At 62.9% G+C, this 103,222-nt stretch carries 83 protein-coding genes and 1 pseudogene; 42 read left to right on the top strand and 42 right to left on the bottom strand.

What is annotated here, in order from left to right; all coding sequences use genetic code 11:
• Window positions 1-332 precede the first annotated feature (332 nt).
• Window positions 333-476 (bottom strand): hypothetical protein, encoded by a 144-nt coding sequence (locus LVS58_RS20160; protein WP_233692519.1) that lies wholly within the window; start codon window positions 474-476, stop codon window positions 333-335.
• A 132-nt stretch (window positions 477-608) separates the two neighbouring features.
• Between LVS58_RS20160 and LVS58_RS20155 the strand changes: the two genes are divergently transcribed.
• On the top strand, window positions 609-1,322 hold the full coding sequence (locus LVS58_RS20155) for a DUF72 domain-containing protein (RefSeq protein ID WP_233692518.1): 714 nt from the start codon (window positions 609-611) through the stop codon (window positions 1,320-1,322).
• Window positions 1,323-1,462: 140 nt separating this feature from the next.
• Here LVS58_RS20155 and LVS58_RS20150 read toward each other — a convergent pair whose 3' ends face one another.
• Window positions 1,463-2,128: an SOS response-associated peptidase gene (locus LVS58_RS20150; protein ID WP_233692517.1), complete on the bottom strand. Its 666-nt coding sequence runs from the start codon at window positions 2,126-2,128 to the stop codon at window positions 1,463-1,465.
• Window positions 2,129-2,368: 240 nt separating this feature from the next.
• Between LVS58_RS20150 and LVS58_RS20145 the strand changes: the two genes are divergently transcribed.
• The 7 genes and pseudogenes from LVS58_RS20145 to glsB all read left to right on the top strand — a co-directional run bounded on the left by LVS58_RS20145 (window position 2,369) and on the right by glsB (window position 7,151).
• A complete protein-coding gene (locus LVS58_RS20145) occupies window positions 2,369-2,854 on the top strand; it encodes a DUF2165 domain-containing protein (protein ID WP_233692516.1) in 486 nt (161 codons plus the stop codon).
• A 44-nt stretch (window positions 2,855-2,898) separates the two neighbouring features.
• Window positions 2,899-3,012, top strand: a pseudogene (locus LVS58_RS25370) (SDR family NAD(P)-dependent oxidoreductase); the annotation flags it as partial.
• Between the two features lie 649 nt (window positions 3,013-3,661).
• Window positions 3,662-4,378: a hypothetical protein gene (locus LVS58_RS20135; protein WP_233692515.1), complete on the top strand. Its 717-nt coding sequence runs from the start codon at window positions 3,662-3,664 to the stop codon at window positions 4,376-4,378.
• A gap of 184 nt (window positions 4,379-4,562) precedes the next feature.
• Entirely contained in the window at window positions 4,563-4,976 is a 414-nt protein-coding gene (locus LVS58_RS20130) for a thiol-disulfide oxidoreductase DCC family protein (RefSeq protein ID WP_233692521.1), read from the top strand.
• Window positions 4,961-5,521, top strand: coding sequence for a GTP cyclohydrolase I FolE (folE, locus tag LVS58_RS20125; protein WP_233692514.1), 561 nt, complete (start codon window positions 4,961-4,963; stop codon window positions 5,519-5,521). The genes LVS58_RS20130 and folE overlap by 16 nt, the downstream gene beginning before the upstream one ends.
• A 35-nt stretch (window positions 5,522-5,556) precedes the next feature.
• Window positions 5,557-6,015, top strand: coding sequence for a DUF3429 domain-containing protein (locus tag LVS58_RS20120; protein WP_233692513.1), 459 nt, complete (start codon window positions 5,557-5,559; stop codon window positions 6,013-6,015).
• A 227-nt stretch (window positions 6,016-6,242) separates the two neighbouring features.
• Window positions 6,243-7,151, top strand: a complete 909-nt coding sequence (gene glsB, locus LVS58_RS20115) for a glutaminase B (protein WP_233692512.1) — start codon at window positions 6,243-6,245, stop codon at window positions 7,149-7,151.
• Between the two features lie 39 nt (window positions 7,152-7,190).
• Here the strand turns inward: glsB and LVS58_RS20110 are convergent, their stop codons facing one another.
• Complete coding sequence (locus LVS58_RS20110) at window positions 7,191-9,602, bottom strand: TonB-dependent siderophore receptor (RefSeq protein WP_233692511.1); 2,412 nt, start codon at window positions 9,600-9,602, stop codon at window positions 7,191-7,193.
• Between the two features lie 197 nt (window positions 9,603-9,799).
• A complete protein-coding gene (locus tag LVS58_RS20105; RefSeq protein WP_233692510.1) occupies window positions 9,800-10,963 on the bottom strand; it encodes an AAA family ATPase in 1,164 nt (387 codons plus the stop codon).
• Between the two features lie 146 nt (window positions 10,964-11,109).
• On the opposite strand from LVS58_RS20105, the gene LVS58_RS20100 reads away from it, so the two are divergent.
• Complete coding sequence (locus tag LVS58_RS20100) at window positions 11,110-11,583, top strand: anti-virulence regulator CigR family protein (RefSeq protein ID WP_233692509.1); 474 nt, start codon at window positions 11,110-11,112, stop codon at window positions 11,581-11,583.
• Between the two features lie 81 nt (window positions 11,584-11,664).
• On the opposite strand, the gene LVS58_RS20095 is transcribed toward LVS58_RS20100, so the two are convergent.
• The 3 genes from LVS58_RS20095 to LVS58_RS20085 form a co-directional block, all read right to left on the bottom strand.
• Entirely contained in the window at window positions 11,665-12,429 is a 765-nt protein-coding gene (locus LVS58_RS20095; RefSeq protein WP_233692508.1) for a hypothetical protein, read from the bottom strand.
• Between the two features lie 64 nt (window positions 12,430-12,493).
• Window positions 12,494-13,771: a bifunctional O-acetylhomoserine aminocarboxypropyltransferase/cysteine synthase gene (locus LVS58_RS20090; protein ID WP_233692507.1), complete on the bottom strand. Its 1,278-nt coding sequence runs from the start codon at window positions 13,769-13,771 to the stop codon at window positions 12,494-12,496.
• Window positions 13,772-13,889: 118 nt separating this feature from the next.
• The gene (locus LVS58_RS20085; protein ID WP_233692506.1) at window positions 13,890-14,885 is read right to left on the bottom strand and encodes a 5'-nucleotidase; all 996 of its coding nucleotides are present in this window, start codon (window positions 14,883-14,885) and stop codon (window positions 13,890-13,892) included.
• A gap of 142 nt (window positions 14,886-15,027) precedes the next feature.
• Here LVS58_RS20085 and LVS58_RS20080 point away from each other — a divergent pair, with 142 nt between their 5' ends.
• The gene (locus tag LVS58_RS20080; RefSeq protein WP_233692505.1) at window positions 15,028-15,513 is read left to right on the top strand and encodes a hypothetical protein; all 486 of its coding nucleotides are present in this window, start codon (window positions 15,028-15,030) and stop codon (window positions 15,511-15,513) included.
• Window positions 15,514-15,520: 7 nt separating this feature from the next.
• Here the strand turns inward: LVS58_RS20080 and LVS58_RS20075 are convergent, their stop codons facing one another.
• Both LVS58_RS20075 and LVS58_RS20070 read right to left on the bottom strand, forming a co-directional pair.
• The gene (locus tag LVS58_RS20075; RefSeq protein WP_233692504.1) at window positions 15,521-16,516 is read right to left on the bottom strand and encodes a D-2-hydroxyacid dehydrogenase family protein; all 996 of its coding nucleotides are present in this window, start codon (window positions 16,514-16,516) and stop codon (window positions 15,521-15,523) included.
• Between the two features lie 42 nt (window positions 16,517-16,558).
• Entirely contained in the window at window positions 16,559-17,461 is a 903-nt protein-coding gene (locus tag LVS58_RS20070) for a LysR family transcriptional regulator (RefSeq protein ID WP_233692503.1), read from the bottom strand.
• A 94-nt stretch (window positions 17,462-17,555) separates the two neighbouring features.
• On the opposite strand from LVS58_RS20070, the gene LVS58_RS20065 reads away from it, so the two are divergent.
• Window positions 17,556-18,731: an MFS transporter gene (locus LVS58_RS20065; RefSeq protein WP_233692502.1), complete on the top strand. Its 1,176-nt coding sequence runs from the start codon at window positions 17,556-17,558 to the stop codon at window positions 18,729-18,731.
• Window positions 18,732-18,784: 53 nt separating this feature from the next.
• Here LVS58_RS20065 and LVS58_RS20060 read toward each other — a convergent pair whose 3' ends face one another.
• Window positions 18,785-19,408 (bottom strand): glutathione S-transferase family protein, encoded by a 624-nt coding sequence (locus tag LVS58_RS20060; RefSeq protein ID WP_233692501.1) that lies wholly within the window; start codon window positions 19,406-19,408, stop codon window positions 18,785-18,787.
• Window positions 19,409-19,606: 198 nt separating this feature from the next.
• Here LVS58_RS20060 and LVS58_RS20055 point away from each other — a divergent pair, with 198 nt between their 5' ends.
• Together LVS58_RS20055 and LVS58_RS20050 are read left to right on the top strand one after the other, a co-directional pair.
• Window positions 19,607-19,909: a DUF3077 domain-containing protein gene (locus tag LVS58_RS20055; RefSeq protein ID WP_233692500.1), complete on the top strand. Its 303-nt coding sequence runs from the start codon at window positions 19,607-19,609 to the stop codon at window positions 19,907-19,909.
• Between the two features lie 79 nt (window positions 19,910-19,988).
• Window positions 19,989-20,711, top strand: a complete 723-nt coding sequence (locus LVS58_RS20050) for a hypothetical protein (RefSeq protein WP_233692499.1) — start codon at window positions 19,989-19,991, stop codon at window positions 20,709-20,711.
• A 99-nt stretch (window positions 20,712-20,810) separates the two neighbouring features.
• Here the strand turns inward: LVS58_RS20050 and LVS58_RS20045 are convergent, their stop codons facing one another.
• Entirely contained in the window at window positions 20,811-21,365 is a 555-nt protein-coding gene (locus LVS58_RS20045) for a WYL domain-containing protein (protein WP_233692498.1), read from the bottom strand.
• Window positions 21,366-21,602: 237 nt separating this feature from the next.
• Window positions 21,603-23,027 carry an aminotransferase-like domain-containing protein gene (locus tag LVS58_RS20040; RefSeq protein WP_003250769.1) on the bottom strand — a complete coding sequence of 475 codons (1,425 nt, stop codon included), beginning with the start codon at window positions 23,025-23,027 and terminating at the stop codon, window positions 21,603-21,605.
• 324 nt (window positions 23,028-23,351) lie between these two features.
• Between LVS58_RS20040 and LVS58_RS20035 the strand changes: the two genes are divergently transcribed.
• Window positions 23,352-24,764 carry an amino acid permease gene (locus tag LVS58_RS20035; protein ID WP_233692497.1) on the top strand — a complete coding sequence of 471 codons (1,413 nt, stop codon included), beginning with the start codon at window positions 23,352-23,354 and terminating at the stop codon, window positions 24,762-24,764.
• A gap of 3 nt (window positions 24,765-24,767) precedes the next feature.
• Here LVS58_RS20035 and LVS58_RS20030 read toward each other — a convergent pair whose 3' ends face one another.
• Entirely contained in the window at window positions 24,768-24,947 is a 180-nt protein-coding gene (locus tag LVS58_RS20030; RefSeq protein ID WP_233692496.1) for a hypothetical protein, read from the bottom strand.
• 114 nt (window positions 24,948-25,061) lie between these two features.
• Between LVS58_RS20030 and tam the strand changes: the two genes are divergently transcribed.
• Entirely contained in the window at window positions 25,062-25,838 is a 777-nt protein-coding gene (gene tam, locus LVS58_RS20025) for a trans-aconitate 2-methyltransferase (RefSeq protein WP_233692495.1), read from the top strand.
• Here tam and LVS58_RS20020 read toward each other — a convergent pair.
• Window positions 25,828-26,199 carry a DUF2784 domain-containing protein gene (locus LVS58_RS20020; RefSeq protein ID WP_233692494.1) on the bottom strand — a complete coding sequence of 124 codons (372 nt, stop codon included), beginning with the start codon at window positions 26,197-26,199 and terminating at the stop codon, window positions 25,828-25,830. The two genes, tam and LVS58_RS20020, sit on opposite strands and share 11 nt — an antisense overlap.
• A 94-nt stretch (window positions 26,200-26,293) precedes the next feature.
• Window positions 26,294-27,163, bottom strand: a complete 870-nt coding sequence (locus tag LVS58_RS20015) for a LysR substrate-binding domain-containing protein (protein WP_233692493.1) — start codon at window positions 27,161-27,163, stop codon at window positions 26,294-26,296.
• 243 nt (window positions 27,164-27,406) lie between these two features.
• Between LVS58_RS20015 and LVS58_RS20010 the strand changes: the two genes are divergently transcribed.
• The 5 genes from LVS58_RS20010 (at window position 27,407) to LVS58_RS19990 (ending at window position 33,587) form a co-directional block, all read left to right on the top strand.
• Window positions 27,407-28,723, top strand: coding sequence for an MFS transporter (locus tag LVS58_RS20010; RefSeq protein WP_233692492.1), 1,317 nt, complete (start codon window positions 27,407-27,409; stop codon window positions 28,721-28,723).
• 14 nt (window positions 28,724-28,737) lie between these two features.
• Entirely contained in the window at window positions 28,738-30,129 is a 1,392-nt protein-coding gene (locus LVS58_RS20005; RefSeq protein ID WP_233692491.1) for an FAD-dependent oxidoreductase, read from the top strand.
• Between the two features lie 96 nt (window positions 30,130-30,225).
• Window positions 30,226-30,939, top strand: a complete 714-nt coding sequence (locus LVS58_RS20000) for a YebC/PmpR family DNA-binding transcriptional regulator (protein ID WP_233692520.1) — start codon at window positions 30,226-30,228, stop codon at window positions 30,937-30,939.
• Window positions 30,940-31,076: 137 nt separating this feature from the next.
• Entirely contained in the window at window positions 31,077-32,021 is a 945-nt protein-coding gene (locus LVS58_RS19995) for a LysR family transcriptional regulator (RefSeq protein ID WP_233692490.1), read from the top strand.
• 153 nt (window positions 32,022-32,174) lie between these two features.
• A complete protein-coding gene (locus LVS58_RS19990; RefSeq protein WP_233692489.1) occupies window positions 32,175-33,587 on the top strand; it encodes a DOPA decarboxylase in 1,413 nt (470 codons plus the stop codon).
• A gap of 113 nt (window positions 33,588-33,700) precedes the next feature.
• Here LVS58_RS19990 and LVS58_RS19985 read toward each other — a convergent pair whose 3' ends face one another.
• On the bottom strand, window positions 33,701-35,074 hold the full coding sequence (locus LVS58_RS19985; protein ID WP_233692488.1) for an MFS transporter: 1,374 nt from the start codon (window positions 35,072-35,074) through the stop codon (window positions 33,701-33,703).
• 289 nt (window positions 35,075-35,363) lie between these two features.
• Between LVS58_RS19985 and quiC the strand changes: the two genes are divergently transcribed.
• Window positions 35,364-37,271: a 3-dehydroshikimate dehydratase QuiC gene (quiC, locus tag LVS58_RS19980; RefSeq protein ID WP_233692487.1), complete on the top strand. Its 1,908-nt coding sequence runs from the start codon at window positions 35,364-35,366 to the stop codon at window positions 37,269-37,271.
• A 68-nt stretch (window positions 37,272-37,339) separates the two neighbouring features.
• Here quiC and LVS58_RS19975 read toward each other — a convergent pair whose 3' ends face one another.
• The 6 genes from LVS58_RS19975 to LVS58_RS19950 form a co-directional block, all read right to left on the bottom strand.
• Window positions 37,340-38,008 carry a class I SAM-dependent methyltransferase gene (locus LVS58_RS19975; RefSeq protein WP_233692486.1) on the bottom strand — a complete coding sequence of 223 codons (669 nt, stop codon included), beginning with the start codon at window positions 38,006-38,008 and terminating at the stop codon, window positions 37,340-37,342.
• A gap of 11 nt (window positions 38,009-38,019) precedes the next feature.
• Complete coding sequence (chrA, locus tag LVS58_RS19970; RefSeq protein WP_233692485.1) at window positions 38,020-39,372, bottom strand: chromate efflux transporter; 1,353 nt, start codon at window positions 39,370-39,372, stop codon at window positions 38,020-38,022.
• A 17-nt stretch (window positions 39,373-39,389) separates the two neighbouring features.
• Complete coding sequence (locus LVS58_RS19965) at window positions 39,390-40,253, bottom strand: GGDEF domain-containing protein (RefSeq protein ID WP_233692484.1); 864 nt, start codon at window positions 40,251-40,253, stop codon at window positions 39,390-39,392.
• 202 nt (window positions 40,254-40,455) lie between these two features.
• Window positions 40,456-41,784, bottom strand: a complete 1,329-nt coding sequence (locus LVS58_RS19960; RefSeq protein ID WP_233692483.1) for a TolC family outer membrane protein — start codon at window positions 41,782-41,784, stop codon at window positions 40,456-40,458.
• Between the two features lies 1 nt (window position 41,785).
• On the bottom strand, window positions 41,786-43,126 hold the full coding sequence (locus tag LVS58_RS19955) for an HlyD family type I secretion periplasmic adaptor subunit (protein WP_233692482.1): 1,341 nt from the start codon (window positions 43,124-43,126) through the stop codon (window positions 41,786-41,788).
• 6 nt (window positions 43,127-43,132) lie between these two features.
• Entirely contained in the window at window positions 43,133-44,869 is a 1,737-nt protein-coding gene (locus LVS58_RS19950; protein ID WP_233692481.1) for a type I secretion system permease/ATPase, read from the bottom strand.
• 545 nt (window positions 44,870-45,414) lie between these two features.
• Here LVS58_RS19950 and LVS58_RS19945 point away from each other — a divergent pair.
• Together LVS58_RS19945 and LVS58_RS19940 are read left to right on the top strand one after the other, a co-directional pair.
• Window positions 45,415-56,241, top strand: a complete 10,827-nt coding sequence (locus tag LVS58_RS19945; protein ID WP_233692480.1) for a peroxidase family protein — start codon at window positions 45,415-45,417, stop codon at window positions 56,239-56,241.
• Between the two features lie 159 nt (window positions 56,242-56,400).
• Window positions 56,401-56,886: an isochorismatase family protein gene (locus LVS58_RS19940; RefSeq protein WP_233692479.1), complete on the top strand. Its 486-nt coding sequence runs from the start codon at window positions 56,401-56,403 to the stop codon at window positions 56,884-56,886.
• A gap of 26 nt (window positions 56,887-56,912) precedes the next feature.
• Here the strand turns inward: LVS58_RS19940 and LVS58_RS19935 are convergent, their stop codons facing one another.
• Together LVS58_RS19935 and LVS58_RS19930 are read right to left on the bottom strand one after the other, a co-directional pair.
• Window positions 56,913-59,684: an amino acid adenylation domain-containing protein gene (locus LVS58_RS19935; RefSeq protein WP_233692478.1), complete on the bottom strand. Its 2,772-nt coding sequence runs from the start codon at window positions 59,682-59,684 to the stop codon at window positions 56,913-56,915.
• 216 nt (window positions 59,685-59,900) lie between these two features.
• Window positions 59,901-60,599, bottom strand: a complete 699-nt coding sequence (locus LVS58_RS19930; RefSeq protein WP_233692477.1) for a pirin family protein — start codon at window positions 60,597-60,599, stop codon at window positions 59,901-59,903.
• Between the two features lie 185 nt (window positions 60,600-60,784).
• On the opposite strand from LVS58_RS19930, the gene LVS58_RS19925 reads away from it, so the two are divergent.
• A complete protein-coding gene (locus tag LVS58_RS19925) occupies window positions 60,785-63,289 on the top strand; it encodes a UvrD-helicase domain-containing protein (RefSeq protein ID WP_233692476.1) in 2,505 nt (834 codons plus the stop codon).
• Between the two features lie 7 nt (window positions 63,290-63,296).
• On the opposite strand, the gene LVS58_RS19920 is transcribed toward LVS58_RS19925, so the two are convergent.
• A complete protein-coding gene (locus LVS58_RS19920) occupies window positions 63,297-63,458 on the bottom strand; it encodes a hypothetical protein (protein ID WP_233692475.1) in 162 nt (53 codons plus the stop codon).
• A 287-nt stretch (window positions 63,459-63,745) separates the two neighbouring features.
• Between LVS58_RS19920 and LVS58_RS19915 the strand changes: the two genes are divergently transcribed.
• The 3 genes from LVS58_RS19915 (at window position 63,746) to LVS58_RS19905 (ending at window position 67,102) form a co-directional block, all read left to right on the top strand.
• Window positions 63,746-64,672 carry an alpha/beta fold hydrolase gene (locus tag LVS58_RS19915; protein ID WP_233692474.1) on the top strand — a complete coding sequence of 309 codons (927 nt, stop codon included), beginning with the start codon at window positions 63,746-63,748 and terminating at the stop codon, window positions 64,670-64,672.
• Window positions 64,673-64,745: 73 nt separating this feature from the next.
• Window positions 64,746-65,165, top strand: a complete 420-nt coding sequence (locus LVS58_RS19910; RefSeq protein ID WP_233692473.1) for a VOC family protein — start codon at window positions 64,746-64,748, stop codon at window positions 65,163-65,165.
• Window positions 65,166-65,422: 257 nt separating this feature from the next.
• Window positions 65,423-67,102: an MFS transporter gene (locus tag LVS58_RS19905; protein ID WP_233692472.1), complete on the top strand. Its 1,680-nt coding sequence runs from the start codon at window positions 65,423-65,425 to the stop codon at window positions 67,100-67,102.
• Between the two features lie 382 nt (window positions 67,103-67,484).
• On the opposite strand, the gene LVS58_RS19900 is transcribed toward LVS58_RS19905, so the two are convergent.
• Window positions 67,485-68,054, bottom strand: coding sequence for a hypothetical protein (locus tag LVS58_RS19900; RefSeq protein ID WP_233692471.1), 570 nt, complete (start codon window positions 68,052-68,054; stop codon window positions 67,485-67,487).
• 41 nt (window positions 68,055-68,095) lie between these two features.
• Window positions 68,096-68,482, bottom strand: coding sequence for a VOC family protein (locus LVS58_RS19895; protein ID WP_233692470.1), 387 nt, complete (start codon window positions 68,480-68,482; stop codon window positions 68,096-68,098).
• A 495-nt stretch (window positions 68,483-68,977) separates the two neighbouring features.
• Here LVS58_RS19895 and LVS58_RS19890 point away from each other — a divergent pair, with 495 nt between their 5' ends.
• Window positions 68,978-69,889, top strand: a complete 912-nt coding sequence (locus LVS58_RS19890; RefSeq protein ID WP_004575413.1) for a LysR family transcriptional regulator — start codon at window positions 68,978-68,980, stop codon at window positions 69,887-69,889.
• Between the two features lie 44 nt (window positions 69,890-69,933).
• Here LVS58_RS19890 and LVS58_RS19885 read toward each other — a convergent pair whose 3' ends face one another.
• Window positions 69,934-70,407, bottom strand: a complete 474-nt coding sequence (locus LVS58_RS19885) for a YMGG-like glycine zipper-containing protein (RefSeq protein ID WP_233692469.1) — start codon at window positions 70,405-70,407, stop codon at window positions 69,934-69,936.
• 151 nt (window positions 70,408-70,558) lie between these two features.
• Here LVS58_RS19885 and LVS58_RS19880 point away from each other — a divergent pair, with 151 nt between their 5' ends.
• Genes LVS58_RS19880 through LVS58_RS19865 form a run of 4 tightly spaced genes read left to right on the top strand, consistent with a single transcriptional unit; the run spans window position 70,559 to window position 73,963 of the window.
• Complete coding sequence (locus tag LVS58_RS19880) at window positions 70,559-71,155, top strand: paraquat-inducible protein A (protein ID WP_233692468.1); 597 nt, start codon at window positions 70,559-70,561, stop codon at window positions 71,153-71,155.
• Entirely contained in the window at window positions 71,152-71,781 is a 630-nt protein-coding gene (locus tag LVS58_RS19875) for a paraquat-inducible protein A (protein ID WP_233692467.1), read from the top strand. Before LVS58_RS19880 ends, LVS58_RS19875 begins: the two co-directional genes overlap by 4 nt.
• Window positions 71,781-73,421, top strand: a complete 1,641-nt coding sequence (locus LVS58_RS19870; RefSeq protein ID WP_233692466.1) for a PqiB family protein — start codon at window positions 71,781-71,783, stop codon at window positions 73,419-73,421. The genes LVS58_RS19875 and LVS58_RS19870 overlap by 1 nt, the downstream gene beginning before the upstream one ends.
• A gap of 11 nt (window positions 73,422-73,432) precedes the next feature.
• Complete coding sequence (locus tag LVS58_RS19865) at window positions 73,433-73,963, top strand: PqiC family protein (RefSeq protein ID WP_233692465.1); 531 nt, start codon at window positions 73,433-73,435, stop codon at window positions 73,961-73,963.
• A 12-nt stretch (window positions 73,964-73,975) separates the two neighbouring features.
• On the opposite strand, the gene LVS58_RS19860 is transcribed toward LVS58_RS19865, so the two are convergent.
• Complete coding sequence (locus LVS58_RS19860; protein WP_233692464.1) at window positions 73,976-75,730, bottom strand: phosphoethanolamine transferase CptA; 1,755 nt, start codon at window positions 75,728-75,730, stop codon at window positions 73,976-73,978.
• 213 nt (window positions 75,731-75,943) lie between these two features.
• On the opposite strand from LVS58_RS19860, the gene LVS58_RS19855 reads away from it, so the two are divergent.
• Window positions 75,944-76,099 (top strand): DUF2986 domain-containing protein, encoded by a 156-nt coding sequence (locus tag LVS58_RS19855; RefSeq protein ID WP_233692463.1) that lies wholly within the window; start codon window positions 75,944-75,946, stop codon window positions 76,097-76,099.
• Window positions 76,100-76,127: 28 nt separating this feature from the next.
• On the opposite strand, the gene LVS58_RS19850 is transcribed toward LVS58_RS19855, so the two are convergent.
• Both LVS58_RS19850 and LVS58_RS19845 read right to left on the bottom strand, forming a co-directional pair.
• On the bottom strand, window positions 76,128-76,502 hold the full coding sequence (locus LVS58_RS19850) for a hypothetical protein (protein ID WP_233692462.1): 375 nt from the start codon (window positions 76,500-76,502) through the stop codon (window positions 76,128-76,130).
• Between the two features lie 199 nt (window positions 76,503-76,701).
• Window positions 76,702-77,292, bottom strand: a complete 591-nt coding sequence (locus LVS58_RS19845; protein ID WP_233692461.1) for a biliverdin-producing heme oxygenase — start codon at window positions 77,290-77,292, stop codon at window positions 76,702-76,704.
• A 161-nt stretch (window positions 77,293-77,453) separates the two neighbouring features.
• Here LVS58_RS19845 and LVS58_RS19840 point away from each other — a divergent pair, with 161 nt between their 5' ends.
• Complete coding sequence (locus LVS58_RS19840) at window positions 77,454-77,945, top strand: GNAT family N-acetyltransferase (RefSeq protein WP_233692460.1); 492 nt, start codon at window positions 77,454-77,456, stop codon at window positions 77,943-77,945.
• An 86-nt stretch (window positions 77,946-78,031) separates the two neighbouring features.
• Here the strand turns inward: LVS58_RS19840 and LVS58_RS19835 are convergent, their stop codons facing one another.
• Together LVS58_RS19835 and LVS58_RS19830 are read right to left on the bottom strand one after the other, a co-directional pair.
• On the bottom strand, window positions 78,032-79,405 hold the full coding sequence (locus LVS58_RS19835; RefSeq protein ID WP_233692459.1) for an 8-oxoguanine deaminase: 1,374 nt from the start codon (window positions 79,403-79,405) through the stop codon (window positions 78,032-78,034).
• A 215-nt stretch (window positions 79,406-79,620) separates the two neighbouring features.
• A complete protein-coding gene (locus LVS58_RS19830) occupies window positions 79,621-81,003 on the bottom strand; it encodes an APC family permease (protein WP_233692458.1) in 1,383 nt (460 codons plus the stop codon).
• A 282-nt stretch (window positions 81,004-81,285) separates the two neighbouring features.
• Between LVS58_RS19830 and LVS58_RS19825 the strand changes: the two genes are divergently transcribed.
• The 4 genes from LVS58_RS19825 (at window position 81,286) to LVS58_RS19810 (ending at window position 88,250) form a co-directional block, all read left to right on the top strand.
• Window positions 81,286-82,128: a helix-turn-helix domain-containing protein gene (locus LVS58_RS19825; RefSeq protein ID WP_020192280.1), complete on the top strand. Its 843-nt coding sequence runs from the start codon at window positions 81,286-81,288 to the stop codon at window positions 82,126-82,128.
• A gap of 42 nt (window positions 82,129-82,170) precedes the next feature.
• A complete protein-coding gene (locus tag LVS58_RS19820) occupies window positions 82,171-83,553 on the top strand; it encodes an aspartate aminotransferase family protein (protein WP_233692457.1) in 1,383 nt (460 codons plus the stop codon).
• Between the two features lie 144 nt (window positions 83,554-83,697).
• A complete protein-coding gene (locus LVS58_RS19815; protein WP_233692456.1) occupies window positions 83,698-85,191 on the top strand; it encodes an aldehyde dehydrogenase in 1,494 nt (497 codons plus the stop codon).
• Window positions 85,192-85,343: 152 nt separating this feature from the next.
• The gene (locus LVS58_RS19810) at window positions 85,344-88,250 is read left to right on the top strand and encodes an HD domain-containing phosphohydrolase (protein WP_233692455.1); all 2,907 of its coding nucleotides are present in this window, start codon (window positions 85,344-85,346) and stop codon (window positions 88,248-88,250) included.
• A gap of 13 nt (window positions 88,251-88,263) precedes the next feature.
• Here the strand turns inward: LVS58_RS19810 and LVS58_RS19805 are convergent, their stop codons facing one another.
• The gene (locus LVS58_RS19805) at window positions 88,264-89,976 is read right to left on the bottom strand and encodes an FAD-dependent oxidoreductase (RefSeq protein WP_233692454.1); all 1,713 of its coding nucleotides are present in this window, start codon (window positions 89,974-89,976) and stop codon (window positions 88,264-88,266) included.
• 194 nt (window positions 89,977-90,170) lie between these two features.
• Here LVS58_RS19805 and LVS58_RS19800 point away from each other — a divergent pair, with 194 nt between their 5' ends.
• From LVS58_RS19800 to LVS58_RS19790, 3 genes are all read left to right on the top strand, one after another.
• A complete protein-coding gene (locus LVS58_RS19800; protein ID WP_233692453.1) occupies window positions 90,171-90,947 on the top strand; it encodes an IclR family transcriptional regulator in 777 nt (258 codons plus the stop codon).
• Between the two features lie 137 nt (window positions 90,948-91,084).
• On the top strand, window positions 91,085-92,137 hold the full coding sequence (locus LVS58_RS19795) for a Gfo/Idh/MocA family protein (protein WP_233692452.1): 1,053 nt from the start codon (window positions 91,085-91,087) through the stop codon (window positions 92,135-92,137).
• Between the two features lie 29 nt (window positions 92,138-92,166).
• Window positions 92,167-92,982, top strand: a complete 816-nt coding sequence (locus LVS58_RS19790) for a sugar phosphate isomerase/epimerase family protein (protein WP_233692451.1) — start codon at window positions 92,167-92,169, stop codon at window positions 92,980-92,982.
• Between the two features lie 152 nt (window positions 92,983-93,134).
• On the opposite strand, the gene LVS58_RS19785 is transcribed toward LVS58_RS19790, so the two are convergent.
• The 5 genes from LVS58_RS19785 to LVS58_RS19765 all read right to left on the bottom strand — a co-directional run bounded on the left by LVS58_RS19785 (window position 93,135) and on the right by LVS58_RS19765 (window position 99,207).
• The gene (locus tag LVS58_RS19785) at window positions 93,135-94,460 is read right to left on the bottom strand and encodes an MFS transporter (RefSeq protein WP_233692450.1); all 1,326 of its coding nucleotides are present in this window, start codon (window positions 94,458-94,460) and stop codon (window positions 93,135-93,137) included.
• Window positions 94,461-94,624: 164 nt separating this feature from the next.
• Entirely contained in the window at window positions 94,625-96,313 is a 1,689-nt protein-coding gene (locus tag LVS58_RS19780; protein ID WP_233692449.1) for an FAD-dependent oxidoreductase, read from the bottom strand.
• Between the two features lie 41 nt (window positions 96,314-96,354).
• Window positions 96,355-96,675 carry an NIPSNAP family protein gene (locus LVS58_RS19775; RefSeq protein ID WP_233692448.1) on the bottom strand — a complete coding sequence of 107 codons (321 nt, stop codon included), beginning with the start codon at window positions 96,673-96,675 and terminating at the stop codon, window positions 96,355-96,357.
• Window positions 96,660-98,393 carry an FAD-dependent oxidoreductase gene (locus tag LVS58_RS19770; protein WP_233692447.1) on the bottom strand — a complete coding sequence of 578 codons (1,734 nt, stop codon included), beginning with the start codon at window positions 98,391-98,393 and terminating at the stop codon, window positions 96,660-96,662. The genes LVS58_RS19775 and LVS58_RS19770 overlap by 16 nt, the downstream gene beginning before the upstream one ends.
• Before the next feature lie 4 nt (window positions 98,394-98,397).
• Complete coding sequence (locus LVS58_RS19765) at window positions 98,398-99,207, bottom strand: shikimate dehydrogenase family protein (RefSeq protein ID WP_233692446.1); 810 nt, start codon at window positions 99,205-99,207, stop codon at window positions 98,398-98,400.
• Window positions 99,208-99,363: 156 nt separating this feature from the next.
• On the opposite strand from LVS58_RS19765, the gene LVS58_RS19760 reads away from it, so the two are divergent.
• Window positions 99,364-100,134 (top strand): IclR family transcriptional regulator, encoded by a 771-nt coding sequence (locus LVS58_RS19760; RefSeq protein ID WP_233692445.1) that lies wholly within the window; start codon window positions 99,364-99,366, stop codon window positions 100,132-100,134.
• Between the two features lie 91 nt (window positions 100,135-100,225).
• Here the strand turns inward: LVS58_RS19760 and LVS58_RS19755 are convergent, their stop codons facing one another.
• The 3 genes from LVS58_RS19755 to LVS58_RS19745 form a co-directional block, all read right to left on the bottom strand.
• Complete coding sequence (locus LVS58_RS19755) at window positions 100,226-100,483, bottom strand: PAAR domain-containing protein (protein WP_233692444.1); 258 nt, start codon at window positions 100,481-100,483, stop codon at window positions 100,226-100,228.
• Window positions 100,480-101,376, bottom strand: a complete 897-nt coding sequence (locus LVS58_RS19750; RefSeq protein ID WP_233692443.1) for a DUF6708 domain-containing protein — start codon at window positions 101,374-101,376, stop codon at window positions 100,480-100,482. The genes LVS58_RS19755 and LVS58_RS19750 overlap by 4 nt, the downstream gene beginning before the upstream one ends.
• A 2-nt stretch (window positions 101,377-101,378) precedes the next feature.
• Window positions 101,379-103,222: T6SS effector BTH_I2691 family protein (locus LVS58_RS19745; protein ID WP_325175989.1), on the bottom strand; the 1,844-nt coding region annotated here is incomplete at its 5' end.

The following is a 103,222-nucleotide window of genomic DNA, read 5'->3' as shown; positions in this document are numbered from 1 at the left end:
ACTGTTGCCGCTGCTGCCGTATTCGCGGGTAAACCCGCCCCTACCACGCGGTAGACACACATCGGTGGTGGACACAGGCCGTCGTAGGAGCGGGTTCACCCGCGAAAGGGCCGGCCCTGCTGGCCAATATCCCTGGCCATTCACCGTTGCCGCCGCGACCGCATTCGCGGGTAACCCCGCTCCTATGTATGGCGCTGCTGATCGTGTTGGGCGTTGGCCATGACGATTTGTTCGCCACCGCCGCCGGGAACGTGGCGGTACGAGGTAAGCTCGGATACATGGCCGGCCCGAGGGGCCTGCGTTGCGCCACGCCGGCGAGCAATCGCCGCGGTTCAACCGTCGGACTGTTCCTCCGGTGGGACCTGCCCATCAGGCCATTGCGGCGCCTCTTGCTCTGGCTCAGGGGGGGGCACCGGCTCGCCCGGGTTATGGGGCACTTCGTCGACGTAAGGGTCGGGATGGTTAGGGTCAGTCATGTTGTGGACCTCCACGGTGGTTATCCTGCTTAGGTCGCGCTCCTGGGGTGGCTGTTCAATTCGATGCGCCAATTGAACGACGACCGGCCCTGGCGACTCCATTGCAGCAACGGCGTGTTATGGAGTGTCTTGATGATCCATTTGGGATGCGCGGGCTGGAGCTTGTCCCGCCAGTACGCCGATCAGTTCTTGCAGCCGGGCAGCCATTTGCAGCGCTATGCCGCATGGCTGGGTGCCGTGGAGATCAACAGCTCGTTCTACCGGCCGCACCTACCTGCGACGTATGCCCGTTGGGCTTGCTCGGTACCGGAGCATTTTCGCTTCGCGGTCAAGCTGCCCAGGATCATTACTCATGAATTGCGCCTGGAACGCTGTGAGGTTGCGCTTGATGCGTTTCTTGGCCAATGCCTGCAATTGGGTGACCGCCTGGGCTGTCTGCTCGTGCAGCTTCCGCCCTCGCTGGCCCACGATGCCCGCCGCGATTGGCAGTTCTTTGAAGCCCTGCGCCAACGCCATGCCGGGTCGGTGGCGGTCGAGCCCAGGCATGCCAGTTGGCAAGCTGCGCAGTCGATGCTGATCGACTTGCGTATCGCTCAGGTTGCGGCGAGCCCTTCACGTTTCGCTGCCGATGCGCAACCCGCTGGCTGGCCTGGATTGGCCTACTGGCGCCTGCACGGCGAGCCGCAGATCTACCACAGCGAGTATTCGCAACAGTTCCTGCAGCAGTTGGCTGAGCGACTACAGCGCAGTCATGCCGCAGGTGCAGCAACCTGGTGCATCTTCGACAACACCGCTTCTGGTGCGGCAATGGGTAATGCGCTGGCGCTCCAGCAGTACTTGCGCTGAAGAACCGGATCACACTTTGTTGCACCGGTCGGGCTCTTAAAGCAAGGGAAGCGAACTCAAGCGTTGAATCGCTGTTCCAGGAATGTCCGATTGCCGGCTTCGCATCATCGCAAGGCGCGGGGAAAGGATCTGCCGCCCTTTCACTGAATCGGTTGAATCAGCTCGGCGCCTTGATTGCGCACATTGCCAACGGCAGTGCTCACTCGATACCACTCGAAGGCCTCGGCCGGCTCGCCCAGGTTGAGAGCCATCTGCTCGGCCTGTTCGCCTGGCGTCCCGGTCTCAATCCACTCGCGCGCAAGGTCTGGGGTCAAAACCACTGGCCTGCGGTCATGAACATCCACCATCCCGCCTTGGGCATCGGCAGTAATGATGACGAACCCATCATGCTCACCGCCGGCGAACTGGCCAATACTGGCGCAAAGGGCAGGGCGCCCATCTCGGCGTCGAATGTAGTACGGCTGCTTCCTGGGGCCGCCTTCATCGACCCATTCATACCAGCCGTCGACCGGCGTTATGGCCCGGTGCGGCCAGATCGTCCGGAAGAACGGCCCATGCGCCACCTTTTCGACCCTGGCGTTGATCGGCACGGCTCGGTCAGTCGCCCAATGTGGCCGCCACCCCCACCTCACCAGGTCCGCTCGCGGGCCTGCGTCATCCATTCTCAGCACTGCTACCGGCGCTGTTGGTGCAACGTTGTACTGGTGAAGTTGCTGGTCACCGACGTTGTTCCGCCACACCTCTGGCAGGCTGAGGGTTTCAACGAAGTCGTGAATGCCGCGGTACTGGCTCAACCTTCCACACATGCGCCGCCCTCCTACCTGAGCAAACAAGCATAGTCCGCTGAGCGGTACTGGCAGTCCACCATCGCCATCGACGCAGCACATTCAAAACCGTGAATAACCGTGACCGCAACTTCACCCTGGGCATGATCAAGGCGTGTTTGCAACAGGAAAACCGGTATTGACCTCGAGTTAAGTCAAGGTTTTAGAGTGGCGTCCGGACGCTCTCGCTGCTTTCGGAAATGAACTCACAAAGGACCAGGAATGGACACTCCAACTTCACTGCTGATTTTCCAGATCACCTGCTGCATTGGCTTGAGCCTGTGGCTGAGCATCAGCTTGATCAACAACCTGCATGCCTTTGCCAGCTCAGCCGGGGCGGTCGGGGAGACCATGTCGATGGCGCCGCTGGCCCAATCTCCCGGCATCAGCATCCCTCTGCTGGTGAGAGCGTTGACCTCTCACGCCCTCCATCGCTTGGCCTTGTCGATCATCGTGCTGATACAGGCCGCCGCCGTTCTCACGGCTTGGGTCGGCTGCTATGAACTGCTGTTTGGCGCTGGCCTGGAGGTGGCGCGGCCCTGGCTGAACCTGGCCTTGAGTGCAGCGCTTGGGTTCCTGCTCGCGATGCTGCTGGGCGGGATATGGTTCGGTTACTGGATCCGCCAGGAAGGGTTGCAATTGACCCATCTGGTGCTGATGGTCTGGATCCTGCTGCACTTCATCGTACTCAATGTCCGGTGGAGTTGAACGCCCCAGGGACGCTTGGAGAATTCAGCTAAAAGGAGCAACAGATGAAGACGATGATCGTAGGCGCCAGTAGAGGGTTGGGCCGGGCTTTGCTCGAAGGGCTCGGCAAGCCAGGGGACACGCTGATCGGCGTATCACGCAAACAGCCGGCAGACTTGGCCCTTGCCCCGGACACCGATCTGTAGCGGTGACGGTGCTTCACCTGGGTTATCTCAATACCGACGACTCCCTGAACACGCCATTGGCGCAAGCCGCAGCACGCGGCGAGCGGCGCCAGGTACCGGTGCATGATGTGGTCACCATGGTGGCAGCTGTACGCGGGTTGACAGACCGAGACGTTGGCACTCGGCGCACCACAGGGTGCCCGCACGTACAGCCGCCATGAAAGCGAGCACATGAGGACAACGTCAGCGGTCTGTCAAAACCGGTCGCTGAATTGGCAGCGACAGGCCGAGACTAGGGCTGACTATTTCCATGTGCAACGAAAATCAGGCGTGAGGAGTATCTTTGGGAAATGGCCTACAAGGAAGGGGTAATTTCTGATTTTTCGACCCGCTCCCGTTCCTCAAAACGTCGACAGGAAACATGCGGGCAAAAGAAAGCCCGCCGAGGCGGGCTAAGTACTATCACGTAGGGATAGCTTCATCCTGCCCAAGCCACTGTGAAAATTGGGTGAAAGAAAGGTCCCCATAACGTGATCATCCAGCAAGGGGGCTGCGTGTATCGCCATAATGGCAAACGGGCAGTATGGACTTCCGCGACCCAGCCCTCGAAACTGATTCACTCGCATCTGGACCAGGGCCGGTCATGAATAACCTGCAACGCACACTCTCTCTCATGCTGCTGCTGGCAGCAGCCTCGTTGACCGCCTGCATCCCCTGGAAACGCGAACGCGCCGCCTACGCGGACCTTTGCGAGTCCGAGTTCCAGTTCAAAGTGCCAGGCCCGCAGGGTGAAACCACCCTCTACCTGGAAACCTACCTCTACGACCACGCCGCCCTATGGGGCGAAAAGCGCTATGAGCAAGGCCTGTACGTGCAGTACCCGGGCGAAAAATACCCGCGGCAGGAATTCTTTGTGCAAATGATCGCCTACAACAAAGACCGCCTACGCCCGTCGACCGATTCCAAGCGTGGCGTGCCGCCGATACCAGTGCTGTACGACAGCCGTCAGGCTTATATCACCTTTGAAGACGGCTCGCGCCTGAATGCGCGGCCCGAGGTGTACTTGGGCATCAACAAGACCTACGACTTTCCGTTGGTGGATGAAAAGACCGCCCGGGCATCGCCCTACGACATCAACAGCGATGAAGTGCACCGGATGATTCCCAGGATGACCAACAACAAGCGCTATGGCTCGGCTTATGTGGTCTTTCAGACGGACAAGTTCGAGGCAGACGCCAAGTGGACGATCCATCTGGGAGCCCTGGATGTGCAGGGCCGCAAGGTGCAGATTCCGCCGCTGAAGCTCTGCTATCACCCCGTGAAGAAATGGATCGGGATCGAGCCGCTCATGCGGCCTTGAGTGGAAGGTGCCCGCCATGGGAGGGTTGGCGGCGCTCGATCTCACCGGCAACCTGAATCACACCTCCCAGCCCCCATCGCCAAAGCGGCTCGCCCAGTAAGCCGGCCACTTGCAACTGCCCATTGCGAATTTCCTGGTTTCGGCTAACTTATACAAAAACCTGTACAAGTATGAGAGGTTGTACATGTATTGCGAGTGGCCCTTCACGCTGTACTTTGATGGCGCCTGCCCGTTGTGCGCTCGGGAGATCGCCTTCCTGCGCAGACAATCGACCGGGGGAAAGCTCATCCTGGTTGACATCAGTGCTGATGATTTCGATGCAGGGGCGTTGAGCTTGACGCTTGAGCAACTGAGGTCATGCCTGCATGGAAGGTTCGCGAGCGGGCACTGGGTTACAGGCTTGGATGCCACCTTGTGGAGTTGGCGTGCTGCCGATGTGGGCCTGTGGGTCGCTCCACTGGCCTGGCGTCCGTTACGTCCTCTGTTTTCGGTTGTTTACAGACTGTTCTGTCGTTTGAGGCCACACTTGGCCTGGCTACCACACCCCGATGGCGGGCACCGCTGTAGCGGTGAGGAGTCCAAATGTCACATTCGTTAGCCGAGCACTATCATGAAATCCTCGTCGGTATTGGTGAAAACCCGCAGCGCGAAGGGCTCCTCGAGACACCCCAGCGTGCGGCCAAAGCGATGCAGTACTTGTGCAACGGGTATGCCCAGGATCTTCACGAGGTCGTGAACGGTGCTCTGTTCGAGAGTGAAAACGATGAAATGATTGTGGTGCGTGACATTGAGCTCTACTCATTGTGCGAACACCACATGCTGCCGTTTATTGGCAAGGCTCATGTCGCGTACCTGCCAACAGGGCGCGTGTTAGGGCTTTCCAAGGTTGCGCGCGTGGTGGACATGTTCGCCCGTCGTTTACAGATACAGGAAAACCTCACACGGCAAATTGCGTATGCCGTGCAGGAAGTCACGGATGCCGCGGGGGTGGGGGTCGTCATTGAAGCCAAGCATATGTGCATGATGATGCGCGGCGTAGAGAAGCAAAACTCGGTGATGATTTCATCCGTGATGTTAGGTGAGTTTCGCGATGCCCCTTCGACGCGGCACGAGTTCCTGAACCTCATCGGACGACACCATTGACATCCGGTCCTGAACCGTCGCAAAGGGGCGCCCAGATGAGTTCCGTTTCTACTGCTTTATCTCCAAGCCGCTTCACTGCCCTGGGTTACGGCGGTCTGCTGCCGTTTATTGGTTTGACGCTGCTCATCCTTGTTTGGGCTGAGTATCGGGCGTTTTTCTCGATGATGCTGGTGGGCTATGGCGCGGTGATATTGAGCTTCGTCGGTGCCCTGCACTGGGGGTTCGCCATGACGTTGCAGGGTTTGCCCGCAAAGCAGCGTCAAGAGCGACTGGTGTGGAGCGTTATACCGGCCCTGATCGGTTGGGTTAGCACGTTGCTGCCTGTGCCATTGGGGTGTCTGGTGTTGACCTTCGGTTTTATCGGCCATCTTTGGCAGGATCGCAAACTGGCGCAAGCGGTGCCTGGGTGGTATCTGCCGATGCGCGTGCATTTAACGGCTGTTGCGAGCCTCTGTTTGCTGCTCAGTGCACTCGCCGTATTCATTGATTTTTGAAACCCGATCCACGATGGCCGGATCGTTCAGGAAATTCCCACAACATCGGTGCGGCGCGTGGCTGGCCCTCGCAGCTTTCTAAAGCGGCCTTCAAGGCCGTAATGCGCGCGATCCTGGCGATGATGACGCTGACAGTGATTTGTTTCTGAATGTGTGATCTCTCCCGCTCAGTCTTCGTCAAGAAGACTGCCCCTCGCCGTCGTCTGGGGATTGATACAGGGCCTTCCATGCAAACGCTGTTGAACGAGATTCTTGAAGAAGTACGTCCCTTGATCGGCAAGGGCAAAGTCGCTGACTACATTCCCGCGCTGGCTGACGTGCCGGCGAACCAGCTGGGCATTGCTGTCTATGGCAACGATGGCAGTTATTACTGCGCAGGCGACGCGCGGGTGCCATTCTCGGTGCAGAGCATTTCCAAGGTGTTCAGCCTGGTTCAGGCCATTGGCCATTCGGGGGAAGCCATTTGGGAGCGGCTGGGGCATGAGCCTTCGGGGCAGCCGTTCAACTCGTTGGTGCAGTTGGAGTTCGAGCGCGGGCGGCCGCGTAACCCGTTCATCAATGCGGGCGCATTGGTGATCTGCGATATCAATCAGTCGCGCTTCGCTGCCCCCACATTGTCGATGCGCGACTTTGTCCGGCGGCTTTCAGGCAACCCCCACATCTCGATCAATACCCGGGTCGCTGATTCGGAATATCAGTTTCGCGCGCGCAACGCCGCCATGGCGTACCTGATGCAGTCATTTGGCAACTTCCATAACGAGGTCGAGACGGTGCTGCGCAGTTACTTCAGTTACTGCGCACTGCAAATGAACTGCCTGGACCTGGCGCGGGCATTCTGCTTCCTGGCCAGTGACGGGTTCTGCAAGCACAGCGGTGAGCAGATTCTGACGCGGCGCCAAACCCAACAAGTGAACTCGATCATGGCCACCAGCGGGCTGTATGACGAGGCGGGGAATTTCGCCTTCAGGGTGGGGTTGCCTGGCAAGAGTGGTGTGGGGGGCGGGATCGTGGCGATCGTGCCGGGGCAATTTACCGTATGCGTGTGGTCGCCAGAGTTGAACGCTGCGGGCAACTCCCTGGCCGGGATGGCGGCGCTTGAGCTGCTCAGTTCGCGGATCGGATGGTCGGTGTTCTGATCTGCGAACTCAGGGGCTATCAGGCGTCGCCCTCGCGGGTCAGAACGCGTACACCAACGTGGCCGTGGCGCTGCGTGGGCTGCCATACCAGCCGCGTGCGCCAATCGCTGTGTAGTAGGTCTTGTCAAACACGTTGTTGAGGTTCAGTGAAACGCTGGTCTGCGGCGTGAAGGCATATTGAGCCATCAGGTCGACCACGCTGTAGGGGGCTTGGGTGAACGTTTCGTTGTTGGGCCCGGCACTCTTGTAATACTCGGTACCCTGCCAGCGAACACCACCCCCTACCTTCAACTGTGGCAGCGTCGGCAGGCGGTAGCTGGTGAAGAGTTTCAAGGTGTCTCGCGGTATTTCAGTGTTCAGTCGGTCGCCCTCCGAATCCTTGCTGACCGCATAGGTGTAGCTGGCCGAGACCTGCCAATCAGGCAAAATCTCGCCCGCCATTTCCATCTCGAAACCACGCGTCTTGGTACCCGACTCGGCACGGTAGGCCTGATTGCCGTCTGGCGCCAGGTTGCTTGCGTCGGCTACCGCCAGGTTGTCCTGGTGCACTTCGAATACGCTGAAAGCCGTGGTCAGGCGCTGGTCCCAGAACTCACTCTTCAGACCGAGCTCGTAGTTCACGCCTTCCAAAGGGTCCAGGTAGGTCCCGTTGATATCCTTGTTGCTCTGCGGTTTGAAAATGGTGGTGTAACTGGCATAGGCCGACCAGTGCTCGTTGAGGTCATACACCAGGCCAAGGTAGGGCGTGACGACCCCGGTTTCGCTACGCGAGGTGCGGCTTGTCGCGCCGGACGACAGAGTGGTAGAGGTTTCGTCGCGTTTCCAGTCGATCAGCCGTGCCCCGGTAATCAGCGACAGGTCATCGGCCAGGCTCCAGCGTACCGAAGCCACCAGGCCGTCCTGGGTTTCATCCAGCGCGTCTTCCGTGGACTTGGCATGGATGGCGTCCGGTATCGCCAGCGAGCCGTCCCAGGTGTAGATGTTGTCGATGGTCTGGATCGCCCACAGCGGGTAACCGTTGTTGCGGTAGTAGGCGCGGTAGTGACTGGCCCCGAGATAGGCCTGGTGCTCGCGGGACAACAGCGCGAACGGGCCCGACGCCGACAGGTCGAACGAGGTCTGCCGGGGCTCGCCGGCCCAACGCCCCGTCCAGGTGCTGATGCCACTGCCATCGGGCTTGACGGTGCCGCTGGCAGCGGTGGCAAAGGCGTCGTCATAGCTGCGACGGCTGTGTTCGGCATTCAGTTTCAACTGCCAGCCGTTGTCCAGTTGATGCTCCAGCGTAGTGAATACCGTCTTGGTGCGACGCTTGTGATAGCTCCAGTCCGAAGCTGAATTGAACGTGCGGGAGGGGCTGAAGTGACTGCCATCTGAATTGAACATCGGGAAGCCGTGATTGCCTGCCCCGTCGTTGTCCATTTCCTGATATTCCGCACCGGCTGTCAGCATCGTGCTGTCGGTGATATCCCACTCCAGCACCCCATAGGCCACCTGCCGCTCCAGCGATTGCCGGTCGACGTAGCTCTGGCTGTCGGTATTGGAGGCGACAATGCGCCCGCGGACATTGCCGCTTTGCGTCAACTTGCCGGAAACGTCCAGTTCGGTGCGGTAGTTGTCCCACGAGCCTGCTTTCAATGTCAGCTTGCGTTGTGTTTCCAGGGTCGGCTTCTTGCGGATCAGGTTGACGGTGGCGCCCGGGTCGCCAGTGCCGGACATCAGGCCCGTGGCACCGCGCACTACCTCTACCCGGTCATAGGACACCATGTCGGAGAGGTCGTCCCTGAAGCCAAAGGTATCGGGGCGGTTGATGCCGTCCACCTGGATGCTGCCGACCTCGAAGCCGCGTACGTAGATATGGTTGGCGTCGCTTCCGGCGGGCCCCATGCTGTCAACGACCACGCCTGGTGTCTGTTCAAGCACCTGGGCAACATCGTTCAGGTTCTGGTCTTCAATCTGCTGGCGGGTGACCACGCTGACCGATTGCGGTGTCTCGCGTGCTGACAGCCGCAGCCCGGTGGCGGTATTGACCGAGCCGGTGGTGTAGCTGCCGGTGCCTTCGGTGGTGGCACCCAGGGCCATGCTGGAGACGGTGGTTGCGGCAAGCTCCATGGCGCCATCCTGTTCAGCGCTCACCAGCATGAAGCGCTTGTCGCCCGCTGCCTGCACCTGCAAGCCACTGCCTTGCAGCAGTTCCGCCAACGCCTGATGCAGCGCGTAATTGCCCTGCAGGCCTTTGCTGTGCAAGCCTGCGACTTCTTCATGGCTGAAACTGATAACTGCCCCGCTGGCGTCGGCAAACTGGTCGAGTGCGTGAGCCAATGACCCTGCCGGGATGCTGTAACCCACAGGCTCGGCCCAGGCATGTGCAGTGCCCAGCAGCGAGCCCGCGAAGCTGACCGCTAGCGCGGTTTGGCGAATACGGGTGGCGGGGGAGGAAAAGCGAGCGGACATCCAGTGACTCCTTGCTGATCGAATACAAGTGCTCCCAGTAACAAACGTGTTGTTGATGGAAATACTTAGTAGCAAGGCGGCGAGGTGCGGCAGAGAGGGCGGTAGGGTTAAAGAAAGCTCGGTGGGGATTGCCCGGTGTTGTTACATCTCCGGGCGAGTCATTGACGAGATCGGGGCTCGTACCGTCATGCTTGAGCTCAGTCAGCCCAGCGCCACAGCGGCTCATCCAGCAACCCAACCCCTCGCAGCTGGGTTTGCCCTTGTACTTTTTCCAGCTCTAGCACATTGCACCCGTCACAGGCTGCCAGCGCGTTGATTAATGGCGCACTGTGCGATACCACCCAAACCTGGCTACGGCGTGATGCACGAATGATCAGCCGTGCCAAGGCCGGGAGCAGGTCCGCGTGCAGACTGGTTTCCGGTTCGTTCAATACCATCAGCGATGGCGGCCGTGGTGTGAGCAGGGCAGCCATCAACAGAAGATAACGCAGGGTGCCATCCGACAATTCAGCACCCTCGAGCGGGCGCAAAAGACCGTGCTGGTGCAGCCTTACACTGAACAGCCCGCCAGGTGGCGCATTGATCTCCAGACGGCTGCCGGGAAACGCGTCATCCAGCGCGTCCACCAGATCCTCCACATCGCCAATTTCGATAATGGTCTGCAACGCCGAGGCCAGGTTGCGTCCGTCGTGATGCAGCACCGGCGAGCGAGTGCCCAGTTGGGGTTGACGGCAAGGCGCATCACGGTCAATCCGGAAGTGATCGTAAAACCGCCAGCTATTGATGAATGCGCGCAGGTCACCGATTTCCGGTGCCTGGCGGGGCCGGCCGACGATGTTGAAGAAGCTCTCGCCGCTGTCAGCATGCTGATCGAGCACTGCCCAGCTGTTGCCCTCGCGGGCCCGCACCAGGGCGTTCTTGCGCTCGACCAGCAAGGAAGAGGGCCGATAGGCGCCAGCGCCCCAGATGGCTTCACACTTTATTTCGGGGTCGAGCATGAACGCGGTCGGATACGGCAGGGGAATGGGCAGGCCGAGTGTGATGGCAAACCCGAGGTCCTCGGTGGCAAAGCCCAGGCGCAGGCGCCTGGCTTCGCTCGGATGCTGGCCTTGGATGGGCACTTCGCCACGCCGCATTCGTGCGCTGGTTTCTGGGCCGGCCCACCAGGTCGAATCCAGCCCGCCTTCACGGGCGAGGGCTTCGACCACACCGCCCTGTGCCGTTTCGGCCAGCAGGCGCAGCGCCTTGTAAAGGTTGGACTTGCCGCTGCCGTTGGCACCGGTCACCAGGTTGAGTTGGCCCAGCGGCAGTATCAGGTGGTTGATCGAGCGGTAGTTGCCGATGGCGAGGGTAGTGAGCATGCAGTACTTCCCAAACGTGGACCAGGCGACCGATTGTGGCCGAAGCGTGCCTGCCTTGTCAGCCATCCCTGCCGCGGCTGCGGCAAGTGAAGCGGCCATGCGCATCGTCTATAGTGTGGGCAACCTCTCGCGCAAAGGATGCTCACATGGCCAGATCAACCATCATGACAGCCGTTGTCACCTCATTGGCTGTGGCTTTGGCTTCTGGCCCGGTGCTCGCCGACCCGGGTAACGGCAAAGGCCATGGCCAAGACCAAGGGCACGGCAAGGGCCAGGCTCAGCACGCCCAGGGCCAGGGCAATTCGGGCGGCCACAAGCAGAGCGCTGGCGGCAATGACTGGCACGGCGGCCCGTCCATCGACCGTGGCGATGTCCTGGGCATCCTCGGTGGCCACCGCAACTACTGGAGCCCGGGCCCGGCATTGCCTCCAGGCATTCAGAAGAACCTGGCCCGCGGCAAGCCCCTGCCACCGGGTATCGCCAAGAAACTGGATGGCCGTCTGTTGGGGCAGCTGCCTCGCTATGACGGGTATGAGTGGATGCAGGCAGGCGCAGACCTGATTCTGGTCGCCGTGGCGACCGGGATCATCTATGAGGTGTTGAACGGGGCGTTCGACTAAGGCCACAGGTGCGAGCAGTGCGCTCGGTCCCCGCAGGGCCTGGGATGCCTGCAATGGGCTGCGCAGCAGCCCAACGGCCTATCAACGCCGCCGCAATACAGCGGCCAGCCCAATGGTCAGCATCACCGCGCCCAGCATGGCCAGGCCGATGGTAACGCCAACGCCCCATGTTTCCAGCAGCCCCGCCAACACCAGATAGAAGGCAATCACCCCCACCGCGCCGATTGCATTCCCCCGCACCATTGCCGCCATCCCGGCTCGCCCGCCCTGCACATGGGCAAACACCACCAGCGGCCAGGCAATCACCGGAATCGGCGCCAGCATCCCGCTGGTCGCAGGGCCCAGCCAGCTGGCCAGGCTGGTGGTGATCATCAGCAGGGAAGTGGCAGACACCATGCGCAACGGGATTTCCCAGTACCGGTGCCGGGGGCGGGCCAAGGTATCGGGTTTGGGCTCGCGGCCGCTGGCGCGGATCAGCACGCCGATCAGCACCAACGCCACTGCAATCGACAGGTACAGGCTGCCCCAGTGGGTAAAGGCATAGGCGGCCAGGCCATAGAACAGCAACGCCAACAGTACGGCCACGGCGATGCCGAGTGTGCGCGTGGCCAGCAGGTAGACGGTGTAGGTGGCCTGCACCGCCGCCAGGCCGCCCAGTGCGCCGGGCAGTGCGCCCAGTGCAAAGGCCGTGCCCTGTTCAAGGCACAGGAAGGTCATCACCAGCGCCGAGGTGATCGGCAGGCCGGACAGCAATCCGCCGAGCAGGCCGCCCCAGCGCCGCGAGGCGAGGGAAATGGCCCACATCAGCAGGGGTGTGACGGTGAGTTTCAGGTAAAACAGGGTCATTGCGGGTGCATCCAGGCTTGATGAAGGTGCGCCCGCCTTCGACATTGGGTAGGGCGCGGAGGAATCAGCCGCGGCTGGCCTCCAAGGCCTGGGCCAGGTCGGCGATGATGTCGTCACTGTGTTCGATGCCGATGGACAGGCGCACCATGTCCCGTGGCACGCCGGCCTTCTCCAGTTCCTCGTCGTTGAGCTGACGATGGGTAGTGGAAGCGGGGTGGCAGGCCAGTGACTTGGCGTCGCCGATGTTCACCAGGCGTACCACCAACTGCAACGCGTCGATGAAGCGCGCGCCAGCCGCCTGGCCCCCCTTGATGCCGAACGACAGGATCGACGCCGGCTTGCCGCCAGTGTAGCGCTGGGCCAGTTCATGTTCGGGGTGGTCGGGCAGCCCGGCGAACTTCACCCAGGCCACTTGCTCGTGGGCTTGCAGGTAATGGGCGACCTTTAGCGCGTTCTCGGTATGGCGCTCCATGCGCAGGGCCAGGGTTTCCAGGCCTTGCAGGATCAGGAAGGCGTTGAACGGCGACAGCGCGGCGCCGGTATTGCGCAAGGGCACCACACGGCAGCGGCCGATGAAGGCGGCAGGGCCGAAGGCTTCGGTGTAGGTGACGCCGTGGTAGGACGGGTCGGGGGTGTTGAGCAGGGCGAAGCGTTCCTTGTTTTCGGCCCAGGGGAATTTGCCGGAGTCGATGACGATGCCGCCGATGCTGGTGCCGTGACCGCCGATGTACTTGGTCAGCGAGTGCACGACGATGTCGGCGCCGTGCTCGAACGGCCGGCACAGCACCGGGGTGGCCACGGTGTTGTCGACGATCAGCGGCACCCCGTGGCGGTGGGCGGCCTCGGCCAGCGCAGCGATATCAACGATATTGCCGGCGGGGTTGCCGATGGACTCGCAGAATACCGCTTTGGTTCGCGCGTCGATCAGCGCTTCGAGGGCGGCGATATCGTCATGGGCCGCGAAGCGGGTGTTGATACCCATGCGTGGCAGGGTGTGCGCCAGCAGGTTGTAGGTGCCGCCGTACAGCTTGGCCACCGAGACGATATTGTCGCCGGCTTCGGCGACGGTCTGGATGGCGTAGGTGATAGCCGCCATGCCCGAGGCTACGGCCAGCGCGCCAACCCCGCCTTCCAGGGCGGCCATGCGCTGCTCGAGCACGTCGTTGGTGGGGTTCATGATGCGTGAGTAGATGTTGCCGGCAACCTTCAGGTCAAACAGGTCGGCGCCGTGCTGGGTGTCGTCGAAGGCGAAGGAGGTGGTCTGGTAGATCGGTACAGCCACCGCCTTGGTGGTCGGGTCCGGGCTGAAGCCCGCATGGATGGCAAGCGTTTCCAGCTTCATGCAATCGTTCCTTGAGCTTGGGTGGAGGCGTTCGAGCATGCGACGGCGAGCGGGCGTGGGTCAAGGAGGTCGTCTGGCGGCCCATGACCTGCGCTTCCCGCGAAGCAGGCGACGCGGTTTATGGCAAGCAGGGTGATGTGCTGATCGGCAGTTGATCCTGCTTCGCGTCAGGCTCCTGAGGGGAGCGCACTCTGTTCGCCACGCCAAACGGTACATGCACCATTGGCAGGTTTCCTGCTGGCGATTGCAGGTGCGTGCGCTGGTCGTCGAAAAATACATGCGGCTTCAATATCGACAACACCCTGGGCTTATCCATACCGCCTAGAAAAAAGCACTCATCCGGGGATACGCCCCAATCCTTCAGGGTTGTCACCACTCGCTCATGCGAAGGCGCGTTGCGCGCCGTGACGATGGCAATGCGCAGAATCCGCTGGTAGTTCGGGTCCTCGGCCAGCTTGCGGTCCTCCAGCATACGTATACGCGAAAGCTTGCGGTAAAGGTCTGCCAATGGCCCCGGCGAATGCGGGGTGCCCTTGTGCACGCGCTCGTGTTCCTGGAAGTCGTCCAGGTTGTCGTTGCGCTTGTAAACACTCTCTGCCTCGTCGTCGGCAATCACGCCATCGAAGTCGAAGGCCACCCGCAGCTCAGTATCGATTTCATCATCGTAGATGCGCGTAGGCAGCACACGCCCGGCAGGGTAGTTGGCGTCGATGGCCTTTTGCACATCTTCCTCGTTGGCGCTGAGGAACAGCGAGGCATTGAACGCCGGGATGTATTCGTAAGGCGAGCGGCCCGACATGAAGGCTGCGCGGGTGATGTCCAGCTGATAGTGGCTGATGGAGCGGAACACCCGCAGGCCGGTTTCCGGCGAGTTGCGGGAGAGCAGCACCACCTCCACCGGCAACTGGTCGGGGAACGCCTTGTTGATGCTCAGGAAGCGGCGAATGAACGGGAGCGCCACCCCCCTTGGGAACGGCTCGTCCAGGTTCTGTTCCTGATGTTGGCGGTAAGCCTCGACACCTTGTGTCTGGTAGATGTCGTCGGAGACGGAGAGGTCGAACAGCGCACTCGAGGCAACGCCAATGACCAGTTTTTCTTCAATGGGGTAGGGCATGAAGCGGCTCCTGCGAGTGGCTTGAAGGCAAGTGTACGCGCACGTTTTGACGAAAGCCGTCAATTGCGCGACTGATCAGTGGATCCGGTAATGTCATTTTGATAGCTTCTCGCCCCTTACCGCAGTATCCGGATAGTGATTGATGAACCAGCTACATGAACACGGCACCCTGACTCCGCTTGCCGAGGCGAATGGGAACACGCAGCACGAGACCCACCTTGAAGCGGACGCGTCGGCCCAGCAGGCCAGCGGGCATGACGCACTGCAGGCCAATATCGAAGCGCTGAACAAAAAGCTCGTGGCAACTACCCTGGCCCGTGTGCAGAAGGAAGGGGCGTTCCGCAAGCACCTTGAGCAGTACCAGCAGCAACTGGCCGCCAGCAATCAGGCTCGGGAGGGGCTGTCCATCACCGTGACCACGGCGCTGAAGAAGCTCGCGCTGGCAGCCAGCACCCAGGCAGACCGCGTGGACAGTGTGGAGGCGCGCTTGACCTGCCTGGTTGAGCGCCCATGTGAGTGCGCGTCGCAGTCAGCAGCCGGTTGGCCCGCGTATCTGGAGCGTCATGCCGTGTCGTTGGTCGCCTTGGCCGTGGCTGTGTTTACGCTTGGGCTGCACCTGCTCGGGTAGTGCAACCTCAAGGTTGCGCCGCCTTCAAGCGTTGAAGTGCCAAAGCTTGCGGGTTGGCGACGTTCTTCGGTACCCCTTCGAAAAACGCCAGCACATTGTCGAAGGCGTCACCGAAGTACAGCTCGTAGCCGTTCTTCTCCACATACCCCAGGTGGGGCGTGCTGAGTACACGTGGGTGGCACAGCAATGGATGGGCCGGGTCCAGTAACGGCTCTTCCTCATAAACATCCACCGCCGCGTACCCCGGCCGCCCGGCATTCAATGCCTGCAGTAATGCGCCGGGTGCAATCAGTTCTGCGCGGCTGACGTTCACCAGCAGGGCGTCGGGCTTCATCTGGGACAGGTCGTCGAACGTCACCCCGTGGCGTGTCTGATCCGAAAGGCGCAGGTTCAGGCTGACAATATCCGCCTCGGCAAAAAACGCCGCACGCGAGGCGGCAGCAGAGTGGCCATCGGCTTTGGCTGCGGTACGGCTGTTTTCGCTGCCCCACACCAGCACGGGCATGTCGAAGGCCTGCGCATAACGCGCCAGGCGCTGGCCAATCTTGCCATAGCCCCAGATACCCAGCGTCTGCCCGGCCAGCGCCTGGCCCAGGTTGACCTGCCATTGGCCCTGGCGGAAGGCATCAATGGCCGGTACCAGTTGCCGGCGGGCATTGAGGATCAGCGCCCAGGCCAGTTCGGCGGGCGCTACCGGCGATCCGCGCCCCTCGGTCACGGCAATGCCGCGCGCGGTGCAGGCAGCCAGGTCGAGGTGGCTGGACACCTTGCCGGTCTGGCTGATCAGCTTGAGGTTGGGCAGGCGGTCGAGCAAGGCGGCGTCGATGCGTGTGCGTTCGCGGGTGAGTACCAGCGCGTCGGCATCGGCAAAACGTGCTGCAAGTTGTTCCGGCGTGGCAGGCGGAAGCTCATGAAGGACACTGACAGCATGCCCGCTGAGCTTGCCGAAGCAATCGAGCGTAGGGATTACATTCTGGTAGTCGTCGGGAATGACAATGCGCATGGTGGTGTGGCCCGGGCGGTACTGTGAAGTGTCGAAGATAACCTAACGGGCAGCGCCAGATAGCTGCTCCACCAGAAAATCCACAAACACCCGCACCCGCGCCGGCATCGCCGGGCCGCCTACGAACACCGCATGAATCGGTTCCCGATCACCTGGGTTATAAGCCTCCAGCAACGGCACCAGTTGCCCGTTGCCCAGGTCATCGGCCACGGTAAAGGTGCCGATACGCGCCACGCCGGCGCCCAGCCTGGCCAGTTGCGCCAGCGCCTCGCCGCTGCTGCATTCGATATTCCCTGTCACCTTCAGTGAGAACGTATGCCCGTCGCGGTGAAACGGCCAGTCAGGCATCGCGCGGCGGAAGTTGAAGCGCAGGCAGTTGTGCCGGGCCAGGTCTTCAGGTTCAAGCGGGGTACCGTAGCGTTGCAGGTATGCTGGCGAGGCCACCACCACCTGGCCGGTCTCGCCAATGGCCCGAGCGCTCAACGAGCTGTCCGGCAGGTGACCGAAGCGCAGCGCCACGTCGGCCTGGCCGCCGAGAATGTCGGCCACCTCGTCGCTGAGGGTCAGGTCAACCAGCACTTGAGGGTAGCGCGCGCTGAAGGCCGCCAGCAGCGGCACTACGGTCAACCGGGCATGGCCCAGCGCAGCGCTGACCCGCAAGCGCCCGCGTGGCACGCCTTGGTCAGTGATGGCTTCTTCCACTTCGAGCATGTCCGCAAGCACCCGCCGTGCGCCGCGCAGGTAGGCCTCCCCCTCGGGGGTGAGGGTGAGCGCCCGGGTCGTGCGCAGTAGCAGGCGGGTACCCAGGCGCTGTTCGGTGCGGGCGAGAATGCGGCTGACCGCCGAGGGCGTCAGGCCTAGCGCTCGGGCGGCAGCAGACAGGCTGCCCGCTTGCGCCACCTTGGCAAAAATCTCCATCTCGCCGGATCTGCCACTGAAGTCCATTTGTGCCTCTTAAGCAAAGGTGGTTCGCAAAAATGCAGTCTAGTGCGTGTTTTAAACGGATCGTAGCATTTACGGCATAGATAAGGAGCTTGCCATGCGTATCAATCCACCGCTTGTCGCACTTGCCATCGGTGCCTTCGGCATCGGCGTTACAGAGTTCGCCCCCATGGGTATGTTGCCCAGTATCGCTACCGACCTTGGCGTTTCCATTCCTGCTGCCGGGCTGCTGGTCAGTGCCTATGCCATCGGCGTATTGATCGGCGCGCCGCTGATGACCCTGGCCACGGTGAAGATCCCGCGCCGTTACCTGTTGATCGGGCTGATGGCGATTTTCACCTTGGGTAACCTGATGTCAGCCCTGGCCAGCGACTACGCCAGCCTGCTGGTGGCCCGCGTGGTCACTTCACTCAACCACGGCGCCTTCTTTGGCATCGGCTCGATCGTCGCGGCCAGTGTGGTGCCGCCCGCGAAGCGCGCCGGGGCTGTGGCTGCAATGTTCATGGGTTTGACCCTGGCCACCATCGGCGGCGTGCCGTTGGCGACCTGGTTTGGTGAAATGCTGGGTTGGCGCACGGCGTTCTGGGGTATTGCCGGGCTTGGCCTGGTGGCGATGACCACACTCTGGTACGCACTGCCCAATGTTGCGTCGCCCAAGGGCGAGGGGGCCATGGCCGAGATCCGTGTGCTGGGCCGTAGGCCGGTACTGGCGGCATTGTTGCTGACCGTGGTGGGTTCCAGCGCAATGTTCACGGTGTTCACCTACATTGCGCCGATTCTGCAGAATGAAGCGGCGGCGTCCACCACCTTCGTGACGACCATGCTGGTGTTGTTTGGTGTCGGCCTGACCTTGGGCAACGTGTGGGGCGGCAAGGCGGCGGACCGCTCGATCGATCGCACCCTCATCCTGTCACTGGCTGGGCTGATTGCCGTGCTGCTGGTGTTTCCGCTGGTACTGGACTGGCCGCTGCCGACCGCCCTGGCGATCCTGGTCTGGGGTGCGGCCAGCTTTGCCCTGGTGCCGCCGCTGCAAATGCGGGTGATGGAAGCGGCCAAGGATGCGCCCAACCTGGCCTCGGCGGTGAACATCGGTGCGTTCAACCTGGGTAATGCGATCGGTGCGGCGTTGGGCGGCGCGGTGATCAACGCAGGGCTGGGCTACCCGGCGATTTCCCTGGCGGGGGCGGCGATGGCGGCGCTGGGACTGGTGCTGGTGCTGCTGTTTGCCTGGCGTGGGCGAGGGGTGGTAGCGGCGGGGCAGGTTGCGCTGTAACAGGCCGGAACCTTGGGGCGCTTTGCGCCCCTCGATACACGTGCTTGCCGGTATTACGGGGTCCCGTTTCGGCCATGCAAGTGATAGGCAGGGCGCTCGCTCAGGCGCTCGTAATAATCGCGCACTGCGGGCAGGTGCGGGTGCTCGAACGGCGTTTCGAACCAACGGTTGACCGACAGGCCGATAGGGATGTCGGCCAGGGTGAACTGGCTGCCGGCCACATAGGCACCGGTGCTGGCCAGTTGGCGGTCGAGGATGTGCATGTAACGTGACCACTCGGCACAACCGGCAGCCAGTGCTTGCGGATCTTGGTGAGCGGGCGAATGCCTGACCAGCGACATGAATGCGTAGCTCCATGAGCGGTTCAGGTCCGAGGCCTGCCAGTCGATCCACTGGTCGATCCTCGCCCGCGCCTGGGCCTCGCCGGGATAGAACGCGGTGGCGCCGTAGCGGCTGGCCAGGTAACGGATGATGCTATTGGACTCCCACAAGGTGAAGTCGCCGTCCTGGATCACTGGAATCATGGCGTTGGGGTTCAGCGCGAGGAACTCGGCGCTGTCCGTGGCCTTGAAGCCAGAACCCCAGTCTTCGCGCTCGAACGCGATCTCGAATTCGGCGCAGGCCCACAGGACTTTTCGCACATTGATGGAAGAGGCTCTTCCCAGTATCCGCAGCATGGTGTTCGTCCTTGTGTGGGGGAGGTTGATCGTCCGCCACTGCCGGGGGCGGGTCAAGGGGGCGAGCAGTGTCTCGGTGCTCCCTGTGCGGGGTTCTTGTAGTCCATTTCCTAAAGTGACCGTTTCCTCCCCTTTGTCATTGTAATGGGGGTAGGCAGCGGCCTAGCCTCGGCAAACGCCTAATCTTGAGGAATGGACATGGACAGCGAAACGCCGAAAAACAGCAGCAAGCCCTATGTGGTGCATGCCGCGAGCCGCTTTGGCAATAGCAATGCCGAACTGGTGCAAATGAAACCGCAACTGCCAATACGCACCGCCCTGATGGAAGCTTCGGGCATCATGGGCTGCATCACCGAGATCACCCGCAAGGCCATCGACAGGCCTGACGACCGCCAGGTGATGATGAAAGCCACGTACTACCTGGCAGGGATGGCCAAATCACTGATCGACGGCCAGTTGCTGCAGATGCGCCAGGCGCGCGAAGGCGAGGGCGAAGCCTAGCCAGGCTTGCCTGGGGGGCGCGAACTTGGCACCCTTGGGCGGTTTTAATCGTCTGTAACACGACAGAAGGAAGCATGCATTGAGCTGGGACAAGGTGGGGAAGCTTCTCGTCGCCGTGCTGATCGGCCTGATGGTCCTGTTGGCCGCCTACGCGTTGCTCAGGGGCAATCCGCGCCTTGAGGCGTCACTGACCTATGCCTACCTCACTTACCCCAGCCAGTTCAGCGAGCGGATCAGCAAGGCCAGCGAACAGCTGAAGTACGAGCAGTTGCAGGGGAAAATCAACGGTATCGTTCAAGGCCAGCTGGGCCATGACCAGGTCGAGCGGCTCATCGAAATGGCGCAGGCACCTTATGCCCAGCTGTTCGCCAAGCCTTTCGAGGCCGGGCTGGTCGACCACCGTACCGGTTTGCTGATTGAACTGCACAACAGTGGTGATGCACAGGTACGGCAGGTGAAAATCCGCCTGCCAGCCAAGGGCCTGGTGCAGGTGCGCGATGCTGCCGGCAATGACACGCTGCTGGAAACTGCCATCGCCCAGGTTGATATCACGGCCATCGAGCCTGGTGGCACCTGCAAGGTGTGGGTGTATTTCGATGCCGACTACTCGCAGATCCGCCATGGCGGGGTCAGTATCAGCCATGCCGATGGTGAGGCCAATGTGCAGGTGTACCGCGAGGTCATCGGTTTTCCGGCCATGGTAGCCCATTACAGCCGTGAGCTGATGATACTGCTTGGCATACTGGCGGTCAGCGTACTGGGCTTGGCCTATGCCTGCCTGGCACGTCGTGACCCGCGGTAAAAACAGCCTGCAGAAAAATGCGTGCATTCATTCTGCGGTCAATGGTCATTTGCTGAAAACTCAACACTCCCCCGCAAGTACCTACTGACGACGCTGGCGCTATCGTTCGCAGCAGCCTTCGCCCTCATGCAGCGCCAGGCTCTGGCGCAGTTGTTCAATCATGGCTTTGCGCAGCGCCTGCGGGGCCTGGATGCGGATCGAACCCGCCTGGGACAGCAGCCAGCCCATCAGCGCGCGGTTGTCGTCGACGGTGGCCACCAGCGCGGCGCCGCCGCTTGCGTGCGGCGTCAGTTGCATATCGGCGGACAGGGGTGACTGTTCCAGGCGGCGGGCCAGCGCGTCATCGACCCAGGCATTCAGTACAACGTGTGTCGGGGGCACAAGTGCGTCGGGTTGCAGCTGCTGCGCTTCGCCCAGGCTCAAGCCCGGTTGCCAGTACCAGCCGTAAGGCATGCCTTTACTGTTGCACTGCAGCGGGAACAGTGCGGCGAGCTCGACCAGGTCGCGCTCGACGGTGCGTTTGCTGGTGGTATGGCCCACGGTTTTCAGGGCAGCCTGCAACTGAGTGGAGCTCATGCCTGGGTGGCGGCCGGGCAGTAACTTGAGCAGTTGCCACTGGCGGGCGATGGTGTGACGGGTCGGGTGGCTGGGCAAAGGGCTCGTCCTTGAAGACAGGCACCAAGCCTGCCTGGGTGGTGGCGTTTAGCTATTGCCTAGCATACCTCGTCATAAGATGGGATCCAAGTTGTGGCGACTGGCCTCGGTCAAGTGGTGCGTCGCCACGTCAACGACGAGCGTGTCGTTGTGGTAGTGGTAATCAGTGGTAAGCACAAGTGCTGGGGACTATCGAGCCGTTCAGCGCGTCAGGTGAGCTTCGGGGTAAACCTGCTCTTACATCCCACCCCGTCGCACATGCTTGACGAAGACCTTCTCCAGCAACTCCCACATCGCCGGGTCCGTACTGAACGCCACATTGAAGCGCATCCACCCGGTCGCCTTGGCGTCGACCATGAACAACTGCCCGGGGCCGAGCATGATGCCTTTCTCCAGCGCATCGTCCAGCAACGCTGCACTGTCGGGAATCGCCGGGTGGCGGGTCCAGATGTACATGCCTTCATCCGATTCGGTGAACAGTTCAAAGCCCAATCGATGCAGGTGCCGCCCCACCTCCTGATGTGCCTCGGCCAGGCGCTGGCGCAGGCGCTTGAGGTGCTTGCGCCAGCGCCCGTCGATAATCGCCGCATACACCACGCGCTCCATCACCTGCGAGGTGGTCAGGCCTGAGCGCATCTTCAGGTGCAGCAGTTTTTGCATCAGCTCGGGGTTGGCCAGCATGTAGCCAACCCGCACGTTGGGCGAAATGCTCTTGGAATAGCTGCCCACGTACACCACTTGCTGCAGATGGTCGAGGCTGGCCAGGCATGGCTGCGGCTCGGCGACCATGTCGGCGTACAGGTTGTTCTCCACCAGGCGGAAGCCATGCTGGCTGGCAAGCTGCAGCAGGCGGTGCAACTGCGGCAGCGGGGTGCGCGAGCACGTCGGGCTGTGCAGGTGCGGCTGGGTGAAGAACGCCGTCGGGCGGTGGTGGGTGAGCAATTGCTCCAGCTGGTTCAGGTCGTAGCCGGCCGGTGTACGTGGCACGCCTACCAGGGTTGCCCCTTGGGTGCGCAGGATGCTCATGAGGTTCGGGTAGCCAGGGTCGTCCACCAGCACCACATCGCCTGGGCGCACCAGTGTGCGTGCGGCCAGGTCCAGGGCCTGGCTGGCGCCGTGGGTGAGCATCAGCTGTGCCGGGTTGGCGACGATCGACAGCTCCTGTTGCAGGTTCTGTGCGGTCAGTGCACGCAGCTCCATCAGGCCCATGGGGTCGCCGTAGCCCGACAACTCCAGCGGGCTGCCGGCCACCTGGCGAAGGCCGCGGCGCAGGCCGTCTTCGTACATCCAGTCGTTGGGCAGCCAGCCGCACCCCGGCTTGTACGGCAACTGGCGGATTTCGAATATCTGCTGCAGGTACCACTCGGAGTTGAACGTTGGTCGACTGGTGTCGGCCTCGGTGTTGTGCTGTTCCAGCAGTTCGCCCGCCGCACGGTTGACGAAGAACCCCGCATTGCCACGGCTCACCAGCAGCCCTTGGGCGACCAGGCGGTCGTAGGCCTCGACCACGGTGAAGGTACTCACCGAATAGCTTGCGGCAAAGGCGCGGATCGACGGGACCTTGGCGCCTGGCTTGAGGGTTTGGTTGTCGATCAGCTCGCGCAGCCCATCGATGATCTGGTTGACCAGCGGGGTTGAGGAGTCTGGATGTAATTCGAACATTCGGGACCTTCAGGATGCGTATCGCCTGGCGACTGCAGGGTGTACTGCATGGGCGACCTATACAGTGCAGTGCGAGATTCATGCCACTGTGCATGGCTCTCTGCGTCGGACATTTTTACATTAGGTGTCGGATATCGCCACATAAAGCATGTTCAGTTCGCCTCAGGCAGTCGCCCTGGGGCGCGTCAGCAGGCCGCCATGGAAGGCCTGCGTGTGTAGTTCACACCATCCTGCCCGCATTAGCACTGATGTACAGGTGAAATCGCCAGCCATCGGGGTTTCACAGTTTTCCTTGGATAAAAAGAAGCACGGGGTACACAACTGATGGACGCAACATCCACAACCACCACCGCGAAAAGCGGGCATGAGAGCAAGCTCAGTGCCTCGCTGAAGTCGCGCCACCTGACGATGATGTCGATCGCCGGGGTTATCGGCGGCGCCCTGTTCGTAGGTTCCGGCAGCGTGATCCACAGCGCCGGCCCAGCCGCTGTCCTGGCCTACCTGGCAGGCGGCATCCTGGTGGTACTGATCATGCGCATGCTGGGTGAGATGGCGACTTCCTCGCCTGACACCGGCTCGTTCTCCACCTACGCCGACCGCGCCATTGGCCGTTGGGCCGGTTTTACCATCGGCTGGCTGTACTGGTGGTACTGGGTCATCCTCATGGCCTGGGAAGCCTATGTGGCGGGCAAGATCCTGCATGGCTTCTTCCCCGACGTTAGCGTCAACGTGTTCGTGCTGGCCACGACCCTGTTGCTGATCACCGTCAACTTCTTCAACGTCAAGCACTACGGTGAGTTCGAGTTCTGGTTCGCCTTGATCAAGGTGATTGCAATCGTCTGCTTCCTGATCGTGTGTACGGCTGCGGTGCTGAACATCTGGCAGTTCGGTGAAGTGCGTGGCATCAGTCACCTCACCGCTGAAGGCTTCATGCCCAATGGCATCACCACTGTGATCGGTGCCTTGCTCGGGGTGATGTTCGCCTTCCTCGGCGCCGAAATCGTGACCATCGCGGCTTCCGAAGCCAAGGACCCGGCCGCGCAGATCGTCAAGGCGACCAACTCGGTGGTCTGGCGTGTGTGCCTGTTCTACGTCGGCTCGATCTTCCTGATTGTCTGCCTGGTACCGTGGAATGACCCGCACCTGGGTGTTTCCGGCTATGGCGCTTACCGCCGGACCCTGGAACTGCTGGGTGTGCCGTATGCCGAGCTGTTGATGAACTTTGTGGTGCTGACGTCCGTGAGCAGCTGCCTCATCTCTGGCCACTACACCGCATCGCGCATGCTGTTCTCCCTTGCCCAGCGTGGCGACGCGCCGTCGTTCTTCAAGATCACCCGCGCCGGTACCGGTGTACCGGTGTACGCGATCATGGGTTCGTGCGCCGTGGCCGTGGTGTGTGCATTGATCAACTTCAGCGAAACCCTGCGCCCGAAAGACGTGCTGGACACCCTGATGAACACCACCGGCATGATTGCCCTGCTGGTGTACCTGGTCATCGCCTTCTCGCAGCTGCGCATGCGCCGCAAGCTGATTGCCGAGGGTAAGGAAGTACGCCTGAAGATGTGGCTGTTCCCGTGGCTGACCTACCTGGTGATCGCGTTCATCGTGGCTGCCCTGGTCACCATGGCCTTCATGCCCGACTACCAGATTCTGGTCATTTCCACCGGTATCGCTGCGGCGGTCGTGGTGGCGATGGGTGTGGTGCACCAGATCCGCTCTGGTAGCAAGCAGCACTAAGCGTCACTCGCGTCTGGAAACGGCCGGCTCCCTTGGGGACCCGGCCGTTTCGCGTTGTTGGGCCTGGGGTTTTTCTGCGGGCATGTGGAAACGCTGGTTCATCCACGGTGAACCGAGCAGGGCGGCCGCGGCGATCAGGGCCAGGATGGCCAGGGCGATGTAGGTCTTTAGGGGTGTGCGCATGGAAGGAATGACTTCAAGCACAGGTGATCAGTTCCGGCGTAATCCTTTCGTAACCGTCCCGCTGGGCGACAGATGGCATATGCTAGGCACATAACCCGCCTAAAGGAGCCGCACATGGCCTGGTCCGCCAACCAGTATTCCCTGTTCGAAGACGAACGCACGCGCGCCGTACGAGACCTGATTGCCGCCATCCCGCCACGGCCGGTGCGCCACGCCACCGACCTGGGGTGCGGCCCCGGCAACTCGACCGAAGTGCTGCTGCAACGTTACCCCGATGCCCAGGTGACGGCACTGGACAGCGACCCGGACATGATCGACAAGGCCCGTGAGCGCAAGCGGCTGTGCATCCCGCGTGTGCGCACGGTCGTTGCCGACATTGCCGGCTGGACTGCCCCCGAGCCGCAGGACCTGATCCTGGCCAATGCCTCGCTGCAATGGGTACCTGACCACGCCTTGCTGTATCCGCACCTGGTGCGCCAGCTCAGCGAAGGCGCCAGCCTGGCCGTGCAGACCCCGGACAACCTCGACGAACCGGCCCACCGGCAGTTGCGCGAGATCGCAAACCAAGGCCCTTGGGCGGCGAAGTTCACCGACTTCAAGCTGCCGCCACGGCACAATGCGGCGTTCTACTACGATTTGCTCAGCCCGCTGTGCACACGGGTGGACGTGTGGCGCACCACCTACCATCACCCGTTGATGGAGGGCGCCGAAGCGGTGGTGGAATGGTTCAAGGGGTCGGCGTTGCGGCCTTATCTGGCCAGGCTCGATGAGCAGGAGCAGGCTGACTTCCTGCAGATGTACCAGCAGGCCATGCAGCGCGACTATCCGCCGGCCTCTGATGGCAAGGTCCTGTTGCCCTTCCCGCGGTTGTTCGTGATCGCTACCCGCTAGGGCGGCGCCAGCGGCAGGCCACGTAGCTGTAGATGCCAAGGTTCAGCACCAGCACGACGGTGCCCAGCAGCAGCTGGATGTGCGGGGTCAGGCCGGCGGGGTAGACCAGTGGCCAGACGTAGTGCTCGACGAAACCGCCCTGGTAACCTGCGTTACCGGCGGCATTACGCATGCGGTTTTCCCAGGTGGTGAGCGGGCAGTCCAGGTGCAGATATTCCACCCCCAGGCCCCAGGCCAGGGCCGGCAGGTGCAGCAATAAGGCAGGGCGCCAGCGCAGCACCAGCAGCCCGCCGAACAGCACCAGCAGGATGAAGGCCAGGTGCAGCAGCACCAAGGTGTCGGCGGCAAGGCGGTAGAGCATGGGTGAATGCCCGGGGATTGGGGTTATCCCAGCATAGTCGGGTTGCCTGATCTGGCCCCTTCGCGGGCGAGCCCGCGAAAAGGCCAGCACAGGCCTACACCCCTTCCTCGACCATCTGCAGGAAAGTCGCCACCACCCGGCGTGTACGCTGCTCGCTCAGGCACACCAGGGTCTCGGTCAAATGCCGCTGGCAATCGACAATCGGCAACGCACACACACGCGCATCGGCGCCGAACTCCGCCGCCGACACCACGCCCACACCAATCCCTACCACCACCGCTTCACGCGCCGCTTCCCGGCCCTCCACCTGGATCGCTGCGCGTATCCGCAGGCCGGCACGTTGCATCTCTTCTTCCAGCGTTTGCCGCGTTACCGAGCCGGGCTCGCGCAGCACCAGTGGCGTGTCGTCCAGGTCGGCCAGGCTGATCGAGCCACGGCTGGCCCATGGGTGGTGGTGGGAAACGAACGCCACCATCGGGTCACGACGCAGCGGCAGGCAATGCAGGCGCTCATCGTCGACATCCCGGCCCAGCAGGGCCAGGTCGGCCTGATAGCTGAACAGCCGCGCCAGCGATTCGTCGGTATTGCCCGTTTCGACCTTCACCTGAATGCCCGGATACCGCTGGCAGAAGCGGGCGATCTGCGGCAGCACATGCACCGGCGCATCCACTGCCAGCACCAGGCTGCCGGTGTGAAGCGCCCGTGAGTCGTGCAGCAGCTCCTGTGCCTCGGCCTCGCAGGCGAACAGGCGCTGGCTGATGCCCAGCAGCCGCTCGCCCAGGTCGGTGAGCTGCACCGAGCGTTTGTTGCGGTGGAACAGCAATACGCCGAAGCGCTCCTCCAGTTTGCGCACCTGGTCGGACACCGCAGGCTGGGTAAGAAACAGCTTTTCTGCGGCGCGGGTGAAGCTGCCGTGCACGGCCACCGCGTGGAAAGCCTTGAGTTGGGCGTGTGAAACCGACATGTCGACCTCAGTAACAAGCTGGGCTTATGTGTGTAATACGATAAATCGATTTTATTTATCTTTCAGCAACTGTTTCCATGGATGTCAGCCCGACGCTGGCACCACGAATGCCGCCAGGGCCATGGCGCTCACACGGCGCCACCTGACCCGATGACAGCCTCGTCATCGCTGTGCGTAACACAAGAACAAGACAGGCGTTTCTTCACATTCTGCCGGCACACTTGAGCAAGAGGTCAGACTCACATGAACCAATCCCTAGCCGCGTTCAAACGCTGGCGCATCCAGATTTTCGCCATCACCTGGCTGGCGTACGCCGCCTTCTACTTCACCCGCAAAGCCTTCTCGGTGGCCAAACTGGGCATCGCCGAAGACCCAGGCTTCATGCTCGACAAGGCCGCCATGGCCAACCTGGACGCCATCTACCTGGCCGCCTATGCCGTGGGCCAATTCACCTGGGGCATGCTTGCCGACCGTTTCGGCCCGCGGGTGGTCGTGCTGGGCGGGTTGCTGATTTCTGCGGCGGCGGCCGTGGTGATGGGCAGTTACGCAACCTTCCCGATCTTCGCCACCTGCATGCTGGTACAGGGCCTGGCGCAATCCACCGGCTGGGCCGGCTTGTGCAAGAACATCGGCAGCTTCTTCCCGGCTTCGCAGCGCGGGCGGGTGCTGGGCCTGTGGAGCTCCTGCTATGCCTTCGGCGGCCTGGTGGCCTCGCCGTTCGCGGGCTGGTGGGCCTACACCCTGGTGGGCACCTGGCATGCGGCGTTCTTCTCCAGCGCGGTCGTGGTGGCGCTGGTGGCGGTGTTGTTCTTTTTCCTGCAGCGCAACAAACCCGAGGACGTCGGTTTGCCGGCGGTTGAGCCCGAGCCGCAAAGCATGGCCCCAGGCGACAACCTGTGCAGCGTGTGGGCGCCACTGAGGGAGATCTTGCGCAACCGCACGGTGTTGACCCTGGGCCTGGCGTACTTCCTGCTGAAGCCGGCGCGCTACGCCATCTTGCTGTGGGGCCCTGTGATCGTCTTCGAGCAGATGCCCTCGGTGGGCAAGGTGGGCGCGGCAATCATCCCGACTGCTTTCGAACTGGCCGGGCTGCTTGGCCCGATCATGATCGGCCTGGCCTCCGACAAACTGTTTGGCGCCCGGCGCATGCCGGCCTGCGTGATCAGCCTGGTGCTGCTGACCGTGACACTGGCGGCGTTCATGGCGGCCATGCACACCGGCAGTGTGCTGCTGGTGGTGGCCCTGCTGTTCTTTATGGGCCTGACCCTGTACGGGCCGGACTCGATGATCAGCGGCGCTGCCGCCATCGACTTCGGCACCGCCAAGGCCGGCGCCACCGCAGCAGGTTTCGTCAACGGTTGTGGCTCGGTGGGCGCGGTGCTGGGTGGGCTGCTGCCGGGTTACTTCGACGGCGTCACGGTGTTCATCGTGTTCGCTGGCTGCGCGCTGTTCTCGGCGCTGGTGTTGCTGCCGCACTGGAACAGCCGCCCGGCCAGCAGTGCGCAAGGCACCGACGTAGCACCGAACACCAGCATGGCAATCAAACCACTGCGTACTTAAAGGAAAGCGAGCGAATGAGACCCTTCTGGCTGCAACAGGCCCTGGATTCGGCGCAGGAGGCGGTATGCCCGCCGCTGCAAGGCGATACCCGTTGCGATGTGTGCATTGTCGGCGGCGGCTACACCGGCCTGTGGACGGCACTGATGCTCAAGGAAGCGGTACCGGCCCTGGATGTGGTGCTGATCGAGGCCGACATCTGCGGTGCCGGTGCCAGCGGCCGCAATGGGGGTTGTGCGTTGTCCTGGTCGGCCAAGTATTTCACCCTCGAACGCCTATTCGGGGGGGAGGAGGCGGTGCGGCTGGTGCGCGAGTCGGAGCGCAGCATCGCAGACATCGGTGCGTTCTGCGCGGCCAATGGTATCGACTGCGACTACCGCCTGGACGGCACGCTGTACACGGCCACCAACGCAGCGCAGGTCGGTGCCACCGACGCGGTGATCGCCGCGCTGGAGCACAAGGGCATCAACTCGTTCCGCCGCTTGCCGCTGGAGCAGGTGCAGCGCCTGGCCGGTTCGGCACGGCACCTTGAAGGCTGGTTCTCGCCGGCTGCCGCCACCGTGCAGCCTGGCAAACTGGTGCGCGGTCTGCGCCGCGTGGCCTTGCAGCGCGGCGTGCGCATCTACGAAGGCACCGCCATGACCGGCCTGGAGCACGGTGCCCCGGTGCAGGTACGTACGGCCCACGGCACGCTGCGCGCCGACCGTGTAGTGCTGGGCCTCAATGCCTGGATGGCGCGTGTCTTCCCGCAGTTCGAGCGCAGTGTGGCGATCGTTTCCAGCGACATGGTCATTACCGAACCGTGCCCCGAACTGCTGCGCCAGATCGGCTTGGACAGTGGGATCAGCGTGCTCGACTCGCGTATTTTCGTGCACTACTACCACAACACCTCCGATGGCCGGCTGATGCTCGGCAAGGGCGGCAACACGTTTGCCTATGGCGGGCGCATGCTGCCGGTATTCGACCAGCCGTCGCCGTATCGGCGGTTGCTGCGCGAAAGCCTTGGCGACTTTTTCCCGGCGTTGGCCGAGGTGCCGCTGGCGGCCAGCTGGAACGGGCCGTCGGATCGCTCGGTGACCGGCCTGCCGTTTTTTGGTCGGCTGGACGGGCAGGGCAACGTTTTCTACGGCTTTGGTTACTCCGGCAGCGGTGTTGGCCCGTGCCACATGGGCGGGCAGATTCTTTCGTCGCTGGCGCTGGGGCTGGACAACCCGTGGACCCGGTCGCCACTGGTCAAAGGGCCACTGGGGCTGTTCCCGCCCGAGCCGATCCGCTACCTGGGCTCGCTGGTGGTGCGCAATGCCATCCGGCGCAAGGAGCAGGCCGAAGATCGTGGTTTGCGCCCACGAAGGCTGGATGTGCGGTTGGCGCGGTTTGCCGCGGCGGCGGGCAAAGCCGATAAAGGCTGATGAGATTTCTTGTCGATCCCATGCTCGAGGGCGTATAAAATGCACCCACTTTTGGCCGGTCGCTTCCTGAACCGGCCGCTGAAACAGAGAGTCGACATGGGCGCACAGTGGAAAGCCAAACATAGAGAAACAGCGGCCAATGCCAAAGGCAAGATCATGGGCAAGCTGTCCAAGGAAATCCAGATCGCGGCCAAGTCGGGTGCCGATCCCGACATGAACCCGCGCCTGCGCCTGGCCATCGTGCAAGCCAAGAAAGCGTCGATGACCCGCGAGACGCTGGATCGGGCAATCCGCAAGGGTGCTGGCCTGGACGGTGATGCCGTGCAATATCATGCGGTGAGCTATGAAGGTTTCGCACCGCACCAGGTACCGCTGATCGTCGAGTGCCTGACCGACAACATCAACCGCACCGTCGCGCAGATCCGCGTGCTGTTCCGCAAGGGCCAGCTGGGTGCCAGCGGTTCGGTAGCGTGGGACTTCAACCATGTAGGCCTGATCGAAGCCACGCCTGCGAGCGCTGACGCTGATCCGGAAATGGCAGCGATCGAAGCCGGTGCCCAGGACTTCGAGGAAGGTGAAGAAGAGGGCTCGACCCTGTTCATCACCGATACCACCGACCTGGACGCGGTGCAGAAGGCCCTGCCAGACCATGGTTTCACCGTGACCGCGGCGAAAATCGGCTACACCCCTAAAAACCCGGTGAGCGCGGCCAGCCTGAGTGCTGAAGCGTTGGCGGAGGTTGAAGCGTTTCTTGAAGCGATCGACGAGCACGATGACGTGCAGAACGTCTATGTTGGCCTGACCGCGTAACCGTCCGGGCCGCGCTGCGGCCTGTTCGCGGGCAAGCCCGCTCCCACTGCTTTTTCACGATGCTGAACTGTGTAAGAACCCTGTGGGGGTGGGCTTGCCCGCGAACAGGCCCTTGAATTCCATCGCAGGGAGCCTGCATGAACCCCACCTTCGCCTCCCTCAGCCTCGCCCACCTGCGTACCCTCGACCACCTGTTGCAGCTTAAAAACCTCAGCCACGCGGCCGAGCGCCTGGGTGTCAGCCAATCGGCCCTGAGCCGCCAGTTGGCCCACCTGCGCGAAGCCTTCGATGATCCGTTGCTGGTGCGCCAGGGGCGTGGTTATGTGCTTAGCGAACATGCCGAAGCCCTGGTCGAGCCTTTGCGCCAAGTGCTCGAAGAACTGCACGCGCTGCGCCAGCCCGCCATCTTCGATCCGGCGCGTTGCGAGCGGCGGTTCTGCCTGGCCGCTTCGGACTATGTCGCCGAGCACATGCTGCCGCTGCTGGTGGCGGCGCTGGAGCGCGAAGCGCCAGGGGTATCGCTGGAGTACCGCACCTGGCAGGCCGGCCAGTACGCCTTGCTGGCCAGCGGAGAAATCGATCTGGCGACCACCTTGTTCGACGAGTCGCCGCCCAACCTGCACGGACGGCTGCTGGGTGAGGACCGCGCGGTGTGTCTGATGCGCCAGGATCACCCGCTGGCCGCGCAGGCCGCGCTCAGCCAGGCCGACTACCTGGCTCACAAGCATGTGCGCATTTCGGGCGGTGGCGACAAGGACAGCTTCATCGACCGGCACCTGCGTGCACAAGGCCTGCAGCGGCGGGTCAGCCTGGAAGTGCCGTTTTTCTGCGCCACGGTAAAAGTGATTGCCAACAGTCAGGCAGTGGCCACGGTCCCCGAGCACATCGCCCGGCAGCTGAGCCGTTTGCATGACCTGGCCTGGCGGCCACTGGGCTTCATCGACCACAGCCAGCGCTACTGGGTGGTGTGGCACCAGCGCCTGCAGGCCTCGGCCGAGCACCGCTGGTTGCGCAACCGGGTGTTCGAACTGTGGCGCCAGTCCCAGTTCGGTGTGCAGGGCGGGCATGCGGGTTCGCCATAGCAGCTATGCGGGAAGCGGGGTTATTCGGCCGGTGATAGGCGCCTAGACTGGGGGCATTGTGTTGATTGTGCGGCTTCAAGCCCGCGCCTGTAGGCGTGGGTTTACCCACGAAAGGGCCAACACAGGCAATGGATAACCCCCAGGAGAGCTAGCGTGACCCCCGAACAATTCCGCCAGTACGGCCACCAACTGATCGACCTGATTGCCGACTACCGCCAGACCGTGGGCGAACGCCCGGTCATGGCCCAGGTCGAACCTGGCTATCTCAAGGCCGTCTTGCCCGCAACTGCCCCTCAACAAGGCGAACCTTTCGCGGCCATTCTCGACGACGTCAACAACCTGGTCATGCCCGGCCTGTCGCATTGGCAGCACCCGGACTTCTACGGCTACTTCCCCTCCAACGGCACCCTGTCCTCGGTGCTGGGGGACTTCCTCAGTACCGGTCTGGGCGTGCTGGGCCTGTCATGGCAATCCAGCCCGGCCCTGAGCGAACTGGAAGAAACCACCCTTGACTGGCTGCGCCAATTGCTTGGCCTGTCTGGCCAGTGGAGTGGGGTGATCCAGGACACTGCCTCGACCAGTACCCTGGTGGCGCTGATCAGTGCCCGTGAACGCGCCACTGACTACGCCTTGGTACGCGGCGGCCTGCAGGCCGAAGCCAAGCCTTTGATCGTGTATGTCAGCGCTCATGCTCACAGCTCGGTGGACAAGGCTGCACTACTGGCCGGTTTTGGCCGCGACAATATCCGCCTGATCCCTACCGACGAACGCTACGCCCTGCGCCCAGAGGCACTGCAGGCGGCGATCGAACAGGACCTGGCTGCCGGCAACCAGCCTTGCGCCGTGGTTGCCACCACCGGCACCACGACGACCACTGCCCTCGACCCGCTGCGCCCGGTGGGCGAAATCGCCCAGGCCAATGGGTTGTGGTTGCACGTTGACTCGGCCATGGCCGGTTCGGCGATGATCCTGCCCGAGTGCCGCTGGATGTGGGACGGCATCGAACTGGCCGATTCGGTGGTGGTCAACGCGCACAAATGGCTGGGGGTGGCCTTCGATTGCTCGATCTACTACGTGCGCGATCCGCAGCACCTGATCCGGGTGATGAGCACCAATCCCAGCTACCTGCAGTCGGCAGTGGATGGCGAGGTGAAGAACCTGCGCGATTGGGGTATTCCGCTGGGCCGTCGGTTCCGTGCCTTGAAGCTGTGGTTCATGTTGCGCAGCGAGGGTGTCGACGCATTGCAGGCGCGGCTGCGGCGTGACCTGGATAATGCCCAGTGGCTGGCGGGGCAGGTCGAGGCGGCGGCGGAGTGGGAAGTGCTGGCGCCCGTACAGTTGCAGACCTTGTGCATTCGCCATCGACCGGCGGGGCTTGAAGGGGATGCGCTGGATGCGCATACCAGGGGCTGGGCCGAGCGGCTCAATGCGTCCGGCGATGCGTATGTGACGCCGGCTACATTGGACGGGCGATGGATGGTGCGGGTTTCGATTGGTGCGCTGCCGACCGAGCGGGGGGATGTGCAGCGGCTGTGGGCACGTCTGCAGGACGTGGTCAAAGGCTGAACCCTTCGCGGGCAAGCCCGCTCTCACAGGCGCGCATCAGGGTGCAAGCCTGTACGGTACCTGTGGGAGCGGGCTTGCCCGCGAAGGGGCTGCAAAGCAGCCCCTGCAATCTCTCAGTGACTCACTGCCTGAAAGCTACCTTTACGGCTGGCTTCATAGGCTGTCTTTTCCATCGGCTTGGCGTCTGGGTTGCCCAGGTCTTCCATCGTCAGGCGGTGGGTTTCCGGGGCAATGTAGGCCGCCAGGGCACATACGCCGGTGATGAAGAAGGCCAGCCCACCGACGACCAGCGGAATGTTGTCCGAGCCGGGTGGGGCAACCATTGCGAACAGCGCGGGCAGCATGGCGGTCAGCATGGTGCCGATGTTTTGCGCGATGGCCATGGCCGTAACGCGGTAGCGGGTGTGGAACAGCTCTGGGTAGAAGCTTGGAAACACCGCGTTGTAGCCCTGGTAGACCATGCCCCACATGACGATCGAGGCGGCGAACGCCATTGGCACGTTCTGGATGCTGATCGCATACAGGTAGACGAAGGCCAGCAGGCCAGAGCCCAGGCAACCGGCGATCATGGTCGGGCGACGGCCAATCTTGTCCGACAGGTTGCCCACGAACGGGATCACCAGCACCGCGACGATGTTGCCGACCACCGGAATCCACAGGTACACGCTCTTGTCGAAGCCGATGCCATACGCCGGCTGCACTGCGTAGGCCGCACCGAAGATGGTGGCCACCACCGGGATCACGTTCATCAGGGCCATGAACATCACCAGCACCATGTGCTTCCAGCTGTGACGGAAGGCTTCGCTGATGGGCGACTTGGCAACCTTGTCCTGCTTCTCTTCGTTCACGAACGCCGGGGTTTCATGCACTTCCTTGCGGATGATGAAGCCTGCGATCAGTACGATGGCGCTCATCAGGAACGGAATGCGCCAGCCCCATTCGGTGAAGGCTTCGCTAGGCATGAAGTAGGCCAGTGGCAGGAACACCGCCGCTGCCAGCACTTGGCCGGCTTGCACACCTTGCAGGGTGAAGCTGGCGTAGTAGCCTCTTCGACCGAACGGCGCATGCTCCATGATCATGGAACTGGCCCCGGAAATTTCCCCGGCCACGGCAAAGCCCTGGATCAGACGCAGCACAACCAGCAAGGCCGGTGCGAGGTAGCCGATGTCGTGGTAGGTGGGCAGCAGGCCTACCGCCATGGTCGAAAGGCCCATCAGGAACATGCACAGCAGCAGTACGTTCTTGCGACCGCGGGTGTCACCCCAGTGGCCCAATACGAAGGCGCCGATCGGGCGTGCCAGGTAGCCCACGCCATAGGTGGCCAACGAGGCAATGATGGCCATTTTCGGGTCGGTGTTGGGGAAGAAGATCTGCGGGAAAATCAGCGCAGCGGCTTGGGCGTAGATGAAGAAGTCGTAGTACTCGAGTGCCGAGCCTATCCATCCACTGGCGGTCGCTTTCTTTGCTTGCGAGCTGGAGTGAGCCATCGTTGTCTCCGTTGTTATTGTTGTTTGCGCAGGTTCCGCCAGAGGGTATGCCAAGGCAGGAGGCAACGGTCGGTGTGCCTGCGTCTGTGGTCCATGTTGACCACGGGCCCGCGGTCTCGCAATTCGCTAGAACGGGTTTTGTGCGATAATCGAACGCAAAACTAACCATTCCGTACAAAGAGATTGAAGCGACGACTTTACCTGCGAATAATCGATCGTGCCATAAACTGTGACAGGGGTTTTTTGCCCGAATGGCACCGTATTCCCCCAACAACAAGGAACTCCCGCCATGCAGCGTTCGATCGCTACCGTGTCCTTGAGCGGCACTCTGCCGGAAAAGCTCGAAGCCATCGCCGCCGCCGGTTTTGACGGCGTCGAGATCTTCGAAAATGATCTGCTCTATTACGCTGGCAGCCCGCGCCAGGTGCGCCAGATGTGCGCCGACCTGGGCATTGCCATCACCTTGTTCCAGCCTTTCCGCGACTTTGAAGGCTGCCGCCGAGACCGCCTGCAGAAAAACCTCGACCGCGCCGAACGCAAGTTCGACCTGATGCAGGAGTTGGGTACCGACCTGGTGTTGGTGTGCAGCAACGTTCAGGCCGATGCCCTGGGCGACGAGCAAGTGTTGGTCGACGACCTGCGCCTGCTGGGCGAGCATGCCGGCAAGCGTGGCCTGCGCATTGGTTACGAAGCGCTGGCCTGGGGCCGCCACGTCAACACTTACCAGCAAGTGTGGAACCTGGTGCGCCAGGCCGACCACCCGGCACTTGGGGTGATTCTCGACAGCTTCCACACCTTGTCGCTCAAAGGTGACCCAAGCGCGATCCGCGACATTCCCGGCGACAAGATCTTCTTCGTGCAAATGGCCGATGCGCCGATCCTGGCCATGGATGTGCTGGAGTGGAGCCGCCACTTTCGCTGCTTCCCGGGGCAGGGCGAAATGGACATGGCCGGTTTCCTGGCGCCGATCCTCGCCACGGGTTACCGTGGCCCGCTGTCGCTGGAAATTTTCAATGACGGCTTCCGCGCCGCACCGACCCGGCAGAATGCCGCTGACGGCCTGCGTTCGCTGCTGTACCTCGAAGAGCAGACCCGCTTGCGCCTGGAGCAGGAAAACACGCCGATCGAGCCTGGCGTACTGTTCACCCCGCCGCCGGCCAGTGCTTATGACGGCGTGGAGTTCCTGGAGTTCGCGGTCGACGAAGCGGTCGGCGCGCGCCTGGGCAACTGGTTGAAGCGCCTGGGTTTTGCCGAAGCCGGCAAGCACCGCAGCAAGGAAGTGCAACTGCTGCGCCAGGGTGATATCAACATTGTGCTGAACGCTGAACCGTATTCCTTCGGTCACAACTTCTTCGAGGCCCATGGCCCGTCGCTGTGCGCCACTGCGCTGCGGGTCAAGGACCCGCAAGCGGCCCTGAAGCGGGCCACCGCCTTCCGTGGCCAGCCGTTCCGCGGCCTGGTCGGCCCCAACGAATGCGAAGTGCCGGCGGTGCGTGCGCCCGATGGCAGCCTGCTGTACCTGGTGGAGCAGGGCACTGCCGGCCACACCCTGTACGACACCGACTTCAGCCTGGACACCAACGCGGCCGCTACCGGCGGCCTGCGCCGCATCGACCACATGGCCCTGGCCCTGCCGGCCGAGTCGCTGGACAGCTGGGTGCTGTTCTACAAGAGTTTGTTCGACTTCGCCGCCGACGACGAAGTGGTGCTGCCCGACCCGTATGGCCTGGTCAAGAGCCGCGCCCTGCGCAGCCAGTGCGGCACCTTGCGCCTGCCGCTGAACATCTCGGAAAACCGCAACACCGCCATCGCTCACGCGCTGTCAAGCTACCGTGGTTCCGGCGTGCATCACGTCGCCTTTGATTGTGACGATATCTTCGGCGAAGTGGCACGGGCCAAGCTGGCAGGGGTGCCGCTGCTGGAAATCCCGCTGAACTACTACGACGACCTGGCGGCGCGGTTCGATTTCGACGACGAGTTCCTCAGCGAACTGGCGTATTACAACGTGCTGTACGACCGCGACGCCCAGGGTGGCGAGCTGTTCCATGTGTACACCGAACCGTTTGAAGAGCGCTTCTTCTTCGAAATCATCCAGCGCAAGGGTGGCTATACCGGTTACGGCGCGGCCAACGTCGCGGTGCGCCTGGCAGCCATGGCCAAGGCCCGCAGCGGCGCGGCGCGCAAGCCGGTCCTGTAGTCGTCTGCTCCGGCCTGTCATGTGGGAGCGGGGTGAACCCTGCTTCCACAGGGTTATTACGGCCCGATTCAGTGACGCTCAGCCACCATCAACAACGACTGCGGCACCGCGCTCTGCGGGTGCTGCGGTTCCTGCAAACCCACCAGTCGCAAGCCCGCCATATCCAGCGCATTCAGCCAGCTGGCCAGGGTGCGGAAATACCAAGGCATCGGTTGCCAATCCCCGGCGAACCCGGCAAAAGACTCCTCTCGCCAGCCGTCCTGATAATCCCCGCCGGCCACGCTCCACGGGTGCAGGGTCTGGATCACCAGCGCACCGGCTGGCACCAGCAAAGTCCGCATTGCCGACAACAGTTCAATGATGTCCTGCTGCAACAGCGCGAAGTTGGCGCAGATCAGGTCATAGTCCTTGCCAACATGCACCTTCGCCTCAGCCAACTGCGCATAGCTGGCCAGGTGCACCTCACCCGCGCCCGCAGCGCGCGCTGCATCCACCAGCGTTCTGTCGCCGTCGACGCCCACGGTCTCGATACCCAGGTCGGCCAGCGCGCGTAGCAGCCAGCCTTCACCGCACCCCAGGTCGAGCACCCGTTCGGGCTGGCGGCCGAGAATGGCCAGCAGGATGGCCTGGTCAGTGACCTGGCGACGGCTCTCGATGGCGCCGTTGCGTACGGCGTCGATCCAGGCCTGGGCGTTATGGTGCCAACTGTCGAGCAAGGCGTCTTCAGGGTTGCGCATGATCGGCTCCATCAGCGTAAAAGGTGAAGGGCCAGGCCGGCAACGGCGCAGCCGATCAACACTTCCATCACCCCGCGCTTGTAGCGGAACAGCGCCACTGCCGCCGCGAGCGCTATCACAGCCGAGGACCCGTGGAACGCGCCATCGAACCCGGCCGGCCACAGCACGTGGTAGCCGAAGAACAGCGCCAGGTTGAGGATCACCCCCACCACCGCGGCAGTGATCCCGGTCAGCGGGGCGGTGAACTTCAGTTCGTTGTGGGTCGACTCCACCAGCGGGCCCCCGGCGAGGATGAACAGGAACGAGGGCAGGAAGGTGAACCAGGTCACCAGGCTCGCCGCCACTGCGCCAGCGAGGAACGCCTGGTGGGCGCCGAACATCGGCTGCAGGTAGCCGCCGACGAAACCGACAAAGGCCACCACCATGATCAGCGGCCCGGGCGTGGTCTCGCCCAGCGCCAGGCCATCGATCATCTGCGTGGGCGACAGCCAGCCATAGTGGCCGACAGCCCCTTGATAGACATAGGGCAGCACCGCATAGGCACCGCCGAAGGTCAGCAGCGCCGCCTTGGTGAAGAACCAGCCCATTTGCGTCAGTGTGCCTTGCCAGCCAAAGGCCGCCATCAGCAGGCCCATGGGCAGAAGCCAAAGCGCTGCACCTGCTAGCAGCAAGGTCACCAGACGGCCCCAGCTGAAGCGGGCGTGCGCGGGTATCGGGGTATCGTCGTCGATCAGCGCCGGGCGCTGGGGTGCCCTGGCTGCGCTGTGGCCACCACCGGGCGCGAACTGTGCCGGCAGCAGCCGGCCACCGACATAACCCAGCAGTGCGGCCGCCAGCACAATCAGCGGGAAGGGGACGTCAAGCGCGAAAATGGCCACGAACGAGGCCGCGGCAATGGCCCATAACCAGCCGTTCTTCAGCGCCCGCGTGCCAATGCGGTGGGCGGCATGCACGACGATGGCGGTCACGGCCGGCTTGATCCCTTCGAAAATCCCGGCGACCACCGGTACTTCACTCCAGGTCAGGTACACCCACGACAGGCCTATCAGGATGAACAGCGACGGGAGCACGAACAGAGCGCCAGCAATCACCCCGCCCCAGGTGCGGTGCATCAGCCAGCCGATGTAGGTGGCCAGTTGCTGGGCCTCGGGCCCGGGCAGCAACATGCAGTAGTTGAGGGCATGCAGGAAACGCCGCTCACTGATCCAGCGGCGCCGCTCCACCAGCTCCTGGTGCATGATCGCAATCTGCCCGGCCGGGCCGCCGAAACTGACGAAGCCCAGCTTCAGCCAGAACAGTAATGCCTGGCCCAGGCCGACCGAGCCGGGTGTTGGCTCGGCAGTGCCTTGCAGGTGTTCAGCCATGCGGTATCCCCTTACCTTCAGCCAGTCGCAGCGCGTTGGCGCTTGATTCGGTACATGTGCCCGTCAGCATGGCGCAGTAGCATGTCGGCATCGTTGCCATCTTCGGGAAAACGGGCCACGCCAATACTGCAGGACGGTGCATCGATGCCGGCAAACTCGGCGTCGAGCGGTTCGGCCATGACCGCGAGAATGTGCTGTACGTGCGTGGCAATGGCCTCCGGCGACGGGCAATCGGGCAACAGCACGGTGAATTCGTCGCCGCCCATCCGCGCTACCATGCCAGCCGCCCCTACGCAGCGTTCCAGGCGGCGGGCCAGCGTGCACAGTACCTGGTCACCCACGCTGTGGCCGTGGTTGTCGTTGATCTGCTTGAAGTCATTGATATCGAGGAACAGCAAGGCCAGCCTGCGGTTGTGACGCCGGGCCGCGGCCAGGGCGGTATCCAGCCGTTCATTGAACATGGCGCGGTTGGCCAGCCGGGTCAGCGGGTCATGATGGGCGAGGAAGCGCAGTTCGTCTTCGGCCTTGCGCTGGGCGGTAACGTCCCGCGCCACGCCGATACGCGCCTGGGCCTCATCGGACCAGCAGGCCGCCCACAGAATGTGCACCACGCTGCCGTCCTTGCGAAGGTAACGGTTGCAAAAGTCGTAATGCGGCTGGCCGTTCATCACCCGCATGATCGAGGCCCGCGTGGCCGCGAGGTCGTCAGGGTGCATGTAGCGGGTGATCGGCGTGCCGATCAGTTCGCAGGCCTGGTAGCCCAGCAGTGTCTTGCAGGCATCACTGACGAAGATGATCTGGTTGTCCCTGTCGACCACGAATACCGTGTCCAGCATCAGGTGGATCAGCCTGGGGTACAACGCTTGCAGGTCTACGGGCATGGTTCAGGGTGTCCGCGGCAGGGTGACCGATCATAGCCTGAAGGAATACGTCGCAGCTACGGCAGCCTGCAGGGCGTGATCATCGACTACCTACCGGCGCTGCTGATCAGCTTTGCGGACCATTGCCAGCGGTTTGGCCTTGCTGGTCAGTTCGCAGTTCAAGGCCGCTCGTGCAGGGGCAGTGCATAGCTTGAGGTGACAATCAATTGCTGACTATCAGCTCCGGCCCCAGGTAATCATTGATCTGCTCGATATCATCATCCCCCAGGCTGCCCACCGACGAGGCCAGCCGCAGGCGCGACATCAGGTAGTTGAGCTTGGCCTCGAACAGGTCATGGCGTGCGTCATACAGCAGCTCTTCGGCATTGAGCACATCCGAGTTGGTGCTGGTGCCACCTTCCTTGAAGCCCTTGCGAGTCGAAGTCAGCGAGCGCTCGTTGGAGGCCACGGCCTTTTCCAGTGCTTGAATGCGCAGGGCGCCACTCTGCACACCACGGTACTCGCGGGTAGTGTTGGAAATCACCTCCTGGCGAGTGGCGTCCAGTTCATCCAGGGCCTTGGCACTGTTGGCGCTGGCCTGGCGGGTCAGGGCACTGGTGCTGCCGCCGCTGTACAGCGGGATGTTCAGCTCCAGCCCGATCGAGCTGTAGTGGTTGCGCTGATTCAGCTCGGAAATCGACTGGCTGCTGCCAGCGGTGTAGCCCGCCACGAAATCCAGCGTGGGGTAATGCCCGGCGCGGGCGCGGTTGACTTCTTCCTCGGCCAGCGCGTAGCTGTGCCGGCGCGCATGAATCAGCGGGCTGTCGGCCTGGGCCTTGGCCAGCCACGCCTGCAGGTTGCCCGGCATCAGGGGCGGGGTGGTGAAGGCCGACTGCAGGGTGGTCAACGCCTGCGGGGTTTCGCCAATGTATTCCTCCAGCTTGCGCCGGGCGTTGACCAGGTTGTCCTGGGCGTCGATCAGGTCGGCCTCGGCCAGGTCGCGGCGGGCCACTGACTCGTCGACATCGGTGATGGTGCCGGCGCCCAGTTCCTTTCGCCGCTTCGCCGATGCCAACTGTTCCTCGAAAGCGTTCAGCTTGGCCTTGGCCAGGGTGATGGTTTCGCTGGCCAGCAGCACGTCGAAGTAAGCGTCGGCCAGGCGCACCGCTGCGTCCTGGCTCTTGGCGTCGAACACCGCCACGCTGTAGTCGGCCCGTTGCTGGCCCTGGCGGTACTCGGCCATCTTCTGCTTGTTGAACAGGGGCTGGCGCAGGCGCACGTTGGCGCCCTTGGAGTCATAGTCGAGGTCGTTGTCCTGGCCATTCTGGCGCTGGCTGCCATTGACCTGGTTGAAGTAGGCGGCGGCGTTGATCTGCGGAAGCAGGCCGGCCTCGCCGATGGCGCGGTTCTCGCCACCGGCTTGTTTCTCATGCATGGCAGCGCGATAGATCGGGCCTTGGTACTGCAACAGGTCCCAGGCTTGCTTCAGGTCCATGGCACTGGCCTGTACGGCAACTCCCAGCAGGCACACCATCATGCACGGGCGTTTCATGTCATTGCTCCTTGAACGCGGCGTCCACGCGTTCGAGCATTGGTTTGAGCAGGTAGCTGAGCAGGTTGCGCTCGCCGGTCTTGATGGTGACGGTGGCAGGCATGCCGGGGCGGATGTGGTTGCTGCCCAGCAAGCCCATGCCGGCCGGCGTCACTTCCACCTGGGCCAGGTAGAACGGCTGCTTGCTTTCTTCGTCGAGTAGCCGGTCGGCGGAAATGGTTTTTACCCGGCCGGGAATGTTCGGCGTCTGCGCATGGTTGAAGGCCGGGAAGGCGATGTCCACGGCAAGGCCTGGGACCATCTTGTCGATCGCCTGCACCGGGATCATTGCATCGACCTGCAGCGGCTGGTCGAGCGGCACCACTTCCATGATCTTGGCCCCGGGCTGAATGATGCCGCCGACCGTGGCGATGCTCAGGCCCTGGACCATGCCGTCGATCGGCGAGCGTATCACCGTGTGGGTCACTTCATAGTCCAGTGCACGCAAGCGGTCGGCCAGGGTGGTGTTTTCCTTGGCGGTGTCGGTCAGTTGCGACTCCACCTCCTTCAGGTAGTCGTGCTGGCGCTGCAGGATGCGCAGCTTGATCTCGGTGGCCTGGCTACGCGCCCGGGCAATGTTATTGAGGTTTTCGGCCTGGCCCGCGGACAGGTCGGCATTGCTGCGCTCCAGCTCCAGCAGACGGTTGCGGGGTACATAACCTTCGGCGGCCAGTACCCGAGTGCCCTGCAGTTCCTGGTTGAGGAAGCCGATCTGCGAGGCGCGGGCGCCGTACACCTGCTGCAAGCCCTTCAGTTGCACTGCCGAGGCCGTGAGGTTTTCTTCCAGGATGCTCAGTTCACCGGCAAGGCCCGCGCGGCGGGTATCGAGCAGGCGCTGTTGCAGGTCCATGGCGGCCAGCAGGCGTGGGTCATTGGCGTAGTGTTCAAGCAGGGCAGGGTCGAACGTGACGGTATCGCGGCCATCGCGCTCGGCTTCCAGGCGGTTTTCCACGGTCTTGCTGACGATGTACTGGGCGCTGAGTGCGCCTTGTTCGGCCACCGCACGCAGCGCATCGAGGCGCACCACTTCCTGGCCTTTCTTCACCACATCGCCTTCGCGCACCATGATCGCTTCAACGGTGCCACCGCTCAGGTGCTGGACCGCCTTTCGGTTACTGGTGACCTTGACCGTACCGGTGGCGACCACGCCGGCGTCCAGTGGCGCCAGGCAGGACCACAGCAGAAAGCCACCGAAGCCGGCGATGACCAGCCATACGCCCCAGCGTACCGGGCGGCCCGCGTCCAGATCGATCAGGTGGCTGGTCTCGGCGGGGATCAGTTCGGCCTGTTGAGTCATCTGCATGGTCGGTTACTCCCGTACTTTGACCGAAGCCAGCGGTGCCGCAGCCGTTGCCGGGATCACCGCGGCCTTGCGCAGCGCGGCAAACACTTCGTCGCGGCTGCCCAGCATGTGCACACCGCCGTCGCGCAACATCAGTATCTGGTCGACCGCGCACAGCACATTGGGCCGGTGGGAAATCATCACCACCGTGGCGCCGCGTGCCTTGAGCTCTGCCAGGGCATCGACGAGGGCTTTTTCACCCACGTCGTCGAGGTTGGCGTTGGGTTCGTCCAGCACCACCAGGTTGGGCTCGCCATACAGGGCGCGGGCCAGCGCGATGCGTTGCTTCTGGCCGCCAGACAATGGGCTGCCATCGGCGGCCAGGCGGGTGTCGTAGCCTTGCGGGAAGCGCAGGATCATGTCGTGTACCCCGCTGCTGCGGGCGGCACGGATCACCTTGTCGCTGTCCACCTCGGCAAAGCGGGCGATGTTTTCGGCGATGGTGCCTTCGAACAGCTCCACGTCCTGCGGCAGGTAGCCCAGCCACGGGCCCAGTTCGGCCTTGTTCCAGGTGAAGATATCGGCGCCGTCCAAACGCACCTTGCCGGCTTGGGCCGGCCACACCCCTACCAACAGGCGGGCGAGGGTGGACTTGCCCGAGGCCGAAGGGCCGATGACACCCAGGCTGTCACCCGGGGCCAGGCTGAAGCTCACCCCGCGTACGATACTGGTGCTGCTGCCAGGGGCGCCGGCGATCACGTTCTCCACGGCCAGCATGCCCATTGGCCGCTGCAGCGACATGCTCGGTGGCCGTTGCGGGTAGTCCTGCAGCAGGTCATTGAGTCTGCCCCAGGCCAGGCGGCAGCCCAGCAGTTGTTTCCACGCAGCGATCACCTGTTCCACCGGGCCCAGGGCTCGGCCGGTAAGGATCGAGCAGGCGATCATCATGCCGGGGGTGATTGTGCCCTCGATCGCCAGCAGCGCGCCGGTTCCGAGGATCAGCGACTGCAGGGTGATGCGCACGAAGCGCCCGGTGCTGCTGATCAGCGCCGCGCGGTCGGAGGCCAGGGTCTGCATCTGCAGGATACGCAAATGGCCCTGGTACCAGCGCTTGCCGATTGACGGCAGCATGCCCATGGCTTCGATCACTTCGGCATTGCGCAGGTTATTGTTGGCGTAGCTGGCCGACGACATGGCTGCCTGGTTGGCTTCGGCCAAGGGTTTTTGCGTGGCCTTTTCAGTGAGGTAGGCCAGGCCGACGAGGATCAGCGAGCCAATTGTGGTGACCAGCCCGAGCCACGGATGGATCAGGTAGCAAACCAGCAGGTAGATCGGTGTCCAGGGGGCGTCGAAGAACGCAAACAAACCGTTGCCGGTGAGAAACTGCCGTACCTGCGCCAGGTCCTGCAGGGCCTGGGCCGGGTTGCCGCCGGCACGGCTTAGGTTGCGCTCGAAGGCCGCGCTGAAAATGCGCCGGTTCAGGCTCATGTCCAGCCCGTTGCCCACCCTTATCAACACCCGGGTGCGGACCATCTCCAGGGCCGACATCAGTAGGAACAGCCCGACCACCAGCAAGGTGAGCATGCATAAGGTCGTGACGTTGCGGCTGACTAGGGCGCGGTCATACACCTGCAACATATAAATGGCTGGCGTCAACATCATGACGTTTATCACGCCGCTGAAGGCGGCCAGGGCGTAGAAGCTGCGGCGCAAGCGAAACAGAACGTCGGCCAGCTCGGAGCGGGTGCGTGGTGGCTTGGGCATCTGGGGGCCTCCCTTTTTCACAAAGCGGGAAGCCCTTGCGGCACCCCCGTACAACGGCACTTGTGGCTTCTTGGTCGGCTCGCAGGCGGGTCGCTTTGTTGGCGTTATTGCCCAAGACGCTGCGTTGCTCCCACATGCAGCAGCGTAGGTTGCAACGAAACATCCGGTAATATCATTTTGCTCTATAAATACTTTGAACTTTTTATAAGTCGCAGAAAAACAGTGAGTTGCATCGCATTATCATCGGTGGAGATTTTTTTGACGAAATATTGACAAGCGTTTTGCCTACGACTTTAGTCTGAAGTATTCGGGCCCTGTGCGAGCTGGGATCGATGCATGTGCGTTACACCTGTTGCGCACGGTTTACAGGGCCCTCCCGCAACGGGGTGCCAGCTTGCCAAGAAGAGGCCAGAGGTTTCAGCACACGAGTGCTGGGCTACTGAGCCCGGTACATCCAACCAGATTCTGCGCACGTCAACACTGACTGGGCGCGGGAAGGACCCTGTTGCCCTGTGTCATCTCCGGACAGATCGAGGGCAACTGCAATGGCCAATTTCAGCAAGTCGGACCTTGAATTCATCCTCAAACAGATCTTCATCGCTGAGGCGCACGCCGATGGCGCCAGCCTGATCGACCTGCTGCCCAACAGCCAGGTACCCTTTGGCCTGCGCACGGTGGACGGCAGCTACAACAACCTGGTCGCCGGGCAGAGCGAGTTCGGCGCATCCGACAACTCGTTCCTGCGCCTGCTCGAAGCGTCCTACCGTGCCAACTATGTCGGCACCGGCAATGTCGTCGATTCGCAACCGCGCACCATCAGCAACCTGATCGTCGACCAGACAGCCAACAACCCGGCCGCAGTCGAGGCCAACGGCGGTGCCGCCTCGGTGATGAGCCCCGGGATCGACGGGGTGTTCGGCACCGCTGACGACAAGCCTGTGTTCTTCATCCCCAACGTGTCGCCAGACGCTGGGCTGACCGCCGGCTTCAACGCCTGGATGACCTTCTTCGGCCAGTTCTTCGACCACGGCCTGGACCTGGTCAGCAAGAGCAGCACCGATATCGTGTTCATCCCGCTGCGCCCCGACGACCCACTGTTCGTGGCCGGCAGCCCGACCAACTTCATGGTACTGTCCCGCGCCGTGCGCACCGCCGGCGCCGATGGCGTGGTGGGTACCGCCGACGATAGCCAGCCCAACACCACCTCGCCCTTCGTCGACCAGAGCCAGACCTACAGCTCGCACCCCTCGCACCAGGTGTTCCTGCGCGAATATACGGTCAACGCCGCAGGTGACCCGGTGGCTACCGGGCGCCTGATCACCAACCGTGATCTGGGCGCCGATGGCAAGTTCGGCACCGCCGACGATGGCAACGGCGAAAGCGGTGGCATGGCCACTTGGGCGGTGGTCAAGGCCCAGGCCCGTGACCTGCTGGGTATCAACCTGACCGATGCCGACGTGCACAGCGTGCCGCTGCTGGCCACCGATGCCTACGGCAACTTCCTGCGCGGACCCAACGGCATGCCGCAGGTGGTCATGCGCGTGAACAACGGCGCCGATGGCATTGCTGGCACCGCTGATGATGTCACCCAGTTGGTCGAGGGTGACCGCAATGCACCGATCAGCCTGGCCAATGCCGTGAGTACCGGGCATGGCTTCCTTGACGACATTGCCCACAATGCCGCACCGGTGGTGGTCGGGGGTGCGCTGCAGGCCGACGCCGACACCCTGGTGGGCAACGCGCAGCCGGTCGGGCAGGGTGGCAACAACCTGACCTACGACAACGAATTGCTCGACGCGCACTATATCGCCGGTGACGGCCGGGTGAACGAGAACATCGGCCTGACCGCCGTGCACCATGTGTTCCACTCTGAGCACAACCGCCTGGTGCAGCAGACCAAGGACACTCTGCTGGCTGCGGGCGACCTGGCGTTCCTCAATGAATGGTTGATCGACGATGTAACCGCTATCCCGACCACGCCTGCCGGCATCGCCGCGCTGGTATGGGATGGTGAGCGGCTGTTCCAGGCCGCCAAGTTCGGCACCGAGATGCAGTACCAGCACCTGGTGTTCGAAGAGTTCGCCCGCACCATCCAGCCGCAGATCGACGAGTTCCTCGCCCCCAACGGCTATGACACCTCGATCAACCCGGCGATCCTCGCCGAGTTCGCCCATGTGGTGTACCGCTTTGGCCACTCGATGCTGACCGAGACCGTCGACCGCTTCGACCCGGCGTTCAACCCGGTTTCTGCCGACCCGGTCAACCCCGACCAGCAGTTGGGCCTGATTGCCGCGTTCCTCAACCCGCTGGCGTTCGCCGGTAGTGGGGCCACGGCGGATGAAGCGGCGGGCGCTATCATCCGCGGCGTTACCCGCCAGGTAGGCAACGAGATCGATGAGTTCGTCACCGAAGCCCTGCGCAACAACCTGCTCGGCCTGCCACTTGACCTGCCTGCGCTGAACATCGCTCGCGGTCGTGATACCGGCATCCCCAGCCTGAACGAGGCCCGCCGCGAGTTCTATGCCGCGACCGGCGACAGCCAGCTCAAGCCCTACATCAGCTGGGTCGACTTTGCCGATCACCTCAAGCATCCGGCGTCGCTGGTCAACTTCATTGCCGCCTACGGCACCCACAGCAGCATTACCGGGGCCACCACCGAGGCCGCCAAGCGCGCCGCCGCCGTGGCATTGGTACTTGGCGGTGACGGCGCGCCCCTCGACCGCCTCGACTTCCTCAACAGCACCGGTGCCTATGCCAACGTGACGCTGGCCGGCGCGGACGGCATCGCCGGCACGGCCGACGACATTGCCGGGGTGACCGTGACCGGGGTCGACGCCATCGATTTCTGGGTTGGCGGCCTGGCCGAGAAGAAAATGCCGTTTGGCGGCATGCTCGGCTCCAGCTTCAACTTTGTCTTCGAAACCCAGCTGGAAGCGTTGCAGAACGGTGACCGCTTCTACTACCTGTCGCGCACGGCGGGCATGAATTTCGGTACGGAGCTGGAAAACAACTCCTTCGCCAAGCTGATCATGGCCAACTCCGACGTCACCCACCTGTCCAACACTGTGTTCCTCACTCCCACGTTCACGTTGGAAGTGAACCAGGCCAATCAGTTCACCGGGCTGGGAGCCGACGGCAAGGCCGACCCCACTGGCGGCATCGAGATCAACGGGGTTGAAATCGTTCCGTTGGTGATCCGCGATAACCCTGATACTGTCGGGCCAGACGGCAACTTCCTGCACTACACCGGTAAGGACCATGTGGTGCTGGGTGGTACCGCTGGCAACGACATCATCATCTCCAGCGAAGGCGACGACACCCTCTATGGTGATGCAGGTGATGACGTGCTCGAAGGCGGCGCCGGCAACGACGCGGTGCTGGGCGGCGCGGGCGACGACATCATCACCGATTCGTTCGGCGACAACCGCCTCGAAGGCAACGCCGGCAACGACGTGATCGTCGCTGGCAGCATGGGGGTTGCCGGTAACCTGATCCTGGGCGGCGATGGCCAGGACTTCATCATCACCACCGAGGACATCAGTACCACCTTCGGCGGCCAAGGCGACGACTTCATCCTCGGTGCCAAGACCAACCTGCCACCTACCGGTAACGAGGGTGACGACTGGATCGAGAAGGGGACCCAGGACGGCGCACCTGGTGACAATTTCGCGCCCTTGCTGGGTGACGAAGTCATTGGCAACGACATTTTCGTCGGGGGCGGCGGCTTCGATGAAATGATCGGTGAGGGCGGCGACGATATCTTCGTCGGCAGTGATGCCCAAGACAAAATGGATGGCATGTCCGGTTTCGACTGGGTCACCAACAAGAATGACCGCGTGGGTGTCACCGTGGACCTCAGCCTGGCCGCGTTGGCTCAGCCCCATGGCAATGCGCCTAACCAGAACGCTGGCGTGTTCAACCCTGTGGGCGCTTCGCCTGCCTCGATCCTGGACAGGTTTGCCGAGGTCGAAGGGGTGTCCGGTTCGGCCTACGCCGATGTGCTCAAGGGCGACGACGTCGATGCCGTGACCATTCTCAACCATGGCGGCGCCACCGGCAGTGCGCTGACCAACGTGGCGCTGATCCGTGGGTTGCAGCAGTTCCTGGCGGATGCTGGCTTGCCCACCACCGGCTTTGCCACCGGTAACATCATGCTCGGGGGTAATGGCAGCGACCTGATCGAAGGCCGTGGTGGCGATGACCTGATCGATGGTGACAAGTGGCTCAACGTGCGCATCGCCGTGTATGCCCCTGGTGATGTGAACCATACCGGCCCGGAAATCGCCAGCTTCGACAGCATGGTCGACATGATTCCGTTCATGCTTGACCGCACCTACAACCCCGGCCAGCTCAAGGCCGTGCGCGAAATCCTGCCCGGCACTTCGACCGGCGGGGCCGCCTTCGACACGGCAATATTCTCTGGGCTACAGAGCGAGTACGTGGTGACCCAGAACACCAAGGGCACCGCCGATGTTGCCGACGACGTCTGGACCGTGACCGATACCGTGGCCGGCCGCGATGGCGTCGATACCCTGTTGCACATCGAACGCCTGCAGTTTGCCGACAGCCAGCGCGTACTGGTGGAAGGGGTGAACGCACAACCCACCGGCAGCCCGACCCTGCTCGACGGCAACGGCGGTGCGCTTACCGTGGGCGACATGCTGACGGTGAGCGTGGCCGGCGTGCGCGACGCCAACAATATCAGTGCGGGCAACCCGACCGGCTCGCTCGCCGACCGTTCGGTGTCTTACTACTGGCAATTCGAGGCCAACCCGGGCAGCGGTGTGTTCCAGGACATCGTCCTGCTGCCGGCAGGCGACCTGGCCTTCCAGAGCGCCGATGGCACTTCGTTCAAGGTGTCGCCAGACCTGGCTGGGCTGAGCTTGCGGGTCAAGGCAATCTATCAGGATGCCCATGGCACCACCGAAGTGCTGTACTCGCAGCCTACCGCGGTGGTGCAGCCAGGTGCGCCCGTGGTGCCGACAGCGGCCACCCCGGTGGTGGATGCCAGTGACGGCGGCGCCGGCCTGCACATGGTGCGCTCCGACCTGAACTTCATTCTCGCGCAAATCAAGATTGCCGAGGCCGATGCAGCCGGGCAGGACATCCTCTCGCTGATCCCCAACATCCGCGCAGCCATGGGCCTGCGTGCGGTGGATGGTTCGAACAACAACCTGATGAACCTGAATGGCATCAACAATACCCAATACGGTGCCGCCGACAACGTCTTCCCGCGCCTGAGCGACCCGGTATTCAACCCGGCCGAAGGTGCGCCAGCCGGCTTCTTCGGCCCAGGTTCCCCCGCGATCCCGGGCTCGTCGTACCAGCAGACCAGCGGGCCGGTGTTCGATTCGCAGCCACGTACCATCAGCAACCTGATTGTCGACCAGACCTCCAACAACCCGGCAGCCTATGCCACCGCGTATGACCCGGGTGCCGATGGCGTGCTCAACTTCGGCGCCGCAGGCAACGACGACGTGCTCAAGGATGGCGTGCGCATCGTCGCCAGCCCGGGCATGGACGGCCAGTTCGGCACCACCGACGACCATGACGTGTACCTGTTCGAGAACACCGCGGCCGATGCCGGGCTGTCTGCGCCGTTCAACGCCTGGATGACCTTCTTCGGGCAGTTTTTCGACCATGGTCTGGACCTGGTCACCAAGGGCGGCTCCGGTACCATCTACATCCCGCTGCAACCGGACGACCCGCTGTACGTGGAGGGTGGCTTCACCAACTTCATGGTGGTAACCCGTGCCACCAACCTGCCTGGGCCGGACGGCATTCTGGGTAACGCCGACGACATCCACGAACACACCAACACCACCACCCCGTTCGTCGACCAGAACCAGACCTACAGCTCGCATCCTTCGCACCAGGTGTTCCTGCGCGCGTATGTGATGACCGACGACGGCCCGGTCGCCACGGGCCGGTTGATCACCAATCGCGACCTGGGCGCTGATGGGCGGTTCGGCACGGCCGACGACACCGAGATCGGCGGCATGGCCACCTGGAAGGTGGTCAAGGCCCAGGCCCGCGACCTGCTCGGCATCAACCTGACTGACGCCGACGTCGACAATGTGCCGCTGCTGGCCACCGACGCCTACGGCAACTTCATCAAAGGGCCCAACGGCTACCCGATGGTGGTGATGAAAGGCCTGGACGGCATTGCCGGCACCGCTGATGACCAGGAGGTAGAAGGCAACCCGCTGGCACCGCTCGACCTGACCAACGCCGTGCGTACCGGGCACCAGTTCCTTGCCGACATCGCCCACAATGCCGTGCCGGTGTTCAGTGGCGGCGTGCTGGCGCCGGATGCCGACAACGTTGCCGGCAATGCCGTGCCGGTCAACCCGCAGACCGGTGCCAACCTGGCCTACGACAACGAGCTGCTGGACGCGCACTACATCGCCGGTGACGGCCGGGTCAACGAGAACATCGGCCTGACCGCCGTGCATGCGATTTTCCACTCGGAGCACAACCGGCTGGTGGCGCAGACCATGGACACCGTGCTCGACTCGGGTGACCTGGCCTTCCTAAACGAATGGCTGCTCAACCCCGTCAGCGCCTTGCCAGTCACCCCAGCCGAGATCGAAGCCCTGGTGTGGAATGGCGAGCGGCTGTTCCAGGCGGCCAAGTTCGGCACCGAAATGCAATACCAGCACCTGGTGTTCGAGGAGTTCGCCCGCACCGTGCAACCTCGGGTCGACCTGTTCTTTGCCCCGACCCAGGTCTACGACGTCGACCTCGATGCCTCGATCGTGGCCGAGTTCGCCCACACCGTGTACCGCTTCGGTCACTCGATGCTGACCGAGACTGTCGACCGCTTCGACATCGACTTCAACGTCATCCAGGACCCGGCCAGCGCCAACCCCGACCAGCAGCTGGGGCTGATCGCCGCCTTCCTCAACCCGCTGGCCTATGCCGCCAGTGGCGTCACCCCCGAGGACGCCACCAGCGCCATCGTGCGCGGGGTCACCCGCCAGGCCGGTAACGAAATCGACGAGTTCGTCACCGAGGCGCTGCGCAACAACCTGCTCGGCCTGCCACTGGACCTGCCAGCGATCAACATCGCCCGTGGCCGCGACGTCGGTATCCCTTCGCTAAATGCTGTGCGCCGCGATATCTACGGGCAAACCGGCGATACCCAGCTCAAGCCTTACACCAGCTGGGTCGACCTGGTGCAACACCTCAAGCACCCAGAGTCGCTGATCAACTTCATCGCGGCCTACGGCACCCACAGCACCATCACCGCTGCCACCACCCTGCTGGAAAAACGCGCCGCGGCCATGGCCCTGGTGTTCGGCGGCGATGGCGCACCTGCCGACCGCATGGACTTCCTCAACAGCAGCGGCGCCTGGGCCAACGTGACCCTGCCCGGCAAGGACGGTGTACTTGGGACTGCCGATGACCTCAAGGCAGTTACCGTGACCGGTGTCGATGCCATCGACCTGTGGATCGGCGGCCTGGCCGAAGCAAAAGCGCCATTTGGCGGCATGCTCGGCAGCACCTTCAACTTCGTGTTCGAGAACCAGATGGAGAAACTGCAGGACGGCGACCGCTTCTACTACCTGGAGCGCACGGCGGGCCTGTCGATGAACGCTGAGCTGGAAAGCAACTCGTTCGCCAAGCTGATCATGGCCAACAGCTCGGCCACCCACCTGCCAGGCCTGGTGTTCTCCGACCCTGGCTTCTACCTGGAACTGGACCAGACCAAGCAGTACAACGAGGGGCTGGGCAGCGCCGACCCGCTGGGCGAAAACGGCGAGCAGGTGGTGTTCCGCGACAGCCCGCTGACGGCTGGCCCGGACACCAACTACATCCGCTATGCCGGTGCCGAGCACATTGTGCTGGGCGGCACCAACGGGGACGATATTCTGGTCTCCAGCGAAGGCGACGACACGGTCTGGGGTGATGCCGGCAACGACCGCATCGAGGGTGGCGACGGCAACGACCAGCTGCGCGGTGGGGCCGGCGACGACATCATCAGCGACATGGGCGGTGACGACAACATCCAGGGCGGCGACGGCAATGATGTGTTGCACGGCGGTAATGGCATCAACCTGATCATCGGCGGTTTCGGCAATGACTTCATCGTCACCGGTGAGGACGCCTCCGAAGCCATTGGCGGCCAAGGCAATGACTTCATCCTCGGAAGCAAGGCCAACGAGCAGGACATGGGCAACGAAGGTGACGACTGGATCGAGAAGGGCACCTCGGACGGCGCGCCTGGCGACAACTTCGATCCGCTCGGCAACGACCCGATCATCGGCAATGACGTCTTCGTCGGCGGCAATGAGAACGACAAGTTCAACGGTGAAGGCGGCGACGATATCATGGTCGGCAGCCTGGGGTTTGGCGACCGGTACATTGGCGGCTCGGGCTACGACTGGGCAACCTTCAAGGACTTGGCCCAGGGCGTGTCCATCGACATGAGCGACCGCTTCTTCGATGTGCCACCGGTACCGGGTTCGGGCGCTTCGACGCTGGTGCGCTTCGACATCATGGAAGGCCTGTCGGGGTCGGCGCATGGCGACTACTTGCGCGGTGACAGCGAAGATGCCACTTCGCTGCCTACTGCAGGTGCTACCGGCAGCGTGCTGACCAACATCAGCCTGATCGACGGCCTGGCCGGCCTGCTGGCGGCCGGGGCGACCTTCTATGACGGCGGCAACATCATCCTCGGTGGCAGCGGCAGCGACCTGCTCGAAGGCCGAGGTGGCGACGATATCCTTGACGGCGACAAGTGGCTGAACGTGCGCATCAGCGTACGCGCCAACCCCGATGGCAGCGGTCCGGAAATCGCCAGCTTCAACAGCATGGAACCGATGGTGCCGTTCATGCTCAACGGCACCTACAACCCGGGCCAGCTGGTGATCGTGCGGGAAATCCTCAGCGGTACCGACCACTACGACACGGCGGTGTTCTCAGGGGTGTCCACCGACTACAGCGTGGTGGTCGATGGCAACTCGGTGATCGTTACCGACCTGGTGGCCGGTCGTGATGGCGTCGACCACCTGACCGGCATCGAGCGCCTGCAGTTTTCTGACAGTTCGCAGGCCTCAGGCGTCGGTACGGCAGTCAATGCCGGCCCCACCGGCCACCTGGCGATTCTCGATGCTAGCACCGGCCTGCGCGACGATACGCCAGTCAGTGGGCAACTGCTGAGGGTAAGCCCCCTCGCCGTGCATGACGCGGACAATATCAGCGCAACCAATGCGACCGGTGCGGTGAACGGCCCCGTGGCCTACTACTGGCAAGTGGAGACGCTGCCGGGTTCCGGGGTTTATGAAGACATCACGACAGTGGCCGCGGGTGAAGCGACACGGGCCACCGGTACGACCTACCGCGTCACGGACGATGTCGCCGGCCTGAGCATCCGCGTGCGTGCGGTGTACCAGGACGCCAAGGGCACGCTGGAAATCGTCGATTCGTCGCCGAACAGCGCGCCGAGCGCCGGGCCGACCGTCACCGGGCTGCTGGTGCAGAACCAGACGCTTACCGCCAACCCGGCAACCATCGTCGATGCCGACGGACTGAGCAACCCTCAGTTCACCTTCCAGTGGCAGTCCAACCGGGGTGTCGGTTGGGTCAACATCGCCGGCGCCATCAGCAGTACGTTCGTCCTGACCCAGGCGCAAGTGGGGCAGAACATGCGCGTGGTGGTCAGCTACGTGGATGACTTTGGCGTGCAGGAAAGCGTCGCCTCCGACATTCTCGACCCGGTGGCCAACGTCAACGATGCGCCGACCGGTGCGTTGCTGATCAGTGACACCACGCCCGACCAGGGCCAGACACTGACTGCGCTCACTGGCGCAATTGCCGACATCGACGGCCTGGGGGCTTTCAGCTTCCAGTGGCAGCAAGGCACCGGCGGCATCTTCGCCGATATCGCCGGGGCTACGGCGGCCACCTTCACCCCTGGCTTCGCCCAGGGTAACCAGCAGCTGCGGGTGATCGTGCGCTACACCGACGGCTTCGGCACCCTGGAGTCGCTGACCTCGGCGGCGACCGCTGCAGTCACCGTGCCGCCGGGTGTAGTTCTGGTAGGTACCAATGGGGCCAACACCCTGACCGGTACAGCAGGCAACGACGTGATTTCGGGCCTGGGCGGCAACGACACGCTCAACGGCCTGGGCGGCAGCGACCAGCTGTTCGGTGGCATTGGCAACGACATCCTCAATGGCGGTGACGACCCCGACTTCCTCAATGGCGAGGATGGCAACGACACCCTCAACGGCGGGCTTGGCGCAGATGCCATGAATGGCGGTGCCGGCAACGATACCTTCGTGGTCGACAACGTCGGGGATACGGTCACCGAGGCACTCAATGGTGGCACGGACCAGGTGCAGACCAGCCTGGCCAGCTACACCCTGGGCGCCAACGTCGAAAACCTGACCTATACCGGCAGCAGCGCCTTTACCGGTACCGGTAACGCGCTGGCCAACACCCTCACGGGTGGTGCCGGCAACGACCTGCTCAACGGCGGTGCGGGTGCCGACCGCCTGGTGGGTGGCGTGGGCAATGACACCTATGTGGTGGATGACGCCGGGGATGTGGTTGTCGAGGCGACGGGGGCCGGTACGGACCTTGTACGTACCACGCTGGCCAGCCATACCATGGCCGCCAACATCGAGAACCTGACCTATACCGGGGGAGGCAACTTCACCGGCACGGGTAACGGGTTGGCCAACATCATCGATGGCGGGGCAGGTAATGACACGCTCAGCGGCGACGGCGGTAACGATGTGCTCAACGGCAACGCCGGCAACGACACCCTCAACGGCGACGCCGGAAACGACCAGCTGTTCGGCGGCCTGGGTGACGACCAACTGCGCGGTGGAGGGGGGGACGACAGCCTTGATGGCGGTAACGGCAACGACACGTTGCTGGGGGAAGCCGGTAACGACAACCTGAATGGGGGGGCTGGCGATGACAGCCTGGATGGCGGCAACGGCAATGACACCCTGCAGGGCGGCGATGGTAACGACACACTGTTCGGCGACGTGGGTACCGACACCCTGATCGGGGGGGCCGGCAATGACTTCCTCAACGGTGCGGCAGGTAACGATACGGTGGTGGGTGGGGCCGGTAACGACACCATGATCGCCACCGATGGCAACGATGTGTTCCAGTTCGCTGCAGGCTTTGGCAACGACTTGATCATCAATTTCGATGCCATCGCGGCGGGTGGCCAGGACCGGCTGGATATCACCGCCCTCAACATCACCGCAGCCACCTTTGGTGCCAGTGTGACCATCGCCGATGTTGGTGCGGATACCTTGGTAAGCATCGGCGGTGCCGACTCCATACGTTTGGTGGGGGTGGCAGATGCAACCACGGTGACGGCCGCAGACTTCATCCTGGCCGGTTGAGGGGCGCTGGGGTTAGCGGTTACGGGTACAGCAGGGGGCTGCGCAGCAGCCCCTTTGCCCGCGCAAGGAGACGCCGAATGTTTCCCCGGGCTTGTCCAGCGACCACGGCAGTTGCTTCGCGTTATACTCCGCGCCTTTTACCCGTGCCGGAATTCGCCCATGCGCCAGGTTTTGCTCATCGTCGATGTTCAGTCCACCTTCAGCCCGCCTGAGTGGCTGGTCGATGGTTTGCGGCGGTTGTCAGCGAACATTCCCACCATAGCCTCGGTCGAGTTGCACGATGAACAGGTCACGCCGTTCGAGCGCCAGCTCGGCTGGCACCCGGCGGCCGAGGACGAGAGCCTGGTCGAGGCCGACCAGGTGTTCGTCAAGCATGGCTACGGGCAAAGTGCCGAAGCTATCGACTATATCCGGCAACTGGGTGTAGAGCGGGTGCTGGTGTGTGGGCTGCAGACCGAAACCTGCGTGTTGGCTGCCGGCTTTGCCCTGTTCGATGCAGGGCTGATGCCCACGCTGGTGACAGACATGACAATAGGGTCGTCGCTGGACCGCTCGGGCAAGCTGGGGACCGACCTGTGGAAGCACCACTTCCGCCAGGTCACCACTTCGGCCGAGGTGCTGGCTGAACTGGCCGCGCGCGAGTAGTGCATGCGCTGGCGGGGCAGCTTCGTTCAGGTAGAGGTGGCGCGTTCAGTTGGATCGCCCTCATGCGCCTGGTGCTGCTTGCGCCTGCGGGTAAACAGCAGACGCAACAGGGTGTTCCAGCAATAGCTCACCAGTACCCCTCCAGCGAGTGCCAGGGCCACCTCGAACAGCGGGTGCCTGAAAACATGTTCCGCCACCGTCTCGAACTGGAAATGCGTCAGGTAGATATACAAGGTTGACGAAGCGATCACCGCACCTGCCCGTGCAACCAGCGCCGGTACTGGCACCGAGCGGAACCAGACAAGCGCCAGTATCGCTGGCAGGGCGATGTCGACATAGCGTGTGAACGCTTGCCAGCCAACACCGGCAACCGCCATCAGGTCCAGCTCGCCAATCACCAGCACGGCCACCGCACTGGCCACCCATTTGCGTGAGGGGGTGTCGGCATGGTGCACGGCCATGCCCAGCACCATCACCGCAAGGAAGTGCTGGGGTACCCGGTTGAGCAGGGTACTGGCGTCGAAGACGAACTGGTTGAGCAACACATCCAGCGCCACCAGTGCACAGGCAGCGATGGTCAGCCAGCGAAACGGGTCGGCAACCAGCACCTGGCGCACGCGCCTGATCGACAGCACCAGGCCAATGATCACGATCATCTGCACCAACACTTCGATGTACCAGTAATTGAACAGGCTGACCTCGCTGGCGGGGAACCAGTTGGAAACCAGCAGCAGCGATTGCCAATGCAGCCGGTCGAATACCAGCTGGATCAGTGCGGTGTACAACAATGTTGGCACCACGATGGCTGCCAGTGGCCTGAGCAGCGTGCGTGCATCGCCACGCGCTTCGATGGCCTTGAGCTGAAAGCGCGCCAGGGCGATACCGGAAACCAGAAACAGCACCGAGGTTTCGCCGACGATCGGCCAGTGGTCGAACTCGCCCAGGTGGCCGACCACAATCAGGATGATGGCGAGCATGCGTATGAACACTGGCATTTCCATTACCCGCCACGCGCCTTTGGTCGGCGCGCTCAGCTCGGCCAACTGGCACACCGGCAGGGTTTCCCAACGTTCAGGCAGGTGGCCGATGAGCGCCTCCAGCACGCGCGAAGCCTGCACGAATGACAGCGAGTCGCCGCCCAGTTCGACAAAGCTCAACCTGGCGTCCAGGCGCGGCACCTGGAGGATGCGTGCCCAGGCTGTACTCAGCTGTTCGGCCAAGGGTGACAAGGGTGGGCTGATACTGTCTTCAAATGCAGCAGGCAGCGCGCGTTTGTCGACCTTGCCGTTAGGGGTGAGCGGCAGGGCATCGAGGAACACGAACAGTGCCGGTACCATGTAGTCAGGCAACTGGCCGGCGAGGGCCTGGCGCAGTTCGTCAGTTCCGGTGGCCTGCTGCGCGACGCAATAGGCCACCAGCCGGGTCGATGCACCGTCGTGGTTGGCCAGGACCACGCATTGCCCTATGTGCGGGTGACGGCTGATGGCGTTCTCGATCTCCGCCAGCTCGATGCGATGCCCGCGGATTTTCACCTGGCTGTCAGCGCGCCCCAGAAAGCTGGCGCTGCCATCGGCCAGGTAGGTGCCCAGGTCACCCGTGCGGTAACAGCGGTCGGCGGCGTCAGCGGTGAACGGGTTGGCGATGAATTTGGCTTCTGTCAGCCCCGGGTCGTCCCAGTATCCCTGCGACAGGTAGGGGCTGCGGATCAGGATTTCGCCTGTCTCGCCCTCGCTGACCAGCTGGTTGGCCGGGTTTACCACCAGCAACTGTGCATCGGCAATGCCTTTGCCCAAGGGCACCCGGGCATCACCCATATCCGGGGAGAGGGTATGGAAAGCCATGGCCTGTGGGGTTTCGGTGGTGCCGTAGAAGTTCACGTTGACGGCATTCGGTGCGATGGCGCGGACCTGCTGGTACTGCGTGGGGCTGAGTGCATCGCCACCCCAGAACAGGTAGCGCAGCTGGTCGAGAACCTGGCCGTTCAGGTGTGCACCCGTTTCGATCAGCTTGCCCAGCGGCGGGGTGAGGTGGATCACGCTCACTCTGTGCTGGTGAAGCCAGCTGGCCAGCCGTGGAGGGTCGATCAGGGTCGACTGGGCCGGGCAGGCAATGGTCGCGCCAAGCGACAGTGGCGTGAACACGTCGCGGTATACCGGGTCGTGGCCCAGCCCAGAAAGCAGCGAGAAGGTGTCAGCCTGGGTAAAACCGTGCTGGCGTGCATGCCAGTCGATGAAGTGCACCAGCGGTGCGTGGTGGGTAACGACGCCCTTGGGCTCGCCGGTGCTGCCCGAGGTGAAGGTGATGTAGGCCGGCTGTTCCGGGCTGACAGCGGGCAGCGCGTCAGATTGGCGAGTGAAGGCCAGCAGCGCTTGCGCGGGGGCTTCAGGTACCGTGACGACCATGGGCTGGCCGACATCGACGGTTGCCTCGGCACAGCGCAGTACCACCGCAGGCTTCAGGGTGCTGACGATTTGTTCGATACGCGCGGCAGGGTAAGCGGCGTCAGCCACGGTGAAGGCCAGGCCGGCACGCAGGCAGCCGAGCATGGCGTAAACCAGGGCAGCGCTGCGACAGCTGACGATGACCACACGGTCGCTGCCGCTGGCGGCGTTTTTAACCAGAAACGCGGCAATGCCCGCGCTGATCTGCTCCAGTTGGGAGTAGCTGCAGGTTGTGTGCTGGCCGATGATGGCAATGGCCGCCGGGCAGCGGCTGGCCTGCTGGATGAACGCGTGGTGAATGGGCTGTTGGGCACGGTACTCCAGGCACAGCGTCGGGTTCGGGCGCAGGTCCGGCATGATGATCGAGTGCTCCGCAGGAACGTTGGGCTGGCTGGTAGCACAACGCTAGTGCAGGCTGGCTGATGGCGCCAATGCTTGATGGCTGCCTTGCGATAGCCGGGCAGGCCCATGGCCGCAAGCCAGCCCCCACAAAACCCTGCTAACCCGACGGGGTAGCAGTTGTTCCATGGGGGCCGCCTTACGCTGCGACATGGATTGTCACAGGCCTGGTTTTCAGGCCACATCCACGAGCACGATCTCGCTGTCCTCGATGGCGGTGACCCGCAGCACCTCTTCCTGCTCGATCGCTACGCCATCGCGCGCCTTGGCCCGCAATCCGTTGATGTCCACCAGCCCCTTGGCCGGCACCAGGTAACCCCGGCGTGCGGCATCGAAGCGGTACTCGGCGGTTTCACCCGCCCGCAGGGTGGCAGCCACCAGGCGGGCATCGGTACGGATCTGCAGGCTGTCCTCGTCACCCGCGCGGCCGCTGGCCAAGGTCACGAAGCCTTCGCCGCGTTCGCCTTTGGGGAACGGCCGGCTACCCCACTGGGGTGCTTCACCGGTGCGCTCCGGCACGATCCAGATCTGGAAAATACGTGTGTCGATGTCTTCCAGGTTGTACTCGCTGTGCACGATGCCGGTACCGGCGCTCATCACCTGAACATCACCGGCTTCGGTACGGCCCTTGTTGCCCAGGCTGTCCTGGTGGGTGATTGCGCCTTCACGCACATACGTGATGATTTCCATGTCGCGGTGCGGGTGCGGCGGGAAGCCGCTGCCGGCCGCGATCAGGTCGTCGTTCCAAACCCGCAGGTTACCCCAGTGCATGCGTGCCGGGTCGTAGTACTCGGCAAACGAGAAATGGTGGTGTGCATCGAGCCAGCCATGGTTGGCGTGGCCGAGGCTTTCGAAGGGTCGCAGTTGCAGCATGGTCGTGCTCCTTGAATCAGTGGAATGACGCCATGATGCGCTAAAGAAACATCGAAAATAAGCGTAAATATCGGCTTAAAACTATCTATTTTGTAGATGTTATTTCTGCGGCACTTTATTCGCTTCATCGCCTAATGCACTGATCTGCAAGCATTCGCTGGCGATTTTTCGTCGATGCGGCGAACATGCCTGCTGTTTTGATTTTCAACGGAGTGACCGTGGCCCACGAGCAACCCCTGGCCCCAGCCGACCTTACCCCGCCTGCCCAGTTGCCCTGGTTTCGCCGCCTGGCCGCCCGCCTGCTGGGGCGTGGCTTGACCCGCCTGCAAGCCCAGCACCGCGACTCGTGGTTCCTCGGCCACGCCACAGGCCAGCGTACTGGCCATGCCGATGGTGTGCGTGAGGGGTTCGAGCGTGGTCGGGTGGAGGGCTATGAAGCGGGGCGCCAGGTGCTGGTAATCCGCGATACGCGCCCCGACAGCGCCGCCGTGCCAGGCCAGGATGACAACTTGTTCGACGATTGGCGCCTGCCGTTGACGGCCGAGTTGAAGAAGCGCTTCAAGGCCGATGTCGCCCAGCGCCTGCCCACCGAAGCCCAGCCCAGCGCCGCGCAATGGAAGCTCATCTTCAGTGACACCCCGTCTACCTGCGTGGTGGCAGGCGCCGGGGCAGGCAAGTCCACGTCGCTGGTGTTGCGCATCCTGTTGCTGCGTCATTACCTGGGTTACGAGCTGGATGCGATGACCGTGGTCACCTTCACCCGCGAATCGCGCAAGGACTTCATCAAGCGCCTGCTGCAGGTGTTCGCCCTGTGGCAGATCAACCTGCAGCCTGTGCAGGCCCGCGAGCTGGTGCGCACGTTCCATTCGCGCATCCTGCCGCTGGTGCGCAGCCTGCCAGGCTTCGGCCAGGTGCGTGCATTTGAAACACTGGGCCATGAGATGCCTGCCGGGCGTGAGGCTGAGGCCGACAGCAACCCGTTCGACTTGCGCCTGAACGATGCCCAGCGCCAGCAGCTGAACCAGTGCTACAGCAGCTTGCTGGGCGAGAGCCCGCGTTTTGCCGAGCTGGTCGGCCAGTTGCGCAGCGAAGCCTTGCAACTGAAGCCGCTGGACCCGAACAACCCCGATGTGCAGAAGCGCGCACAAGTGACCCAATTGGCCGCCCAGCGCGACGAAGAACTGTGCGACATGATCGAGGACCTGTGGTTTGCCGCCGGCGTCTGGCCGATCAAGGGCATCGAGCCCTGCCGCGAAACGGTCGACATCCGTGGCAGCCGCTTCCATGTGCATGGCCGCCTGGAAGGCCAGGGGCCTTTGGTGGTGCTGGGCTTCGACCCTGCACAAAACGCGCAGTACCAGCGCCCCGGCGCCAAGCTGACCGTGCGGGCCGAGTGGGCGGTCAAGCGTACGCTGTTGCAGGCGTTCTGCGACAGGCCGCTGATCTGGCTCGACAATTACGCCATGGCCCGGCGCCTGGCGGCATCGTTGGCAGGCGATGCCGTGGCCGGCCCTGGCTTTGAGTACAAGGTCAAGGGCGAACTGGCCCCGGCGCCGCTGCTGGATGCGTTCGTCAGTGCGGCCAATTTCATCGAAAACCTTGGGTTGGAGGTGAACAAAGCGGTGGCGGCGATGAGCTTTCCGTCCGGCGATAGCGATGCCCTGTTCTTCGAGGCCCTGGCGCTGTACTGGAAAGCCCTGGAAGCGCACCTGCTGGATCAGTCGCCGCCGGTGATGAGCTACAACCGCATGTTCGCCCTGTTTGGCGAGAACAACCCGGAAAACCTGCACCTGCTGCCCGATCCGTTGCTGCGGCCGCTGGCGCACCTGATGATCGACGAGTTCCAGGACGTGTCGCCGCAGATCGTCAGCTGGCTGCGTGCCAGCCTCGCCGAAATACGGCGTCGCGGCCCGGCCATGCACATCGGCCGCCATGCCCAGCATTCGTCGTTGCTGTGCGTGGGTGACGACTGGCAATCGATCTACGGCTGGCGTGGCAGCTCGCCCAAGTATTTCATGGAGTTCACCAAGGCGTTCCCGTCGCCGGCCAACACCCGGGTGATGCTGGTCGACAACTACCGGTGTCAGCAACAGGTGATCGATGCGGCCGAGCACCTGGTCAAGGGCACCCCGGCGATTGCCGGCAAGAAAGCCCGCGCCAGTGGCCCGGCGGCTGAGTTGCCCGGCTCGCCGGTCAAGGTGTTCGATCGTGACGAGGCGGCGTTGGGCGAAACGCTTGTCGAGCACTACCAGCGGGGTGAGACAGTCATGATGCTGTACCGCAAGGGCAGTGACCGGGCCTTGATGAGCGAACACCTGCAAAGCGTGTTGCACGCCGACGCGGCGCTTCCGGCCGAGCAGCGCCGGCTGCGTCAGCTGACCTATCACAGTGCCAAGGGTTTGCAGGCCGATACGGTGTTCATGCTGGGTGACTGCCAGTACCTGACCAGTTCACCCTACAAGAACCAGGTATACCGCCAGGCCGGGCTGGGCAAGGCAGGTGATGCCCAACCATTCGATTCGGCGCAGAAGGAAGAAGTGCAGCGCTTGGCCTACGTGGCGGTGACCCGTGCCGTGCAGCACTGCTATTGGTACGTGGAGGCCGCCAGTGGTGACGCCGCAGCGGCCCCACGGGCGTCCAGCCAGGTGGACGGCAAGCAGGCCTTCTTCGAAGACCTGCGCGGGCAGTGAGTGAGGTTCAGCGGCCGATTGTTTGCGTCTGGCGGGTGAGACTGGTCAGCAGACCGGTTTCAACCTGCTGCTGCTCGGCAGTCAGCGCGTCCACGCCTTGGCGATACTGCTGCTCGTTGAGCGCGACGCGGCGCAGCCTGCCGTCGGCATCTACCGGGCTTTCAGGCATGACCCTGGCCAACGCCGTAGTGCACAGACTCGCCCTCCATGGCGTGCGCAGTTGATGATCTGTCAAAGCCGGCAATTACTGATGTAACGGTGTCGGGGTTGTCATGGTAACCATCTCTTTTGTGGGGGGAGATAGTCCACGCTGATCAAGGCGTCGGGGTGCGGTAGATAGTTGTTGGCAGCGGTCGGTCCTGCGCATGCGCGGGTCGGTGGGGGGCTGGCAGCGAGGGAGGATCTGCGAGAGGGTGAGGCAGGTCATGGTGCAGGCTTTAGCCAAGGAGAATTGCAATGCGTTCGCTGTGCAGTCCGAAAGACCACCTGCTAGACCTCGATGGCGTAGAAATAGCGGTGCGCACCTGGGGGGCAGAAGACGGTATTCCCATATTGGCCTTGCATGGCTGGCTGGATAACGCTGCCTCGTTCGAGCGCCTGGCACCGATGCTGGACGGCTGCTTCGTGGTGGCCCCCGACCTGATCGGCCATGGCCGTTCTGGCCATCGTCGACACGACAGTGGCTATTACCTGTGGGAGCATGCCGAAGACATGCTGGCGGTGACCGACAGTCTGGGCCTGGCACAGTTTCATGTGCTGGCCCATGGGATGGGCACCGGTATAGCGTCGCTGCTGGCGGCCATGACCAGTGGCATTGCCAGCATGACTTTCCTCGACGGCATGGGGGCACCGTTCACGGTGGCCGAGGATGACCGGGTGCAGCACCTGGCGCGGGCCTACCGGCTCAAGCGCATGGTGCAGCGCAGCCAGTTGCCAGGTTTTGCCGAGCCGGATGTGGGGCGCTTCGACGACCTGGACACCGCCCTGGCGCAACGCCGCGAGCGGCTGGATACCGAACTGTCGGAAGGTGCCGCTCGGCTGCTGGCGCTGCGCGACCTGCTACAGCTGGACGACGGCTATTGCTGGCGGCACGACCCGCGGCTGGTACTGCCCGAGCCCATGCCACTGACCGAGCGCGAAGCCTGCGACCTGCTCAGTCAGATCCGCTGCCCGTTGTATCTGCTGTTCGGCCGCCAGGGGGCATTCACCGGCGAGGCCTTTACCCGGCGTGAGGCCGCCTTGCCCAGCCAGGCGAAAGTTTCCTGGCACCCAGGCGGGCACCACTTCCACCTGGATGCGCCGGACCGGGCGCTGGTCGACCAACTGCTGCGTATCCTGACGCGCCATGAAGGGGGCGTACTGCAACGCTTGGTGAACGAGTAGCTGATTCTGGTCACGCCGGGTGAACCTGCGCTATGGTGGCGAACGCATTCGCAAACGCCACAGGGAGCCCGGCATGCGGCCTTTCACCATCAAGCACATCGATCACCTTGTGTTGCGGGTCAGCGACCTGCCGCGCAGTGTTGCCTTTTACACCGAGCTGCTTGGCTGCACCGTCAGCCGCGTGCGCGAAGACTTGGGCATGGTGCACCTGGCCACGGGTACGGCGATGATCGACCTGGTGACCCTGGATGGCCCGCTGGGGCAGCCAGGCGGAGCTGCACCGGGCGTGGAAGGGCGCAACCTGCACCATTTCTGCCTGCGCATCGAGCCGTTCGACGAGGCCGCATTGACGGCCTATCTGGAAGCCGCCGGGGTAAAGGTGGAGCCTGCAGAGAAGCGTTATGGTGCCGAAGGTGAGGGGCTTTCGCTGTACTGCTACGACCCGGATGGTAATCAGGTCGAGTTGAAGGGGCCGATCGTGCTTCTTGGGTGAGGCCACCACCAGAATCGTCAGCCAACCCGCTATCGCCCAGCACCCCGGCGCTGCGTGTCGTCCGGGCCGTCCTCTTGTGCAAGGCCAGGGGGTGGATATTCAGGCAATCCCGATTATGCTTCATTAACCTTGCTGCGATCCGAGGCGGCCCGCCTCGTCGTGCTTCGCGCAACCAAAGCAAGCGCCAAGGCCTGGGTGCGACGGTGAAGTGGTTGTGAGGTGCTCCGGCCTGCATGACAACATGACGGAGGCAACCCATGGCGGTTCTCGACAGCGCATCCACGGGCAGCAGCGCGCCCCAACGCGGCATCACCAAGGAGGAGCGCAAGGTCATCTTTGCCTCGTCCCTGGGCACGGTGTTCGAATGGTACGACTTCTACCTGTACGGCTCACTCGCCGCGATTATCGCCAGGCACTTCTTTGCTGGCGTCAATGAAACCACCTCGTTCATCTTTGCCTTGCTGGCGTTTGCCGCCGGCTTTGCTGTCCGTCCGTTCGGCGCCATCGTGTTCGGCCGCCTGGGCGACATGATCGGGCGCAAGTACACCTTCCTCATCACCATTGTCATCATGGGCCTGTCCACCGCAGTGGTGGGCCTGCTACCGGGCTACGCCACGATTGGCGTGGCCGCGCCAATCATCCTGATCACCCTGCGCTTGCTGCAGGGGCTGGCGCTGGGCGGTGAGTACGGCGGCGCGGCCACCTACGTGGCCGAGCATGCGCCCAAGGGCCGACGCGGCTTTTTCACCGCCTGGATCCAGACTACCGCCACCCTGGGGTTATTCCTGTCGCTGCTGGTGATCATGGCCTGTCGCACGGCCATGGGGACGGAAGCGTTCGAGGCCTGGGGCTGGCGGATACCGTTCCTGCTGTCGATTCTGCTGCTGGCGATTTCGGTGTACATCCGCCTGCAGCTCAACGAGTCGCCGGTCTTCATGAAGATGAAGGCCGAGGGCAAGGCATCCAAGGCGCCACTGACCGAATCGTTCGCCCGTTGGGACAACCTCAAGGTGGTGATCATGGCGCTGCTCGGGGGTACCGCCGGCCAGGCCGTGGTGTGGTACACCGGGCAGTTCTACGCGCTGTTCTTCCTGTTGCAGATGCTCAAGATCGAGCCGCAGACCGCCAACCTGCTGATTGCCGGTTCACTGTTGATCGGCACACCCTTCTTCATTTTCTTTGGCAGCCTGTCCGACCGGATTGGCCGCAAGAAAATTATCATGGCCGGCTGCATCATCGCCGCACTGACCTACTTCCCGATCTTCAAGGCGCTGACCGAGTACGGCAACCCGGACGTCTTCGTTGCCCAGGAGCAGAACCCGGTGGTGGTGGTGGCCGACCCGGGCCAATGTGCATTCCAGTTCGACCCGGTGGGCAAGGCCAAATTCACCAGCTCCTGCGACATTGCCAAGAGCCTGCTGGCCAAGCGCGCCATCCCGTATACCAACGAAGCGGCGGAGCCCGGCAGCAGGGCCCAGATTCGCATTGGCGAACGGGTATTGCCGAGTTTTGATGGCAGCAACCTGGCGGCGGCGGACTTCAAGGTGCAAAGCGAAGCGTTTACCGCAACCCTGAGTGGTGCATTGAAAGAGGCGGGCTACCCGGAAAAGGCCGACCCGGCGAAGATCCACTACCCGATGGTGCTGTTGCTGCTGACCATTCTGGTGATCTACGTGACCATGGTCTACGGGCCTATTGCCGCCTGGCTGGTGGAGCTGTTCCCGGCGCGCATCCGCTACACCTCGATGTCGCTGCCTTACCACATCGGTAATGGCTGGTTCGGCGGCTTCCTGCCGACCGTGGCGTTTGCCATGGTGGCAGCGACCGGGGACATCTATTACGGCTTGTGGTACCCGATCGTGATTGCCGTGATGACGGCGGTGTTGGGGATTTTCTTTCTGCCGGAGACCAAGGATCGGGATATCAATCACACCTGAAGGTCAAGTTTGCCAGTGCTGGCCAATTTCCGCCGACCGTTCGCCGCTGCCGCCGCTACCGTATTCGCGGGTAAACCCGCTCCTACAACGCGCACAGGCCGTTGTAGGAGCGGGTTCACCCGCGAAAGGGCCGGCCCTGCTGGCCAATTTCCACCTACCGTTCACCGTTGCGGCCGCTACCGTATTCGCGGGTAACCCGCTTCTACAACCAGACGCGCACAGGCCGTTGTAGGAGCGGGTTCACCCGCGAAAGGGCCGGCCCTGCTGGCCAATTTCCACCTACCGTTCACCGTTGCGGGCGCTACCGTATTCGCGGGTAAACCCACTCCGACAACGGACGCGCACAGGCCGTTGTAGCGAAGAGGCCGGCGCAGGCGATCAATCAGTCGAAGTAGCCACGAAGCCCGAATGCATACCCGGTATCCACAGCTGTCGCCTCACCCCGGCTCCAGCGCTTCTTCAGCACGAACTCGAACGCCGGCTCGTACAACCCGTCTCGCACCAGTGCCCCCGCCAGCACCTCCACGTCGTACCAGCCGTTGTCCAATTCGATGATCGGCCGCCCTGGCACCTGGTAACGCGCCATCAGGTCACCCAGGGTCTTGGGCGTGAAGTGCTGCAGGATGCGCCAGGTGTACAGCATCAGCGCACCGTGCTCGACCCGCAGTACATAGCCATTGCGCCGGTGCTTCAGGCGGCTGCCAGCCTCGCGCAGGGCCGGGGTGTGGTTATCGAGGGTGAACAGGATGTGGTAGGGCAGGTTGTCGACACCGGCCAGCGGCAGCACGATGCCTTCGCGCACCGCCTGGTCGCCGCTGTCACCGCGGGTGAACGCATGGGCCAGGTCGTCGGGCAGTTGATGGTCTTGCTTGAAGCGCTCAAGCAACTGGATATCACCGAGCAGAAAGTAGTCGACCAGGTCGTTGAGCACTTCGCTGAATTCGTGGCGCATCTGTTTTCCTTATGGGTGCGCATTGGGGTAAGGGCAACCGGCTAGTGCTTCTGGGCAATCTGGATCAGGTTGCCGCACGTGTCATCGAACACCGCCACGGTAACCGGCCCCACCGGGGTTGGTGGCCGGATGAACTGCACTCCGGCTGCACATAGCCGGGTATATTCGGCCTGGATGTCACGCACGGCGAACGAGGTGGCGGGGATGCCGTCCTGCTTGAGCGCGGCCTTGTACACCTTGGCCGCCGGGTGCGCGTCGGGTTCCAGCAGCAGTTCGACGCCATTGGGGTCGTTGGGCGAAGTCAGGGTCAACCAGCGGTGCCGGCCCATGGGGATGTCGTGCCTGGGCTCGAAACCGAGTACGTAGTGGTAGAAAGCCAGGGCCTTGGCCTGGTCGTCGACGAGGATGCTGGTGACCACGATCTTCATAAGCACACACCGTTTACCTGGGGTCGATGACTATCAGTAAAGACGTTCGGGCGTTTTTGACCAGTGGCTGCAGTGCTTCTGGGGCCTGTTTCCAGCTGCGCGGCAGCGCAGGCGCGACCTATCGTTGGCCTTGCCTTAGCACCCGCCAAGGAGTGAAATGCATGCAAGAAGAACCGATGAACGACCTGCCAGACGCCCATGATGAGGATTAGGCAGATACCCCTGAGCCGTCTGCAACGCTGTCCCGGCGTAAGCGCGGTACCGCTCCGTTTGCGCAATGCGCTGTGAGTCGGGTACAAGCAGATTGGTGGCGATTGCACTCGGGCGAACCCCGGGTTTGAGTGATGCACCGGGCCGGGGCAACCCGACCCCTACAAAAAACCTGTTCAAGGTATAGGTAAATCCTTCAGTGCTCAGCGCCCGCTCAACGATAGCCAAGGGTAAAGTGTGAGGCACGATCCCAGTCCGCCCAGACCCGCGTCAGAGAGGTACCCTGTGGCTGCCTATACCTTGCGACAACTTAAGTACTTCGTCACCACCGTGGAAGCGGGCAGTGTGGCCGAAGCGTCACGCCAGCTGTATATCGCCCAGCCGTCCATCTCCACGGCCATCAAGAGCCTGGAGGAAAGTTTCGGTGTGCAGCTGTTCATCCGCCACCACGCCCAGGGCGTGTCATTGACGCCCAGCGGCAAACGCTTCTACGCCAAGACCAAGTCACTGCTGCAGATGGCCCATGAGTTCGAACAGAACGCCCTGGCCGACAACGATACCGTCGCCGGGCAAATCGACATTGGCTGTTTTGAAACCGTGGCGCCACTGTACCTGCCGCGCCTGATCGCCGGTTTTCGCCAGCGCTACCCGGGTGTGGACATTCGCCTGCGCGACGGTGAACAGCAGGACCTGATCCAGGGCCTGACCGCCGGAACATTCGACCTGGCGTTTCTCTATGACCACGACCTGGATGGCACCATCGAGGCCGAGCCGCTGATGCCGCCGCAGAAGCCCTATGTGCTGCTACCGGAGAATCACCGCTTTGCCGGCCAGGCCCAGGTCTCGCTGCGCGACCTGTGCCCGGAGCCGATGATCCTGCTGGACGTGGCCCCTAGCCGCACCTACTTCGTCAGCTTGTTCAACGAGATGGGCCTGGCGCCGAACATCGTCTTCAGTTCGCCGTCGATCGAGATGGTGCGCGGCATGGTCGGTCAGGGTTTCGGTTTCTCGTTGCTGGTAACCCGTCCGCACTCGGAATACACCTATGACGGCCAGCGCCTGGCAATGCTCGACATTGCCGAGCCGGTGGCGCTGTCGGGGCTGGCTGCGGCCTGGTTGAAGCGAGTCCAGCTGACCAAACCGGCGCAGTTGTTCGTGGAGTTTTGCCGGGAAGAGCTGGCGAAGTTCCTGAACTGAGCACGCCATGCCACCCCGGCAGGAGCAGCATGGCGTGGCATGGCTCAGGGGTTGACCTGGTAGCCGCGCCCCTGCAGGCAACCGCTGTAGGCGCTGGCATGGGCCTGGGTTTTTGCCTCGCCCTGGCTGCGCCTGTCCTGGCGCCGGTCCTGACGCTGGCGCATGCCACCGACCGCGGCCCCGGCGGCGGCTACTTCGCCAGCGCGGTTCTGCCGGTATTGCTGCTTGGCGTCGTCACCCACCCGGTCATACAACGCGTCATGCTGGTTGCCGCGTACCTGCGCGCCTACAGCACCGGCGGCGGCACCCGCAGCTGCACCGCGAACCCGGCCACCGACATGGGGGGCGCTGGACGTCGCTGTGCCGTTTGCGGCATTGGTGGCGACGGTATTGCAATCGTTGATATCCAGTTGCATCTGCTGGCTGCTCTGGCCCTTGAGCGGCACCACCGACTGCGCCTGGGCGGCCGATGCTGCGCACAGCAGCATCAACAGGTAACTCCACGTGAACGTACGCATGGCACACCTCCACCGGGCGGAAAGCCCCGCCTCACAGGATAGTTCCCCGTTGATGTCGTGATGGAAGTTTTGCCCAGATGGTCTAAACCGGATATCAGACGCCGTTCCGATTAGCCTCTTGGCCTGATCCCAGGCTACCTGCGGGCAAACCATGAGCCAGACGCAAGATCTGATCATCTGCGAGTATTGTGACACGGTGTACCACCGTGCACCGCTGCTCAAGCATCAACGTGCCCTTTGCCCGCGCTGTGGCGGCGTGCTGTACCGGCACAGGTCACTGACCATCGAGCAGCGGCTGGCATTGAGTGTGACTGGCGGTCTCCTGCTGGTGTTCGCCAACTATTACCCGGTGATGACCATTGGCATGCAGGGGCTGACCCACTCGGCCACCTTGTGGGACGCCGTGCAAATCCTCAGTCACGGCAGTATCACCTTCATCGCCCTGGTCATGGCGCTGTCGATCATTTTTGCGCCGCTGTTGCAAATTGCCCTGCTGTGCTGGGTGTTGAGTTTTGCCCTTGCCAGTCAGCGTGCCCCCGGTTTTGCCCTGTGCATGCGTGGCCTTGAAAGCCTGCGGCCCTGGAGCATGCTGGAGGTGTGTCTGCTGGGGGCGATGGTGGCGGTGATAAAGCTGGCCGGGCTGCTCGATGTGATCCCTGGTATCGGCCTGCTGGCCCTGGCTGCACTGAGCCTGTTGATTATCCACATTGCCGGCAAGGACATCCGCGACTTGTGGGAGCAGGTATGACTGCCCCAGCCAAGGCGCACGACCTTGGCTTGTGTCTGTGCCATGGCTGTGGCCAGGCATGCGACACGCGCAGTGGCGCGCACACCTGCAACCGTTGCGGCGCCGTCATTCACCGGCGCAAGACCAATGCCATCAGCCGTGGCTGGGCGTTTCTGCTGGCGGCCCTGATTTTCTACATCCCTGCCAACCTGCTGCCGGTGATGCACACCGAAATGCTCGGCAGTGGCACAGACAGCACCATTGGCGGCGGCGTGCTGGAGTTCTGGGCGGCCGGGGCCTGGGACATCGCGCTGATCATTTTCATTGCCAGCGTGGGCGTGCCCGCCATCAAGTTCTTTTCCCTTGGCCTGCTGCTGTTCACTGCCCAGCGGGGTTCTTCCTGGGCCTGCCGGCAGCGTTCGCAGCTGTATCGCTTCGTCGAGCTGATCGGCTATTGGTCCATGCTCGATGTGATGGTAGTGGCGTTGGTGGCTGCGCTGGTGCAACTGCGCGGGCTGGGCACCATCGAGCCGCGCGTGGGCATTCTGTTCTTTGGCATGGTGGTAGTGCTGACCATGTTCTCTGCCATGAGCTTTGATCCACGCCTGATCTGGGATAGCCATGCCAACGAGGGGAGGCCGCATTGATGGGGCAACAGACTGACAAGCGCGAGGGCGCTGGGCAGGTTGAAGTGCGCACCCGGCGTTGGAGTGTATCGCTGGTATGGATCGTGCCGATCCTGGCGATCCTGATCGGCGCTTCGCTGGTGGTGCGCAACTGGATGCAGCAAGGGCCGGTGATCAGCATTTCTTTCCACAGCGGCGAGGGATTGGTGGCGCACAAGACCCAGGTAAAGTACCGCAGCGTGGTGATTGGCGAAGTGACCACGGTGGACTTGGCCGACGACAAGAAGAGCGTGGTGGCCAAGGTACAGCTCTCCCACGATGCCCGTTCGTTCGCCACGCGGGGCGCGCGCTTCTGGGTGGTGCGACCGCGCATCGGCATGGGCGGGGTTTCCGGCGTGGACACGCTCTTTTCTGGCAGTTTCATCGGGGCCGATTCCGGCGAGTCGAAGGTGCCGGAAAAGTCTTTTGTCGGCCTGGAGCTGCCACCGCCGATCACTTATGACGAAAAAGGCAAGCGATTTGTTCTTGTCGCCAGCGACCTGGGTTCGCTGGATATCGGCTCTGCGATCTACTACCGCAAGATCCCGGTGGGCGAAGTGGTGTCCTTTGCCCTCCAGGGCGATGGCAAAGGGGTAGAGATTGGCGTGTTCGTGCAGGCGCCCTACGACACATTCGTCACTGCTGACACGCGCTTCTGGAATGCCAGTGGCATCGACATGCAGATCGGTGCCAATGGCCTGAAGGTCGATACCGAATCGCTGTCGTCGATTCTGGTGGGCGGGCTGGCCTTCGGCTCGCCCGATTTCGCCGTCCAAGCCGAGCCTGCTGCCGACCAGGCCCGCTTTCAGCTATTTGCTGACCGCGACATGGCGCTGTCGCCTCCGCATGGCCAGGCGCAGTACCTTCAGTTGCGTTTCGACCAGGCCATGCGAGGCCTGTCGGTGGGGGCGCCCGTGGAATTCAAGGGTGTGGAGTTTGGCCGGGTCACTTCGATCCAGCTCGATTACGATGCCACGCGGCAGACCTTCCCGGTGGTGGTCGATGCGGTGATCTACCCGCAGCGGCTGGGGCCGGTGCACCGCAAGATGCTGGCGGTGTTCAAGCACACCGAGGGCGATTTGGAAGGTGCGCGGAAACTGATTGGCACGTTTGTCGAACATGGGCTGCGGGCCCAGGCGCGTAGCGGCAACCTGATCACCGGGCAGATGTTCATTTCGCTGGACTTCTACCCGGATGCCCCCAAGGTGGCCTTCGACATGGCTGCCAACCCCATCATGATCCCGACGCTGCCCGGCAGCCTTGAGCAGTTGCAGGAACAGCTGCAGCGGGTGGTGGAGCGCATTGCCAAGCTGCCGCTGGAAAGCATTGCCGGTAACCTGGACGGCAGCCTGCGTGAGCTGCGCGCCAGCCTCCGGCAGTTCAATGGCCAGACACTGCCCGAGGTGAAGGTGGCGCTGGACGAGGTGCACAAGACCCTGCGCACGGCCAACTCGGCCATAGCCGAAGACTCGCCGCAGCGCGAGCGAATGGGTGAAACACTGGACGAGCTGGAGCGCATGTCGCGTTCGCTACGTGACCTTGCCGATTACCTGGGCCGACACCCCGAGTCACTGATTCGTGGCCGGCCGAAAGCGGCCGGACCCGCAGACCTTGCCCCCTGAGGAAATAGCCGATGCAACGACTGCGCAATGTATGTGTGGCCAGCCTGCTGGTGTGGCTCGGGGGCTGCAGCAGTACGCCGAACAATTACCACACGTTGGTACCGAGCGAGCCGGTACGTGACAGCGGCCAGCGCATCCAGGTGGCCAGGGTGGCTGTGCCACCCCAGGTCGACCGCCCACAGTTGGTGGTGCGGCAAGGGCAGAGCGGCCTGGCCATTCTGGAGACGGAGTGGTGGGGCGCCAACCTGGCGGATGAATTCCGCAGCGCCCTGCAGGACCTGTTGGGCGGCCCGGCCGGCGGTGGCAAGGCGTCGCTGCGGGTGGATGTGCAGCGCTTCGACACGGTACCAGGGCGCTACGCCTCGCTGGAAGCCGTGTGGCGCTTGAAACTGCAAGGGCAGGCCGAGCTGACGTGCCGTACGTCCGTGCAGACTGCCGCGGACAACAGCATCACCAGCCTGGTGAATGCGCACCAGGCCAACCTGCGCAAGTTGGCCGAGGCGGTGCGGGGGAGTGCACGGCAGGGTAGCTGCCCTATATGAACCGTGGCCTTGTTACTGCCGGGTGCTGGCTGTTTCCTGTACCCCGTCGGCCTTGTCCAGCGGCAGCTGATCGAAGTCGCGCAAGCCATCCTTGCGATACGGGTCGCCGATCCAGCGTGGCGCTACCACGAACTGTGGGCTCACCAGGCTCTTGGCCGGTTCATAGCGGTCGTAGCTCAATCCGGCCAGGTCTGACAGGGTATGGATCAGGTGCGAACTGCTGTAGGGGCGGTTGACCATTGCCTTCAAGTCACGCAGGTGCTCGGCCTGCCAGCTAGGTGAGGTCCACAGCAGGAACGGGATGGTGTACATCGGCCGGGTCGGTGCACCTTCGTTTCGCCCCAGGCGGTCGTGGTCACCGGAGCTGTACACGTCTTCACCATGGTCGGACAGGTACATCAGGAACCCGTTGGGGTTGCCTGCCGCATAACGCTTGATCAGGGCCGACACCACATAGTCGTTGTAGCGCACCGCGTTGTCATAGAAGTTGTAGGTTTCTACCTGGTCCGCCGTCAGCTTGGCTGGCACACCCTGCTTGTCGTTGAAGTGCGCGTAGTCGTCCGGGTAGCGGTAGCGGTAGTCCATGTGCGTGCCCAGCAGGTGCACGATGATGAACTTGTTGGGCGCAGGGTCTTGCAGGGCCTTCTCGAACGGTGCAAGCACCACGTCATCGTACTGGTGGGCATTCTGGTTGCGCTGGTTGTTCAGGTACACCGGCGCGTCTGTTTGCTGCGAGAAGGTGGTGAGCATGGTGTTGCGCTTGGTCAAGGTCTGCTGGTTGGTGATCCAGAAGGTCTTGTAGCCTGCCTGTTTCAGCAGGTTGATCAGCGACGGGTCGCTGAGGAAGCGGTCCGGGTTCTGCTCGTCGCCGAACGTGAGGATCTGCTGCATCACTTCGATGGTGTACGGGCGTGGTGAGACCACGTCGCGGAACACGGTCAGGCCCTTGTCGCTGGCGGCCAGCGCGTCGAGGTTGGGCGTGGTATCGCGGTTATAGCCATACAGGTGCATGTGCTCGCGGGTGGTCGACTCGCCGAGCACCAGTACCAGGGTGCGTGGCGCCGTACCACTGCTGTCTCGCAGGTTTTGCAGCGGGGGCAGTGCGGCATTCTGGGCCAGCAGTTTCTGCATGTTCTCCAGTTGCTGGCGGTACTGTTGGTAGCCGACCAGCAACTGCCAAGGTACGGCAGGTTCCATTCGCTGCTGCACTTTTTCGAGCGCATCGGCGAAGTTGCGCTCCTGGGTGACCATCTGTTTGTAGAACGGCATGACCAGGTTGGCCACCAGCAATAGCACGACCACCGGCAGGCGGCTGCGCAGCGGCAGGCTGACCGGGCGCACGCGCCGCCACAGCAATACCGCGACCAGCGTGTACAGCACCAGCGCCAGGCCCAGCCCCACGCTGAAGTATTGGCTGAAGTACTCACCCGCCTCGGCGGTGTTGGACTCGAACATCACAAAGATGACGCTTTGTGAAAATTCCTGGCGATAGATGCCGAAGTAGCTCAGGCCCACCAGCGATGCAGCCCACAGCACCACACCGATGATCGCCGTGGTGGCGCGGGTGAAGCGCGGCAGCAACAGGACGGGCGCCAGCCACAGGCTGCTGAGGAACAAGGCATCGCGAAAACCGGCGAAGCCGGTCGTCCCGCTGAACAGCAGCAACGCCTGGGTTACACCGGAAAAATACCAGAAGAACAGCAAGAGCCAGCCGAGGCCGGCCCAGTCTATGCGCTTGTGCGCGGCGGGGGATGTAGTGTTTGACACGTATGCCTCGTCATACCTTGGCGGCCAGCGGATGTGCGCGCGGCCGGAAAGTACGTGACGCTAATCTGCGGACTGTGAAAATAACGTCAACGCGGTGAATCCTGTGACCTGCATGACCGTAGACGGCATAAACTGGGCCCGTTCACCGCGTTTTCCCCAGGCTGCCGAGGTATGATGGCGGCAGCGAAAACGTCCTGAAAGGCCCCGTAGACCATGAACCGTCGTAAGAAGATCAAGCAGCTATTGCAGGCGCATGCCAAAAAGGCCAGTGCCAAACTGGCGCCACGCAAGCCCAAGTACATCTGCAAGGCGGACCGCTTGAAGATGGAGGCAGAGGCGGTGGGCGAGCGTTCACAGCAGGCCGACTGACACCGCCTCTACACCGATCGCATGGGCTTCAACGGCGGTAGTAATGATGCTCGTCATAATGACGCTGGCGCATAGCGCGCTCATGGCGGCGCTCCCAATCACGGCGCCGTTCCCAGTCGCGCCGCCGCTCCCAGTCCCGGCGGGCTTGTTCACGCCGCCACTGTTCGCGGCGCCAGTCGCTTCGGTGGTCGTGCCAGCGATCGTCACCATGCGCCAGGAGCGTGGCCGGCTGTTCAATGGCCACGCTGGCCACGCTCGGCCAAGGGTTGCCGGCTGGCTTTAACGGTGACTGGACAGCCGGTGAAACCGGTTCGGCGGCTTTCATTTGCGTTGCCGATGCCGTGCCCACCGCCGCGAGCGAGCACAGGCCGAGCAGCACCAACCTTGCGACATGTTTTTTCATGAGCGTTGCCAACCTCTGATAACGAATGAGCCATCTGGCCAGCAGGTGTGGGGCGAACCTTGTCTCGGGTTGCGCTACCTTTCTGTGCCTCACACATAGACAGGGAATCAGGAAAAAGTTCGCCACAGCAACAACTTGAAGAACTTTGCCGGGGTGGTTGGCGCTGTGAAGCCTCTGCCAGGAGTGCCCCACTGGTCAGTCACAGGTCTGCAAACACCTCACGCAAATGCCGCCGGTAACTGTCGAACGCAGCAATCGCCCCTTTCACTACCTCTGCTTCCTCCTGCTCCCCCAGCACCAGGCTGTCCAGCCTGGCAACAAATGCGCGCCAATGCAGCGCTCGGCCATCCGGGTGGGGGGCCAGGTGGCGGGCCCCCTTGTCACCCTCCAGCCCAAGACGTTGCGTGTGCTTGAACAGAAACGCCGCCCCCAGGTTGGAACCTTCACTGCAATACAGCCATCCCAAGGCCTGGGCCGAGCTGACACGGACGGGTTGGGTGGACGTTGGCAGCGGCAAGCCCAGGTCGCGCAGGTCGGCCTCGACTGCCGCCAAACGTGACAGCGCCGCCAGCCCCGGCAGTTGCTGGTTGAGCTGTTCATCCTGATACAACGCCAGCAGGCTGCCATGGAAGCGGTGCTGTACCTGCAGGAAGTGCCCATAACGCTCGCGGTTCTCGAAAGGCCGCGCTGCCATTACCAGTTGATCGACGCTGTCATGGTCCCTGCTGCTGGCCGCTTTCAGGCGTTTGCAGCGGCTTGGTTCGGTGAAGGGGGGAGTTACAGCGGTCATCGGCGTATCCGTGGCATAGAGCAAGGTCCCCATGATGCTTGCCATCCTTGGCAAGCAGCAAGCGTCTCACGCCCGACCTGACCGAGTTCGCGATGATGGAGCGCAAGGTCGAGGCTCATTTATCATGGCGGCTGCCTTTACCATTGCCAAGGATACTTGCCATGAGCGCCCTCCAGTTCCGCACCCCCGTTCTCGCAGATGCCGAGCGTTGCTACGCCATCGAAATTGGCGCCTATGAAGGGGATGAGGCGGCCACGCTGGAGAAAATCCGCACCCGTATCACGCAGTACCCACAAGGCTTCCTGGTGCTGGAAAGTGACGGCGAGATCGTGGGTTTCATCAACAGTGGCTGCGCCCACGAGGTCGTGATGTCCGACGAGGCCTTCAAAGAGCTGGTCGGCCATGATCCGGCGGCAGCGAACGTGGTGATCATGTCGGTGGTTGTCGACCCGGCCCACCAGGGCAAAGGCTACGCCAAAGTGTTGATGAACGAATTCATCGGGCGCATGCAGGCGGCGGGCAAGCAGACCATTCACCTGATGTGCAAGGAGCAGCATGTGGCCCTGTACCAGAAGCTGGGCTACCAATACGTGAAACCGTCGCCGTCGGACCACGGCGGCATGGCCTGGCATGAGATGGTCATGGACCTTTGACTGGACATCTCTCTGCGTGACAGCGCAGCCCAAAGGGCTGCGCATGACCTTCATTCAAACCGGCGATGCCGCGCCGATGCCTGGCCTCAAGTGCCACTCACCAGCTGAAGTGCCAGCTGGTTGTGGCGCTCCAGTACGCGCGGCAGGTCGACAGTGGCCAGCTGGCCGTCTTTCACCACGACGCGGCCGTTGATCACGCTGGTATGCACCTGGGTCGGGGTGCAGAACACCAGTGCCGCCAATGGGTCGTGGTGGCCGCCGGCATACGCCACATGGCCCAGGTCGAAGGCAACGAAATCGGCGACCATGCCCGGGGCCAGGGCGCCGATATCATTGCGGTTGAGCACTTTCGCGCCACCCAGGGTGGCAATTTCCAGTGCTTCGCGTGCGGTCATCGCGTCAGGGCCGAAGCCTACTCGTTGCAGCAGCAGAGCCTGGCGCACTTCACCGATCATGCTGGCGCCGTCGTTGGAGGCAGAGCCATCGACCCCCAGGCCCACCGGTACGCCGTGGTCGCGCATCTTGCGTACCGGGGCGATGCCCGAGGCCAGCCGCATGTTCGAGCATGGGCAGTGGGCGACGCCGGTGCCGGTGCGGGCGAACAGCTCGATGCCGTGCTGGTCGAGCTGCACGCAGTGGGCATGCCATACATCATGGCCGACCCAGCCAAGGTCTTCGGCGTACTCGGCTGGGGTCATGCCGAACTTCTCGCGGCTGTAGGCGATGTCGTTGACGTTCTCGGCCAGGTGAGTGTGCAGCGACACCCCATACTGGCGTGCCAGCACGGCAGCTTCGCGCATCAGGTCGCGGCTGACCGAGAACGGCGAGCATGGCGCGACCACGATGCGGCGCATCGAGCCGTGGCTGGCATCGTGGTAGTCCTCGATCAGGCGTTGCGACTCCTTGAGTATATCGGCTTCCTTTTCCACCACCGAGTCAGGTGGCAGGCCGCCTTGGCTCTGGCCCACGCTCATGCTCCCGCGCGCGGCGTGGAAGCGCATGCCGATCTCGGCAGCCGCGTGGATGCTGTCGTCGAGCTTGCAGCCGTTGGGGTAGATATACAGGTGGTCGCTGGAGGTCGTGCAGCCGGACAGAATCAACTCGGCCATGGCGGTCTGGGTCGACACCGCGATCATCTCGGGGGTCAGGCGCGCCCAGATCGGGTACAGGTTGGTCAACCAGTTGAACAGCTCGCCGTCCTGAGCTGCCGGTACCACGCGGGTGAGGCTCTGGTACATGTGGTGGTGGGTGTTGACCAGGCCTGGGATGACCACCTTGCCGGCCATGTCCAGAATCACGTCGGCGTTTTGCGGGAGGCTATCGCTGGGGCCGACCTGCTTGATCAGGTTGTCTTCGATGAACAGGCCGCCGTTCCTGATTTCGCGGCGTTCGCCGTCCATGGTGACCAGCAGTGCGGCGTTTTTGACAAGGAGCGTTTTTGCAGGGGTTGTAGATGACATGGTGCAAGCCTGCGCAATACGCATCGGCGATTACCGATGTCATAGGCGCCCGGTATTGTAAGCAAGCTTTTTGCTGATTGTATACAGCTCGAGGCGCCAATGCCGGCCTTTCAGCGGGGTAATACCGCGAAGCGGCCGGTATGGGTGATAACGAGCAGTTATCACCCGGATGCTCGCGATGCCATGCTGCAGCGCTCACACAAGGCGTCAGGGTCTCACTCGGCCATCTGCAACTCCGGCAGTTTCACGCGAAATGCCCGGGTCAACCCCAGTAGCACCAACAGGCCCAGGCCCATCCAGAACAGGCCGATGGTGAACGACAGGCTGGTCAGGCTGCTCCATAGCCACAGCGTGCTGAGAAAGCCCAGGCCGGGAATGGCGCCGTACAGCAGGCAGTTGCGGCAACCGCGCAGTTTCTGGTCAACCAGGTAGTGCTTGACCACCGCCAGGTTTACGGCCGAGAAGGCGAACAGTGCGCCAAAGCTGATCATGTTCGCCACGGTATCCAGGGTAATCACCAGAGCGATCAGCGACAGCAGGCTGACCACCAGGATGGCAGTGGCGGGCACGCGCTTTTTCGTCACCAGTTGGCCGAATGCTCGCGGCAATGCGCCGTCGCGGCCCATGGCGAACAGTACGCGCGACACGCTGGCTTGGGACACCATGGCCGAGGCGAAGCAGCCGGCCACGTAGGTAGCGGTGAAGGCGGTTACCAGCAGCTCGCCGCCCACCCGGCGCATCACGTCCACCGACGCCGAATCCGGGTCGGCGAAACTGCCCCAGTCGGGGAACACCATCTGTGCGCAATAAGACACCACCAGAAACAGCAGGCCGCCGATCAACGACACCGCCAGAATCGCCACGGGAATGCGGTAGGTGGGGTTACTGGTTTCCTCAGCCATGGTCGATACCGCATCGAAGCCAAGGAACGACAGGCACAGCACGGCGGCGCCGGTCATGATCAATGGCACGCTGAAGCCTTCGTGGTGCAAGGGGGCCAGCAGCGAAACCGGCTCCGCCTGTCCGCTGAGCTTGAGAATGGACAGGGCGACGAAGACGATGATGAACACCAATTGCACCACCACCAGGATCCAGTTGACCCGGGTGATCGACTCGATGCCGATCAGGTTGAGGAAGGTGACCATGGCAATGGAGCCCGCCACCCACACCCAGGCAGGGATGGTCGGGAAGTATTCCGACATGTAGATGCCGATCAGCAGGTAGCTGAGCAGCGGCAGAAAGATGTAGTCGAGCAGCAGTGTCCAACCGGTGATGAAACCGATATGGCTGCCGAAGGCCTTGCGCGTGTAGGTGTAGACCGAGCCGGAGTAGGGGTGGGCCTGGACCATGCGGCCGTAACTGTAGGCGGTCAGCAGCATGGCGGCGAGCGTGAGCAGGTAGGCGGTGGGCAGGTGCCCTTTGGTCATCTGGGTGACCAGCCCGTAGGTGGTGAATACGGCCAGGGGGACCATGTAGGCCAGGCCAAACAGCACCAGGGCGGTCATGCTCATGGACTTGCGGAAGCGGCCGGTGCTGGTGCCGGTTTGCGCGGGTGCATGCGGGGCGGGGCGATGGGCTGTACTTGTTGTTGTATGCATTGCTAACTCCTGAAAAGGGATGCAGGACACCGCGGCGGGCGAGCAGGCTCGCGACCGTTAGGTGCTATGCAAGGAGGTCGAGCGGAAAGCTCGCAGCGCTGGGGCGGGTTGATGCTCCCACACCCTGCAGGCACCCGGAATCACCCTTTGGGGTGAGCGGACATAGCCCTTGCCCGGCTCACCCCAAAGGGTGATTCCGGTGCCTGCAGCCTCGTGGGAGTATCTGCTCAACAACGCACCGCACTGGCGGCGGTGCCACCGAGAAGAAACGGCAGGCTCACAGTGACTAATCAATTGCTTTCAGAACAATGGTTCGAGCACCAGGCCAAGGTCACCGAGGCGATCGGTCGGCCGGGCTTTGCCGCCAGCCTGTTTGCTGCACTGGGTGTAATCCGGCCGATCCAGGCGACCACGGTGTACCTGTACCCGCACGACGGCATGCCCTGTGCGCTGTTCGAGCAGGATGACAAGGCACCTTGGCAGCCCGAAGGCAATGTCAGCCGCTACCTGTCGGGCTTCTACCTGCTTGACCCGTTCTACGGTGCTTGCGTGGAACAGGTCGAATCCGGCTGCTACGGCCTGTTCGAAGTGGCGCCCGATCACTTCGAGGTCAGCGAATACTACCAATCGTTCTACCGTCACTCGCACCTGGAGGATGAACTCAACTACATCCTGCAGGTAGCACCCGGGCAAAGCCTGGCGGTATCGCTGGCCTTCACCGACAAGCTGGATGGGCAAAGCCGCACGCTGTTCGGGCTCATCACGCCTTGGGTGCTGGCGGTGCTCGGCAAGCATTTTGCCGGGCTGGACAGCCGCGCAGGGCGCTTCGAGAACATCCTCGAGCAACGTATCCATGCCGCGCTGAACAACTTCGGCAGCTCGCTGCTGACCGAGCGTGAATGCCGTATCGCCCAGTTGATCCTGCGTGGTCACTCGACCAAGTCGCTGGCCGAGCGGCTGGGGGTGTCGGAAGACACCATCAAGTCGCACCGCAAGAACGTCTACGCCAAGCTCGACATCGGTACCCAATCCGAGCTGTTCTCCCTGTTCATCGATGCGCTGGCCAATGCCCAGGGCGTGCTGGGCAAGGACCCGCTGGAAAGCTACATGGGCAAGCTGCGCTGAGCGCCAGCTGCCCTGCAACCCCACCGCAAAGGAAAACCAACAATGAACGCGCCTTTCGCCCCGCAACGCCAGACCCGTGACTACCAGGCAGCCGATGCCGCCCACCACATTCATGCCTTCCTCGACCAGAAGGCGCTGAACGCCGAAGGGCCGCGGGTGATCGTCGGTGGCGAACGCCTGCACCTGTGGGACAGCGAGGGCAAGCGCTACCTGGATGGCATGTCCGGCCTGTGGTGCACCCAGCTCGGTTATGGCCGCCGCGACCTGACGGCCGCCGCGGCCATGCAGATGGATCAGCTGGCCTACTACAACATGTTCTTCCACACCACCCACCCGGCGGTGATCGAACTGTCCGAGCTGCTGTTCAGCCTGCTGCCGGGGCACTACAGCCACGCGATCTACACCAACTCCGGCTCCGAGGCCAACGAGGTACTGATCCGCACCGTGCGGCGCTACTGGCAGGTGGTCGGCCAGCCGGACAAGAAAATCATGATCGGCCGCTGGAACGGCTACCACGGCTCGACCCTGGCGGCCACGGCGCTGGGCGGCATGAAGTTCATGCACGACATGGGCGGGTTGATTCCGGATGTGGCGCACATCGACGAACCTTACTGGTACGCCGAGGGCGGTGAACTGACCCCGGCCGAGTTCGGCCGCCGCTGCGCCCTGCAACTGGAGGAAAAGATCCTCGAACTGGGTGCCGAAAACGTTGCCGGTTTCATTGCCGAACCCTTCCAGGGGGCAGGCGGCATGATCTTCCCGCCGGAAAGCTACTGGCCGGAAATCCAGCGCATTTGCCGCCAGTACGACGTGCTGCTGTGCGCCGATGAGGTGATCGGTGGCTTTGGCCGCACCGGCGAATGGTTCGCCCATGAATACTTCGGCTTCGAGCCCGACACCCTGTCGATTGCCAAAGGCCTGACCAGCGGCTATGTGCCCATGGGTGGTCTGGTGCTGAGCAAGCGCATTGCCGAGGCGTTGGTGGAACGCGGCGGGGTATTTGCCCACGGCCTGACCTACTCCGGCCACCCGGTGGCGGCGGCGGTGGCCATCGCCAACCTGAAGGCGTTGCGTGACGAAGGCATCGTGCGCCAGGTGAAGGACGACACGGGGCCATACCTGCAGCGCATCCTGCGGGAAGTGTTTGCCGACCACCCCTTGATCGGCCAGGTACAAGGGGCCGGGCTGGTGGCGGCGCTGCAGTTCGCCGAGCACAAGCCTACGCGCAAGCGCTTTGCCAATGAGAACGACCTGGCCTGGCAGTGCCGCACCTTTGGTTTCGAGGAAGGGGTGATCATTCGTTCGACCCTGGGCCGGATGATCATGGCCCCGGCGTTGATCGCCAACCACAGCGAGCTGGATGAGCTGGTGGAGAAGACCCGGATAGCCGTAGACCGCACGGCGCGGCTGGTCGGCAAGCTCTAAGCCTTTTGGGGGCGCTTGCAGGGGCAACGCTGCTCCTGTGGGAGCGCCTTGTGTCGCGATTGGGCTGCAAAGCAGCCCCGGCGATTCATCCGTGGGACAACGCCCCCATCCAAAAGATTGCTCCAATGCTTACCAGGAGTACAAATGTATACCCTCGAATTCTGGCAACAGCGCGCTTCGGATCTGTATCTGCCATCCCAGGCGCTTATCAGCGGCAAACCCGTCAATGCACAGGATGGCGCCACCTTTGCTGCCATCAACCCCGCCACCAACAACGTAATGGCACAGGTTGCCGCCTGCGGCCATGCCGAGGTCGACCTGGCCGTTGCCAGCGCCCGTCGGGCCTTCGAGCAAGGCCCCTGGCCGCGCATGGCGCCGGGCGAGCGCAAGAAAGTGCTGCTGCGCCTGGCCGAGCTGGTCATGGCCCATCGTGAAGAACTGGCATTGCTGGACTCGCTGAACATGGGCAAGCCGGTGATGGATGCCTACAACATCGACGTGCCGGGCTCGGCACAGGTGTTCGGCTGGTACGGCGAAGCGCTGGACAAGCTGTACGACCAGGTGGCGCCCACGGCGCCCACTGCGCTGGCGACCATTACCCGCGAAGCACTCGGTGTGGTCGCGGCTGTGGTGCCGTGGAATTTCCCCCTCGACATGGCCGCCTGGAAGCTGGCCCCGGCGCTGGCTGCCGGTAACAGCGTGGTACTCAAGCCCGCCGAGCAATCACCGTTCTCTGCCCTGCGCCTGGCCCAACTGGCGCTGGAAGCGGGGTTGCCGGAAGGCGTACTGAACGTCGTGCCGGGCCTGGGCGAGCAGGCCGGGCAGGCGCTGGGCCTGCACCCGGATGTGGACTGCCTGGTATTCACCGGCTCCACCCAGGTGGGCAAGTACTTCATGCAGTACTCGGCGCAGTCCAACCTCAAGCAGGTGTGGCTGGAGTGCGGCGGCAAGAGCCCCAATCTGGTGTTCGACAACTGCCAGGACCTGGACCTGGCAGCGGAAAAGGCCGCCTTCGGCATTTTCTTCAACCAGGGCGAGGTGTGTTCGGCCAACTCACGGCTGTACGTGCAGCGTGCCATCCACGATGAGTTCATCGAGCGCCTGCAGGCCAAGGCTCGCCAGTGGCTGCCCGGTAACCCGCTGGACCCGGCGAGCCGCGCCGGGGCCATTGTCGATGCCGAGCAGACCGGCCGCATCGAGGCCGCCATCGTGCGTGCCGGGCAAGAGGGCGCGCGATTGGTGTGTGGCGGCCGACGCCTGACCGTCGAAGGTTCGGACAACTACATCGAGCCCACCATTTTTGCCGGTGTCGACGGCCGCATGAGCCTGGCGCGGGAGGAGGTGTTCGGCCCGGTGCTGGCAGTCAGCGCCTTCGACACGGAAGAAGAAGCGGTTCACCTTGCCAACGACAGCATCTATGGCCTGGCAGCCTCGGTGTGGAGCGACGACTTCAATCAGGTGCACCGGGTAGCGCGGGCGTTGAAAGCCGGTACCGTATCGGTGAACACGGTCGATGCGCTGGATGTGACGGTGCCGTTCGGCGGAGGCAGGCAGTCGGGGTTTGGACGCGACCTGTCGCTGCATTCGTTCGACAAGTATTCGCAGCTCAAGACCACCTGGTACCAGTTGCGCGGCTGATGTCCTGATCATGGCCCACGTCGCCTGCGTCGCGGTACAAAGCCTTGCACGATCGTCTGTAAACGTGTTGCCGGCCCGGCAGAACGCTCACATGCACTCTACACTGCTGCAGACATCAGCCAAGGCAATGTGCCGCACATGGAGTACCTGGGATGGGCTACGTGTCGACGGGGCGTGTCGTTGGCAATAGAGGACGTGGTATTTCACTGCAGTGGCTGGTGGCGCTGGCCATCGTGCTGGGCATGCTGCTGCTCGGCGCCGCCCTGGCCTGGCAGGGTTACCGCGGTATTCGCCAAACCCTTGTGGCTGCTGCTGGCGATGCCGCCCAGCAGGTTGCCAAGACGATCGACGAGCGCGCCAGGCGCCTGATCGAGCCGGCGCAAAGCAGCATTCGCCTGCTTGCCCACAACCCGACGGTGCACACCCAGGCACAGCGCCTGGATCGGCTGCCACAGCTGGTGGAAATGCTGGACGCCAACCGCATGCTCAGCGCCGCCTATCTGGGTTACCCCAGCGGCGAGTTCCTGCTGGTGCGTCGCCTGCGTGACCCGCAGCTGATGCAGCGTTTCGCCGCTCCACCGGGCACGGCTTTTCTGGTGCAGAGCGTCAGCCATGGCGACGGCGCCAAGGTGCAGGGCGAGTGGCGCTTTTATGATCGGGCGCTGAACGTGTTGCAGACCCAGGCCAAACCTGACTATCGCTACGATCCACGCCTGCGCCCCTGGTTCGTTGAAGCCACGGTACAACCCTCTACCGTGCTGACGCGTCCTTATGTGTTCTTCACCACCCGCGAGGTTGGCTTGACCATGGCCCAACGTAGCGTCGATGGTGGGGCCGTGATCGGCCTGGATGTCTCGGTCAACGACTTGGCCAGCGAGACTCAGGACCTGCGCATGACCCCAGGTACCGAGATTGTTGTGGTCGACGACCAGGGCAACGTTGTGGCCTATCCGGACCCGCAGCGGGCAATCGTGCACGAAGGGCAAGGCGTGCGCCTGTCGCGTGTCGCCGAACTGGGGGCTCCCAGCCTGGCGCAGCTGTACGCTGACCTGCCGAAGGGCAACCAGCCTCAGCCTTACCAGGTGGACGGCCAGACCTGGTATGGCATTCGTGTGCAACTGACCACCCTGGCCGGGCACGACTTGCAAGTGCTGATTGCCGTACCAGGCCACGAGTTGCTGGTGGGGGCACGCAAAGTCTTGTTCGAGCAGTTGCTCTGGACCGTGGCGCTGATGGCCGTGTTGCTGGTGCTCGGCGGTGTGCTTGGCCGGCGCATTGGTCGCCCGCTGCGGCTGTTGCGCGAGCAGGTTCAAGGTTTGGCCAGTTTTGATTTCAGCCGTGAGGTGGGTGTGCACTCGCGGGTTTCCGAAGTGCGCGAGTTGAGCTGCGTGCTGAGCCGCATGTCCGGTACTATTCGCCACTTTCAGGCGATTACCCTAACGCTCAGCCGTGAGCGAAACCTGGAGTGCATGCTCGACGGCGTGCTGAACCATCTGGTAGAAGCTGCCGGGGGCGACGCCGGCATGGTTTACCTGTACGACGCTGAACAGGCTCTGCTGCGCCTGGCCGCCTCGTACCGCGGTGAACAATACCCAAGCGAGCTGGCAGTGGATGAAGGCGCCCACCAGCACTTGGCTGTAGCAGTGACCAAGGCCCTTGGCCTGCACGAGCGCAGTCTGGCCGTGGTGCTGAATGACCGTAGCAGGGCACTGTTGGGCATCCTGGTTCTGCAAATGGACGAAGAGCAGGCGCAGGAACGGGTGGGCGAGGCATTTCGGCGTTTTGTCGAGGAGTTGTCCGGTGTGGCTGCAGTGGCCATCGAAACCCGCCAGTTGGTCGAAGCCCAGCAACGCCTGCTGGACGCCATGATCAAGCTGCTGGCAGACGCCATCGATGCCAAGAGCCCTTATACCGGTGGCCACTGCGAGCGGGTGCCTCAGCTGGCGCAGATGCTGCTGGATCAGGCAGTGGCAGCCGACAGCGGTCCGTTCGCCAGCTTCAGCATGACCGAGGCAGAGCGATACGAGTTCCGTGTGGCTGCCTGGCTGCACGATTGTGGCAAGGTCACCAGCCCCGAGTACGTAGTGGACAAGGCGACCAAGCTGGAGACACTGTACAACCGCATCCACGAAGTACGCATGCGTTTCGAAGTGCTGTGGCGCGACGCGGAGCTGGCCTACTGGCAAGGCCTGGCCAGTGGCGCCGACCAGCAGGTGCTGAAAGACGCACTGAAGCGAAACCAGGCCGAGCTGCAGGACGACTTCGCTTTCGTCGCCCAGGCCAACATCGGCGGCGAGTTCATGCAGGACACCGATATCCAGCGCTTGCAGGTGATCGGCAAGCGCCGTTGGCTGCGCCATTTTGATAATCGCCAGGGCATTTCCCGTGATGAAGCGGAACGCCTTGTCGGCATGCCGCAGCCTGCACTCCCGACAGAGGAACCATTGCTGGCCGACCGCCCCGAGCACTGCGTGCCCTGGGGCACCCGCACGCCGCCGGTGGTCAAGGATGACCCGCGTAATATCTGGGGGTTCGACATGCACCTGCCAGGCCACGCCAGCAACTACGGCGAGTTGTACAACCTGTCGATCCGCCGTGGCACGCTGACGGATGAAGAACGCTTCAAAATCAACGAACACATCGTGCAGACCATTATCATGCTCAGTGCGCTGCCGCTCCCGCGCCAACTCAAGCGGGTACCCGACATCGCCGGCAACCACCACGAAAAGATGAACGGCAGCGGCTATCCGCGCCGTCTGGGTGGGCAGGACCTGGGCATCGCCGAGCGGGTAATGGCGATTGCCGACATCTTCGAAGCACTGACGGCAGCAGACCGGCCTTACAAACCCCCGAAGACGCTGTCCGAATCGGTGAAGATCCTGGTGTCCATGGCCCGCGAGGGGCACGTCGACGGGCAACTGCTACAACTGTTCCTCAGCAGCGGGGTATACCGTCAATATGCCGAGCGCTTCCTGCGCACCGAGCAGATCGACGAGGTGGATGTGGCCTACTGGCTGGCGCAGATTCAGGAGCGCAGCGCAGCGAGGCCTGTGAGCTGAGGGAGGAGTCAGCTCACTCATACCCCTGTGCCCCGGCAATGTGCCGCGCGGCCACATAGCCAAAGGTCAGCGCCGGCCCCAGGTTGATGCCGCCCGACGGGTACCAGCCACCCAATACACTGGCCATGTCGGTACCTGCTGCGTACAGGCCTGCTATCGGCTGCCCGGCCTCATCCAGCACACGGGCATTGCCGTCGGTGCGCAACCCGGCAAAGGTGCCAAAGCAGCCGGGCTTTACCTTCACTGCATAGAACGGCCCGTGCTCGATGGGCGCCACGCAAGGGTTAGGGCCCTTGTGCTGTGGGTCACCCTGCTTGCGGTTGAACGGCGTGGAACCACGGCCAAACGCCGGGTCCTGGCCGCCCCGGGCATGGGTGTTGAAGTCAGTGACCGTGGCGCGCAGCCCGGACGGGTCAATGCCGCAGGCCTGGGCGAGCTGTTCGAGCGTGGCGCCGCGTTTCAGGTAGCCGCTGCGCACATGGGGGCCTACCGGCAGCGGTGCCGGGCGGGCATGCCCCAGGCCATAGCGGCGCAAGAAGCGATGATCGCACACCAGCCACGAGCACACCTCCTGACCCTGTGGCACTGCAGCGACCATGGCCGACACATAGTCGTAATAGCCATGCGCTTCGTTGACGAAACGCTTGCCGTTGGCCAGCACGCCGATAATGCCCGGTTTGCCGCGCTCGATAATGTGCGGGAAGTGGCCGACGCTGCCGTCGCGATATGGCACCTGTGAAACCGGTGCCCATGCCACTGGCGACTTCAGGTCGGTAGCAACCACACCGCCGGCGGACTCACCCAGCCGCAGGCCATCGCCGGAACACCCCTTGGGCGGCAGCGCCAGGTTGTCGTGGCCGCTGGTATCGCGCGGGAACAGCTGCTGGCGCCGGGCGTGGTCGTTGGGAAAGCCGCCTGCCGCGAGCACCACGGCCTTGGCGCGGATCAGCTGCTCGCCCTGTGGCGTGGCGACCAATGCCCCACGCACCTGGCCATCCTCGATCAGCAGGCGCTTGGCTGGCGCCGATTCCTGCAGGCGCACGCCCAGGTCTTGTGCCGATTTGGCCAGGCGCGCTACCAGCGCCACACCGTTGACCAGGTGCATGGCCCGACCATGGCGGGCCAGGTGGTACAGGTGGCGACCAAAGCGCTTGCACACGTGCAGCAGGGCTTTGGGCGAACGGGTCATGTTGAGGAAAGCGGCAAGGTCGGCACCGGCCATGATCGGCATGCCCATGAACGATGTTTCGCGCATGGTCTTGCGCAAGCGCGGCAGCAGGGCGCCCACCTCGCGGGCATCGTAGGGCGCGGCGATCACCTGGTGGCCACCAAGGGCCGCCCCCGGCGTATCGCCATGCATGTCCGGGATGCCGTTGCCGTCGGCAAACTGCAACGCCGTGTACTTCTCGAAAAACGCCACCATGTGCGGGCACGCCTCAAGGAAGACATCGACGCGCTCGGCATTGTAATGTGCCCCCAGCTCATGGCGCAGATAAGTCCGCGGTTGCTCGATGTCTTCCTCAATGCCGGCCCTGCGGGCCAGTGGGTTGCGTGGCACCCAGGCCCAGCCGCCGGACCAGGCGGTGGCACCGCCAAACACCGGTTCTTTCTCCACCACGATCACCTTCTGCCCGTGCCAGGCAGCCGTGACGGCCGCCGCCAGCCCGGCGGCGCCAGAACCTATGACCAGTACATCGCATTCGGTTTCGAGGGGAACGGAAGGCATTGCGGGTTTCCTGTGTTTTTATTAGAACGATGTTCCATATTCTTATCGGCAGTGGAGGGTCCTGCAAGGGCGGGCGGCCCATGGTCGGCAAGAACTGGGCGATCATCGAACATTCGAGGTGGCCCGAGGTGCGCTAAGGTAGCGACGGTGTGGAATCATCTTCTAGAATCCGCAAAAAAACAGGGACCTGTGACATGGCTGGTAGTCAGATCGAACGCGCCTTCAGTCTTGTAGAAAGCCTTACCGGTGAACCCCAAGGGCTGCAATTACAAACCCTGGCCGAGCGCCTGGACATTCCGAAAAGCGCTGCCCACCGCATGCTCAGTGAGCTGGTGCGGCTGGGCTACGTACGCCAGAACCGGGAAAGCAGCCGCTATCAGCTGTCGGCCAAGCTGGTAGCGCTGGGTTTTCGTTACCTCGCCAGCAGCGGTGCCGACATCATCCAGCCGATTCTTGACCGCCTGGCCCAGGACAGCGGTGAACTTGTGCGCCTTGGGGTGATCGACGGGGCCCGGCAAACCTGGATCGCCAAGTCTCAGGGTGCCCGCTCCGGGTTGCGCTACGACCCGGATATGGGGCGCGACGCGCCGCTGTTCTATACCGCCTCCGGGCATGCCTGGCTGGCCAGCCTGGACGATGAGCAGGCACTGCAGATGGTGTTGCGCCAAGGTATTGCCGACCCCGATCAGTTCGGCCCGAACGCGCCACGCTCCACCGACGAACTGCTCGCCTACCTGCACCGCGCCCGCGAGCGTGGTTATGCCTGGGTTGAGGAAACCTCCGCCATTGGCACCTCAGCCCTGGCTGCTGTGGTGCGCCGCCCGCAAAGTGACGAAGTGATCGGCGTGCTGAGCATCGCCGGGCCCAGCGCGCGGCTGGCCCAGAGCCGCCTTACAGCACTGGCACCGCTATTGCTGGCGGCAGCAGATGAGCTGTCGGCGGCCAGTCCTGCCAGCGACCTGTTCGCCTGAGGAATATTCCGGTCGATAACCGCACAGTCTGTTAGGCCCGTTCTTCTGAAAAGTTGAACTTGGTTCTAAATTGTCGAGTGTGAAATCTGGAACCTTGTTTCAGAATCTCATGACAACAATGACAAGAGGACAGGCTGTTGAATGCACCCCTTCGTATTGCCTTGATTGGCGCCGGCATCATGGGCCGGCAGCATTACCAGCACTTGCGCAATGTGCCGCAAGCCCAACTGTGTGCGGTAGCCGACCCCGGCCCGCAGGCCGAAGCCTTCGCTGCCGAGTGCGGCGTGCCCTGCTTTGCCGATCACCGGCAAATGTTGGCGCATGTGCGCCCGGAGGCAGTGATCGTCGCCAATCCAAACAACCTGCATGTCGCCACCGCCCTGGACTGTGTCGAGGCCGGGGTGCCGGTGCTGGTGGAAAAACCGGTGGGCGTGAACCTGGATGAAGTGCGTGCGCTGGTGCAAGCCTCACGCCGCCGAGGTGTGCCCGTGCTTGTAGGGCACCATCGCCGACACAATCCGCTGATCGCCAAGGCGCACCAGATGATCAGCGAAGGCAAGCTGGGCCGTCTGATCAACGTCACCGCGCTGTGGCAACTGCAAAAGCCCGACAGCTATTTCGAAACGCCCTGGCGCCGCGAGCCAGGGGCCGGCTTCTTGCTGACCAACCTGATCCACGACCTGGACCTGTTGCGTTACCTGTGCGGCGAGGTGGTGCAGGTGCAGGCCTTCACCCGCAACGATGTACGCGGTTTTGCCAACGAAGACAGCGCCGCGGTGCTGCTGCAGTTTGCCAGCGGTGCCCTGGGCAGCCTGACCGGGTCCGATGCGGTGGCTGCACCGTGGAGCTGGGAGCTGGACGCTGGCGAAAGCCCCGTATACCCGCGCCAGGATGGCCAGCCGTGCTATCTGCTGGCCGGTACCCAAGGTGCACTGAGCATTCCCCAGCTCAAGCGCTGGCATTACGCCGAAGCAGGCTCGGGCTGGCATACGCCCCTGTTGCAAAGCTCGGAAAGCATCCCCGCCGGCGAGGCATTGACCCTGCAATTGCAGCATTTTGTGCAGGTCGCCCGGGGTGAACAGGCGCCGCTGATTGATGCTGCCGACGGGGGGCGCACACTGGCGCTGATCGAAGCGATACGACAGGCAGCCCAAAGCGGTCGTGCTTGCGCGCCCGAGCACATTGGCTGATGCAACCCTACTATTGCTGGTGATGATAAATGACTGATCGAATTTTTTCCCTCGCGGCCCTGACGGTGCTCGAGCTGTCTCCACCGGACATGGTCGAGGCCGCCGCCCGAGCGGGTTACAGCCATGTCGGCCTACGGCTGGTGCCAGCCACCGAGCAGGAGCGGCATTTCCCGTTGGTAGCCGATACCGAACTGCGCCGGCAAACCCAAGTGCGCCTGCGCGACACGGGCATCAAGGTGCTCGACCTGGAGATTCTGCGTCTTCAACCGGCAACCTGTGTGGCCGATTTCGAAGCGATCCTGGCGGTGGGCGCAGAGTTGGGGGGCACTGAACTGTTGGTGGCGGGCAACGACCCCGACGAAGCGCGCCTGACCGAGCGCTTTGCCGCATTGTGCGAACTGGCGGCGCGATACGGCATTCACCCTCACCTGGAATTCATGCCCTGGACCGACGTACGGGACCTGCGCCAGGCCATGCGGGTGGTGGCCAACGCCGACCGCGCCAATGGCGGCGTGCTGGTGGATGCCTTCCACTTCAACCGCTCCGGCTCTTCGCTGGACGACCTGGCGCAACTGAAGCCGCAGCGCATGCGCTATGCCCAACTGTGTGACGTTGCTGGCCCGGTACCGGCCGACATGGACGAGATCCTGCGCCAGGCGCGTAACGAGCGACGCTTCCCGGGTGACGGCGATGCCGACTTGGTTGGCTTGTTGCGCGCCTTGCCGGCGAGCGTGCCGCTGAGCCTGGAAATCCCCACGCGGCAATTGCTGGAGCAGGGCATCAGCGGCGAACAGCGCGCGCGCATGGCGCTGGAGAAAGCCAAGGCGGTGCTGGTCGCAGTCTGATCGAGCGAACGTGGCGCATGGCATCGGCTACGCCACGTTCTTGAGTGAACCTGCGCACGCCGAACGTTGCATTCTTGTTGTTCGCTTCTCAAGCAATACCAAGCCAAAAAAAAGGCCCGCAAGGGCCCCGTAGAGGAAAGTAGCTAGCGCTCTCAGGCGCTCTCGACCTTGCGCGGTGCCATGAAATACATCCACACCAGCGCCAGGAAGTACATGGCGGGGATCATGGTAAACAGTACGGCATAGTTGTTGTTGGTAGCGGTCAGCACGCTGCCGACAATCTGCGTCATGAACATCCCGCCAATTGCCGCACACATGCTGCCGAAGCCGAATACGGTGCTCACCAGATGCTTGGGTGTGTAGTCCATCACCAGGCTCCAGATGTTCGCCGTCCACGCCTGGTGCGCGCCTACTGCGATCGAGATGGCCGCCACCGCGATCCACAGTCCACTGGCGTTGGCGGCAAAGATGACGCTGAGCATGGTGCAGGCAAAGATCAGCATGGACACCAGTCGCGCTGTAGTGGCACGCACGCCACGGCCGATCAGCCACGACGACAGGATGCCTCCCCCGATGCTGCCGAAGTCCGCCGTCAGCCAGATGATGATCAGCGGGATGCCCATCTGGGTCACATTGATGCCCAGGCTGTATTGCTGGTTCAGGAACGGCGGCAGCCAGTACAGGTAGAACCAGAACACCGGCGCGGTAATCGCATAGGCCACGGCAAAAGCCCAGGTGCCCCGCAGGCGCAGGATACGGCTGAACGGCACGCGGGTCGGCTCGGGCTCGTCATCCTGCTGGATGTACTGCACCTCGCTCTGACGCACGCGGGGGTGGTCTTCAGGGTTGTAGTACTTCAATACCCACAGCACGACCCACACCAGGCCCAGGCTGCCCATGGCGATGAACGCAGCCTGCCAGCCCCACACAGCCAGGATCAGCGGCAACAGCGCGGGGGTGACCATGGCGCCAACATTGGTGCCGGCATTGAACAGCCCCGTTGCAATGGCCCGCTCACCCGCCGGGAACCACAGGCGCACGGTCTTGACGCAGGCCGGGTAGTTGGCGGCCTCGGTCAGGCCGAGGATGAAGCGGCAGACCATGAAACCTGCCGCCGAGGTGGCCAGGCCGTGGGCCCCCGTGGCCAGGCTCCACAGCAGTACTGCGAAGAAGAAAGCCCGTTTGACCCCGACCTTGTCGATCAGCCGGCCTTGCAGCAGAAAGCCGATGGCGTAGCCGACCTGGAACCAGAAATTGATGTTGGCGTAGTCCATCGCCGTCCAGCTCATTTCCTTGGCCAGCACGGGTTGCATGATGCCGAGAGCGGCGCGGTCGATGTAGTTCAGGGTGGTGGCGAAGAACACCAGGGCGAGCATGCCCCAACGGGTCTTGCCGACGCCAAAGGCGCCGCGGAGCTTGTCGCCGATCGAGCCCTGGGACATCCTGGGCGCGACGGGGGGGATCTTGGAGTGGTTCATAGACTGCTCGTTTCTTGAAATTGTATTCAGCTGCGGTGCTACGGGTACGTGACCGTTTCCCAGGCAGGGGCACGCAAGGCCGGTGCATGGTGAGCAGTGAAGACGGCAGCGTCAATTCAAGACAGGGGCTACTGTTCGGTTATCGAACGGTTGCGTTACCGACGTCAATGATGTGCACAGCCCCCGCTCAACGCTCTACCGGCCAGGTACCCGAAGGTCATCCCAGGCCCAAGGGTAATGCCGCCGCTCGGGTAGTACCCACCCATCACGCTGTGCATGTCGTTACCCACTGCAAACAACCCGGGTATTGGCTGCCCTGCGTGGTCCAGCACGCGGGCCGAGGCGTCTGTGTCCAGGCCGGCGAAGGTGCCAAGGCTGCCTGGCAGCAGTTTCACCGCATGGAACGGCCCCTTCAGCAACGGCCGAAGCGACGGGTTAGGTGCCTGCTGCGGGTCGCCTTGGGCCCGGTTGTAGGCCGACGCGCCACGCAGAAAGGTAGGGTCGTCACCTTGTGCTGCGTGATGGTTGAAACCCTCCACCGTGCGCTGCAGTTGCTCGGCGTCGATCCCGCAGCGCTGCGCCAGTTGCGCCAGGGTGGCGCCGCTATACAAATAGCCACTGCGCTGATAGAAGCGGGTAGGGAAGGGAAAGGGCTTGGCCCAACCGATGCCATAGCGCCGTTGCGCAGCATGGTCGCAGATCAGCCAGGCCTCCGGCTGCTCAGCCTGCGGCGTGGCGGCGAACAGCGCGTTCATGAAGTCATGGTAGCAATCGGCTTCGTTGACGAAGCGCCGACCATCGCGGCGCACGGCGATGAAACCGGGCTTGGCGCGGTCGATCAGGTGTGGGAAATGCCCGAAATGGCCATCGCGGTGCGGTACCTGCGATACCGGCGCCCAGGCGCCCACATGGGCGCCTGCCGCAGACACCCGGCCACCCGCCTGTTCGCCCAGGCGCAAACCATCACCGCTATTCTCCCTGGGCGCAGCGGAGTAATGCTGGTCACCGTCCGGCGCGTGCGGCATCAGCTGCGAGATACGCTGGCGATCATGTGGGAAGCCACCGCAGGCCAGCACCACACCGCGCTTTGCGTAGATCGCCTGGCCATCGGCAAACAGCGCGCCGTTGACCCGTTCTTCGCCCAACAACAGACGGCTGGCCGCTTTCTCGGTCAGCACAGTCACGCCACGATCAAGGGCGCTGCGCAGCAGGCGCGCCACCAGCGCGTTGCCATTGACCAGGTGCAGGCCGCGACGGTGCAGCAGCAGGTCTCGGCCATGGCGCAACAGGCGCTTGCCAACATGCAGCGCTGCCTTCGGCGAGCGTGTGGCGTTGAAGAAGGCAGCCATGTCGGCGCCTCCGGCAATACCCATGCCGGCCAGGCTGACGATGTCCAGCGGTGGGCGTAACGTGTGCAGCCAAGGCCCTAGCCGTCGCCCGTCGTAAGGTAATGCACACAGCGAGCGCCCGCCGCGTGCACTGCCATCACCTTCACGCATGTCGGGCATACGGCTGCCGCACTGGAACTGCACGGCAGTGTGTTGCTGGAAGAACGCCACCATTTCCGGACCATGGCGCAGGAAGGCGCGTTGACGTGGGTCCAGCTCGTGGGTGTGGGTTTGCGCACGCAGATAGCGCTCCGGGGCATCGTCGGCTTCGACGATGCCTTCGGCGATGGCCAGAGGGTTGCGCGGTATCCACAACCAGCCCCCCGACCAGGCGCTGGTGCCGCCCAGCTGGCTGGCTTTTTCCGCGACGACGACTTTCAGGCCATGATGCGCGGCGGTTACGGCGGCCGCGAGGCCAGAGGCGCCGGAGCCGATGACGAGTACGTCACATTCAAGGGGGGGCATGGAAGGGGTCCGCTCGGATGTTGGTAGAGGTGGCGTGTGGCTTACTGCAGCGGTGAGAAACCGGTCGGGCGCAGCAGCCGCGATTGCAGGTGCAGTACCGCGCCCAGCTCGCGGTTGCGTCGCGAGAATTCCGCCCAGCGCGGGTCTGCCGCCATGGCTGCGCGGCGTGCCATGCGGTCGTCGAGGCTGGCATAGCCCCAGATGTGTACCACTTGGTTGACGTCGCCGAATTCGCTGGTGAAAAAGCCCACCAGGTTGCCCAGGTGTTCGCTCTGGACTTCGAGTGCGTGGCTTTGGTACAGGGCTAGCCAGTCGGCCATTTTCAATGGGTCGAGGGTGTAGGTTCTCAGTTCGTAGTACATGCCGGGTTCTCCGTATGGGTAGCCGGCGCCTGCAGGCGCGCGGTGATGTGGTTGGCAGCAAGCCAGCCGAAGGTGAGGGCAGGGCCCAGGGTGATGCCGGGGCCAGGGTAGGTGCCCTTCATCAGTGAGTTCATGTCGTTGCCGACCGCATACAGCCCGGGAATCGGCAAACCGCTGCGGTTCAGCACGTTGGCATCGGCGTTGGTCACCAGGCCGCGGGCTGAACCAAGGTCGCCGGTGTGTATGCGAATGGCATAGAACGGCCCCTTGGTAAGGGGTGCCAAGCATGGGTTGGGCCTATGCTGCGGGTCGCCCATGTAGCGGTTGTAACGGTTGCCGCCTTTGCCAAAGGCGCGGTCGATGCCATTGCCGGCATCGCTGTTGAACTGTGCAAGGGTTTGCGCAAACACCTGCGGATCGACACCGATGGCCAGTGCCAGTGCCTGCGATGTGGCGGCCCGATACAGGTAGCCTGCGTCGATCAACGCCTGGTTGTTGACGGGCTTGGGCCGCGCCAGGCCAAGCCCGTACCGGTTCATTGCCTCGGCATCGCAGACCAGCCAGCAGCTGGCAATGCCGTTGGCGAACATGGTGTGCACGAAGTGGTGGTAGGAGTCGGACTCGTTGACGAAGCGCCGTCCGGTTTGGTCTACCGCAATCACGCCAGGCTTGGCGCGGTCGGTGACCAGGTGCGGGAAGCGCTCACGTTGACCATCGGCATGACATAGCTCGGAAACCGGTGCCCAGAAGAAGTTGGCCGCCAGTCCCTCGCCTTCGGCTGCTGCCACGGCCTGGGCAAGGCGCAAGGCGGCTCCGTCATTGGCCGGTGGTGACATGGTCAGGTGCGGCGCCTTTTGATCAGGGCGGTAGCCGGCGGCCATTGCGCCTGCTGCGAATCCGCCCATGGCGCACACCACGCCGCCACGTGCCATTACCCGCTCACGGCGGCCCTCGCGTTGTACGACCACACCCGTGATCACGCCGCGCTCGGCGATCAGCTCCACGGCTTCGCTGCGCAACCACAACTGCGTGCCGTGGGCGAAGGCGCTGGCGGCCAGGCGGGCGATCAAAGCGTTGCCGGTGGTAAGCCGGGTGCCGCGTGGGTGCTGCAGGCGGTCGCGCGCGTAACGCGTCATCAGCTTCAGGCAATGCCACAGCGACCTGGGGGAGCGGCGAATGTTGAGGAAATGCTGGATATCCACGCGGTTGACCATCATGCCGCCGAACAGCAGCATACCGGGCGGTGGCATCTGCAGGTCCTTGAAGCGTGTGCCCAGGTGCTTGCCGTCGTATTCGACCATTTCCAGCGCCCGGCCGAACTCAGTGGCACCGGGTGCGTCCGGGTAGTAGTCGGGCGAGAGTGGGCGCAGGGCATAACGCAGTTCGGTGTTCTGCTCCAGCCAGCGCAGCGCCTGGTGGCCATGCTCGATGAAGGCATCGCCCAAGGCGGGGTCGTAGCCGTCGCCGATGACCTGCTTGAGATAGGTGCGCATTGCCTCGGGGGAATCCTTGGCGCCGGCGTCACGGGCTTGGTCGGTGCCATACAGCCACACCGCGCCGCCAGAAATCGCCGAGGTGCCACCAAAGCGTTCGGCCTTTTCCACCACCAGCACCTTCAGCCCACGCCGGGCCGCTGTGGCGGCAGCGGCAAAACCACCGGCACCGCTGCCCAGCACAACCAAGTCGAAGCTGTTGTGTGTATGCTCCAGCGTCGTCATGGCCTCAGATCTCCAACGGGGTGACGCCCATGAAGGCGCCAAGGTGGCCCAGTTGGGCGAAGGCCATTTGCGGGCCAGTCTGGATCCTGCAACCTACTTGCCGTGCGCGGTTCAGCAGCGGGGTGATCTCGGGTGAGGTGACCACGTCGGCGACCAGGGTGTCTGGCAGCAGGGTAGCCAGCAGGGCGGCGGACAGCGGCAGTTCTGCGCGAGTGCCCATGCCGACTGGGGAGGCGTTGGCCACCAGGTCGAAGTCTTCCAGCCCACTGAACTGTGTGCTTACCGTGAGCCCGGGGAAGGCTTTGCCGAGCAGTTCGCAGACAGCATCCCTGCGTGCTGTGCTGGGGTCGCTGAGGGTAATGCTGGCGATTCCTGCCTCAGCCAGTGCATAGGCAATGGCGCTGCCAACACCGCCGCAACCGATCACCAGTGCCCGTTTGCCCGCCGGCGTGAAGCCATGCTTGTGCGCAGCGCCGAGGAAGCCGGCGCCGTCCACGTTGTCGCCCAGCAGGCGGCCGTCGTGCTCGCGACGTATCACATTGACCGAACCCAGGGCAGCTGCGCGCTCGCTCAGGCCGTCCACGCGGTTGGCCAGCGCCTGCTTGTAAGGCACGGTGACCACGCAACCGCGCAGGTTCTGCCAGCCACGCAGGGTACCCGCAAAGCTGTCCAGCGCGGCCTCGTGCAGGTCGATGGGCAGCATGGCGAGGTTGCAGTTGTTGTGGTTGAACCAGGTGTTGAAGTTTTCCGGAGACTTCACCTGGGCGATGGGCGAACCGACGATGGCGACCAGTTCAGTAGAACCACGAATCATGCTGACCTCCTTATTGGCGTTGTTATGGAGGCAAGGGTGAGGCAGAGGGGCGCGTTCAACAATGCGTCAAACGGCCTCTGAATGCGATAATCGCAATCATGATCCGGTTATCGCATTAATCGGTTGTTTTTGTTCCTCTGGTAGCGAGTCGAATGCATGAACACACCCGTCATCCATCCCCGTGACCTGATCGCGGGCTTGCAGAAAGGCCTGGCGCTGATGCAACTGTTCAGCGCCGAGCAGCCGCGTCTGAGTGTGCCGCAGGCGGCCAGGTTATCCGGCCTTACGCCCAGTGCGGTGCGGCGGTTTCTGCTGACCTTGGTGCATGAGGGCTTTGCCGAAACTGACAGCCGCGAGTACTGGCTGACCCCCAAGGCCTTGCGTATCGGCCAGGCTTATGTGGACTCGGCGCAACTGCCGCGCATGCTGCGGCCGATCGTTGAACAGGTGGCGCGCCAGACTCAGGAGCACGTATCGGTGGGTACCCGCGATGGCGATGAGATCATTCATCTGGTGCGTAGCCGGTATAGCCATGTGGCGTCTTTGTCGATCAGGCCGGGCTCGCGGGTACCGATGTATTGCACGGCCGGCGGGCGGGTGTGGCTGGCCTGGCTGGATGAGGGGGAGCGGGACGAATACTTTGCCCGTCACCCGCTGCGGGCGTTGACGCCTTACACACTGACTGACCGGGCGCAGCTGGACGCTGAGCTGTTGCGCGTGAAGGAGCAGGGGTTCTGTATCGTTGATCAGGAATATGAAATCGGTATGCGGGTGCTGGGTGTGCCATTGCTGGGACGGGCCGGTCAGTTGAAAGCGACGCTTACCATCACGACTCATGCATCGCGGTTGAGTATTGATGAGATACGGTTGCGGTATTTGCCGACCCTTTATGAGGCACAGGCATTGCTTCGGCCCGTGCTGGATTGATGCAGACATGGCGCAGTCTGCGGGCTGGCGCCATGTGTGTGAGGACGGGCCCTTGCGAAGCAGGCGACGCGATGGCGTTGCTCACTGGCGTTCAATCTATGAGCCAACCCTGGTCCCCTTCGATCAAAGTCCCTCCATGACTGGTAGTGTCACCCTCCCTTGCTGCGGGTTGGCCTTCGATGATCGTGCAGGCAGCGCCGGTTTCGATAACGGCGCCACAACTGATGCGATCACCCACGCGTGCGACGGCCTTTCCCTCCACGAATGTTGCACGTGCGCCGGTTTCCACAGTGCCTTCGCCATGCAACGGGCAGCTATGACGATGACCTACCAGTACGATGGGTTTCATGTGCGCTTCCTTTTGCCGGGTTTAACGGGGGCTGGGGCCTCCTCAAAGGCTTCGGGTGGTGGTGGCGCTGCTCGGACGTTGAACAGGCGGCAGATGCCGTACCAGCAGAGAGCGACGGAGAGGTTGTAGGGGAACAGCACAGCCCAGAACGGCAATTGCCAGTTCTTTTTACCCTGCATTTCACCGGGCTCGCCGGTTCGCCAGGGGGCGTAGTGGCGCCAGGCTTCGGCCGGGGTCAGACAGATGGCGTGGAGTGGCTTGTGCCACCAGTTGGGCTCACCGGGCGGGGGAAGTTTGTCCGGGCCGTGGTCCATGAAGTGGCGCAGGTATTCCCACACTTCGGCGACATGCTTGACGCCGGGTTCGGTGGGTTCGTTGCTGTCGACCCAGAGGCAGTCTTTTTGATGCAGGCTGCCGTCTTCCCGGCGGGGGGCGAAGGCGAGGGCATAGCTGGTGCTGAATGATGAACCGCCGTATTCGGTGCGTTTGAAGATGCCACCTCCGGTGTTACTCCATTCAAACACAAATACCTTGCTCAAACGTTGGTAGTAGATCTTCTGGGTTGATCGGTTGAGGCAAATGGTTGATAGGCCCTTTATAAAGAGAATTCGATAAGCTAGGAAGGGAGTGAACACGAAGGGTGTTATTAGAAATAAAAACATCAATAAAATGTCTTCGTTGTAGAGTCTCGAGATGCTGGGGGATAGATAAGGGTAAGTGCTTATCAATAGTGTGATCGTCATTGCGCAATACAGTTCTCCCATAAACACGGAATCTGTTACCCATGGGTTTCTCAGGCATAAGGTATTCTCGGATAGTTTTGCTAATTGTCCTCCAATTGCAGGTGCATGCCCGGAGTATGACGTTGAATTGAATATCCAGATGGTTGCCATAATTAGTGATCCAGACGGAAAAGTGACATAGTCTCAGTGTCTTCTTCCAACCCTTGATTGGCGCGGTAAGTTAGATGCAGTGAGACAGGATTTTGGTTGGCTAGCGTGTTCTCGAAATGCAGAACCAGGCCAGCACCTACGATGTGGCCGGTCGGGGAAATTGGGAATACGTTTATTCCTTTGTCGTCACGGAGGGTGCTCAAGCTTCCTGACCATTCGCTTACCCCAAGCACAAAGCCAGGCAGCAGTACTGTGAACTCAGCGGTTGGTTGGGATGTGATTACTTTGTTATGTGTGATCGCTGTCCAATCTGGTGGCGACCAGTGGTTATTCTGATGCCATCGGCTGTCGACGTTAGTTATGCCGAGTGATAAGGCCTGCTCGGCGGATAGTAGCTTGGGTCCATAATGTTCATTGTGCCAAGCCTTGATTTCTGTTTGCAGTGAGGTGAAAGCAGGCAGTTTTTTGTCAAAGTCCAAGTTGATGTCGGCGTGCGACTCTCCATCATTGATGCGATTGCCGAATATGCTACGTGCTGCCCACAGTTCTATTGGTCTGTGAAGGCGTTCATGTGCCTTGGCGTGTAGGTAGAGGCCTCCTGCTATGATGGCTACGCCTACGAGCACAAGGGCAGCGGCGGCCCATCCGGCAAAGGGTACCAGCGTTGTAGCGCCCGCAATGGCAAGTCCTGCTTCAAGAGTGACAGCAGAGCCAATGGCCATGGTTAATCCACCAGCAATTGTGTATCTGCCAGCCGTAGAGTTACCGTTATCGAATTGGCGCAATCCCTTAGATAGGTCAGAAAATAGGCTAAATGCAATCGCCGGGTACCCGGCTAATCGGGCAAACAGATTGCTACCCAGGAACTTGATGAGCCCATTGCCAAAGGCCATGCCTGGTGCAGTTGAGCTTAATCTCAGCATGACGGCCTTTTGCGTAGCCCGCACGCTGACCAATGTCGCCGCCGCTGCACCGATCACCCCGAACACCGATGAAGCGAACCCCATCGTATATTCCGGTGCATCGCTCTTCTGCAGGCTGTTATAGGCCGTCTTGAGCGATAAGATGTTGAACCACAGCATCCCTGCGTTTAAACCGCCACCACCGCCGGAGGTGAGCAACCCAAGGAAGTTGGGTTTCACGCGCGCAGTGGTGGTCAGCTCGATGGATACCGTGCGGCTTCCTGAGATGCGCAACGCTTTCATCTCTTCAACCTGCGCCATGCCGCTCTTCAGAAACCGCTGCACCTCCTGGCTAAATGGATTTTCCTTGATGGCCTGCTCGGTGATGCGATAGCGCGCCGCCAGCAACCCCAGTGCTTTCTCGGCATTGGCCTCGCGCGCGGCCAGCAACACCTGCTGGCGCAGGCCATGGCTGGCGTCCCAACGGGTCTGGCCACGCAGGCGTTTGAGCACGACGGCATTGACCGACTGGGCGGTGAGGTCCGTGATGTCCGCCATGGCCGGGAAGCGACCGGCCAGTCCTTCGATCACGTTGTCGCTGGCGCCGAACAAAGAGCCGATCGAATCGGCCTTGTCCTTGAACGGGTTGAACGGCGCCAAGGCGGTGTAAAGCGGGCTGTCGTGCTGGTCCAGCCATTGCTCCAGGCGTTTGAAGCGGCGGTCGTGATCTTCGGTGCCGGGTGTCGGCTGGCCCATCGGGTGAATCAGCAACGCCAGTGAGATTTCCAGGCCGCGGGCACAGGTGCGTTCGTCGCGGTCGTAACAGGCCAGCGCCGCAGCCAGGCTGTAGGGATTATCGATGTGTTGGGATTCGGCCGTCGCCAGCCAGGCGTCATGATCGTTGCTGGCTTGCAAGGCCAGGTTGCGCAGGGCGGCCATCCGTT

The organism is Pseudomonas sp. JR33AA, assembly GCF_021378985.1.
Lineage (GTDB): Bacteria > Pseudomonadota > Gammaproteobacteria > Pseudomonadales > Pseudomonadaceae > Aquipseudomonas > Aquipseudomonas alloputida.
The sequence above is the reverse complement of the archived record's forward strand: the minus strand, read 5'-3'. Positions and strand labels throughout refer to the sequence as shown.

Coding starts and splice junctions, on each gene's coding strand:
- LVS58_RS20160 (WP_233692519.1), bottom strand. CDS start 476: ATGACTGACCCTAACCATCCCGACCCTTACGTCGACGAAGTGCCCCAT.
- LVS58_RS20155 (WP_233692518.1), top strand. CDS start 609: ATGATCCATTTGGGATGCGCGGGCTGGAGCTTGTCCCGCCAGTACGCC.
- LVS58_RS20150 (WP_233692517.1), bottom strand. CDS start 2,128: ATGTGTGGAAGGTTGAGCCAGTACCGCGGCATTCACGACTTCGTTGAA.
- LVS58_RS20145 (WP_233692516.1), top strand. CDS start 2,369: ATGGACACTCCAACTTCACTGCTGATTTTCCAGATCACCTGCTGCATT.
- LVS58_RS20135 (WP_233692515.1), top strand. CDS start 3,662: ATGAATAACCTGCAACGCACACTCTCTCTCATGCTGCTGCTGGCAGCA.
- LVS58_RS20130 (WP_233692521.1), top strand. CDS start 4,563: ATGTATTGCGAGTGGCCCTTCACGCTGTACTTTGATGGCGCCTGCCCG.
- folE (WP_233692514.1), top strand. CDS start 4,961: ATGTCACATTCGTTAGCCGAGCACTATCATGAAATCCTCGTCGGTATT.
- LVS58_RS20120 (WP_233692513.1), top strand. CDS start 5,557: ATGAGTTCCGTTTCTACTGCTTTATCTCCAAGCCGCTTCACTGCCCTG.
- glsB (WP_233692512.1), top strand. CDS start 6,243: ATGCAAACGCTGTTGAACGAGATTCTTGAAGAAGTACGTCCCTTGATC.
- LVS58_RS20110 (WP_233692511.1), bottom strand. CDS start 9,602: ATGTCCGCTCGCTTTTCCTCCCCCGCCACCCGTATTCGCCAAACCGCG.
- LVS58_RS20105 (WP_233692510.1), bottom strand. CDS start 10,963: ATGCTCACTACCCTCGCCATCGGCAACTACCGCTCGATCAACCACCTG.
- LVS58_RS20100 (WP_233692509.1), top strand. CDS start 11,110: ATGGCCAGATCAACCATCATGACAGCCGTTGTCACCTCATTGGCTGTG.
- LVS58_RS20095 (WP_233692508.1), bottom strand. CDS start 12,429: ATGACCCTGTTTTACCTGAAACTCACCGTCACACCCCTGCTGATGTGG.
- LVS58_RS20090 (WP_233692507.1), bottom strand. CDS start 13,771: ATGAAGCTGGAAACGCTTGCCATCCATGCGGGCTTCAGCCCGGACCCG.
- LVS58_RS20085 (WP_233692506.1), bottom strand. CDS start 14,885: ATGCCCTACCCCATTGAAGAAAAACTGGTCATTGGCGTTGCCTCGAGT.
- LVS58_RS20080 (WP_233692505.1), top strand. CDS start 15,028: ATGAACCAGCTACATGAACACGGCACCCTGACTCCGCTTGCCGAGGCG.
- LVS58_RS20075 (WP_233692504.1), bottom strand. CDS start 16,516: ATGCGCATTGTCATTCCCGACGACTACCAGAATGTAATCCCTACGCTC.
- LVS58_RS20070 (WP_233692503.1), bottom strand. CDS start 17,461: ATGGACTTCAGTGGCAGATCCGGCGAGATGGAGATTTTTGCCAAGGTG.
- LVS58_RS20065 (WP_233692502.1), top strand. CDS start 17,556: ATGCGTATCAATCCACCGCTTGTCGCACTTGCCATCGGTGCCTTCGGC.
- LVS58_RS20060 (WP_233692501.1), bottom strand. CDS start 19,408: ATGCTGCGGATACTGGGAAGAGCCTCTTCCATCAATGTGCGAAAAGTC.
- LVS58_RS20055 (WP_233692500.1), top strand. CDS start 19,607: ATGGACAGCGAAACGCCGAAAAACAGCAGCAAGCCCTATGTGGTGCAT.
- LVS58_RS20040 (WP_003250769.1), bottom strand. CDS start 23,027: ATGTTCGAATTACATCCAGACTCCTCAACCCCGCTGGTCAACCAGATC.
- LVS58_RS20035 (WP_233692497.1), top strand. CDS start 23,352: ATGGACGCAACATCCACAACCACCACCGCGAAAAGCGGGCATGAGAGC.
- LVS58_RS20030 (WP_233692496.1), bottom strand. CDS start 24,947: ATGCGCACACCCCTAAAGACCTACATCGCCCTGGCCATCCTGGCCCTG.
- tam (WP_233692495.1), top strand. CDS start 25,062: ATGGCCTGGTCCGCCAACCAGTATTCCCTGTTCGAAGACGAACGCACG.
- LVS58_RS20020 (WP_233692494.1), bottom strand. CDS start 26,199: ATGCTCTACCGCCTTGCCGCCGACACCTTGGTGCTGCTGCACCTGGCC.
- LVS58_RS20015 (WP_233692493.1), bottom strand. CDS start 27,163: ATGTCGGTTTCACACGCCCAACTCAAGGCTTTCCACGCGGTGGCCGTG.
- LVS58_RS20010 (WP_233692492.1), top strand. CDS start 27,407: ATGAACCAATCCCTAGCCGCGTTCAAACGCTGGCGCATCCAGATTTTC.
- LVS58_RS20005 (WP_233692491.1), top strand. CDS start 28,738: ATGAGACCCTTCTGGCTGCAACAGGCCCTGGATTCGGCGCAGGAGGCG.
- LVS58_RS20000 (WP_233692520.1), top strand. CDS start 30,226: ATGGGCGCACAGTGGAAAGCCAAACATAGAGAAACAGCGGCCAATGCC.
- LVS58_RS19995 (WP_233692490.1), top strand. CDS start 31,077: ATGAACCCCACCTTCGCCTCCCTCAGCCTCGCCCACCTGCGTACCCTC.
- LVS58_RS19985 (WP_233692488.1), bottom strand. CDS start 35,074: ATGGCTCACTCCAGCTCGCAAGCAAAGAAAGCGACCGCCAGTGGATGG.
- quiC (WP_233692487.1), top strand. CDS start 35,364: ATGCAGCGTTCGATCGCTACCGTGTCCTTGAGCGGCACTCTGCCGGAA.
- LVS58_RS19975 (WP_233692486.1), bottom strand. CDS start 38,008: ATGCGCAACCCTGAAGACGCCTTGCTCGACAGTTGGCACCATAACGCC.
- chrA (WP_233692485.1), bottom strand. CDS start 39,372: ATGGCTGAACACCTGCAAGGCACTGCCGAGCCAACACCCGGCTCGGTC.
- LVS58_RS19965 (WP_233692484.1), bottom strand. CDS start 40,253: ATGCCCGTAGACCTGCAAGCGTTGTACCCCAGGCTGATCCACCTGATG.
- LVS58_RS19960 (WP_233692483.1), bottom strand. CDS start 41,784: ATGAAACGCCCGTGCATGATGGTGTGCCTGCTGGGAGTTGCCGTACAG.
- LVS58_RS19955 (WP_233692482.1), bottom strand. CDS start 43,126: ATGCAGATGACTCAACAGGCCGAACTGATCCCCGCCGAGACCAGCCAC.
- LVS58_RS19950 (WP_233692481.1), bottom strand. CDS start 44,869: ATGCCCAAGCCACCACGCACCCGCTCCGAGCTGGCCGACGTTCTGTTT.
- LVS58_RS19945 (WP_233692480.1), top strand. CDS start 45,415: ATGGCCAATTTCAGCAAGTCGGACCTTGAATTCATCCTCAAACAGATC.
- LVS58_RS19940 (WP_233692479.1), top strand. CDS start 56,401: ATGCGCCAGGTTTTGCTCATCGTCGATGTTCAGTCCACCTTCAGCCCG.
- LVS58_RS19935 (WP_233692478.1), bottom strand. CDS start 59,684: ATGCCGGACCTGCGCCCGAACCCGACGCTGTGCCTGGAGTACCGTGCC.
- LVS58_RS19930 (WP_233692477.1), bottom strand. CDS start 60,599: ATGCTGCAACTGCGACCCTTCGAAAGCCTCGGCCACGCCAACCATGGC.
- LVS58_RS19925 (WP_233692476.1), top strand. CDS start 60,785: ATGCCTGCTGTTTTGATTTTCAACGGAGTGACCGTGGCCCACGAGCAA.
- LVS58_RS19920 (WP_233692475.1), bottom strand. CDS start 63,458: ATGCCTGAAAGCCCGGTAGATGCCGACGGCAGGCTGCGCCGCGTCGCG.
- LVS58_RS19915 (WP_233692474.1), top strand. CDS start 63,746: ATGCGTTCGCTGTGCAGTCCGAAAGACCACCTGCTAGACCTCGATGGC.
- LVS58_RS19910 (WP_233692473.1), top strand. CDS start 64,746: ATGCGGCCTTTCACCATCAAGCACATCGATCACCTTGTGTTGCGGGTC.
- LVS58_RS19905 (WP_233692472.1), top strand. CDS start 65,423: ATGGCGGTTCTCGACAGCGCATCCACGGGCAGCAGCGCGCCCCAACGC.
- LVS58_RS19900 (WP_233692471.1), bottom strand. CDS start 68,054: ATGCGCCACGAATTCAGCGAAGTGCTCAACGACCTGGTCGACTACTTT.
- LVS58_RS19895 (WP_233692470.1), bottom strand. CDS start 68,482: ATGAAGATCGTGGTCACCAGCATCCTCGTCGACGACCAGGCCAAGGCC.
- LVS58_RS19885 (WP_233692469.1), bottom strand. CDS start 70,407: ATGCGTACGTTCACGTGGAGTTACCTGTTGATGCTGCTGTGCGCAGCA.
- LVS58_RS19880 (WP_233692468.1), top strand. CDS start 70,559: ATGAGCCAGACGCAAGATCTGATCATCTGCGAGTATTGTGACACGGTG.
- LVS58_RS19875 (WP_233692467.1), top strand. CDS start 71,152: ATGACTGCCCCAGCCAAGGCGCACGACCTTGGCTTGTGTCTGTGCCAT.
- LVS58_RS19870 (WP_233692466.1), top strand. CDS start 71,781: ATGGGGCAACAGACTGACAAGCGCGAGGGCGCTGGGCAGGTTGAAGTG.
- LVS58_RS19865 (WP_233692465.1), top strand. CDS start 73,433: ATGCAACGACTGCGCAATGTATGTGTGGCCAGCCTGCTGGTGTGGCTC.
- LVS58_RS19855 (WP_233692463.1), top strand. CDS start 75,944: ATGAACCGTCGTAAGAAGATCAAGCAGCTATTGCAGGCGCATGCCAAA.
- LVS58_RS19850 (WP_233692462.1), bottom strand. CDS start 76,502: ATGAAAAAACATGTCGCAAGGTTGGTGCTGCTCGGCCTGTGCTCGCTC.
- LVS58_RS19845 (WP_233692461.1), bottom strand. CDS start 77,292: ATGACCGCTGTAACTCCCCCCTTCACCGAACCAAGCCGCTGCAAACGC.
- LVS58_RS19840 (WP_233692460.1), top strand. CDS start 77,454: ATGAGCGCCCTCCAGTTCCGCACCCCCGTTCTCGCAGATGCCGAGCGT.
- LVS58_RS19835 (WP_233692459.1), bottom strand. CDS start 79,405: ATGTCATCTACAACCCCTGCAAAAACGCTCCTTGTCAAAAACGCCGCA.
- LVS58_RS19830 (WP_233692458.1), bottom strand. CDS start 81,003: ATGCATACAACAACAAGTACAGCCCATCGCCCCGCCCCGCATGCACCC.
- LVS58_RS19820 (WP_233692457.1), top strand. CDS start 82,171: ATGAACGCGCCTTTCGCCCCGCAACGCCAGACCCGTGACTACCAGGCA.
- LVS58_RS19815 (WP_233692456.1), top strand. CDS start 83,698: ATGTATACCCTCGAATTCTGGCAACAGCGCGCTTCGGATCTGTATCTG.
- LVS58_RS19810 (WP_233692455.1), top strand. CDS start 85,344: ATGGGCTACGTGTCGACGGGGCGTGTCGTTGGCAATAGAGGACGTGGT.
- LVS58_RS19805 (WP_233692454.1), bottom strand. CDS start 89,976: ATGCCTTCCGTTCCCCTCGAAACCGAATGCGATGTACTGGTCATAGGT.
- LVS58_RS19800 (WP_233692453.1), top strand. CDS start 90,171: ATGGCTGGTAGTCAGATCGAACGCGCCTTCAGTCTTGTAGAAAGCCTT.
- LVS58_RS19790 (WP_233692451.1), top strand. CDS start 92,167: ATGACTGATCGAATTTTTTCCCTCGCGGCCCTGACGGTGCTCGAGCTG.
- LVS58_RS19785 (WP_233692450.1), bottom strand. CDS start 94,460: ATGAACCACTCCAAGATCCCCCCCGTCGCGCCCAGGATGTCCCAGGGC.
- LVS58_RS19780 (WP_233692449.1), bottom strand. CDS start 96,313: ATGCCCCCCCTTGAATGTGACGTACTCGTCATCGGCTCCGGCGCCTCT.
- LVS58_RS19775 (WP_233692448.1), bottom strand. CDS start 96,675: ATGTACTACGAACTGAGAACCTACACCCTCGACCCATTGAAAATGGCC.
- LVS58_RS19770 (WP_233692447.1), bottom strand. CDS start 98,393: ATGACGACGCTGGAGCATACACACAACAGCTTCGACTTGGTTGTGCTG.
- LVS58_RS19765 (WP_233692446.1), bottom strand. CDS start 99,207: ATGATTCGTGGTTCTACTGAACTGGTCGCCATCGTCGGTTCGCCCATC.
- LVS58_RS19760 (WP_233692445.1), top strand. CDS start 99,364: ATGAACACACCCGTCATCCATCCCCGTGACCTGATCGCGGGCTTGCAG.
- LVS58_RS19755 (WP_233692444.1), bottom strand. CDS start 100,483: ATGAAACCCATCGTACTGGTAGGTCATCGTCATAGCTGCCCGTTGCAT.
- LVS58_RS19750 (WP_233692443.1), bottom strand. CDS start 101,376: ATGGCAACCATCTGGATATTCAATTCAACGTCATACTCCGGGCATGCA.